This window comes from Bradyrhizobium sp. HKCCYLRH2015 (assembly GCF_051168215.1).
Classification (GTDB): domain Bacteria; phylum Pseudomonadota; class Alphaproteobacteria; order Rhizobiales; family Xanthobacteraceae; genus Bradyrhizobium.
On sequence record NZ_JBNPUO010000011.1, the window covers coordinates 53668 to 169010 of the forward strand.

Here is a 115343-nt window from a genome sequence, read left to right on the forward strand (position 1 = left end):
GAGGAAATACTGCTTGAACTCCCGGCCCTCCGGATTGCCGTAGCGTCCGAGCTGGGGCGACGGCGCCGTCGTGTCGAACGGGACCAGCCGTTTGCGCACCTCGCCGAAGGCCTTGGCGGCGGCCTCATCGGTGCCGAGCATCCGTTCGAACACCCAGCGCGGTTGGAAGGTCAGCATGAATGCGCTCGAGCGACGGCTTTGCCGCATCACATGCGCGGGTGTGCTGCAGACCACGAAGATCGGCTCTCCGGCAAACGAGAACTCCCACATCGGATGATCGACGGTCTCGGGAATTTCGGCCGGCCACGGCTGGCTGTCGACGCGGGCCAACTGATCGAGGATCTTCCAGAACTTCTTGTAGTAGGAGTCGATGGTCTGAACCGGGCGCGGGCGGGTGAACAGGACCAGCGAGGTGTTGGGCCCGTGCGAGCGGCTCTCGGAGACGAACAAGGCGAGCTGCTGGCCGAGCACATCGATGTCGATGGGGTCGAGAAACAGATAGCGAAGCTGATCGTGACGATAGCCCGCGACGCCGTATACGCACGGAAAGGGTCTTGCTTCGCTGCTCATCTGAGCCTCGAATTCCGAAAACAGGACGCTCTGCCAGCTTCCGGCCTGATGGCCGGATCGGACTTCGTCCCTTCTCAAATACAAACGCGACATACTGACCCTCTCTGTTTTTTATGCTTAAGTACGAAGTATCAATTTGCGCCTCATCATCAGCGGCCCAAGCAGTCCAGGAAGCGACATCAGGAGAAGAATCTCGATCAGGGCTGCGTAGCCGGAATCGCTGGCAGCACTGCGCAGGCTTGATCCGATGTCGGGGTTGAGGCCGCTCGCACTCACCATGGCAAAGGCGATCACCGGCTGAGCCAGTCCGGCAAAAATGCCGGCGGCCGTCGTATTGATCGATGCGCCGACGCCGATGCGCTCCGCCGTGTAGAGATGCTTGGTGCTTTTCAGGATCAGCGGCACGGTGCCCCCGGCCACCAGGCCGAGCAGGGCGAACACCGCGCCGACATAGAAGAAGCCGAAGCTGTGCGCCAGTGCCGGCAACAGCATCACGACGAGCAGCATGCGCAGGAAGGTGATGGAGATCAGAGCTGCATTGAGCGACTGCATCCGGTCCGCGGCATGGCCGAGAAAGATCGATCCGATGGCGTTGCCGACCATGAAGGCGAGCAGGGGGCCGCCGGCCGCCGACGGCGAGATGCCGAAATAATGCGCGACCATCGGGATGCCCCATACGCCGGCGAGCGTGGTCACGACCGCGAAATGCGCAGCGAAGCTCATGGCGCATCCCCAGGTCGCGGCCGACCCGAGCGCATGCCAGCTCGTGATCAGGACGCTCTTCAGCGTCCTACTGGTGTAGTTCGCCGGTGCGGATTTCAGGGTCGCCGACGCGCAGGCGAAGTTCACGACGCCGACGCAGGCAATGAAGAGAAAACAGGCGCGCCAGCCGAAGCCGCTGACCGCAGCAGCGAGCGGAGTCGTGGCGAGGACGCCGCCGACATAGCCCGATACCTGGGAGACGCCGGACATCAGGCCGAAACGCTGGTCGGAAAAGCTCTGCGCGACGAGCTTCAGCAGCGCCGTGAACACCAGCGCGTCGCCGCAGGCCACGACCACCCGCGCGATGAAGACGTCGAGCAGGGTGGGCGACAGGGCGAAGGCGGCGCTGCCGAGCACGGATGCCGTCATGCTGCACAGCACGACGCGCTTCACACCGTAGCGGTCGACCAGCACGCCCGCGGGGATTTGCATCAATGTGTAGCCCCAGAAGTAGCTGGAGGCGAGCATCGCGACGCCGGAGGCGTCGGTGCCGAAGTCCCGCATGAAGTCGAGGCCCACGGTCTGCGGCGACATCCGCTGCAGGAAGGCGATGGCGTAGGCGAACGCGACCGTTCCCCACGCGACATAGGCGCGATCGAAGAACCGGAGCGGAGAGGACGCGACCGCCTGTTGTCCAAGCGCCGCCATCACACCCTCGCGTAGCCGACGGAGAACAGGGCGTCGGCGGAATCCGGGATGATCCGCGACATCGCGGTCTCAACCAGCGAGGCCCTGCCGTGATAGTCCTGCCTGATGTGCTGGATGTGTCCATAGGCGCCACGCATGATCATGTGGGGCACCTCGAGCTGCTTGCCCGGATAGATGGTCGCACACATCTCGACGCAGGCGGCCTGCAGCTCGGCATCCGCGGACTCGTCGAGCAGCGACGGCGCGACTCTCTCGCAAATCTTGGCGTTGGCCGCCCACACGATCGGGTTGCGCGTTCGCCATCCGTACAGAATTTCCTCGCCGGGCGTGGCCGACCCAGGATGCTTGAGGATCTGCGACGTAAAGAACCCATACAGGCCACGGCCCTGATGTGCGGGTAGTACTTCGGTCCCACTGCGGTAGATGGCCAGCCGCTGCGCGATCGTCATCACGCGATAGACCGAGAACGCGACCAGTCCGATGTGATCGTAGACCAGAACGAGGCTGTATTTGCTGTCGAATGGCGACGAGGTCGCGGTCCAGTGGGGTTCGATTGCTTTCCAGTTAATGGCAATGATCGAATTCATCGCATCCATGATCGGCTGCCGATCAGGCTGCTGGATCTCCGACGCATCGGAGAAGCTGTAGACGGTGTAGTCGTCCCAGGGCGAGGCGACCGTCTTGTATCGGCCGTCCAGGTTGCGCGACATCGCGTGAACTCCAGCACTGCAAGGTCGAGCTATACAGGCGGGGCTCCGATGGCTTAAAGGACAATATGCCCTCGAATTCTGCCAACTCTCCCCGGCGTGCTGCGGTGCGTCGAGATGGTGCCGAAAGGCGGCTGGCGATCTTCGCCTTTCCTGGAGTGACACTGCTCGACGTCTCCGGCCCGGCACAGGTGTTTGCCGAGCTCAGCGAGATCGAGCTGCCGGCGCCGGGCTATGTGCTGAGCTACGTGTCCAAGGAAGGCGGGCTTGTGCCGACCGATGTCGGCCTGATGATCGACACTGCGCCACTCTCATCCCTGAAGCCTGAGGAGGTCGATACGCTGCTGATTCCGGGGGGGCCCGGCATCTGGAAGCTGCGGCAGGACGAGACGGTGATGCAGTGGATCGGCCAGGTGCTTCCCGGCGCCCGCCGCATCGCGTCCGTCTGCCTCGGCGCCTTTGCGCTGGCCTGGGTCGGAGCGCTGGAGGGCAGGCGGGCCGCGACACATTGGCGCTATTGTCCGCGCCTGCAGGACAGCTTTCCGAACGTGAAGGTCGAGCCCGACGCCATCTTTGTGCAGGACGGCCGGGTCTGGTCATCCGCAGGCGTGAGCGCCGGCATCGATCTCGCGCTGGCGATGATCGAGGAGGATTTCGGTCATACGATCGCACTCGACGTGGCGCGACGGCTCGTCGTCTTTCTGAAACGTCCTGGCGGCCAGAGTCAGTTTTCGACCGTGCTGGCGGCGCAAGCGTCCGACGTCGAGGGTCGGTTCAGTGCGCTGCATGCCTGGATCATCGAGAACATCGCCAGCGATCTGCGGGTCGAGGCGCTGGCCGCGCGAGCCGGCATGACGCCGCGTACCTTTGCCCGCACCTATGTCAGCCGTACCGGGATGACACCGGCACAGGGAGTCGAGGCGCTCAGGGTCGAGACGGCGCGCCTCCTGCTCGAAAGCCGCCAGGTCGAAAACGTGGTCGAAATCGCCAAACGGGCTGGTTTTGGCGACGACGAGCGCATGCGGCGGGCGTTCCTGCGGCATCTCGGTGTGTCGCCGTCGGAGTATCGGCGTCGCTTTTCGGGCTGATCGGCGCTTGCCGCGACCGCGGCTGACACTTTTCGCCGGAGTCGAGGCCGCTCCCTTTGCCTTCAAGTTAATCCCGTCGCTCGCGTTGCGGCCAGGGCGGCCATGAAGTGTGCGATCGCTCTAAGGCTTCCGTAAAATGCCACGGGTAAAACGCTGAAAATTCGATGCAGATCCGCCCCTGCAGAGCAGTGGGAAAAGGCCAATGACCAACATCGTTCCCTTTCGCACGAGAGTACTCTTGCCTCACGCCGCCTTTGCAAGGGCGCAAGCGAAGGCCGCGGTTGTGGTGGCCGGTGCCGTCCACACGGACAACGTGCGAGCCGGTGCATTCGGCGTCAGGGAAGATGTGAGAAGAACTGTCCTCCTCCTCGATCTTGCCCTGCAGCATGCGCGAGAACTCTCAGGTTTCGTTTCGGACGAGCGCGCGCGGCTGACCTATGATCGTCATCTCGCTTCGATCGAGCACGCGCTGCAGATCGCGCGCCAACGTCTGGCCGCGCTCTGACAGGCGCTTGCCGGCTTCTTCCCGCATCCATTTGCACGGCGACGCAGGGAGTCGGATGTGGTAGTTGGATCTGTCGTGGAGGACGCAACGATGACCCAAACCAAACTCGAAGTGCCCGCTGAACTGCGGGACCTGGCCGAAAAGACCATCTCGCAGGCGGAAAAGGCGTTCGAGATGTTCTTCGACGCAGCCGGCAAGTCGATCGGCACGGTTCCGGGCCCTGCCGCGGACATGTCCAAGCAGGCGCTCACTCTCACCGAGCAGAACATCAAGACGGCTTTCGAGCACGCGCGAAAGCTCGTTCACGCCACCGAGCTCGAGGAGGCGATGCGGATCCAGTCCGAGTTCCTGCGCAGCCAGTTCACCAACGCCGGTGAACACATGAAGACGATCACGGCGAGCATCATGTCCGCCGCGAGCAAGGTGACCGAGCCCAAGAGCTGAACCGCGAGCCTTGCCGTCGCAGGAGCGACGGTCTGCATGGACGGAACTCGGCGGCAGCGCTGCCGCCGAATGGGCGCGGGCGGACCAGACGGGCGAAGGAGCCCAGCCCTATTTTCGCAGGCTGCCGATATAGGCGGCGATGTCGGCTGCCTCCAGCCGGTTGAGCGGAAAGCTTGGCATCTTCGGATGCGGGTCGAGCAGGAAAAACGCGATCTTCTCTGGCGTGAAATCCGTCTTCTTAGCAATCTGGGCGAAGGAGGGAACGTCCGCGCTGGCCTGCTTCTGCGTCCCTTCGATGAGGTGGCATGAGGCGCACCAGCGACGGGCCAGATCTCCGCCGTGATCCGGATCGGCGGCCCAGGCCGGTGTCGAAGCCGCAGCCGCGATCGCGATCGCGATAACTCTCATCACCGAGGCGTGCATCAAGAAACTCCTGATCTTTGTCTGTTGGGTGGTGGCGCACCTCGCCCAAGTGGCGGCGAGCGGCTCATGAAGGAATGTTTCGCCCCTGGAGAGGGGCGATCTTGGCCGTTCCGCCGCGCAGGCACGCGGCGCGTCGATGAATCTCGACGTCAATTACAGCACGATTTGGGAAAGTGGGACAGGTCGATCCGGCTGACGATCGCCTTCAGGAGCGCGGTCGCACGGCGCAGCCAAGACATATCGGTCGGGCGAGACACGTCGGTCGAGGCGGTGATCGTCAACTCTTCCGCAACGTAGGACATGTCGAGCCCTCCCTGTCGCTCAGCATCTTTCCGCTCAGCCTGTTGACGAGGTGCGTACCGCCACATGCGGGGCATGCGGCCGCCTCATAGGCGTCGAACTGGTCGGCAAGAGCCGGTGTGGCCAAGCCGATCTGAACGTTCGATCCCGTCTGGGAGCAGCGAAAAACGAGAGTTTCCATAGCCTGAATATGACAAATGCCGGCATCGATGCCTTGATCTGTCTCAACAGACGATGAGCCGACCGGCGCTCGCCGGACTGCCAGGGAACAGAATGTCAGGTCAGGCTATGCGATACAGCCTTCGCCCTGTCGATCCGTTCGGCGACGTTCACCGTGGACACGGAACCCGTTTGGGCCGCACGGAGGGCCGCATCGATCTTCGACTTCACGCGCCGCGCCGCGAGCGCGGCGAGTCTGGTCTGGGTGCGTCCGGTCTTGATCTGATCGCCAAACTCGTACCGCCATTCCCAAATGTCCGGTTCAGCAGTCGCCACGACCGTATATTGGACACCTCGGTGGATCACGGAACCCCCCTGTCAACACTTCCACTCAAAGTCAACGTCTAACCAATCTACAATCAATCCGGGCAAATACGGGACTGGAACAATTGCCAGCTCCGCGGTTGGTGAGATGGTTAACACCACCATGCCGACAATGTTCCGCAGGTACCCGGCTTCCGTGCACACTTTTCCAGTGCGGATATCGGCTGTGCACAATCGGCAAATCGCGCGGGGCAACCTGAAGACGCAGACGGGGGGGCGCGTTCGAGGGCCCGAAATCTGCCAGAAGGGCGGACGACGCGTGTTTCGGATTCGAGTTCCGATCGATGACCGGCAGGAGATATTAAGGCACGACATGCCGGAGTCGATGTTGGTCCGCCATCCCGAGACGAGGTCCATCTTGTTTGCCGATGATCAAGAGCTGGCGAAGACAGATAGCGTGGCAGCCGGCAACGGGAACGGCAACGGACGGCGTGACCTCCGGGTCGACGCGTGCCGGGGTCTCGCCCTCTGGTTCATCTTCATCGATCATGTTCCAGACAACTCGCTGGCGTGGCTGACGCTGCGCAATTACGGTTTCAGCGACACCTCCGAGGTGTTCGTCTTCATCTCCGGCTACACCTGCATGCTGGCCTATGGCGGAGCGCTGCGGGACCAGGGCTGGGCGACCACGGTGGTGCGGGCGTTGCGGCGTGCCTGGGAGATCTATGCGGCGTTCCTGGTCCTGCTGCTCGCCTATGCGGCGCTGGTCTGGGTGATCGGCGGCGGCACGCGCTTCGTCGACGAGACCAACACCGGCTTCTTCTTCCGCGAGCCCGGGCCCACGCTGGTGCATGTGGCGCTGCTGCAATTCGCGCCGGTCAACACCGACATCCTGCTGACGTTCGCAATCCTGCACTTCTGCTTTCCCGTTATCCTGTGGCTGATGATGACCAGCGCGACGCTGACGCTGGTGCTTTCATTCCTGCTCTACATGATGGTTCAGCTGTTCAGCTGGCAGGTGCCGGCGTGGCCGAGCGGCGAACTGTATTTCAATCCGTTCGCCTGGCAGTTCCTGTTCGTGATCGGCGCCTGGTACAGCTATGCCGGCACCACGCGGCTGCGCCGGCTCCTCGACTCGCCGATGCTGCTGGTCGTGGCGATCGGCTATCTCGTCTTCAGTCTGCTGATGGCGCTCAGCTGGGAGTTCAAGAGTCTCGAGAGCCTGATCCCGTCCGGCATCAGCGGCCTGATCTATCCGATCTACAAGAGCCACCTTGCGCCGGTGCGGCTGTTGCATTTCCTGGCGCTTGCCTTCGTGGTGTCACGGCTGGCGCCGCCGCAATGGAAGGGGCCGATCCGTCCGCTGACGACGGCCATGATCAGGTGCGGTGAGAGCTCGCTCTCGATCTATTGCGTGGGTGTGCTGCTGGCCTTTCTCGGCCAGGTCGTGCTGACCGATGTGGCGAGCGGGTTCGCGATGCAAATTTTGATCAGTGTCGCGGGGATCGCGATCATGATCATGGTCGCCACGCTCCTGACCTGGGAGTCGCAGCTCGACCGGCGTGGACCGCGGCTGTTCTGAGCGCCACCCTTCAGCGCCGGCGCGCGACCGCGACCCCGAACAGGAAGGCGACGAACAGGCTCGCGAGCGGCGCCTCGCGGGTGATCGCGCTGACGGTCGACAGAGCGGTCCCCGGCCGCCGCGCGTCCCTTGCCGCTTCGCTGAGCCGGTCGACGGCCGCACTCAAGGTGCCGACCATCTCCCCGAGTGTGCGCGACATGTCGGTCGCGGTGTCGAGCGCGCGTTCGGCGACGCCCGGCTGTGGAGGAGTTTCGAACGTTTCGCTGCTCACTTTGGTCGCCTTCCTGCCGCGGCTCGTCGGATTGGCCCCCCCCCGTGCCGACGCGATTCGGCCGAGGGCGGATGTGACGTTCCTGAAAATGCCGTCTGATGCGATTGGTTCCCGTGGACCGAGACGCATCACCGGCGAAGCACGCGGTGCAAAATCGCGCTACGCTGGGCGGCCGGCCGTCGATGAAAGGATTCCGTCTTGGCTTCTCCAGACCTTACAGCGCCACATCGCATTGCCGTCCTTGGTGCGCCGATCGATCTCGGCGCGTCGGTCCGCGGCACGCTGATGGGGCCGGCTGCGCTGCGCACCGCAGGTCTCATCAACGTGCTTGAAAGCCTAGGGCTCGACGTTACCGACTACGGCGATGTCGGCATCGTCGACATGACGGAGTCTGCAGACGAGCCGCCGGCGAGGGCCAAGCACTATCGCCAGATCCAGCGCTGGTCGCGGGTCCTGGCGCGCCGCAGCCATGACCTGGCCCGGACCGGCGCCATTCCGGTGTTTCTCGGCGGCGACCATTCGCTATCGATGGGGTCGGTGAACGGGGTCGCGCGCCATTGCCGCGAGATCGGGCGGGAGCTGTTCGTGCTGTGGCTCGACGCACATGCCGACTACAACACGCCGGACACCACGATCACGGCGAACATGCACGGCATGTCCGCCGCGTTCTTGTGCGGCGAGCCGGGTCTCGACGGCCTGCTCGGCGACGAGGCACGCGCGTCCATCCCCCCGGATCAGCTGGAGCTGTTCGGCATCCGCTCGATCGACAGGGCGGAAAAGGAGCTGCTGCGTCTCCGGCGTATCAGCATCGCCGACATGCGCGCCATCGACGAATTCGGCGTCGGCGTGCTGATGCGCCGGATCCTCGACAGGGTTCGTGCGCGGAACGGCGTCCTGCATGTGAGCTTCGATGTCGACTTCCTCGATCCCGAGGTGGCCCCCGGCGTCGGCACGACCGTACCTGGCGGCGCGACCTATCGCGAGGCGCATCTCATCATGGAGATGCTGCACGATTCCGGCCTGGTCCGTTCGGTCGACATCGTCGAGCTCAACCCGTTCCTCGACGAGCGCGGCAAGACTGCGCGCGTCGCGGTCGAACTGATCGCGAGCCTGTTCGGTCAGCAGATCACGGACCGGCCGACGCCGACCAATGCGATCGTTCCGGATCAATAGAGCGGATGCCTCCTCGCTCGACCTCGGTGAGCCCGAGGCATCCGCGATCTCGGGCTCAGTAGCGGGCGTCGTACATCTTCGACTCGACGAAACCGAGCAGATCGTTCGGCGCAGGGCCCGTGGCGAGCCCGTTCTGATAGGCAACGCCGGCCACCGCGGCGCCGATATGGGCAGACACCTCGCGGATGCGCGGCAGCGCCGGGTAGAGGCTGCCCTGCTCGAGATCGGCGCCGGTGACGCAGTTCGCCAGGGTATGCGCGGCGGCCATGAACATCTCGTCGGTCACCAGCCGCGCGCCGCTGGCGATGGCGCCGAGGCCGACGCCGGGGAAGATGTAGGAGTTGTTGCCCTGACGCGGCACGAAGGTCTTGCCGTCGAGCTTGACCGGATCGTAGGGGCTGCCGCAGGCGAACAGCGCGCGGCCCTGGGTATAGCGATAGGCCGACTCCGCCGAGCATTCCGCCTTCGAGGTCGGGTTGGAGAGCGCAAAGATGATGGGGCGCTCGTTCAGCTCGGCCATGGCCTGCAGCACTTCCGGCGTGAAGGCGCCGCCGACGGCCGCCACGCCGATGATCGCCGTCGGCTTCAGCGTCCTGATCGCGGTCAGGAAGTCTGCGATCGGCGCCTGGTCGTGCGCATAGCGCAGCTTGTGGCCGTGCAGGTTCTCCCGCCCCTTGATGACGAGGCCGCGCGAGTCCGTTAGCCAGTTGCGCCGCAGCGCCTCTGCTTCGGACAGGCCCTCGGCCATCATGGCGGAGACGACGAGATCCGCGATGCCGGTGGCCGCCTCGCCGGCGCCGAGGAACAGCACCGTCTGGTCGCGGAGCTTGCCGCCGGTGATGCGCAGCGCCGAAAACAAGCCGGCGAGCGCCACCGCCGCGGTGCCCTGGATGTCGTCGTTGAAGACGCAGGCATCGTCGCGATATTTGTGCAGCAGCTTGAACGCGGCGTGGTTGGCGAAATCCTCGAACTGGATCAGCACGCCCGGGAAGGCGGCGCGGGCCGCGGTCATGAACTCGTCGACGAAGGCGTCATAGGCTTCGCCTGTAAGGCGCTTCTGGCGCAGCCCGATGTAGTAGGGGTCGGCCAGAAGCTCTTCGTTGTTGGTGCCGACATCGAGCATGACGGGCAGGCACTCTTCCGGATGGATGCCGGCGCAGGCCGAGTACAGCGACAGCTTGCCGACCGGAATGCCCATGCCGTTGGCGCCGAGATCGCCGAGACCCAGGATGCGCTCGCCGTCGGTGACCACGATCAGCCTGGCGCGGTACGGCCAGTTGGCGAGGATCTCCGCGATCCGACCGCGGTCGTTGGCCGAGATGAACAGGCCGCGCGGACGCTGGAAGATCAGACCGTATTTCTGGCAGGCGAGGCCGACGGTCGGCGTGTAGATCAGCGGCTGGATCTCGTCGATATTGTCGCAGACCACCCGGAAGAACAGCGCTTCGTTGCGGTCATGCAGCGCGTTCAGTGCCACATACTTCTCGAGGTCGCTGGACAGGCTGCGAAGATTGACCAGGATCCGCTCGGCCTGGGCCGGCATCGACATGACCCCGGCGGGCAGGAAGCCGCGCAGGCCGAGCGCATCGCGCTCCTGCTCGGTGAAGCCGGTGCCCTTGTTGAGCAGCGGATCGCGCAGCAGCGCGAGTCCGCGCGGAGAATAGGGGGGGAGCGTCGATGCGCTCATGCGTTGCGGCTGGGTCAAGGCAGTCTCCGAGGTCCTTTGTTCGAGCACCGCCATACCGGCGCGCGCCCGGCGTTGATCGGCATCAATCGCGGCGGGATGGCGGGAACGGACTGTTAACACAGTTTACGCTTCGCGTTGCACCAATGACGTTGTGCAACTGCGTTGCAGCCGACGCAGAGGGACATGCGATGGCCGCTAGGCGCGGCCCGTGACGAATGACCACAGCAGCGCCAGCACGGCGATGGCCATGATGCCTGTCCCCATCCATCCCAGGGCGATCAGCCAGGACCGTCCGCGGAAGCGGCCCATCAGCCCGGCATTGGACACGATAACCATCATCATCGCCATGATCGGCACGGCGGCGATGCCGTTGAGCACGGCGCTCCACACCAGCATGTGGATCGGGTCGATGCCGGTGAAGCCGAGCCCGAAGCCGATGATCGTGGCGGCAGCAATGATGCTGTAGAAGCCGACCGCCTCGTCCGGCTTGGCCTCCAGGGTCGCGTGCCAGCCGAAGATCTCGGCGACGGCGTATGCGGCCGAGCCCGCCAGCACCGGGATCGCCAGCATGCCGGTCCCGATGATGCCGAGCGCGAACAACAGGAAGGTGAAGTCGCCCGCGAGCGGGCGCAGGGCTTCGGCCGCCTGCGTCGCCGAGTCGATTTTGGTGATGCCATGCGCGTGCAGCACCGTGGCGGTCGTCACGATGATGAAGAACGCGATCGCGTTGGAGAAGATCATGCCGATCGTGGTGTCGATCCTGATCCGGCGGAGGTCGGGGTGGTCCTTCTTCGACAGCTCGCGCAAGGGACGGTCGACCTTGCCCTGGTTCATCTCCTCGACCTCCTGCGAGGCCTGCCAGAAGAACAGGTAGGGGCTGATGGTGGTGCCGAGCACAGCCACCACCGTCAGCAGATAGTCGGCCTCCGTCGAGAGGCTGGGCCAAACCGCCGCGAGCAGCGCCGTGCTCCAGGGCACTTTGACCATCAAGGCGGTCGCGACGTAGGCGAACAGGCTGAGGGTCAGCACCTTGATGAAAGGTGCGTAGCGGCGGTAGGGCAGGAATACCTGGAGCAGCGTCGACCCGGCGGCGAAGATGAGCGCGTGCTCATGATTGAGACCGCCGATCACCAGCGACAGCGACTCCGCCATCGCCGCGATATCGGCTGCGATGTTGAAGGTGTTGGCGCCGACCAGCAGCGCGACGAGGCCGAAGACGATCCCGCGTGGCGCAAGCGCGGTGATGTTGGCCGCCAGCCCTTTGCCGGTGACACGGCCGATGCGCGCGCTCACCAGCTGGATCGCGATCATGAAAGGCGCTGTCAGAAAGACCGTCCACAACAGCCCATAACCGAACTGCGCGCCGGCCTGGGAGTACGTTGCTATTCCCGACGGGTCGTCGTCAGCGGCACCGGTCACGAGACCTGGACCCAACAGCCGGAATACGCTCCAGGGCGACCGTCTCGGTGTGTTCGGTTCAGATGCAACGGTCGTGGCCATGGCAGCGCTCCCCCGGCGGTGTATGTCTCGAAGTCGCACGCCCCCTTTTTGTTCCCGGCTCCGGAACCGGAGGAGAGTACCTGCGTTCCAGATCACGTCGGATTTCGACCAGGGGGAGCGCGTGCCGGACGAGCGGCAAACAGGGCATGATCAGGAGCTCGGCATGGCCGAGCGCGAGAGGCTTTTTTCCGGAGGCAGTGAGCTGGCCGGACTGATGTTGCGGTTCGATTGGGAGAGCACCTCGATCGGACCGCCGGAGCATTGGCCGCAGAGCCTGAAGACGGCCGTCAGGATCATGCTGACATCCCAACAGCCGATCTGGATCGGTTGGGGAAGGGAGCTGATCTATCTCTACAACGATGCTTACAAGACCATCATCGGCGGCAAACATCCGTGGGCACTCGGCCGACCGATCTCTGCAGTCTGGCACGAGATCTGGGAGGACATCGGTCCGTTGCTGGCCAAGGCCGGCGGCGGTGACCAGGGCACCTATGTCGAGGCGCAACTCCTGATCATGGAGCGCAACGGCTTTCCCGAGGAGACCTACTACACGTTCTCCTACAGTCCCATTCCGGACGACGATGGATCACCTGGAGGAATCTTCTGCGCCAACACCGATGACACTCAGCGCGTGATCAGCGAGCGCCAGCTCTCGTTGCTGCGCGAACTCGCAAATGCCGGGGCCGGGGCCCGCAGCATCGATCAGGCCTGCGCAAGCTGCGCGGACGCGTTGGCGCGGGAGGCGCGCGACCTTCCGTTCGCGATGATCTACATGACCGACCCGGACGGCGAGGCGGCGCGACTGCAGGCCTTGACCGGCATCGACCGCGATCATCCCGCTGCTCAGCCGAGGCTGAGAATTCAGCCGGAAGGAACGTGGCCTCTGGCCGAAGCGCTGAAGCTGCAGGATGCGGTGCTGGTTCGTGACCTTCCGCGGCGGTTCGGTCTCAGCTTTCCGACCGGCGGATGGCGTCAGCCGCCACAGCACGCCGTTGTGCTTCCGCTGCCCGCGTCGGGGGAAGCCGGACGGGGCGGCTTCCTCGTCGCAGGTCTCAATCCGTTCCGCCTCTACGACGAGAGCTATGCCCGCTTCCTGAACCTCGTCGCGGGGCAGATTGCAGCGGCCGTCAGCAACGGCGGGGCCTATCAGGCAGAGCGGCGCCGGGCGGAAGCGCTGGCCGAAATCGACCGCGCCAAGACGACGTTCTTTTCCAACATCAGCCACGAGTTTCGTACGCCACTGACGCTGATGTTGAGCCCGCTGGAAGAGCTGCTCGGCCGCGCCGAGGCCCAACTCACCCCCGAGGCGCGATCCGCCCTCAGCCTGATCCACCGCAACGGCATTCGTCTGCTGAAGCTCGTGAACACGCTGCTCGACTTTTCGCGCATCGAGGCCGGCCGCATGACCGCGCATTTCGAGCCGATCGATCTTGCGGGTTTCACTGCCGAGCTCGTGTCCAACTTCCGCTCGGCGACGGATCCTGCCGGCCTGCGTCTCACCATCGACCGCACGCCCCTGTCCGAGCCGGTGTATGTCGACCGCGACTTGTGGGAGAAGATCGTTCTCAATCTGGTGTCGAATGCGTTCAAGTTCACCCTCGAAGGTGAAATCGCGGTGTCGATCGGCTTGTCCACTGACGGCAATCATGCCGAGCTCGAGGTTCGCGACACCGGCACCGGCATTCCGCCCAGTGAGCTGCCGCATTTGTTCGAACGGTTTCGTCGAATCGAAGGTGCGCGCGGCCGATCCTTCGAGGGCAGCGGCATCGGTCTCGCTCTCGTTCAGGAACTGGTGAGGCTTCATGGCGGGGAGATCGCCGTAGACAGCGAACTCGGCCGCGGCTCGGTTTTCACCGTGCGAATTCCGCTAGGCTCGGCGCATCTGCCGGCGGGCCAGATCGGACCTTCCCGTGTCCTGGCCGTTACCAACGTGCGTGCCGAAGCCTACATCGAGGAGGCGCTCGGATGGCTGAACGGCGGTGGGCGGTTCGAGCTTCCTCACCCGTCGTCATCCGATGACCTCGGAGTTCGCTCCGCGACGGCATCGGCCCGTGATCGCGTGGTGCTCGCGGACGACAATCCTGATATGCGCGACTACGTCCGCCGTTTGCTCGGCGAGGATTATGACGTGGAGGCGGTCAGCGATGGCATCGCGGCCCTCGAGGCCGTCCGACGGCGCCGCCCCGATCTGGTGCTGACCGACGTTATGATGCCGGGGCTCGACGGCTTCGGCCTGCTGAGAGTGCTGCGTGGCGATGCGCAGCTTCGCGACATTCCTGTGGTCATGCTGTCGGCGCGCGCCGGCGAGGAGGCCACGGTGGAGGGACTTGATGCCGGGGCGAGCGACTATCTCACCAAGCCGTTCAGCGCGCGCGAGCTGCTGGCGCGGGTGCGCGCCAACATCGATCTGTCGCGGGTGCGGCACGAGGCCGAGATCACGCTGCGTGAGCTGAACGAGCGTCTGGAGACGCAGGTCTCCGAGCGTACCGCGGAGCTGCAGGCCAAGGAGGCGCGGCTGCGGACGATCTTCGAGGCGAGCTACACGTTCCAAGCGCTGCTCTCGTCCGATGGGACGCTTCTGGACGCCAATGCGACCTCGCTCGAAGCGATCGCTGCGCCGCTGCACGAGGTCGCAGGGCTGCCATTCTGGGAGACGCCGTGGTTTGCGGGTACGCCCGGCATGCCCGAGGTGATCAGATCCCTGGTTGACGCCGTCGCTCGCGGCGACGGGGCCCGCCAGGAGTTGCAGCTCGAACTGCCGGTCGGCGGCTCACGCTGGTTCGACTTCCAGATGCGGCCGGTGCGGGATGAGACCGGACAGGTGGCCGCCATCGTGCCCGAGGCGGTCGAGCTGACCGAACGGCGCAAGGCGGAGGAGGCGTTCCGCCAGGCCCAGAAGATGGAGGCGATCGGCCAGCTCACCGGCGGCGTCGCGCACGACTTCAACAATCTGCTGACCGTGATCCGGTCGTCGGCCGACCTGTTGCGCCGGCGCCAGCTGTCCCCGGAGCGCATGCGGCGCTACGTGGATGCGATCTCGGACACGGCGGATCGCGCCGCCAAGCTCACCGGACAGTTGCTCGCCTTCGCGCGGCGGACGCCGATGGAGCGCCGCGTCTTCGATGCCGCTGTTCATATCGAGCGGATCGAGGAGATGCTGCAGACCGTGCTCGGCGCACCGGCTGTGATCGAGCTCGATCTCGCTTTGCGCCCGCTTCCGGTCGACGTCGACATCAATCAGTTCGAGACGGCGCTCGTGAACCTCGTCGCCAATGCGCGCGATGCGATGGAGGGGCGGGGCGTTCTGAGCATTCGCGGCGAGATCGTCCGGGAGGGCGGTCAGTCCGGGCAGTCGTCGTTCGTCTCCATTGCGGTCAGCGACACCGGATCCGGCATTCCTCCAGATCAGATCGACCGGATCTTCGAGCCGTTTTTCACCACCAAGGGCGTTGGGCGCGGTACCGGCCTCGGTCTGTCCCAGGTGTACGGCTTCGTTCATCAGTCCGGCGGACGGGTGCTGGTCGACAGCGAGCTCGGCAAGGGCACGACGCTGACATTGTTGCTTCCGCTGACGGACAAACCACTGGGACCGCGCGAGCGGAGCGAGCAGGATGCCGAACAGCTCGCTGCGCGCTGGAGCGTGCTGGTCGTCGAGGACAACCCGGAGATCGGCGAATTTTCCACGCAATTGCTCGAGGACCTCGGCTACCGGACGGTGCTTGCGCGCAGCGGAACGGATGCACTGCGGATGATCGACGAGAATCCCGAGAGCTTCGATCTCGTGCTCAGCGACGTCGTGATGCCCGGCATGGACGGGGTGACGCTCGGCCAGGAAATCCGCCGGCGGTTGCCGATGATCCCGATCGTGCTCAACAGCGGTTACAGTCATGTCCTCGCTGACGGTGACCGCCACGGTTTCAGCCTGATCCAGAAGCCTTACTCGGTCGACGAGCTGTCGCGCGTGCTGCGCCATGTCATGGCCACGCGAGCGGCAGGCGCGAAGCCGGCGCCGTCGGCATGAGACGCGCGGCAGCTTTCCCCTGACCCCGGTCGGCTTCGCGCGATCAGCACTTGAAGGATCGCGCTTGACCGGCGTATTTTCGGTGCTGGGGGAAGTCTCATGGCACACGAGGAATGGCGGCTGCGCGGCGGTCGGACGCAGCGGCGGATATCTGCTCTTGTCGCGGGCGCGGCACTGGTCATGAGCGGCAGTGCCCTTGCCAAGGACGATGAGGCGGATGAGCCGGCGGCTCTTGCCAACGTCTATATCGATTTCCGCACGAACTACGCCTATCTGCCCGGCGGGGCGTTGTCGACGGGCCTCGGCGACACCTCGCTGTTCGGAACGCTGTCGCAGCTCGCAACCTTGCGCAAGCTGCTCGACCGGCCAACCTTGCCGGGGCGCCCGCAGCTCTCGGCCCCGACCAACCAGGGCGTCGGCGTCGACGTTCCGCTCACGGCGGATCTCGGCGACGCGCTCTCGCTCTATGGCGGCTTCACCGGCAGCGCGTCCTACAACGGCCTGTCCGGTTGGTCTGACGTCGCGGTGACGAGTTGGTTCCTCGGCTTCCAGGCCGATGTCTATCAGCAGAACGGTGGCGCATTTCCGACCTTGACGCTGCAGTCGACGCTGACGCGGTCGGTGCCGGACTCGCCGTTGGCGACAACGTCGTTCAATACGGTGGTCGAGGCGAAATACGCGCTCGACCCCGACGAGATGCGCGGCTGGCTGGCGGGCATCCAATATGCTCACACGGAGATCGACACCGTTCTGGCGCGGATCGGCGACACCACCGCCGGCTATGTCGGCGGCTTCTATCAGTGGGACAACAACTGGAAGGTCTCCGCGCGGGTCGGGCTGCAGTCGTTCGGCGGTGCGCAGCTGCTCGCCCTCGCGCCGATCGCGGCCTACACGCAGCCACTGGTCAGGCTCGATCTCGATCGCATGGATGACGACGACAATCGCCTGTTCGGCATCACGGCGCAGATCGCATGGGCGCCGAAGCCGGTCTATCAGCTGACCGTGCGAACGCCGCTCTACGCGATCAAGAACTGATCGTCGACGCTGCTATCGCATGCTGACGAACTTGCCCCAGAGGCCCGCGAGCAGCGCACCCGTCATCATGTAGTGCGGCTTATCGCAGAACAGGCTGCCGTAGCTGCAGACGTCGGCACCGACCGATCCGAGCTGATGCTGCGCGGCCGCGTAGAACAGCGCGGACAAGGCGGCCAGAACGACTGCGACGACATACATCAAGAAACCTCCTTCCGGCTCAGCCCGATGAGCTGCGAAATGAACTGACGATCGGCGCGCATTTGGGCGCTTGACACGTCGGGCAAATCAGGCGCATTTTGCCAACGTCGAAAAAATCATAGAGCCCGCGCCGATTAGTCGGCAGCGGGCTTTTTATGTTTCAGGAAAGGAAATTCGCGCGGCGGTTATCGAAATCGGAAAACCCGATCGCCGCATTTCGATCAAATTTGACACGTCGGGCAAATCACTGACAAAATGTCAGCATCGAAATTTCCGAAATCGCGGTGGCCGCAGCCCGCCAACAGCGGTGCGCTCCTGTTCGGGGATGCTGGCGCGACTGCTTCCGGATCACCTCATTTTGCCGTTCGGCAGCGTGTGCTCTCATAGTCATCCGGATGTTGACCGTCCCGCGCGAACGGGGTGGTCGCGGGCACGATGATCGTCGTCGTGCCCGCAGCGGTCCCTCACGCGAGGGATAAGGTTCGCGCCCGAAGCGATCGCGTTGGCCGCGATCCGCCGCGCCTTTCTGCTTTCAACCGATCGGGACAGGACGATGACCGTCTATCTGATTTCGCTCGCCCTGGTAGGGCTCGTCGCGATCGCCGCCGGCGATGCGCTGTCGTGACCACGTTCCAAATCCACTTTGCAAGATTCCGGAAGCGACCATGTCGAAGACGATCACTGAAATCCGCTCGATGGCGCGCAGCCACACCAAGACGGCGATCAACACGCTGGTCGGTGTGATGCGCTCGCCCAAGGCGACCCATGCGGCCCGCGTGTCGGCCGCCAATGCCATCCTCGATCGCGGCTGGGGCAAAGCGCCTCAAGCGCTACAGAACGGTGAGGACGGTGCACTGGAGCTGATCCACCGCATCGAGCGGGTCATCGTGCATCCGGATGAGCACGATGAGGAGCAGGTGGATGAGTGATGGCAATTGCTGCGGAACGGAGCGCGGGCACCGAGCATCTTATCGCCCAAAGAGCTTCTCAAGAAAATGGTCATCGCCACATGAGCGCGGCTGTCTAGGGAGCGCCTTTACCGAACATGCTGTCTGAGCGGCGTGGGTCTTGGCGACAACTTGATCTGATCCCTGCACTGTCGCGAGCGCGATGATCCACCGCGCCGAACTGCAGACCGACTGCTGCGAGGCCTACCATTGTCCACCCTCAAGATTCCCACCGCGAAAGTGTTCGAGCCGCTGCTCGCGCCGGCCCGCTACAAGGGCGCGTTCGGCGGGCGCGGCTCAGGCAAGTCGCACTTCTTCGGCGAACTGCTGGTCGAGACCTGCCAGGCCGAGCGGGGTACGCTCGCGGTCTGCATCCGCGAGGCGCAGCGGACGCTGGCGCAATCCTCGAAGCGGCTGATCGAGGGCAAGATCGCAACGCTGGGCCTCGGCCAGGGCTTCCGGCCGTTCAGCGATCGCATCGCGACGCCGGGCGATGGGCTCATCATCTTTCGCGGGATGCAGGATCACACGGCGGAGTCAATCAAGTCGCTGGAGGGATTCCGCATCGCCTGGATCGACGAGGCACAGACCCTGAGCGCGCGCTCGCTGTCGCTGCTGCGGCCGACGATCCGCGCGCCGCGCTCGGAGCTGTGGGCGAGCTGGAATCCGCGCCGCAAGTCGGATGCCGTCGACGACTTCCTGCGCAGCCGCAAGCCGGATGGGGCGGTCGTGGTCAAGGCGAATTGGCGCGACAACCCGTGGCTTCCGGCGGTGCTGGAGGAAGAGCGGCGGCTCGACCTTGCGCTCTATCCGGATCGCTACGAGCACATTTGGGAGGGCGACTACGTGCGCGCGTTCGAAGGAGCCTATTTCGCCGATCTGCTGGCGCAAGCGAAGCGCGACGGGCGGATCGGCAGGGTGGCGGCGGATCCGCTGCTGCCGTTGCGCGCCTTCGTGGATATCGGGGGCGCCGGCGCCACGGCCGACGCCTTCACGATCTGGATCGCGCAGTGGGTCGGCAACGAAATGAGAGCCGATTTCCAGCACCTGCGGCGCTGGCGCAAGAGCGTGGAGCAGGCTCAGAGCTACACGTTCAAGGCCGTCATCACGGTCATCGCGACAGGTCTGATCGGCGCGATCTGGCTCGGCATCAAAGTCGTGCTCGGAAGGTAATGCCGTGCCAGCCAGGACCTTACGGCGAGACCGCCGCTTCCGCATCAGGGAGGTCGACGCTTGCGAGCCTGACGTTCTCGACACCTTGAAGGAGCTCCATGCGCGCACATTCCTCGATTGCGCGCCTCTGCCTGATTTCGAGAGCGGACAATGGTGGATATCGACCGAGCTCGGACGGCCCGTTGCCTTCGCCGGAATGACGCCGTCATCCCTCGGCAAAGGCATCGCCTACCTTTCGAGGGTTGGTGTTCTCCAAGAGCGGTGTGGTTACGGCCTGCAGCGGCGGCTGATGCGTACGATCGAGCTGCGCGCGCGCCGCTCGGGACTGGATTGCATCGTTTCGGACACGACCTGCAACATCGTCTCCGCGAACAATTTCATTCGGTGCGGATATGTGTTGTTCCAATCGGGCCGGCCCTGGGCCTGGGGGAACTCGCTTTATTGGCGCAAGATGATCCGGCGGTGAGCTGTCGACCGACGCCTTATGCAGATTGCATTGCGCTGCAGCAGGACTAGGCCGGCTCGACAGCTCCGACCCGGGCTTTTTTTGCGGCCGCCGTTGAGCTAACCATGCGTTGTCGGACGTTGGAAGGCAAGCCGCGCCCGGCAGTGAATGGAAGATCGCTTCAGACGATCAAAGCCGCGGGAAGGACTCTGGGATGCCGGCCGAGGTCATCCTGCCAGAGCGTGCGCCACGGTCGCCTGACGCGCCGACCGCGCTGGCTGGTCTGCTGGTGATCGACTTCACACGTGTCGTCGCAGGGCCCGCGTGCACACAGACGCTGGCCGATTTCGGCGCCGAGGTGATCAAGATCGAGCAGCCGCTCACGGGGGACGATACCCGGGCATACGAGCACGCCGAGCTCGGCGGAGAGAGCGCTGCGTTCCTCAGCCTCAATCGGAACAAGCGCGGCATGGTGTTGGATCTCACGATCCCGCAGGCCAGAGACGTCGCGCGTGCGCTGATCGCCAAGGCCGACATCGTCGTGGAGAATTTCTCGTCGTCCGTCATGGAGAAGTTCGGGCTGGACTATCAGGCATTGTCCAGCACCAATCCCGGGCTGATCTATTGCTCGATCTCGGCTTACGGACGCTCCGGTCCATTCGCGTGGCGATCAGGGTTCGATCCGATCACCCAGGCCGAAAGCGGGTTCATGTCCCTCAACGGTTTCGCCGACGGTCCGCCGGTGCGGACCGGTCCTCCGATCGTTGATCTGGCCACCGGCATGTCCGCCTGCAATGCCATCCTGTTGGCACTTGCCGCCCGGCAGCGGCTCGGTCGCGGGCAGCACGTCGAGGTGGCGCTGTTTGACATCGCGTTGGCGATGACAGGCTTCTCCGGAATGGCGTATTTGATGAATGGCGTGAACCCCACGCGAACGGGAAATTCGCCGAACGACTCTCCGACGGTCGGCGTCTTTGAAGCGTCAGATGGCCCGCTCTACATCGCATGTGCCAACGATCGGCTCTACCGCCGGCTGTCGACTGAGGTGCTTGGTCGTCCGGATCTCCTGAGCGATCCTCGCTTTGCCACGCGAAGGGCGAGATGGGTCAACCGTGCGCAACTGCGCGGCCTCATCGCCGACATCCTTGCCACGGAACGGATGGATGTCTGGATATCCCGGATGAACCAAGCTGGAGTTCCGGTTGGACGCGTTCGAACGGTCGAGCAGGCGTTCAACGCGGCCGAGGTCCGGATGCGCGACCGCACCTGTCGTATTCCGCACCCGACAGCAGGCTCGATACCCAACGTCGAGCCTGCAATCACCATGAAGCTCACACCAACCGTCGAGCCGACGGCGGCGCCGCGGCTCGGTGAGCATACGGCCGCAATCCTGCGCCACAGGCTTGGGTACACCGAGCAGGAGATCGAAGCCCTGCGTCGGGTAGGGACGTTCGGACGCAATAATCCGGGAGCCTGAGGGCATCGTCACTGTTGCCGGACACGGAGGAGCGGCAGCGTCCTCAGCAGCCATCAGCCGGCTTTGGCCATTTCATCGTCTTCCGGTGAGTTCAGATACATGCCCGACATGGTGTCGACCCAGCACAGATGATCATGCACCTTCTTGACGCCAGAGATGTTCTCGGTGGCAACGATTGCCGCCTGCCGCGACCGCTCCTCGGTAATGACGCCGCTCAGATGAACGATGCCGTCCTTAACGATGACGGACAATCCGAACGGGCACCAGTCGTTCTTCTCGAGGGCGTCGATCACACGGTTGCGGATGTGATCGTCGTCGGCCGTTGGATCCGGAACCTGCCGCCCGAGCGCGGCGACCGCTTGCAGCAGGTTCGCCCGTGACACGATGCCGATCACTCGGTCTCCCTTGACCACGGGCAACCGTTTCACGTGGTTCTTTTCCATCAGTTCCACGATCTCAGCCAGCGCGGCGTCCTCGGTGATCGTCAAGGGAGACTTGGTCATCACCTCTGACACTTTGCGACCATGCTCGTGGACGAAGTCGGCCGCCGACTTTCCGGGCCCGAGAATGAATCGCAGCCAGCGGCCGCGCTTTCGCCCGGTGCCGATCTCCGTTCGGCGGATGAAATCGCCTTCCGAGACGACGCCCACCAGCTTTCCGCCGGGATCGACCACTGGAAGGCCGCTGACGTGCCGTTGAAGCATGATATTTGCCGCATCCACGATGGAAGTGTCAGGGGTGACGGTGATGACGGGGCGGGTCATGATCTGATGGGCGCGCATGGCGAACTCCAATGTCAAAAGCTAAGAAAAAGTAACCCGCTGCCACGGTCTTGAATTGACGCAGGTCAAAGCAGGTGCCGCCGCCGTCATTGACGCAGCTCAAGGTCTTGGCTTTGAATTGCAGCTATACGGCCTTCTAATCCAGCGAGAGGAGAGGTGCCCATGTCCGAGTTCTCCGGGACCAAGATCCTGGCCGACGAAACGGCCGAACTGTCCGAACGTGTCGCTCTCTCCAACAAGCACGCACTTGAGCTGCTCGTTGGCTCCCAGCAGATCATCATGGAGGAGATTCTGTTTGCCAGCAACGAAGTGCTGGATCGCGCGCGTACGGAGACGCATCTGCTGGCCGAGTTCGTGTCGAAGCTGGCCGGCGTGCATTCCGTGACGGGAATCCAGGCGATGGTTCAGGAATGTGGACGGCATCAGATTGATTTCGTCAGGCGTGATTGCGATCGACTTTTCAAACACGGGCAGCGCCTGATTGATGCCAGCGTGAATCTTATGGGGCAACGGTGGCGAAACTGAAGAGTGCGGGTGTGTCGCGTCCCGAACGGGAACGCGAAGGAACGACCGACAACGACCGAAGCAGTGCCGTTGTCTCTGCAGGGACCTCTTTGAAGCCGGCTGCTGCGCTCGCCGCATCCGACGCAAAGCTGCTCTCCCGCGAAGCCGACGCGAACTCCGGGGAGCTTCGGCGCGAGGATCACGAGCTGGACAAGGCCTTCAGCGCGATGCTGGCTCGGCTCACCGGCGGAATTTCCCCGGCCGCTCTATCAATGGCGTATCTGGATTGGGCTTGTCATCTGGCCGCAGCACCTCAGCGCCAGATCGAAATCGTTCGAGATGCCTGGTACGGCGCAAAGCAGGTCGCTGAACGGTCCCTGCATTTTGCAGACCCGAATCGTGGTCCTTGGGACCTGATCAAACCGCAGGCGAACGATCATCGCTTTTCCACGCCGCAATGGGCGACGTACCCGTTCAACTTGTTCGCCCAGGCGTTCCTGCTCGGGGAAGATTGGTGGCACAAGGCGACGACCGGCATTCGTGGTGTCGACCCCGCCAACGAAGCCGTCGTCGACTTTTCAATTCGTCAACTGCTCGACATCTTCGCACCATCGAACTTTGCCGCGACCAACCCGGAAGTCTTGGAAAAGACGTTTCAAAGCGGTGGCGAGAACCTGATCTTCGGCTGGCAGAACTGGCTCGCCGATATCATGCAGGTAATGCAGCCCGGAAAGATATCGAGCAATGGTGAGTTCGTCGCCGGCAAGACCGTCGCGACCGCACCGGGCAAGGTTGTGCTTCGCAATCAGTTGATTGAGCTGATTCAATACCTGCCGACGACCGAGAAGGTGCGACCAGAGCCGGTCCTGATCGTACCGGCTTGGATCATGAAATATTACATCCTGGATCTATCGCCGCACAATTCGCTGGTCCGATACCTGACCGACCAAGGCTTTACGGTTTTCATGATCTCCTGGCGAAACCCCGGCGCGGAAGACCGGGATCTTGCGTTTGACGACTACCGCTCGCTGGGCGTCATGGCGGCCCTGGAGATGATCGGAACGATCATTCCGAATACGCCGGTTCATGCCGCAGGCTATTGTCTCGGCGGAACGCTTCTTTCGATCACGGCGGCGGCCATGGCACGGGACGGTGACCAGCGTCTGAAGACGATCACGCTGTTTGCGGCGCAGACCGATTTCACCGAAGCGGGAGAGCTGACGCTCTTCATCAATGAAAGCCAGGTCGCCTTTCTCGAAGACATGATGTGGGAGCGTGGATATCTCGACACCACGCAGATGGCGGGCGCATTTCAATTGCTGCGCTCCAACGATCTGATCTGGTCGCGTGTCTCGCGCGACTATCTTCTCGGTGAGCGCGCGAATCCGAGCGACTTGATGGCATGGAACGCAGATGCGACGCGGCTGCCGTATCGGATGCACTCCGAGTATCTGCGCAAGCTGTTCCTGAACAACGATCTCGCCGAGGGGCGATATCGGGTCGAGGGGAAACCCGTTTCGCTCTCGGACATCCACACGCCGATGTTCGTGGTCGGGACCCTGCGTGATCACGTTGCGCCCTGGAAGTCGACTTACAAGGTCCACTACGAAGTTGATGCCGACGTCACTTTCGTGCTTGCGAGCGGCGGCCACAATGCCGGCATCGTGGCGCCGCCGGGCGAGCAGGGGCGCTCCCATCAGATGCGGACCAAGGCAGCCGACGCGCCATATCTCGGGCCGGACGAGTGGCAGAGCACCTCGCCAAAACTGGAGGGGTCATGGTGGCCGGCGTGGACGGCGTGGCTTGGACAGCAGTCGGGTGCACCGGGCGCGCCGCCGCAACTCGGGGCAGATCGTTCAAATGATCTCGGAGACGCGCCGGGCGACTACGTGCACACGTAGTCGCCGCTTGTGGCGGTCAGGCAGCGTTATTCCACCGGACTCAGGTGCCGATCCGGAGCAATGATCGGCTTCGTTCCAGTGTCGTCTCGGCCGTGCCCGACGCATCCACCCGGAGCCAATCCAGGGCGCCGATGTCGTAGCGTTCCTGATCTTCGGCAATTCCAACCGTTGCATCGGACGCATCGTCGACTCGATGGTGGATCCGCTCCTGCCGGCTGCGCAAATCTGCGACGAGGAAGAGGCCGGCAAAGGGCACCTTCAGCCGGTTCGCGAGATCATGGATCGCCTGTCGTTCATCCGAACGTGCAAACACGGCGTCGACGATCACCGTGAAGCCTTGTGAGAGCACGCGGCCGGCCTGCGTCGTCAACTCTCGATAGACCTGTGCACTCGATGCCGGCGTATAGGCCGCAGCTGGGAGGCGTTCGGTTTCCTTCACGCCGGATAGTTGCTTGCGCAGCACGTCGCTGCGCAACACGATTGCTCCCGGTGGAGGAGCCAAGAGGGGAGCCAGAGCCCGGGCGAGCGCAGATTTTCCCGTTCCCGATAATCCGCCGACGGCGACCACCCTCGGCTCCGCCGGCCGAATGAGGCTGCGCGCAAGTTGGAAGTAGCTCTCTGCGATCCCGATGGTCGCAGAGCGGTCTGCCTCCGAGTGTTCGGCATCACTGCGGTCGAGCCTTGCAAGAAAGACTTGCGCACGGATAGCGGCCCGGATCGCCATGAACAGAGGCAGAGCAGCCAATCCACCGGTCTGGTCGGGCGCAGCGATCGAGAGGTAGCGATTCAAGAGATGGTTGGCGGCGATCGACTGCCCGAAGTGCAAGAGGTCCATCAATGGAAACGCGAGATCGTAGAGGACGTCGATCGTGGCTATCCGGTCGTCGAACTCGATGGCGTCAAACAGCACCGGCTTGTCGTCGATGAGAACGATATTTGCGAGATGGAGGTCGCCGTGGCAGCGCTTCACGTGCCCCTCTTTTGCGCGTTGCTCGAGCAGGGGACAGAGCCGTGTGAAGGCCGAGTGGCAAAGAGCGCGGAGTTCTTCGATCTGCGTAGCGTCAAATAGTGGGACGTTTCGAAAGCTGGCGACGAACGCGTCGATCCAGACTGGAAGCGACTGCGTCCACGCGTTGGACGGCATCCGGGTGGCCACGGCATGCGACGCCGCGATCGTCTCCGCCAGACGTTCGCCCAAGCCGATCTCCAATTGCTGGTGGCGAGCGAGGTGATCGAGTGTCCGGCTGTCATCGAAGCGACGCATCTCGACGGCATATTCGACAGGAGTGCCGGATCCATCGACTTCGAATGATCCGTCTGGCGCCTTGGTGATGGCGATGACACGCCGATAGATGTCTGGAGCAAACGGGTGATTCATCTCCATTTCCTTCGCGCACGCTGCCTTGCGCCGATCGAGCGTCGAATAGTCCAGAAATGGCAGCCGAACGGCGCGCTTGATCTTCAGAGCGCGGTCGCCGATCAGAAACACTGAAGCCGCGTGCGTGTCGATCCGGCGGACACCTGGATGTCGGGTGGTATTGCCCAAGAAGGAGAAGACCAGTTCCTGATCGGATGGTGATGCCATGGGCGGGGTTACCACATTCACTTCAAAAGTCCGGGATAAGCACCGCCGCGCCGACGACGTCACCCCGCCTCAGGCGGGCCAGAACGTCATTTGCGTCGGACAGCGGATAGGGCGTCGTATGGGTCCGTATCTGAGCCTGCTGCGCGACCTGCAGGAAATCGAGACCGTCCTGTCGCGTCAGGTTGGCGACGGACACCACTTGGCGTTCTCCCCAGAGAAGAGAATAGGGAAACGTCGGAATGTCGCTCATATGGATACCTGCGCAGACCACCCGGCCCCCCTTCCGAACAGCCCGCAGAGCGGCCGGAACAAGCTCGCCCGCTGCCGCGTAGATGATGGCCGCGTCCAGAGCGACATCGGGACGCTGGCCTGCCGCTCCGGCCCATGTGGCGCCAAGTTGGCGAGCCAGATCCTGCGCAGCCTCGTCGTGCTCGCGGGTGAACGCATAGATCTGGCGCCCCTGCCAGCGGGCCACCTGGGCAACGATGTGACCGGCCGCCCCGAATCCGTAGATGCCAAGCCTCTCGGCTTTCCCTGCCATGACCAGGGATCGCCAGCCGATCAAGCCGGCGCACAACAGCGGTGCGGTGGCGACGTCATCCTCCAGACCATCGAGCGGGAATGCATAAATTGCGTCGACGACGGTGTGGGTCGCATAGCCGCCATCGCGCGTATAGCCGGTAAACGTCGGCTGGTCGCAGAGATTTTCCATACCACGTGCGCAGAACGTGCAATGGCCGCATGTATGCCCCAGCCATGGAATTCCGACGCGTTCGCCCAGTCTGTGCGTCGTCACACCAGGACCAATCTGATCGACGTGACCGACGATCTCGTGTCCGGGGATGATCGGATACCGGATGTCGGGAAGCTCACCGTCGCACACATGCAGGTCAGTGCGACACACGCCGCATGCCCTGATCTTGACGCGGATCTCACCGGGACCGGGATTGGGGTCCGCGAGTGTCTCGGGCTGCAGAGGCGCTCCAGGCTTTCGCAGAACCATCGCTCGCATCGGAGATGCCTCCCGGACGACTTTGCAGGGCATTAAGATAATAATCAGCCCGGCGATCGTTTGATACTCATCAAGGACTTGGTCCGAATATTGCGGCCTACCGAGCAGAGCCGGCAGGCGCAGTCAGGGAACGGAGCGGTTGCATCTGTCACTATGCTGGGATGATAAGTCGCGCTAGACCGGCTGCGGATTGAAACTAAGATCAATCGCCGGGATTCACCCGCCTTTCACCAACTGATGTTGGACGTGCAAATGTCGACCTACCGATTGCGGAACCTGCTTTTGCCACGCTCCATCGCTCTGATCGGAGGAAGTCCGCGACCGAACTCGGTAGGGAAGGCCATTCTCGACAATATCGTCAAGGCGCGGTTCGAGGGCAAGCTTGGCCTTGTCAATTCTCGCTATCGGGAAATATCCAATATCGCAGCCGTTGGCAGCCTCGCCGAACTGGCGTTCGTGCCGGAACTGGTTGTGATCACGACGCCGCCCCCCTCGATCCCGGATCTCATTGAGCGCGCAGGGGCGTTGGGAACGGCAGGGGCTCTGATCATTACCTCGGGTCTCGGGCACGGTGAGGGGTCGCTCGCCGATCAGGCCGAGAAGGCGGCGCAGAAATACGGCATGCGTCTCATTGGGCCGAACTGTCTCGGCATCATGATGCCGACCATCAAGCTCAATGCGAGCTTTTCGGCGCACATGCCGGTTGCAGGGAGCCTGGCGCTCATCTCCCAGTCCGGCGCTATTGCGGCGGGGATGGTAGATTGGGCTGCTCAGCGCGGTGTTGGGTTTTCTGGAATCGTCTCGATCGGCGATCAGTTGGACGTCGACCTCGCAGATCTTCTGGACCACTTCGCGTTGGACGGTGGGACCCGCGCGATCCTGCTCTACATCGAAGCCGTCAAGGACGCGCGAAAGTTCATGTCCGCGGCGCGAGCGGCGGCGAGGGTCAAGCCGGTTGTGGTCGTGAAGTCGGGCCGCGGTGCCGTCGGTGCGCAAGCTGCGGCGACGCATACGGGCGCGCTGGCGGGAGCGGATGCCGTCTACGATGCGGCTTTTCGCCGGGCCGGCGTTCTGCGGGTCTCCGATCTGCGCGAGTTGTTCGACTGCGCCGAAACGCTGGGGCGGGTGGAGTCGCCTATGGGGAAGAGGCTAGCCATTCTCACGAATGGCGGCGGGATCGGCGTGCTGGCGGTGGATCGACTGGTCGAGCTCGGAGGCGTGCCTGCCGCACTTTCGCCGGTCGTCCACGACAAACTTGACGCCATCCTGCCGCCGACCTGGTCCGGATCCAACCCGGTCGACATCGTCGGCGATGCCGATGCCGCACGCTACACGCTCGCGCTCGAAGCGCTGCTCGCCGATCAAGCCAACGATGCAATTCTCGTCATGAACGTTCAGACCGCGATTGCATCCGCGAGCGCCATTGCCACGGCTGTCACCGAGTTCGTCAGTACCTATCGAAAGCAGCACCGGCGCTGGGCAAAGCCGGTTCTGGCGGCATGGGTCGGTGCGGAGCAGCCGGTCATCGAGACCTTGAGCGGGGCAGGAATTCCAAACTACCCGACCGAGGATGATGCCGTTCGCGGCTTCATGCATCTCGTTCGTCATCGGGAGGTGGTCGAATCGCTCGCCGCTGTCCCGCCGGCCATGCCGAGCTCTTTTGCGCCCGACGTCGAGGCCGCCCGCAGAATCGTAGCGACAGCCCTCGCCGACGGGCGGGCCTGGCTCGATCCGGTCGAGATCAGCCACCTGCTGGAGGCCTACGATATTGCGATGGTGCCGACGTTCGCTGCGTCCGCGGTCGACGAGGCGGTCGGGTATGCGGAACAGTTGTTCGCTCAAGGCACAACTGTCGTTCTCAAGATTCTGTCGAGAGATATCATTCACAAATCCGACGTCGGCGGTGTCGTGCTCAATCTCACCACGGCCGAGGCCGTGCGTAACGCGGCGAACGAGATCATGGCCCGCGCGAAGGCCCTTCGGCCCGACGCACGGATTTCCGGCGTGATCGTGCAAGCCATGATCGTCCGCGCCAAGGCGCGGGAGCTGATCATGGGCATTGCCGACGATCCGATCTTCGGAACCGTGATCGTGTTCGGCAGGGGCGGTACCGCCGTCGAGATCATCAACGACAAGGCGCTCGGTCTGCCTCCGCTCGATCTCCATCTGGCGCGAAACCTCATCGAGCGGACGCGCGTCTCACGATTGCTGCGCGCTTATCGTGATGTCCCCGCGGTCAAGCCCGATGCAGTCGCACTGGTGCTGGTCAAGCTTGCGCAGCTTGCAGCAGACGTTCCCGAGATTCGCGAACTCGATATCAATCCGCTGCTCGCCGACGAGAGCGGCGTCATGGCCGTCGATGCGCGCGTCGCCGTCGGCAGGGTTCCGCCGAAATTCAAAGGCTCTGGTCCGTCGAATTTCGCCGTTCGGCCCTATCCGAGCCAATGGGAACGGCATCTCCAGGTCAAGGACGGCTGGCGGATCCTTGCGCGGCCGATCCGACCCGAGGATGAGCCAACCATTCATGAGTTCCTCAAGCATGTCACTCCGGAAGACCTGCGTCTTCGATTCTTTGCCCCCATGAAGGAGTTCACGCACGAGTTCATCGCGCGCCTGACGCAGCTCGACTATGCGCGCGCGATGGCTTTTGTGGCGCTCGATGAAGCGACAAACGAACTGGTCGGCGTCGTGAGGATTCACTCCGACTCGGTTTACGAGAGCGGGGAGTACGCAATCCTGTTGCGGTCGGATCTCAAGGGACGCGGACTCGGCTGGGCATTGATGCAGCTGATCATCGAATATGCCAAGTCGGAGGGCCTGAAGATGATCTCCGGTGACGTCCTGCAGGAGAATGTCGTCATGCTGGAGATGTGTAGGAACCTCGGTTTCGAGGTCAGAACCGATCCAACCGAGCGCGACCTTTGCAATGTCAAACTCAGGCTCTAAGCTTAGGTGTTTGGTGTCCTCTCACCGGATCCATCGGTTCAGGTCGGATGGTGGTCGTCATTGGACGGTGGCCTCGCCGCCTCGCCTTCGGAGGCGCCATGCGAGCGGAGAGTTCTGATGATCATCGTCGCAATGGGAACGATGAGCAGCGGAATGAGGCTGTTGATCGGATGGTTGACCACGCTCGATATCCGGGACTGCAAAGCTCGTGCTTCCAACTGCAGCGAGTCCATCGCCGAGGAGTGAATCTCGTTGGCTAGTTCGAGTTCCCGGCCGGACGGTGCACGGGATGCGATGATCAGGAGGATCGCCGCAATCGCGATATTGCAGGCTCCGAGTGCTGCGGCTGCCACGACCGCAGAGGTGATCTGGACCAACGCAAGATAGGCCGCCAGCTCGAACATCAGGAGGCCAAAGACGGCGATCAGCGCCGCAAAGGCCCGGAGGCCGAGTCCGACGAGCAGATGCCGGAGCCTGATGTCGGCAATGACCCGGTCCGTCCGCCAGAGAAGGCGCAAATGTTTAACGACATTTTCGGTATCCACTTAAGTTCTCCGCAGCAGGAGGCCAACCGCGAGCCCGAAGGCGAAGGCCGAAGCTGTCGCCGCGATCGGACGATCCCTGATCATCCGCTCCACCTGAACGTCGGTCTCACTTAGACGCATGTCTAGCCCCTCGATCGCTGCAGCGAGCATTCCGGCAGCTGGTTGCGCGTCCGGGTTGTCACGCGGCGCACCCGCGCCCCGCAACAGCTGGCTTAGCTCGCGCGTCAGGCTCTCCAACTCGGTCCGGAGCGTCGTCGGGTCGATGGCCATGTTTTGTCCTCGGGTCAAAATCACTGTAGAACGTAGCTCGGCACGATGCTTGATTTCGCTCAACCCGTTGCGCTGACGGGATTGACGCAGATCAAGCGAGGCAGATCGGCGCGATTTAGGAACGGGTGTGCCTCGGCACGCCGACTGAGGGAGACATCCAATTGCGTGCTCATCCGGGACTGACCGCCGCGACGACGGAGGATGTGCTCGAGCTTCGTCCGAGCGGATCATGGGTGTCCCTGAACGTGGCAGAGCTCGAGAGCTTGACCAGCTCTGTCGGCAACAGCATCAACAGCGCGACTGCGGTGAAGCTTGATCTTGGAGCCGTCAGCGAAATCGATACCGTGGGTGCTTGGTTGCTTGAGAAGCTCGGCCGCCGGGCTGCTGTTGGCGGTCGGCGGGTCGAGACGACCGGGGTGGCAGAAAACTACATCGGCCTCGTCGAGGAGGTCCGGCAGGTCAATCGACGAGCCGTCGCGCCGGCACCGAGACTGAACCCGATCCTTGCCAAACTCACCGACCTCGGTCGTTCGAGTCTGGGGGCCGCCCAGGATATCAAGGTGTTTCTGGACATGTTGGCCGCGCTGTTCTTTGCGCTGCTGCGGACGCTGCGCCGGCCGCGATCTCTGCGCGTGACCTCCCTCGTCTATCAGATGTACCGCATCGGATGGCAGGCCATTCCAATCGTGGTGTTGATCACTTTCCTGATCGGCGCCATCATTGCCCAGCAGGGGATCTTCCATTTTCGACGTTTCGGTGCCGAGTCTTACGTCGTCGACATGGTCGGAATTCTGGTCCTGCGCGAGCTTGGCGTTCTGATCGTCGCGATCATGGTGGCAGGACGGTCGGGAAGCGCCTACACGGCCGAGCTTGGATCGATGAAGATGCGCGAGGAGATCGATGCGCTGGTGACGATGGGACTTGATCCTGTCGAGGTGCTGATCCTGCCCCGTATCGTTGCGTTGATCTTGACCTTGCCAATTCTCGCCTTCATTGGCTCGATGGCTGGCCTGTATGGAGGAGGGCTGGTGGCCCAGCTCTATGGCGGCATGGGACCGGCAATCTTCATCGCCCGGTTACACGATGCCATCTCGGTGACGCACTTCGAAGTGGGAATATTGAAGGCGCCGTTCATGGCCTTGGTGATCGGCATTGTTGCCTGCAGTGAGGGACTTCGTGTGAAAGGTAGTGCCGAATCGCTGGGGCAACAGACTACGACATCCGTGGTGAAATCCATTTTCCTGGTCATCGTGCTCGATGGTCTTTTCGCCGTGTTCTTTGCGTCCATTGGAATGTAGCAATGGATGATCTTGGCGTGTCCAGCGCGATCCGCGTGACCGATCTCGTTGTCGGGTTTGGCCGGCAGCTCGTTCTGAACGATCTTTCGCTCGACGTTCGTCGCGGTGAGATTCTCGGGTTGGTAGGCGCGTCAGGCGGCGGAAAATCCGTCCTGATGCGGACGATCATCGGGCTCATTCCTCGGCGCAGCGGGTCTATCGAGGTCATGGGGACAACCCTTGGGAGCGCCGAGGAGCGGACGACGCAGGCGGCAGCGAAGCGCTGGGGAATTCTGTTCCAGCAGGGAGCTCTGTTCTCGTCACTGACGGTCAAGCAGAACGTTCAGTTTCCGCTGCGCGAGAGCCTGCAGATGTCGCAGGAGTTGATGGATGAGATCGCGATAGCCAAGCTCGAAATGGTCGGCCTTCGCGCAGAGGACGGTGATAAATTCCCAGCCGAGCTATCCGGTGGCATGACGAAGCGCGCGGCGCTGGCGCGCGCCCTCGCTCTCGATCCGGCGATCGTATTTCTTGACGAGCCGACCTCCGGCCTCGATCCGATTTCCGCCGGCGACTTCGATGCCCTGATCAAGACGCTCCAGCTGACGTTGGGATTGACGGTGTTTATGGTGACCCATGACCTCGCCAGCCTCAACACGGTCTGCGACCGTGTCGCTGCGTTGGCCGATGGCAGGATCGTGGCGATTGGTCCTATGAGCGACCTCCTCCGATCAGAACATCCATGGGTCAAAGCCTATTTTCACGGCAAGCGATCCCAGATGCTGCAACCAAAAGCGAGTTGAAAGATGGAAACCCGTGCACCCTTCGCTGTCATCGGCGGCTTCGTGCTGGCGGCCATCGTCGCAATCTTTGGCTTCGTTTACTGGCTCAACAACACCGGAGGACTCGGTCCTCGCACGACCTATCACGTGCAGTTCGAGGGCTCGGTGCCCGGCCTGCTGGTCGGGGCTGCCGTTCTGTTCAATGGAATCCGGGTCGGCGAGGTGACCGAGCTCGGTCTGGCGGCGAACGATCCGCGTCGGGTCAACGCAACGATTTCCGTGGCGTCGACGACTCCCGTGCGCGCCGACACCAAAGTAGGGTTGGAATTTCAGGGGCTGACAGGAGTGCCGGTGATCGCGCTGGAGGGTGGCGCGTCGGCAGGAGCGGCGAGTGCCGTATCGACCTTGATTGCAGAACCGGGCGCCGGACAAAGCATGACGCAGGCCGCCCGGGACGCCCTGCGGCGTGTCGATGCAGTTCTTGCGGAGAATGCAGGGCCGCTCAAAGATACGATCGCCAACCTCAAGACATTCTCAGACGGCCTTGCGCGGAATACCGGCAAGCTCGATGGAATCGTCTCGGGTCTGGAGAAAATGACGGGAGGCGGTGCTCCAGCACAGAAAGTCACCTATGATCTGAGCGCGCCGCGAGAACTGGGGCCGGTCAACAAGACCATCAAGGGGCAGCTTGCGATACCTGAGCCCACGGCCGTGGCGATGCTGCAGACTCAGCGCATGCTATTCACGCCAACAAAGGATTACCCGGGGTTCGGTGATTTCCTGTGGGCTGACAGCATCCCCAAGTTGTTGCAATCACGTCTGATCGATGCCTTCGAGAATTACGATGTGGCCCACGCTCCGCTGCGGACATCCGATCTGGGCCAGCCGGATTTTCAGCTGCTGATCGATGTCCGCCGTTTCCGGATCAATGCCGATACCGCCGCGGTGGAGATCGGCCTGTCGGCTCGCCTCGTCGACAAGAACGGCAAGGCCATCGCGTCTCGGCTGTTTGACGAAAACCAGCCCGTTGCCCGGCTTGATCCTGCTGATGCCGTGTCCGCCTTCGACGAGGCCTTCGGCCGGATTGCCAAATCGATTTTGACCTGGACGATACAGGCGCTCTGAATCGACGGGGCTATTCCAAGCTCTTCAAATACGAGAGCAGATCGTGGATCTGCGGCGGCGCGAGCTGGAATTGGGGCATGGCCGGGTGACCAGTCATGATCCCCTCCGCGAGCGCTTCGCCCAACGATTCGATCGGGTAGCGGAGATGCAGGCTGCGGAACGGAGGGGCCGGTTCGAAGGGACTCTCTCCCGTTCGACCGATGGCGTGACATCGTGCGCAGTGGGCCTTCGCGAAAGCCTGTCCGCGTTGCTCTGCTGTCGACGCTGCGTATGACGGTGTCGCCAACATCGTGGCGGCGAGAAGGTGGCACAGAACAAGCCGCTGCATTCACGATATCCATTGGTGTTGGGAGTGGCGGCCACGATAGGGCCCGGATTGTTGGTTCGTTTGATTTGAATCAATCGGAACTTCGAGCGTCCGTTAGAATGCAACCATTCGCTTTGCGCTTGGCCCACCGGAGCCCTCGTATGAAGACGTCTCTTGTTGCAATCGATTTCCACGGGCAGGCCTGTGCCGATTGTGCCGTGCGGGGATTCAGTGTCTGTGCGTCGCTCGACCAGTTTGAGATGCGCGAATTCGAGCACCTCAGCCGCCGAGCCCATTTTGCGACCTGCGAGACGGTTTTCGCGCAAGAAGATACGTCGTCCTGCTTCTACAATTTATTGGATGGGGTCATGAGGCTCTACAAGCTTCTCCCCGACGGACGCAGGCAGATCGTCGGATTTGCGCTGCCCGGCGACTTCGTCGGCATGACGACGGAGGAACGGCACGGATTTTCGGCTGACGCGATCGGTCCCGTCACCGTCTGCCAGTTCGCGAAGGGACCGTTCGGACGCTTTGCCGAGGACAAGCCGAATCTGCTGCGCCGGATGAACGAACTGGCCGTGCAGGAGCTGAATCAGGCGCGTGATCACATGGTACTTCTCGGACGCCGATCAGCCGAGGAGAAGGTCGCGACGTTCCTCGTTGGCTGGAGGGATCGGCTGGTGGAGCTTCGGGGGGCCTCTAACATGGTACCGTTGCCGATGAGTCGGCAGGATATCGCCGACTATCTCGGGCTCACCATCGAGACCGTCAGTCGAACGTTCACGAAGCTCGAACGGGAGGGCATCATCGCGATCCTGCCCGGGGGCGTCTCGCTTCGGGACTCGGCGCGAGCTGAAGCAATGGCTGCTGCCTGACATCGCGGGCGAAATCCGCATTGCATTGATCTGGATCAAGGACTGTCGCGCAGCCGATAGGGAACTGTGTCTCAAACTCGAACAGGGGGAGAGAGACATGCCGCTGGACGCTATGATGGTCAGCTTTGCAGTTGTGGGGGTTTTTGTCGGGTTCGCTGCGGTCCTGCTTTGGGCTGATTCACAGACAAGGCATCGGGTGTGAGGGACAGGCTGCCCTTGGGCTGCGGCATCTTGCGCTCAGAAGAGTAGCGCTGCCGGTCCGACGGGGCGGCTGGACGACTCTCACGCGTTGCACAATGTATGCAGGGCCCGTCCCGGCGGCGTAAACGCCTCCGGCGTCGATTGGCACATGGCTTCGCCGTTGAGCGTTCGCCGCATTTTCCTGGACAATCCGCCGATCTGCCGTATTCCGAGATGCAATGAAATCGAGGATCGGTGGTCGCAAGTCCGAGGGATCGTTTTTGCTGGTGGCTGTAGGCGTGTCCATAGTCCCCTGACATCCGCGGGGCCTTGGCCACCAGCTTTGGACATTTCCCTTGGGCGGCGGTATTCGGACGCCTGGGAGATGCGGTGTGACTGAGGAAAAGCGGGCGAGCGTCCGACCTACCAATAACGGCAAACTGTCGGTGCTGCGTCAGCATCCGATTTTTCGTGAGCTCGAGGCTGATGCGGTCGATCAGCTCTGCCGCTACGCCAAGCCGACATCGCTCAAGCGCGGTGCAACCATCTTCTCAAAAGGCGATCCTGGCTCGAGCTTATATGCCGTGATCAGTGGCACCGTCAAAATCAGTGTCTCGTCGCCCGACGGCCGCAATGCCATCCTGAACCTGATCAGCGCGGGTGAGATATTCGGCGAGGTCGCCGTGCTCGACGGACGAGAACGCACAGCCGATGCAACGGCCAACACGAATTGCGAGATACTGGTCATCGATCGGCGCGAATTCCTGCCGTTCGTGAAGAGCCAACCGGTGCTGGCAATGAAATTCATCGAGCTGCTTTGCGATCGGCTGCGCTGGACCAGCGACCAGGTCGAGCAGGTCATCCTTCAGGATCTTCCTCGCCGCCTTGCCAGTGCACTGCTCGGCCTGACCGACAAGCGCAAGCTGGATGCCGCGAGCCGCACCATTGCCATCACTCAGCAGGAGATCAGCGAAATGGTCGGCATGACGCGGGAGAGCATCAACAAGCAATTGCGTGCGTGGGCCGCGCGGGACTGGGTCCGCCTCGAGCACGGGGCGATCGTTCTTCTGAATCCCGAGCCGCTACGCGGATTGGCAGAGACCGGTCAAGACGAGGACGAGTAGGGGCCGAGAAGCATTTTCCGGCGTCCTGCTGAACCGATGATGGCCGCATCCGGCCAGCGATCGATCGTGATCTTGACCGCATCCTTGGCTGGAACCTGCCGGCTGTGGGGATGGTCTTCGCGATAGGCGAACACGGTACAGAGCAGGATCCGCGAGAAGCCGAGCAGCAGTCCCGGGAATATACCCGCCATGAGCAGCGCGCTGATCGAGAACGCCCCACCGGTCGCGAGCGAGTACAGGACGGCGTTGTGGCTTGGTGGCGCCAGTACAACAGGACGGCCATCGGTTCGGGCCAGAAGGTCGCGCTGTTCAGGACGTAGGCGCGTGAAGACCGCCCAAAGGATGAGGGCTGAGATCAGCACGAGCGCCGTCACGCCCGCGATGACGCAGGCGAGATGCAGCGCATCCATCGCCGGAGATGGAGTCCGGCCATCGTAAGCCTCCCGATCGTCCGAACCGAGCGCGCGGTCTACGCGATGTCCTGAATGCGCTTAATCAGTTCTTGGTGCTTCGGACCGTATTTGTCCCAGACCGGCTTTACGGCCTTCTGGAACGGCGCCTTGTCGGCGATTTCGACGATTTCGGAGCCGGCGGCCCTGGCCTTCTCCATCGCTTCCCGCTCGTAGACCTTCCAGAGTTCGCGTTCCTCCATCTGTGCTTCGCGTGCGAACTTCTTGATCAAGGTCTGGTCGTCGGTCGACAGGTTCGCCCAGGCGCGCTTCGAGAACGCGAGGACTTCTGGAATGACGAGATGCTGGGTGAGCGAATAGTACTTCGCGGCCGTGTAGTGATTGCTGAAGACGTAGCTCGGTAGATTGTTCTCGGCCCCGTCGATCACGCCGGTCTGCAGCGCGCTGAAGACCTGATCGTACCCCATCGCGACGCCGTTGCCGCCGAGCGCGTTCATCATGTCGATGAAGATGGGATTGCCGATCACGCGAATCTTCAGCCCCTTCACGTCCTGCACCGTCCTGATGGGCTTCTTGGTATTGTAGATGCTGCGCGCACCCGAATTCATCCAGCAGAGTGCGACGAGATTTGCGCTGGCATTGGCGCTGACGCGGTCCAGAAGGTCCTGACCGATCGGACCGTCCATCATCTTTTCCGAATGTTCGATGCTCTTGAACAGGAAGGGCATGTTGACGACGTTGACGTCATCGACGATCGGGCCGAGCGCGCCGGCGCTGACCCGCAGCATCTGGATCGCCCCGATCTGGGTCTGCTCGATGGTCTCTTTCTCGCCGCCGAGCTGAGCGGACGGATACATCTGGATCGACAGCCTGCCGCTGGTGGCCGCCGCAAGCTTCTTGCCGAGGTTTTCTGTTGCTGCAACCGTCGGATACCCCGGCGGCTGAACGTCGGATGCCTTGAACACCGCCTTCGATTGCGCAAGGGCGGCCGAGATCGGCGGCAGCGTTGCAACGCCCGCAAAGCCCACGCTCAGTCTGATGAAATCGCGTCTTTTCATGGCGTCTCTCCGCCGAAGTGATCGTGTCGCCGCAAGGTTCGATGCGATCATCTCGCTAGCTTGGTTGATCGAAATACTCTGGATTCTTGGTCTGAATTTCAGAGATGTCGTCGAGCAGGCGTTCCAGATGACTCGCCATGGCAGCCCGGGCACGATCCGGATCGCGCCGTTCGATGGCCTGAAGGATTGGTTCGTGCTCTGCGATCACTTCGGCCATCCGTCCGATCTGCGGCAAGGTCAGGCGGCGATAGCGGTCGACGTGAACCTTGACCTGAACGATCAGCTTCCAGATACCGGGATAGCCGGCGACCTCGGCGATGCCAGCGTGAAACATCTCGTCGGCCTGGTGGAAGGCTTCGCGATCCTTTGCGGCGCAGGCCTCGCGCTGACGTTCGAGGGTCGCATGCAGGTTGAGCAACTGGCTCGATGTTGCATGCTCGGCCGCCAGCCGTGCGGTGGTCTCTTCGAGAGACTTTCGGATGATGATGGTCTCGGGGAGTGCTGCGACCGGAATGCGCGAGACGAAGATGCCGGACTGCGGAAAGATCTCGACCAGCCCTTCGTCCGAGAGCTTCAGAATGGCCTCGCGGACCGGTGTCCTGCTGACGCCATAGGCCGTCGCGATCTGCGCTTCCGAAATCGGTTCGCCCGGCAGGCGCACGAGCGACACGAGTTCCGACCTGAGATCGGTGTAGATGCGTGACGCTGCTGTCGCGCCGCGGGGTCGACCATTGCGGCGCATGCGGGCCACCACGGGCCGTGGCGCTGCGGCCAATTTCCTCGGGGGGCGACCGGACATTTTCGTTTCCTCAACTGATATATTAATATATGAAAATCGCTTTGCAATCGAAATTGCCGTCAGCTGAGGGCTCGTGATGGTGCGCTGCGATGTAGACCGTCGCAGGCAGCAAACACGAGCGCGCAACAAAGCCTATCGTCTTTTCTTGCCGTCTTCATCTCGCCCCTAACGGCGGATCAGCCGTCGTCGGCGGCGACTTGTCCGCGTCCAGAACCAGATCTGCGGTGATGCAGACACGTACGAATCTTGTTCATGCGAATGCCTCGCGAATGCTCTCGGCGGATGCATTCTTTGATGCTACCAATCGGGCATGAACCAGCAGACCCGCGTCGATATCCGCCATTCCACCTGCCCGCACGATTGTCCGTCCGCCTGCGCGCTCGACGTCGAAGTGCTCGATCGGAAGACGATCGGCCGCGTTCGCGGCTCGAAACGGCAGACCTATACGGCTGGCGTGGTTTGCGCCAAGGTCGCGAGATATGCCGAGCGGATTCATCATCCTGAAAGGCTGATGCATCCGATGCGTCGCGTCGGTCCGAAAGGATCAGGGCATTTTGCACGCATCTCCTGGGACGAGGCATTGGACGAGATCGCGGAGCGGTTTCTCCAGGCGGAGCGGGATTTTGGCGCTCAGTCGGTATGGCCGTATTATTACGCGGGCACGATGGGTCTCGTGATGCGCGACGGCCTCAATCGTCTCACCCATGTGAAGAAGTATTCGCGATTCTACTCGACGATCTGCGCCAATGTCGCGCGTATCGGCTTTGCCATCGGCACCGGGAAGATCGCCGGCGTCGATCCGCGGGAAATGGCGCTCTCGGACCTGGTCGTGATCTGGGGCACGAACCCGGTGAACACGCAGGTCAATGTCATGACTCATGCCGCGCGCGCCCGAAAAGAGCGGGGCGCCAAGATCGCCGCGATCGATGTCTACGACAATGAGACGATGAAGCAGGCCGACATCAAGATCATCCTGCGCCCGGGCACCGACGGCGCCTTTGCCTGCGGCGTGATGCACGTGCTGTTTCGCGACGGCTTTGCCGACCGCGCCTATATGGAGAAGTACACGGACTGCCCTGCGGAACTCGAAGCGCATCTGCAGACGCGGACGCCGCAATGGGCATCGCAAATCTCTGGCGTTCCCGTGGCCGAGATCGAGGCGTTCGCCCGTCTGGTCGGAGAGACGAAGCGCACCTTCTTCCGGCTGGGTTACGGCTTCACCCGTAGCAGGAACGGTGCCACGCAGATGCATGCGGCATCCTGCATTCCCGCGGTGACGGGCGCCTGGCAGTACGAAGGAGGCGGGGCCTTCTTCAACAACGCCGCGCTTTGGCACTTCGATGAGTCGATCATCGAGGGCCATGACGCCGTGGATCATTCCACCCGCTTCCTCGATCAGTCCCAGATCGGGCGCATCCTGACGGGAGACGCGGTGGCCCTCTGTGGAGGCCCGCCAGTCAAGGCGATGCTGATCCAGAACACCAACCCGATGACGGTGGCGCCCGAGCAGGAGCTGGTTCGCAACGGATTTGCGCGCGAAGACCTTTTCGTCGCCGTCCACGAGCAGTTCATGACCGAGACGGCGCAGATGGCGGACATCGTGCTGCCCGCCACGATGTTCATGGAGCATGACGATCTCTATTACGGCGGCGGCCATCAGCACATCTCGGTCGGACCGAAGCTGATTGATCCACCGGGTGAGTGCCGCTCCAACCACGAGGTGCTGCAAGGCCTGGCGCGGCGGCTGCGGGCTGTGCATCCGGGCTTCGAGATGTCGCCGCGCGAGCTGATCGATGCGACGTTGAAGAAGAGCGGCCATGGCGATATCGCCGGGCTCGAGGCCGATGTCTGGCGTGACCTTCAGCCGGACTTCCGCACGTCGCACTATCTCGACGGCTTCGCGCACAGGGACGGCAAATTCCACTTCAAGGCCGACTGGGCTCATCCGCCATTCGGACGCGTCATGGGCAATCCGGAGCGCATGCCGTCATTGCCCGACCATTGGGCGGTGACCGAAGAGGTCGATCAGCAGCATCCGTTCCGGCTTGCAACCAGTCCCGCACGCTCGTTCCTCAACACCTCCTTCAACGAGACGCCATCGTCGCAGGCGCGGGAAGGGGCCCCCTCCGTCATGATCCATCCGCTGGATGCAGCCCCGCTCGGCATCGTCGACGGCGACATCGTCACGCTCGGCAATGAGCGCGGACAGACCTCGCTTGCGGCCCGGCTGTTCGACGGAGTCCGGCGCGGAGTGTTGATCGCCGAATCGATCCATCCCAATCGCGCCCATGTCGGGGGACGCGGCATCAACGTGCTCACCGCCGCCGACACCGTCGCCCCGATCGGGGGCGCGGCCTTCCACGACAACAAGGTCTGGCTGCGCAAATCGGCAGGCTGACCCACTGGGGCAAGCCGAGTTATCGAAAATCCCTTCTGATTCGAGGGCCTTATTCGCCCCTCACCCCGAGAGGCGGGGCTCGCAGGATCATTTTACCCTTCTTGACGTTTCACATTCTCTTCTTGAGCGCCGCTCAAAAGCGCGATATATATTTTGAGCGTTGCTCAAAATATGGAGAAGTCTCATGCAGGTTCTCGACTCTCGCGCTCCCCATTTTTTTTCGACCAATGCGCCGACAGGACTGAACGGTCTCGCGCGGTTCGCGTCTCACCTTTTGACGGCGCGCGTCGAGCGGATCGCAAATGCTTGTGATGTTGCCGGTCTGCTGGCTGCGCGGCGAACGAGGCGGCTGGCGGGACAACGTCTGTTTCGTGCCGCCGGGCGCGAAGGGCACCGGCTGCGCCGTGGCGGCCTGTTCGGCTGCTTCCACTACCTGAGCGAACTGACCTGACCTCGTCTCAAATCCCGATCTGATGCGCAACGAAGCGGTCACCATGTCCTCGCGTCCCACCCCCTCCGTCCCGTTGCCATCGGTCTGGATAAGCCTTTTGCACACGACCTTCGCGCTATTTTCCGTCCTGGTCGGCGACCAACAACAGAACGCCTAACCGCATGACCGCGTCTAACGGGATGCATCGCCGGCTCCGCCTCATTTCATCACCAACCTTCAAGACTCTTGCGATCCTTGCGGCCAAGCCGCTGCAGCACACCAGGAATCGATCATGATCAAGCAGTTGATGTCGTCGCGCCGTTTTGCCCCGCTGTTCTGGGCTCAATTCTCCTCGGCGCTGAACGACAACGTCCTGAAGAATGCGCTGGTCATCATGCTGCTCTATGGCGCCGTGGCAACGCATGGCGACGCGCTTGTGACCGTGGCGGGCGCCGTCTTCATCTTTCCGTTCTTCATCCTGTCCGGGCTCGGCGGCGAGCTGGCGGATCGATATGTTAAGGGAATCGTGGCGCGCCGGCTCAAATTCGCGGAGATCTTCGCCGCAACCTTTGCGGCGCTGGGCTTCTTTCTGCATTCGATCCCGCTGCTGTTCGTCGCCCTCGGCATGTTCGGTGTCATTGCCGCGCTGTTCGGTCCCGTGAAATACGCCATGCTGCCCGATCAACTGACGGTCGGTGAGCTCGCAACCGGCAACGCGCTGGTCGAAGGCGCGACCTTCATGGCCATCCTGATCGGCACCATCGCCGGCGGCCAACTCGTCTCCGGCTCGTCGCACATGGGATGGGTCGCTCTCGCCGTCATCGGCCTCGCGTTGATCTCCTGGGCGTCGGCCTCGCGCATTCCGCACACGTCGCCGTCGGCCCCCGATCTGCGCATCACGGCCAATCCCTGGACCTCGACCTCGCACCTTCTCAAGTCGCTGTACGCCGCGCCGCGGCTGTGGGACGGCATGGTGATCGTGTCCTGGTTCTGGCTGGTCGGCGCCGTCGTGCTGTCGCTGCTGCCGGCGCTGGTCAAGGATGTCGTCGGCGGCACCGAGGGCGTGGTCACTCTGTGCCTCGCCATCTTCGCGATTGGCATTGCCATCGGCTCGCTGTTCGCAGCGCATCTCAGCCACGTCAGGCCGAATCTCGCGCTGGTGCCGATCGGCGCCATCCTCATGGGCGTGCTCGGCCTCGATCTGTCCTGGGCGATCGGGACGACCGAGGCCGCAAAGGGCCTCACGCCGCTCGCCTTCGTCGGCTCTTGGGCGGGCGCGCGCATGCTGATCGATTTCGCCGTTTTCGCCTTTGGCGGCGGCCTGTTCGTGGTTCCGGCGTTTGCCGCCGTGCAGGCCTGGTCGGAGCCGACCGAGCGCGCCCGGGTCATCGCTGCCGGCAATGTGCTGCAGGCCGCCTTCATGGTGGTCGGCTCGCTGGGCGTAGCCGGCCTGCAGGCCGCGGGCGTCTCGATCGCCTGGATCTTCTTCGGTCTGGCTTTGGCCAGCTTCGGCGCCGTCTGGTTCGTGCTCAACAAATGGGGCAGGGAGGGCGTGCGCGATTTCGGCGCGATGCTGTTCCGTGCTCTGTTCCGCACCGAAGTGCGCGGCCTGCAGAACCTGCCGCCAGCCGGCACCCGCATGCTGATCGCGCCGAACCATGTCAGCCTGATCGACGGTCCGCTGCTACACGCGGTGCTTCCGATTGATGCGACCTTCGCCGTGGACACCGGGATCTCCAAGGCCTGGTGGGCGAAGGTCTTCCTGAAGCTGGTGAGCCACATCACGATCGACCCGACCAAGCCGCTCGGTGCTCGCGACCTGATCAAGCTGGTCGCCAGCCAGGAGCCGGTGGTGATCTTCCCCGAGGGCCGCATCACTGTGTCGGGCTCGCTGATGAAGGTCTATGACGGCACCGCAATGATCGCCGACAAGGCCGACGCCATCGTGGTGCCCGTTCGCATCGAGGGCGCGCAGCGATCGCATCTCAGCTATCTCAAGGATGGCCAGATCAAGCGCTCCTGGTTTCCCAAGGTGACGGTGACGATCCTGCCGCCGGTGAAGCTCACCATCGATGCGGCTCTCAAGGGCAAGACCCGCCGCAATGCGGCCGGCGCGGCGCTGCAGGACGTGATGATCGACGCCATGGTCAAGAACGCCATGCTGGATCGGACGCTGTTCGAGGCGCTCGCCCATGCCCATCGCGACCACGACACCGGCAAGGTGATGATCGAGGATCCGCTCGGCACCAAGCTGACCTATCGCAAGCTGCTGCTCGGCTCGCAGGTGCTCAGCCGCAAGCTCGAGCAGGGCACGATGGTGGGCGAGAACATCGGCCTGTTGCTGCCGAACTCCGCCGGCGTCGCCGTGGTGTTCATGGCGCTGCAGTCGATCGGCCGCGTGCCGGCAATGCTGAATTTCTCCGCCGGCCCGGTGAATGTGCTGGCGGCAATGAAGGCGGCGCAGGTCACGACCGTTCTGACGTCGCGGGCCTTCATCGAGAAGGGCAAGCTCGACAAGCTGATCGCGGCGATCGAAGGACAGGCCCGCCTGGTCTATCTCGAGGACGTCAAGGCCTCCGTCAGCCTGGCCGACAAGATCAAGGGGATGATCGACGGCACCAAGCCGCGCGTCGCCCGCAATGCCGACCATCCGGCGGTGATTCTGTTCACGTCCGGCTCCGAAGGCACCCCGAAGGGCGTCGTCCTGTCCCATCGCAACATTCTCGCGAATGCCGCGCAGGCATTGGCGAGGGTCGATGCCAACGCTAACGATCTTGTGTTCAATGTTTTGCCGGTCTTTCACTCCTTCGGCCTCACTGGCGGCATGATGATGCCCATGTTGGCGGGCATCCCGATCTACATGTACCCGTCGCCGCTGCATTACCGGATCGTGCCCGAACTGATCTACCAGACCGGCGCCACGATCTTGTTCGGCACCGACACCTTCCTGACCGGCTACGCGCGCTCCGCTCATGCCTACGATTTCCGCACCCTGCGGCTGGTCATTGCCGGCGCCGAGCCGGTCAAGGATCGGACACGGCAGATCTACATGGAGCGTTATGGCATCCGCGTTCTCGAAGGCTATGGCGTCACCGAGACCGCGCCGGTGCTGGCGATGAACACGCCGATGGCCAACCGTGTCGGCACCGTCGGCCGCCTGTCGCCGCTGATGGAGTATCGGCTCGACAAGGTGCCGGGCATCGAGGAGGGCGGACGGCTTTCGGTCCGCGGCCCCAACGTCATGCTCGGCTATGTCAGGGCCGAAAATCCCGGCGTGCTCGAGGCACTGCCGGAGGGCTGGCACGACACCGGCGACATCGTCACCATCGACGCGCAGGGCTTCATCACGATCAAGGGCCGCGCCAAGCGCTTTGCCAAGATCGCCGGCGAGATGGTGTCGCTGACGGTGGTCGAGCAGATCGCCGCGGCTTTGTGGCCGCAGGCAGCCTCGGTCGCGGTGTCGATCCCCGACCAGCGGAAGGGCGAGCGCATCGTGCTGATCACGACGCAGAAGGATGCCGAACGCTCCGCGATACAGCGTCAGGCCAAGGCGCAAGGCGCGCCGGAGCTTGCGGTGCCGGCCGTCGTGATGGTGGTCGACAAGATCCCGCTGCTCGGCTCGGGCAAGACCGACTATGTCGGCGCCAAGGCGCTTGCCGAGGCGAGTGCGGCAACCGCTACGACGGAGCGCGAGCCGGAGGAGCGGGAAGTCGCGTGATTGCATCGCTGCGCCGGCGTTCTCAGCACAGTGGCCCCCGCGACGCGGGGGTTGTGCTGCTGCATGGCATCGCCGGCCGGTCATTGATGCTGCGTCCGCTGGAAAAGCGGTTGCAGCGCGCAGGTTTTGCGACGCTGAACCTCGACTATGAGAGCCGCAAGAAGCCGCTCGAGTTTCTTGCTGACGACATCCGCCCGGCGATCGCCGATTTCGCCGCCGGGATCGACGGTCCGGTCCATTTCGTCACCCACTCGATGGGCGGGCTGCTGGCACGGGTCGCGATCGCGAAGCATCGGCCGGCGCGGCTCGGCCGTGTCGTCATGCTGGGAACGCCCAATGGCGGCAGCGAGCTCGCCGACCGGCTGCAGAACGTCGGGCTGTATCGCGCCTATTTCGGGCCGGCAGGCCTGCAACTGGTGACCACGAAAGACGTCACGCTCGCCTCCTTGCCGGCCGCCGACTACGAGATCGGCGTGATCGCCGGCAACCGTTTCCTCGACCCGATCGCCGGGCTGTTCCTGCTGCCATGGCCGAACGACGGCCGCGTCTCGGTCGAGAGCTGCAAGCTCGTCGGGATGACGGACTACACGACCGTCAAGGCCTCGCACGTGGGACTGCTGGTGCATCCGACGTCGTTCCGGCAGACCATCGCGTTCCTGCGTACCGGCCAGTTCGAGCCTGCGCGTCCGCTGCTGCGCGGCGTCATCGATGAGATCGGCCGCCGCGCGGCCTCCTGACGCAAGTTTTCCTTGCTCCTCGCGGCTATCCCGCGACAATCTCGCATCCGACAGCAAGCGACAGGCAAGGCGATGACCGACGACAGCGTGATTCTCGACAAGCGCGGGCAGGCCCTCTGGATCACCATCAATCGTCCGGAGAAGCGCAACGCGCTGAATGGCGACGTCATCGCCGGCATCTCGCGCGGCTATCGCCAGGCGCATGACGATCCCGGGGTGCGCGTGATCGTGCTGACGGGGGCGGGCGACAAGGCGTTCTGCGCGGGCGCCGACCTGCAGAACTCCGGCGCGGCGTTCGCGATGGATTTCTCCCGTCCCAATGTCGACTATGCCGATCTGCTCAGGCTGTCGCAGAATGCCACCAAGCCGGCGATCGCGCGGGTCGGCGGCGTCTGCATGGCCGGCGGCATGGGCCTGCTGTGCATGACCGACATGGCGGTCGCGGCCGACCACGTCCTCTTCGGCCTTCCGGAGGTGAAGGTCGGCGTGTTCCCGATGCAGGTCCTGAGCCTCTTGCAGAGCATCGCGCCGCCGCGTCTCGTCAACGAATGGGCGCTCACGGGCGAGCCGTTCGACGCCAAGGTCGCGCAGGCCGCCGGGCTGCTCAACCACGTCGTTCCCGCCGCCGAGCTCGACGGCAAGATCGACTGGCTGATCGGCCGCCTCGTCGACAAGTCGCCGACAGCCATCCGCCGCGGCAAATACGCCATGCGCGCCATCGCCTCGATGTCGTTCGACGAGTCCATCGCCTATCTCGAAAGCCAGATCGCGCTGCTGGCGATGACCGAGGACGCCAAGGAAGGCCTGAAGGCATTTGCCGAGAAGCGCAAGCCGGTGTGGCCGGGGAAATGATTTCGCTCGTATGATGAGGTCGTCATTCCGGGGCGCGCGTAGGGCGAGCCCGGAATCCATACTCCCGATGGCGGTTATGGATTCCGTGCCCACGCCTTGCAGGCGCGGTCCGGAATAACGCTGGTGGAGACGTGCGCGCGTTCTCAACATCGTCGCCATCGTCGAGCAACAGAATATATTCGTCAGCAATCTCGCGGCGCCGTGCGCCCGAGTCCCGTTCTGGTCTCAGCACTCAGAGATGAAGAGGGCGCAGGGCAGGTGAATCGGCTTATACGTGATCTCTCTGGTGCCCCGGGCTTTCGGGTCACCGTCACGTGCGTGCGGCCTGCCGTCTTTGAGGAGCACTTGTTCCTCGGCTAGCGTGCAACTCTACGCCCGCCACGGGGACCCCACTCCCGGCGCTCGTTTCTGCACAGGCCAAGCGCTCTGAGCGGCATCAATCGGATCATGGGTGACGAGATCAAGGATCTCGTTGTTGGCGAAGCCGATCGCCATGGGGCGCACCACGTCTGCCACCACGCCCAGATCGTAGAATTCGGTTACCGCCCCGTCGATCCGAAACCAGTTTTCGCAGACACCGGTATCGAGATTGATCAATTGGATTCCGCACCACGGTTCGGAATCGGTTTCGGCTAACCGGCGATCCAGTGCGAGACCCTCGAACCGCTCATAGCGAGGTTTCGACAAGCCAACGAAGGCATGGTTGCCGAAAAACGCGAGCCCGCGCACGAAGCCGGGACAGAAGGCCAAAACCTGGAACGTCGCGCCGGCTGCTGAATGCGCGATCCACCCGATCTCCCCTGTGCCCGAGTTAAGCACCCACAATCTCCCGCGATAGAGTCGGGGGGAATGAGGCATCGAGAGACCGCCGATCACTATCTCGTTGGAGTGCACGTCGACGACGATGCCGCCATCGGAGCGACGGTCGCGCCAGCCATCGACGGTATCCGATTTGCTGATCGCGGTAACGTAGCGAGGGGTGCCGTCTTCGATGGCAAGTCCGTTCAGGTGACATCGGTCCTCCTTGACGATCTTCGAAATGAATGAAGGCTTCCACAGCGGCGTGAAGCTGTGCCGTTCCGATATTGAAGCAAGACAATTGTAAAGCGTGTTGACGAAGACGATGCGGCCATCGCTCAGCACCCCGACGTCGTGAACATCGAGCTCGCCGGTGGTGAATATCTGGCGCGGGACATAACAGGCATCGTGCAGATCGTTGATCCGCTGGCCGGGCGCAAGCACGTTCCTGAATTTCAGGATTTGGAACATCGTGGCGAGCAGAATCGTGTCTCTGTCCACGACGCAGAGTCCCATAGCCTTGTGAAAGAGGCGCTCGTGGACCAAGAGCCCGCCATCGACGTTCTGACCGAGGAAATAGAGTTTGCCGGATTGATAGGACGAACCCACGATGGCGATGCGCTGAGAACCAAGAAACTCGGGCAGTCCGGGGGACATGGAGTACCGAAGCGCCTCCCCGCCGGCTTGGCCGACCTGTTCCGCGGGAAGGCGCAGGCCAGTTTGATCGGCGGGCAAAATCTCGTTTGATTCGAATGTCGGCACATCGTCACGACAGCACATGGATGCTTCCCCAAACGGCGGTGGACCCGACAAGAGGCCGCGCCTCTTCAGCGCGGCCCAGGAGAGCGCCTCGAAAGACGGGATCGACCTACGACTTTGTGATCGAAGTGCGGCATCTCCTGGTTGTCGAGTGATTTTTGACATATAAAGGTTGAATTTCCCAGCCCAAGGAGGGGGCGCTTGTCCGACAGGTCTCTATGCCGGCAGCTGGTGCTGTCGTCTTCGATGCTGGTGGGTGCTGTTTCCGGCTATAGCCGCCGGGCCTACTCTGCTTGCGCCAATGTGGGCGGTTCCAATTGGGAATGCTCGGGGGCCAGCACCGCCCAGACGATTTCGGGCGCCAACGCGCACGTGACTGCGCTATCGGGATTCCGCATTACCACCGTCTCCGCGAATGCCCTCACGGTCACCGGCGCTGGCGACCTTTCATATACCGACACGAACTCCTCTCCGTTTACCGCGAGCGCCGGTAACGGACTCAATATGACGACGACAGCCGGCGTTCCGGGCAGCATCACAGTCAATACCAACGGTGATATCACCGCCCTCAACTACGGCATTCGGGGCCGCAACCAGGGCACCGGCGCGCTCAACATCACGACCAATGGCGATGTCGTCAGCACGGGCACAACCGCGGTATCGCGGGGAATCGTGGCGATCAATTTCGGCACTGATCTGACCGTGACGACCGGCGCGGGCTCCAACGTTAGTGGCGCACGCTACGGAATTCTGAGCCGCAACTACGGCACTGGATCGACGACCGTGACGGTCAATGGTGACGTCACGGCCGTCGGCACGACCGGCAGCGATTTCGCGCTTCTCGCGAGAGGGAACGCAGATGTCACGGTGACCACAACCGCCGGAACCGCCGTGAGCGGCCAGGAGAGTGGCATCTTTGCGCGGAGCGATGGCAATGGCGCGGTAAAGATTACCATCTCGGGCGACGTCACAGGAACCAATACGACGGGCATATATGCGAGAAGCGGAACGAGCGGATCGATTGCGATTGCGATCGGTGCCGGAAGCCAGGTGACCTCGAATGGTACGGGGGCGGATGGTTTCGCCATTGATACATCGAGCCTCGTCGTCAGCCCCACGACTCTCACTGTGGCCGGCACGCTCAACGGCGGTGCAGGCGGGGCGGTGCGATTTCATGGTTCGGCGAACCGGCTTGAGCTTCATCCAACCGCTGTGATCAACGGCAACGTTTTCGGCGGCGGCAGCGACACCCTTGCACTGGGCGGCACGGGTACAGCGAGCTTCAACGTCGCAACGGTCGGTACAGGCCTGCAATACCAGGGCTTCGGGACGTTTCTCAAGGAGGGCAGCAGCCACTGGACGCTTACGGGCACCACTCCGCTCATCTCCAGCTTTGCCGTGAATGGCGGCCTGCTCGAGGTTGACGGAAGCATGCCAAACACCTCGGTCACGGTGAATAGCGGCGCACTGCAACTCGGGAATGGCGGCAGCGGCGGCTCGATCGGCGGCAACGTCAACGACAATGGCACCTTCGCGATCAATCGTTCCGACAGCTACACGTTCGGTGGCATCATTTCGGGCACCGGGACGTTCCAACAGCTTGGCTCCGGCTCGACCATCTTCTCTGGCGCGAACACTTATACCGGCGGCACCACCGTCAGCGCTGGGACGCTGCAACTCGGGAATGGCGGCACCAGCGGCTCGATCGTCGGCGACGTGATCAACAACGGAATCTTGGCCTTCAATCGTTCCGACAATTACACCTTCGGTGGAACGATCTCGGGCCCTGGTACCCTTGAGCAGAACGGCAGTGGCACGCTCGTCCTGAGCGGGGACAGCAGCTATACCGGTCCGACGTTCGTCAACGGCGGAATACTGGACGTCACGGGGAGGCTTGCATCGACCGTGTTCGTCAACTCCGGGACCCGGCTCACGGGCAATGGCACGATCGGGGGGCTCGGTGTCGCGAGCAGCGGAGTCGTTGCGCCAGGCAATTCGATCGGGACGCTTAATGTCTCCGGCGATCTATCCTTTGCCTCTGGCTCCGCCTACGAAGTCGAGACCAACGCGACCGGGGCCGCAGACCGGATCGCGGCGACCGGCACGGCAAGACTCAATGGCAATGTTGTTGTCCTGCCGCAAAGCGGTGCCTATGGCTTCCGTACGACCTACAATATTCTCAATGCCGCCGATGGCGTCATTGGTACCTTCTCTGGGGTGAGCAGCAACTCTGCGTTCCTGTTTCCCAGCCTGAGTTATGATGCCAACAACGTGTTCCTCTCGCTGACCCAGTCGACCTTCTTTCCGAGCGTCGCGCGGACGGCAAACCAGCTGGCCGTAGCCACCGCTCTCCAGGAAAGCTCGCCGGACAGCCGGCTTTTCGGCAGCGTTATCTTCCAGACGGCGGCCGGCGCGCAGCAGGCGTTCGACGCGCTATCGGGCGAACTTCATGCCAGCGCACGGACGTCCATTGTTGAAGACGGCCATTACGCCCGGGATGCCGTCCTCGGACGCTTGCGTCAAACTTCGTTTGAGGACCGTTTTGGGGCCTTTGCGGGTTTTGGCTCCGAAGGTCCGGCCGTGATCTACGGTGATGCCGATCGATCCCCGCCGAAGCACCTGGCCTATGTCGATACGGGCAGGCACATTTTCCGCGCTGGCAGCATTCCTTTGTCGGCCAACGCATCCACATCGCGGAATATTGCCTGGTGGGCTCAGGGAGTGGGGGCTTGGGGCACGGTTCATGGTGACGGGAGTGCTGCTGGTATGAGCAGACGCCTGAGCGGCTTCTTCAGCGGAGTAGACGGGCGGCTGGGAGACAACTGGCGGGCAGGCGTTGCACTCGGCTACACCAATTCGAGGATGAGCATCGATGCCCGTGCGAGCTCGGCCGATATCGAGAGCGCATTTTTCGGCGTCTATACAGGGTTGGGCGTGGGTGCCTGGAACGTCCGCTCGGGGGCACTTCTGAGTTTCAGCACGATTGGGAGCGCTCGCTCGATCAGCTATCCCGGTTTTCTCGAACGGGCGACCGGGCGCTATGGCGCGTTCAGCTCACAATTATTTGGTGAGATTGGGTATGATCTAAACCTCGCGAATGCTGTTGTGGAGCCATTCACAGGTTGGTCCTGGATCCATCTCCATACCAATGGCTTCGATGAGGCCGGTGACGTTGCCGCACTTTCCGTCGCATCGCGCGAGGAGGACGTGGGTTATACCGCGATCGGGTCGCGCGCGTCGGCGGTGATTGGATTGTCGGGCGGAATGGCGCTCAAACCTTCAGCATCGCTCGCTTGGCAACACGGGTTCGGCCAGCTTAAGCCGGAAGACTACCTGCTTTTCAGAAGCACGGGCGCTAGATTCGACATCGCCGGGGTGCCGCTCGCCCGCGATGCCGCCCTGGTGCAAACCGCGCTTGATCTGCGCACAGGCGCCAATACTGTCATAGGATTGTCCTATCGCGGCAATCTTTCGACCAGCACCCAGGATCACTCGGTCGAGGGGCACATCAAAATTCAATTCTAGCTCTATCCGGCAAAAGATATTCGGAGCGATGCACGAGGCGATTCGGCATCTTATCGAGACGTGCCTACGATTTGCCCGCGACTGCGCAGCACACTTTCGAGCGTTGCCTGGTTTTGTCCTTGCCGCAGATGAACAATGAGCTTGGATGATCTTCGTTTGCGACTGAAACCTTACAGCAGAATTGGCTACGCAGGTTGCTCCGAGCTTCGCACGGCGTCATGATTGATGGATGCTGCGGCATTCGGATCGAGAGAACATGACGCCATCGGCCGGACATCCCAACGCTGACGGCCTGCGCATCCGGCCGATGCGCCCGGACGAGATTTCGCTCGCCATCGATTGGGCGGCGGCCGAGGGCTGGAATCCCGGCCGGTCGGATGCGGCCTGTTTCGCCGTGGTCGATCCCGGCGGCTTTCTGATTGCCGAGCGTGAGGGCGTGCCGGTCGCAACCGTGTCCTGCGTGAACTACGACGACCGCTTCGCCTTTCTCGGCTTCTACATCGTCCGTTCCGAGCTGCGCGGGCACGGCTACGGCTTGCGGCTCTGGCAGGCGGCGATGGCCCATGCGGGTTCGCGGGTCGTCGGGCTCGACGGCGTGGTCGCGCAGCAGGACAACTACCGGAAATCCGGCTTCAGCTATGCGTATGCCAATATCCGCTACGGCGGGCGACCCGTAGCCCTGCCGCAGTCGGTGGAGCGATCAGGTGTCGTCACTCTGGGCGATGTGTCGTTCGCCGATATCGAAGCGTCAGACGCGACCGTGTTTCCTGCCCCGCGCCGTGCATTCCTGCGGGCCTGGATCGACACGCCCGGTCATCTCGGCCGGGCGCTGATCCGCGACGATACGCTAGCCGCCTGGGGTGTGATCCGTCCGTGCCGCATCGGCTACAAGATCGGTCCGCTGGTTGCCGAGAGGCGCGATGATGCCGAGGCCGTAATCGCGGCTCTGTTGAGCACGGCCGGCGAAGCCGAGGTGTTCCTCGACGTGCCCGCGATCAATTCCGCGGCGGTGGCGCTCGCCGAGAGCCTCGGCCTCAAGCCGGTGTTCGAGACCGCGCGGATGTACACCGGGCCAATCCCGCCGCTACGGATCGAGCGGGTGTTCGGCGTCACCACCTTCGAGCTCGGTTAGCCCAGCGGCCGCGCGAAGCTCAGTTCATGACCGTCGGGATCGGTGAGGTGAAAATAGCGCTCACCCCATTCGGCGTCGCGCGGCTCGGTCGAGGGCGTGAAGCCGGCGCCGAGCGCCTTCGCGTAGACGGCGTCGACGTCGGCGACATGGAAGATGATGCGGCCCCACCAGCTCCATTGCTTGTCCTTGGGCATGGCGATCAGGTTGAGAAAGCCGAAGCCGACCCTGAAACTCGTGAACGGCGTGTGGGCGCCGCCATGAGCGATGTTGTCGAAGCCGAGCGCGCGATAGAAGGCGACGGCACGCGCCATGTCGTGGGTGGCGATGGTGATCGCGCTGATGCTCTCGATGGTCATGAAGGCGCTCCGAGCCCTAGTGGAAGCCGCGTTGCAGGAAAGCGTATCCTGCCGGTGTCAGGCAAGGGCAGCGTCGCGGCTCATCGCCAGCGCCGCCGGCTCATTGCCGCTCCCAACGCAATAAAGACCGCGGCGCCGAGCGCGACCGTCATCGCGCGCGCGACATCACCGGGCACCAGCAGGGTCTGCTGGGCCGCGCCGCGGCTGAACGAACCGCGGGTGCGGTGCAGGCGCGTCACCGGGTGATCGAGATTGTCGGTGCGGTCGGGCACCAGCGGCACATCGGTCTGTTGCCCGGCGATCGCCTTGGCTGCGAGGTAGCGGTCGAGCAAAGCCGGCGCGACGGCGTTACCGAGGATCGTGAGCAGTGTCGGCCAGCCGATCCAATATTCGCGGAAGCCGCCGTCGGCAACGCGATAGACGGCGTCCGCGATCACCTCGGGCTCCACCGGCCGGCCCATCGGGCGTGGCGTATGCGCAAGGTGCGCGCGGGCCCAGTCGAATTGCGGTGTGTTCACCGCGGGCAGATCGACGATGCTGAGCGTGATGCCCGAGCGCTCGTGCATCAGCTCGGCACGCAGCGAGTCGGTGAAGCCCCGGATCGCATGTTTGGCGCCGCAATAGGCCGCCTGCAGCGGAATGCCGCGATAGGCGAGCGCCGAACCGATCTGGATGATGCGGCCTTCGCTGCGCCGGCGCATCGAGCGCAGCGCCGCCATCGTGCCGTGCACGAAGCCGAGATAGGTGACCTCGGTGACGCGGCGGAATTCTTCCGGCGTGATGTCCGCTACGGTCGAGAACACCGTCTCCATGGCGTCATTGATCCAGATGTCGACCGGACCCAGGCGCTGCTCGAGCCGCTCGGCCGCGTCGAACAGGGCCTGCGCATCGGCGACATCGACGGCCTCGTATTCGGCATGGGCAAACCGCGCCTGCAGCTCGCGCTGGACGTCGCGCAGCGCTTCCTCGTCGCGCGCGATCAGGCCGATGCGATCGCCGGCCTCGCCGAAACGCTTCGCGATGGCACGGCCGACGCCTGCGGAGGCGCCAGTGATGATGATAGTGCGAGTTCGTCTGCGAGGCATGTCCGGTTTCTCCACGCGCCCCTTGGTACAAACGTGCGGCGGCCGGCAATGTTTCGGGCCGGTCAAGCCGGCCGAATGAATTCTCCGTCAGCTTTTGACGGCGCCGGGGAGTTCGACGCGCGATCCACCGAGCTCCGAGAGGGCACGCCAGTCCCCTCGAGATCGTTGGAACGGTAGAATTCGCAGAGCTTTGCTGTGCGACCGAGCTCAGCCCGCATTGGCCTTGAGGCCGGCGGCTTCGATGCCGGCGACCGCGCAGATCTCGTCATTGTCGGAGGTATCGCCGGAGACGCCGACGGCGCCGACGAGCGTGGTGCCGTCCATGATCAGCACGCCGCCGGGCACCGGGACCATGCGCCCCTGGGCCAGCGTGTTCACGGCGTCGATGAAATAGGCCTGCTCCTGCGCGCGCTGGAACAGGGCGCGGGAGCCGAGGCCGAGCGCGAGCGCCCCATAAGCCTTGCCGTGCGCGACCTCGGCCCGCATCAGGCTGGTGCCGTCCTGCGCGGCGGCCGCTTTCAGGCAGCCGCGGGCGTCGAGCACCATCACGGCGAGCGGCTTGAGCTTCTTTTCAAGGCCTTTGGCGAGGGTGGCATCGAGGATCTTGCGGGCGGTGTCGAGAGAGAGGTCGGCCATGTCTGTGAGTCCCTGTGTCATTAACTCAAACGAAGCTGCGTAGGGTGGGCAAAGCGTAGCGTGCCCACCATCTTGCGAAGCGGAAGGTCCGCGGTGGGCACGCTTCGCTTTTGCCCACCCTACGGACTACGTAGATGCTCGCCCTCGCTCCAGGCTCATCGCCAGGAGCTGCGCGGCGTGAACGGCGCCACGATTGGCGCCGTCCTGGATCTGGTGGCGGCAGGAGGTGCCGTCGGCGACGATGAACGTTGCAGCGTCGGCCTTGCGCACGGCTGGTAGCAGCGACGCTTCCGCCATTTGCAGCGAGACCTCGTAGGTCTCCGCGCCATAACCGAAGGCGCCGGCCATGCCGCAGCAGGAGGATTCGATGGTCTCGACCTCGAGCTCCGGAATCAGCCGCAGCACCTGCTCGACAGGCTTGAAGGCGGCGAAGGATTTCTGATGGCAATGGCCGTGCAGCAGCGCCTTGCCGGGCAGGGGGGCGAGCGGCAGCGCGAGCCGGCCGCTCTCGGCCTCGCGCGCCAGAAACTCCTCCAGCAGCAGCGCATGTGCGCTGATCGTTTTCGCGGTCGCGTCGTTGCGCAGCGACAGCAGCTCGTCGCGGAGCGTCAGCAGGCAGCTCGGTTCCAGGCCGATGATCGGCACGCCGCGCGATGCGAACGGCGCGTAGGTTTCGACCAGGCGCTGCAGCTCGGACTTGGCTTCGCCGACGAGGCCGGCGGAGAGAAAAGTGCGGCCGCAGCACAGCGGGCGGCCACCATCCGTCGGCTTCGGCACATGCACGCGATAGCCGCCGGCGATCAGCACGCGCAGCGCGGCGTCGAGGTTTTCGCGCTCGTAGACGCGGTTGAAGGTGTCGCCGAACAGCACGACCTCGCGGCCATCAGCCGGACCGAACGCGTCGGCGTCGACACGGAAGGTGTCGCTGCGGAAGGCCGGCAGCTTGCGCCTGGCGCTGATGCCCGCGACGCGCTCCATCAGTGCGCGCAGGGGCGCGACGTGATTGCGCAGGTTCACGAGCGGCGCGAAGCGGGCAGCCATATCGGCATAGCGCGGCAGATAGGCGACGAGCCGGTCGCGCAAGGTGAGGCCATGCGTGGTCGCGCGGGCCGCCAGCACCTCGATCTTCATCTTGGCCATGTCGACGCCGGTCGGGCACTCGCGGCGGCAGGCCTTGCAGGACACGCAGAGCTTCAGCGTCTCCATCATCTCGTCGGACGACAGCGCGCCGGGACCGAGCTGGCCGGAAATCGCGAGTCGCAAGGTGTTGGCGCGGCCGCGCGTGACATCCTTCTCGTCGCGGGTGGCGCGGTAGGACGGGCACATCACGCCGCCGTCGAGCTTGCGGCAGGCGCCGTTGTTGTTGCACATCTCGACCGCGCCCTGGAAACCGCCGGCGGCGCCGGGATAGGCCGACCAGTCGAGTACTGTCTTGATGTCGTCGACGCGGTAGTCCGGCGGATAGCGGAACAGCGAGCGGTCGTCCATCCTGGGCGGATCGACGATGCGGCCGGGATTGAGCACGTTCGCCGGGTCGAAGCGCCGCTTCACTTCCTTGAAGTCGGCGACGATGCGGCTGCCGAACATCTGCTCATGGAATTCCGAGCGCACGATGCCGTCGCCATGCTCGCCGGAATGCGAGCCCTTGTACTCGCGCACCATCGCGAAGGCTTCCTCGGCGATCGCGCGCATCGCCTTCACGTCCTTCTCCAGCTTCAGGTTCAGCACCGGACGGACATGCAGGCAGCCTTCGGAGGCATGCGCATACATCGTGCCGCGCGTGCCGTGCTTGGCGAAGACCTCGTTGAGGCGCGCGGTGTAGTCGGCGAGATGCGGCAGCGGCACCGCGCAGTCCTCGACGAACGACACCGGCTTGCCAGCCTCCTTCATCGACATCATCACGTTGAGGCCGGCGGCGCGGAAGTCGGCGACGGCGGTCTGCAGCGCGGGCTCGGTGATCTCGACCACGCCACCCCATTTGCTTATCTCGTTGCTCCAGGAGAAGCCGAGGTCGCCCATCAGCTCGGAGAGCTGTTTGAGCTTGGCGAGATTCTCGTCCTTGGTCTCCTCGGCGAACTCCACCACCAGGATCGCGTCGGGATCGCCCCGCACGGCCGCCGCGATCACCGGCTGGAACATCGCGATGTCGCGGCCCAGCCCGATCATGGTGCGGTCGACCAGCTCGACGGCGATCGGCTTCAACTTCACCAGATGCTGGGCCGCATCCATCGCCTGATAGAAGCTCCCGAAATGGCAGACTCCGAGCACTTTGGTGCGGATCAGCGGCCACAGCTTGAGCTCGATCCGGGTGGAGAACGCGAGCGTGCCTTCCGAGCCGACCAGCAGGTGGGCCATGTTGTTGGCGGCGTTGCGCGGCGTCAGCGCGTCGAGATTGTAGCCGCCGACGCGGCGCTGCACCTTGGGAAACTTGTCGGCGATCTCGGCCGCCTCGCGCTCTCCCAGCGCCAGCATGTCGCGGAACAGCGCGCGGGCGCCGTCGGGCGCGCTGACGTCACCAAGGTCGCGCGGCACCTCGCCGAAACGCGCCAGCGTGCCGTCGGCCAGCGCGGCGTCGATCGCGATGGTGTTGTCGCGCATGGTGCCGTAGCGCAGCGAGCGGCCGCCGCAGGAATTGTTGCCGGCCATGCCGCCGATCGTGGCGCGCGACGCCGTGGAGACGTCGACCGGAAACCACAGGCCGTGCTTCCTGAGCTGGCGGTTGAGATCGTCGAGCACGATGCCCGGCTCGACCACGCAGGTCCGGGCCTCGACATCGAGCGAGACGATGCGGTTCAGGTGCTTGGAAAAATCGACGACGATCCCCTCGTTGACGGTCTGGCCGCATTGCGAGGTGCCGCCGCCGCGGGGCGTGACGATGCGGCCGTCGTCGCGGGCGATGGCGAGCGCAAGCAGCGCCTCGTCCATCGTGCGCGGCACGACCACGCCCGCCGGGATGACCTGGTAGAACGAGGCGTCGGTGGCGTAGCGGCCGCGGTTGAAGCGGTCGAAGAAGACGTTGCCCGTGATCTCGGCGCGGAGCTTCTGTTCGAGCCTGGACGGACCGGCTTTGGCGTTCGGCATGGTGATCCCTGGTCGGGCCCGGCTGTCGTCCGGCGGGCGCTGTTCCGCCCGGTGTCATTCATTTCCGCAAATGCGTCAATCTGATTGCATGCAAATTTGCGCAATCCCGGGCGTTATTCGACCTTGTCCGGCTTGGCTCCCGCCAGCGGCGGCTGGCTCTCTGCGAAGTAGGCGATCGCAGCCGCGCCCTTGTTGCGCAGATGCTGGAACAGGATGTCCGACAGCTCGCTTCCGGCGCGGCGGCGCAGCGCATCGAGGATCAGCTCATGCTCGCGCATGGCCTCGCTCCAGCGCTCGCGCTTGCGGGCGAAATTGGCGGAGAAGCGCACCCGGCGGATGCGGCCCGCCAAGCTCTCATAGGTCGCATGCAGGGTGGCATTGGCGGCGGCGTCGACGATCGCGCGGTGGATCAACTGGTTCATGCGGAAATAGCCCTGCATGTCCTGTCGCATGTAGAACCCGTACATATCGTGATGAAATTGCTCGATTTCCGCGATCGCTTCATCCGAAATCTTCTCGCAGGCGAGGCGCCCGGCGAGGCCTTCCAGGCCTCCCATCAGGTCGAACAATTCATGGATGTCGGCGGCGCTGAGAGGGCGCACCCGGGCGCCGCGATTGGGCAGCAGTTCGACCAGACCCTCAGCTGCGAGCACCTTCAGCGCTTCGCGCAAGGGCGTGCGGGACACCCCCAGCATTTCGCAAAGCTGGCGCTCGGACAGGCGTCCGCCGTCGGCGACGTGGCCCTCGACGATGTAGTCGCGCAGCCGTGCCAGGATCTCGTCATGCAGCGAGGTCTCGTCCCGCGCGGGCACGGATCGACCGCTTGGCCCTGCCAAGGGTGGCGTCTCGATATCGGGAATCGTGGAATTCATCTTACCCATTGTAGCGGTAGTTACAGATGTGGTCGACCTCATCCGTGAATGCGGTTAAGCTCTTGCACGTCAAGAAATTGAATGCAATCATGGGTGCCAGAATGCCGTCGTCTCCCTGGAGTTCTGCCGTGACCCGTCCCCAAGGCCGTCATTTCCTGCATATTCCGGGCCCAAGTCCGGTGCCCGAGCGGGTGCTGCGGGCCATGGACATGCCGGTGATCGATCACCGCAGCGCCGAGTTCGCCGAGCTGGGGAGGGCCGTGCTCAGCGGCTCGCAGACAATCTTCAAGACCGCCAGCCCGGTGATCATCTACCCCTCCTCGGGCACCGGTGCCTGGGAGGCTGCCATCGTCAACACGTTGTCGCCGGGCGACAGGGTGCTGATGGTCGAGACCGGCCACTTCGCCACGCTGTGGCGGCAGATGGCGGCGCGGTGGGGCATCGAGGTCGACTTCATTCCTGGCGACTGGCGCCGTGGCGTCGATCCCTCTGTCATCGAGGAGAAGCTGGTCGCCGATGCCGGCCATCGGCTCAAGGCGGTGATGGTCGTGCACAACGAGACCTCGACCGGCGCGACCAGCCGGGTCGGCGAGGTGCGTGCCGCCATGGACCGCGCCAAACATCCGGCGCTGCTGATGGTCGACACCATCTCTGGTCTCGCCTCGGCCGACTTCCGCTTCGACGAGTGGAAGGTTGATGTCGCCGTATCCTGCTCGCAGAAGGGTTTCATGCTGCCGCCGGGGCTCGGCTTCAACGCCATCTCGGACAAGGCGCGCCTTGTTGCCAAGGGCAACAAGATGCCGCGCTCGTTCTGGGACTGGGAGGACATGCTGAAGCTGAACGCGAATGGCTTCTTCCCCTATACCCCGGCGACGAACCTGCTCTATGGCCTGCGCGAAGCGATTGCCCTGCTGCTCGAGGAGGGGCTCGATCAGGTGTTCGCGCGCCACCAGCGCCTTGCGGCCGCGACCCGCGCCGCGGTCGAGCATTGGGGCCTCGAGGTGCTGTGCCAGGAGCCAAAGGATTTTTCGCCGGTGCTGACCGCCGTGCTCATGCCGCCGGGCCATGACGCCGATCAGTTCCGCCAGGTCGTGCTCGATAAGTACAACATGTCGCTCGGCTCGGGCCTGTCCAAGGTCGCGGGCAAGGTGTTCCGCATCGGCCATCTCGGCGAGTGCAACGCGCTGACCTTGATGGCTGCGCTGAGCGGTGTCGAGATGGGGCTGCGCGCGGCCGGCGTGCCGCATCGCGCCGGCGGTGTCGATGCCGCGATGGCCCTGCTCGACGAGCCATCGCAGGGCAATGCGCCGAGTCATCTTGCGGCCGTGACATGAGGCCAAATCGCGTGCCGCAAGCCGGGGTGCCCCGCTATGCCGCACTGCACAGAAGAAGGGGATTTGTGTGCATCTGAGGGATGTCAGCCCGGAGCGATCGGTGCTTGCGTCTTCTTTATTGACGCCAGCGGTCTGGCGGGAGAAAAGCGCGGCGAGCGCGTGGCATGCCACGTCCGCGCACCAACCAAATGACCGGGGATGGACGCCAATGACTGTGCACACGGGACGGCATTTTCTTCAGATTCCGGGGCCGACCAACGTACCCGACCGCGTGCTGCGCGCGATGGACATGCCGACCTTGGACCATCGCGGTCCTGAGTTCGCCGAGCTCGGCTTCGCGGTGCTGGCGGCCAGCCAGCGCATCTTCCGCACCAAGCAGCCGGTGATCATCTATCCGTCGTCGGGAACCGGCGCGTGGGAAGCCGCGATCGTCAACACGCTCGCGCCCGGCGACAAGGTGCTGATGGTTGAGACCGGCCAGTTCGCTGTGCTGTGGCGGGGCATCGCCGACAAGTTCAAGCTCGACGTCGACTTCATCCCCGGCGACTGGCGTCATGGCGCCGACATCGCGGCGATCGAGCAGCGTCTGGTCGACGACAAGGCGCACAAGATCAAGGCCGTTTGCGTCGTGCACAATGAGACCTCGACCGGCTGCCTGACGCCGCCGCTCGAGGTGCGCAAGGCGCTCGACCGGTCCGGCCACCCGGCGCTGCTGATGGTCGACACCATCTCCGGCCTCGGCTCGATGGAGTATGAGCACGACGCGTGGGGCATCGACGTCTCCGTCGCGGGCTCGCAGAAGGGCCTGATGCTGCCGCCGGGCCTCGGCTTCAACGCCGTCTCGGAGAAGGCGCTCGCCGCCGCCAAGGCCAATCCCGGCATGCGCTCCTACTGGGACTGGCAGGAGATCATCACTTTCAACAAGCTCGGTACCTTTCCCTATACGCCGGCCTGCAATCTGCTGATGGGCCTCAACGAGGCGCTGAAGATGCTGGAGGAGGAGGGCCACGAGAACGTGTTCGCCCGCCACCGCCGCCACAGCCTTGCGACGCGCGCCGCTGTGAAGGCATGGGGCCTCGACACGCAATGCGCCGATCCGCAGGCGCATTCGCCGGCGCTGACCGGCGTCGTCATGCCCGACGGCCATGATGCCGATCAGTTCCGCAAGACGGTGCTGGAAAACTTCGACATGTCGCTCGGCACCGGCCTCAACAAGATCAAGGGCAAGGTCTTCCGCATCGGCCATATCGGTCATTTCAACGACCTGATGCTGATGGGCACGCTCGCCGGCGTCGAGATGGGCCTGGCGCTCGCCAACGTGCCGCATCGTGCCGGGGGCGTGCTTGCGGCGATGGATGTTCTCAAGGCGCGCGAGGCCGCGCCGATTCCGAAGGTGGCCTGATGACCGCGCCTGTGACCGGCTCCGACGATCTCATCTATGCCGTCGACGACGGCATCGCCAAGATCACCTTCAACCGGCCGCAGGCGCGCAACGCGATGACGTTCGCGATGTACGACCAGATGGCCTCGATCTGCGAGGCCATCAATGGCGATCGGTCGATCAAGGCGCTGATCCTGACCGGGGCCGGCGACAAGGCCTTCGCTTCGGGCACCGACATTTCACAGTTCCGCGCCTTCAAGACCGCGCAGGATGCGCTCGACTATGAGGCGCGGATCGACCGCGTGCTCGGCACGCTGGAACTGTGCCGTGTGCCGGTGATTGCGGCGATCGCGGGCGCCTGCACCGGCGGCGGCGCCGGCATCGCCGCCTGCTGCGACATCCGTATCGGCACAGAGACCACGCGCATCGGTTTTCCGATCGCGCGTACGCTCGGCAACTGCCTGTCGATGTCGAACATTTCGCGCGTGGTCTCGCTGATTGGGCCTGCGCGCACCAAGGATCTCATCTTCAAGGCGCGGCTGGTCGAGGCGCCCGAGGCGCTGGCGCTCGGTCTGCTCAACGAGATCGTGCCCGACGTCGAGACGCTGCAGACACGCGCGCTGGAGACCGCGAAGCTCATCGCCTCGCACGCGCCGATCACCCTCGAGGTGACCAAGGAGGCGGTGCGCCGCATCCGCCGGACCCTGTCGCGGGACGAGGGCGAGGATTTGATCCTGCGCGCCTATATGAGTGAGGATTTCCGCGAGGGCATGGAGGCGTTCCTCAACAAGCGGACGCCGAACTGGAAAGGCAAGTAGTCCGATGCCGTGCTTGCGACCTTATGCCGAGGAACATGAGGCCGCATCGTGCTTGTGTTCTTGAACTGACCACAATAAGCCAGCAGTATCCTGGTAGGATGCAAGCTGGCGTTTCGAACGGGGAAGAAAACACGTGCGCAAACTGATCAAGATCGCGGCCGCGACGGCGGCCATTTTCACAAGCGCTCCGGCCTTTGCCGGCTGGGAGCCGACCAAGCCGGTCGAGATCGTCGTCGCCGCGGGCGCCGGCGGTGCATCCGACCAGATGGCGCGGATGATGCAGGCTGCCATTCAGAAGAACAATCTTCTGAAGCAGCCGGTTGTCGTGTCGCTGAAGGGCGGCGCGTCGGGCGCCGAAGCCCTGATGTACATGAAGTCCAGCGACGGCGATCCGAACAAGATCCTGATCGCCTATTCGCTGATCTACATGCTGCCGCTGTCGGCCAAGCTGCCGTTCGACTGGCACGAGCTGTCGCCGGTTGCGGTGATCGCACTCGACCAGTTCGTGCTGTGGGACAACGTCAACGGCCCAAAGACGGTGAAGGAGTTCATCGATGCCGCCAAGGCGTCGGCCTCGCCGTTCAAGATGGGCGGTACCGGCTCCAAGCGAGAGGACCACGTGCTGACCGTCTTCATGGAGAAGAAGACCGGCGCCAAGTTCTCCTATCTGCCTTACAAGTCGGGGGGCGAGGCCGCGACCCAGCTGGTCGGCGGTCACACCGAATCCAACGTCAACAATCCGTCCGAAAATCTCGAAGTCTGGCGCGCCGGCCAGGTGCGTCCGCTGTGCGTATTCGACAAGGAGCGCATCTCCTACACGACGAAGGTCACCGAAACGCAGTCCTGGAACGACATTCCGACCTGCAAGGAGCAGGGGCTCGACGTGCAGTACCTGATGCTGCGCGGCATGTTCCTGCCGGGCAAGGTGACGCAGGAACAGCAGGAGTTCTACATCGACCTGTTCAGCAAGCTGGTGCAGACATCGGAGTACAAGGACTACATGGAGAAGCAGGCGCTGAAGCCGATCTTCCTCACTGGCAAGGACATGCTGCAGTTCCTCGAAGAGGATGGCTCGCTCAACAAGCAGCTGATGACGGAAGCGGGCTTCGTCGCCAAGTAAGGCTGGACGGGGCGAGGGGATGAGGAGGATCGATGTCCAACGCTGAGCTCGAGATTGCCGTCGACGATCCGACCGCGCCGGAGGAGAATTCTCCGGCCGTCACCTCTACCGGGACCGTCGACGTCGCGGTGTCGCTGCTGCTGCTCGCGCTCGCGGTCGTGCTCGCCTGGGACAATTGGCGGACCGGTGCGTCCTGGGACTCGACCGGTCCGGAGCCCGGCTACTTTCCGTTCTATCTGTCGGTGATCCTCGGCGGCGCCAGCCTTTACGGGATCGGCGCCGCCTTCCTGTCGAGCAAGGAAGCAGTCGAGACCTTCGTGACGCGCGCGCAACTGCGCCGCGTGATGGCCGTGTTCGTGCCGACCTTGTTGTTCTGCATCGCGATGCAGTTCCTCGGCATCTATGTCGCGAGCTTCCTGCTCATCGCCGGGTTCATGCGCCTCGTCGGCAAGATCGCGATCTGGAAATCGCTGCTCACGGCGTTCCTGTTCAGCGCCGTGATGTTCGTGACGTTCGATGTCGTGTTCGACGTGATCATGCCGAAGGGCCCGCTCGAAGCGGCGTTCGGGTACTGATACCGGTCTCTCCCCGTCATTGCGAGGAGCGAAGCGACGAAGCAATCCAGGGCTGCGCATTCGACTCTGGATTGCTTCGCTGCGCTCGCAATGACGGCAAAATAGCTGGAATGGAATCATGGAAGCCTTGGGTCTGCTGCTGCACGGGTTCGCGGTCCTCCTGACCTGGAAGACGCTGCTCTTGATGATGGTCGGGCTGGTGCTCGGCGTCTTCGTCGGCGTGCTGCCCGGGCTGGGCGGCCCCAACGGCGTCGCCATCCTGCTGCCGCTGACCTTCTCGATGGACCCGACCTCGGCCATCGTGATGCTGTCCTGCATCTACTGGGGCGCGCTGTTCGGCGGCGCCATCACCTCGATCCTGTTCAACATTCCCGGTGAGGCGTGGTCGGTGGCGACCACTTTCGACGGCTATCCCATGGCGCAGCAGGGCAAAGCAGCGGAAGCGCTGACCGCCGCCTTCACCTCGTCGTTCATCGGCTCGCTGGTCGCAGTGATGCTGATCACCTTCCTGGCGCCCTGGATCTCGTCGTTTGCGCTGAAGTTCGGTCCGCCTGAATTCTTCGCCGTGTATCTCCTGACCTTTTGCTCGTTCGTGGGCCTGGGACGCGAGGACAAGCACAAGACGGTCATTGCGATGGCGCTCGGTCTGCTGCTTGCCGGCGTCGGCATGGACACCGTGTCCGGTCAGTTGCGGATGACCTTTGGCTCGACCGATCTGTTGCGCGGCATCAACTTCCTGGTCGCGGTCATCGGCCTGTTCGGCATCAGCGAGATCCTGCTGACGATGGAGGAACGCCTGGCGCTGCGCGGTCACGCCGCCGCGATCTCCTTGCGCACGGTGCTCGCCGTCTGGAAGGACCTGCCGAAATACTGGATGACGCTGCTGCGTTCCTCAGTGATCGGCTGCTGGCTCGGCATCACGCCGGGCGGCGCGATTGCGGCCTCCTTCATGGGCTACAACCTCGCCAAGCGCTTCTCCAAGAACCAGGACAGTTTTGGCAAGGGCCGTATCGAGGGCGTGTTCGCACCCGAGACCGCAGCGCATGCCTCGGGCACCGCGGCGCTGTTGCCGATGCTGGCGCTCGGCATTCCCGGCTCGGGTACCGCGGCGATCCTGCTCGGTGGCCTGATGGTGTGGGGCCTCAATCCCGGCCCGCTGCTGTTCGTGGAGCACAAGGACTTCGTCTGGGGCCTGATCGCCTCGATGTATCTCGGCAATGTCGTCGGCCTCGTGCTGGTGCTCTCCACCGTGCCGATCTTCGCCTCGATCCTGCGCGTGCCGTTCGCGGCGGTGGCGCCGATGATCGTGGTGTCCTGCGCGATCGGCGCCTACGCCATCCAGAACGCGATGTTCGACGTGTGGCTGATGCTCGGCTTCGGCGTCGTCGGCTATGTCTTCAAGAAGATCAAGATCCCGCTGGCGCCGTTCACCTTGGCGCTGGTGCTCGGTAGCCGTGCCGAGGATGCATTCCGGCAGTCGATGATCATCTCCGGCGGCAACATGAAGGTGTTCTGGGCCAACGGTCTCGTCGGCACCATCACGACGCTGGCGATCCTGCTGCTGTTCTGGCCGCTGATCGATCGGCTGGTGGCGAGCTTCGGCAAGTCCAGCGCGCCTGCGGCGAAGGCCGAGGCGTAGGGCAAGCTGGCCGCGACGTATTGGGCCTCATAATTCGAGACGCGCCGCGCTCGACCGTTGCCATTTTCGTTGGTCTGGGCGCGGCGCTCCTCACCATGACGGGCTAGGGACCGAGCGGCCGCCTTACACGAGGCCATGAACACGCCGACCGCGTATTCATGGAGAGGATCTTGATCGCGCCGCGGATTCAGACCTCGTCCTGAGGAGCCCGCCCCTTGGCGGGCGTCTCGAAGGACGGGCGCGGGAGAGGTGAGCGCCGCGCCAGCTCTCACCACGCGTAGCGCACGGTCCCTTTGCCTGCATAGGAGCGCGTGACGTTCGAGAGCTCGCTCTCCAGTGTGGCCATTGCGCTCCAGCCGTTCAGCCAATTCATCTCGATCGATGTGGTCGCTAGCGCGGAATCGCGCGCCTGCGCTGCGCCGTTCACGACGAAGCTCGCGCCCGGCAGCGTCTGGAAGGTCGCGGCGACTGAACGATCGGGATTGAAGTCGTGCGCCCAGGCGAGTCGGCCGCGCAGGGTGAGAGTGCCATCGCTCAAGGCATAGGACTTGTCAGTCCGCAGGCCGAGCTCAGTGCGCGTATCAGCGACCGTCTTGCCGTTGTAGCTCAGCGCGAACGTCGAGGCCCCGGCGACGGCTTGCTCGACGTAACCGGGCAGCCGCAGGCTCGTGACCTGCGCCGCTGCGTACGGCGTCAATCCGATGCCGCCGACCGGCGCAAGGAAGCGGGTGCCGCCCTCGATGCGGCCGGTCCAGGCGTGGGCCTGATAGGTCGCGCGCAGCCGGTCGGCGCCGGCGATGGTGACGGCACGGTCGGTGGTGACGTCCTGCCAGCCATAGGCCAGGGCGGCTCTGAGATAGCTCGGGCCGATATGATGATGCAGATAGGCGCCGGCTTGGAATAGGTCAGAACGGCCGGAGCCGAGGCCGCCGACGCTGAAGTTGGTGCCGCCGCCGCCGAGCGCGAAGCCTGCAATGGTCTGCGGCGCGATCCGGTAATCGGCGCCGACAGCGGTGCCGGCGATGCGGCTGGTGGTGTCGCTGGAGCCGACGCCCGCATTGCCGCTGGTCGATTGTGAGCCGCCGAAGCCGGCCGCCCAGACATTCCAGCGCTGCGCGAAGTCCGCCGGCCTGTCGTCGGTCAGCATCGCAAAGGCATCGGTGCGCTTGCGCGTGGGGTCCGCATAGCTGCTCGCGCTGCCACTGCCGGTACCGCGGCCAGCACGCTGTGCGAACGGATCGGTCAGCAGTCCCGCGAACTGGCTCATCGCGTTGAACGTCGTCTGCTGGCTCCCCGTCGCGCTCTCACCGGACGTCTGTGTGAGCCCGGCTTGATTCATCTTGCCGAACACGACCGGAATGTCGCCGCTGCGATCGAAGAAGGCCGAGAGCGTATCGCCGACCGCCTTCTGATTGCCGTTGAGTCCGCCAGGCAGGGCGAAGGCGAGGATCAGGTCGAGATAGACGTTGTTGGCATCGTAGCTCAGGCTGGTCTTGAAGCCGGAGGGCAGGTTGGTCTTCACCACCGAGCCGAAGCTGCCCGTAATGCCGCCGCTCGTCGTCAGAATGGTGTAGCGCTTGTCGACATAGCCGCCGGCGTCGAACTCGGCCTTGACGGTCGCGCCGCCGAGCGTGGCCGATCCGGTGACGCTGGCGAACGAGGCCGTCGTCGGATCGATCTGCACCAGATAGAACGCGCCGGACTGGAAGGCGAGGTTGCCGACGATAGTCATCAACGACCCCGCGGTGCCGTTGCCGGGCGCCAGCGTGCCGCCATCGTTGATGCCGACGGTCATGGGTGGATCGACCAGGCCCGCGCCCATCAGCGTGCCGCCGGCGTTGACGGTCACACCGGACGTGTTGGTGATCGCGCCCTCGACGTCGAGCACGCCGCCGTTGATGATGGTCGCACCCGTGTAGCTGCTGGTGCCAGTGAGCGTCATCCGGCCGTTGCCGGTTTTGGTGAAGCCGCCGCTGCCGGAGACCGTGCCTGAGAAGGTCGTATTGCCGTTGTTGCCGCCTGATGTCAGCGTGCCCGCGCCGAGCAGGACGCTGCCGCTGCCGGTGAGCGAGCCGATGGACTGATCAAAACCGTTGAGATCGAGCGTCGCACCCGGCGCGATCATGAACGCGCTGGCCGAGGCGAGCACGCCGGAGGCGCCGGCCTGCAAGGTGCCGGCGCCGATCGTGGTCGCGCCGGTGTAGCTGGTCGGCCCGTCGAACCGCATCGTGCCGGTGCCGACCTTGGTGAAGCCGCCGCTGCCGGAGATCGTGCCGGTGTAGCTCGTGCTGGCGTTGTCGCCGCCTGACGTCAGCGTGCCCGCGCCGAGCAGCACGGCGCCGCCGCCCGTCAGCGAGGCGATCGTCTGATTGAAGCCGTTGAGATCGAGAGTGCCGCCATTGTCGACCTCGATGGAGCTCGAGGGGGCGAAGGCGCCGGCCGCGCCGGCGCGCAGCGTGCCGCCATCGACGATGGTCGGCCCGGTGTAGGTGTTGGGGCCGCCGAGTGTGAGCACGCCCGGGCCGCTCTTGACGAAGGTGCCACTGCCCGAGATCGTGCCCGAGAACACGGTGGCGCCGCCATTGTCGCCGATCGCCAGCGACCCGTTGGTTCCGAGGAGGACGCTGCCGCTGCCGCCAAGTCCGCCGATGGTCTGGCCCGTGCCATCGATGTCGAGCGTCGCACCGCTCGCGATCATGTAGCTGCTGGCGACCGAGAGAACGCCGGACGCACCGGTCCGCAGGGTGCCGCCGCTGATGACGGTGTCGCCGGCAAAAGTGGTCGTCCCGGTCAGCGTCAGGGTGCCCGCGCCGAGCTTGGTCAGTCCGCCGCTGCCGGTGATCGTGCCGCTGAGCGTGGCGTTGTTGCCGTTGGTGTCGAAGCTGCCGCCGCCGGCATTGAGCGTGATGTTGCGGCTGGAGCTGAAGCCCGCGAGATATTGCAACGTGCCGCCGCCGAACGAGAGCCCGCCGGAGGCCGCGCCGAGGCTGGCGTCGGAGGAGACCGCGAGCGCACCCTGGTTGATGGCCCAGGGCGTGACGGCGGTCGTGGTGCCGGTCAACGTCCAGGTGCTCGTGCCGGTCTTCACGAAGCTCGAGAAGCCTTGATACTGCGCCGAGGCGCCGATCGTGGACGCGTCGAAGGTGCCGTTCACAGCGCCGCCGAGCCGGAAGGTGTCGCTGCCGGTGCCGACCACGTTGCCGTTGATGATCGAGCTCGCCCAGATCTCCAGCGTGTTGCTGCCGCCGGTGAAGGTGATTGCGTTGGCGCTGGTCACGGCGACGCCGCCGGTATTGAACCCGGCCGAGATCGTGCCGCTGTTGATGATGGTGAGATTGGCGCCGGTGACGCCGGCCCCGGCCGGACGGTAGTCGCCGTCGTTCGCATTTGGGCCAACGCCCTTGTTTCCTGAAGCGCCACCGCTGATGCTCCCGGAGTTGATCAAGGTTCCACCGGCTGCGAAGACCGCGCCTGCACCGCCATTGCCGCCATCGCCACCGGCGTGGAATTGGATGCTGTTGGCGGTGTTGCCGCCATCGCCGCCTACGCCACCGAAAATTGCGCCAGAATTGACCAGGATACTGGTGCCGGTCAGATAGACGCCGTAACCACCATCGCCGCCGTCGCCTCCACGACCAGTGCCGTTGGCGACGCCGCCGGGACCGCCGCCACCAGCAGTGATCACCCCAACGTTCGTGTACGTCAGGCCGCTGCCATCCACGACCACCCCGTAGCCGCCCGCTCCACCGCCGCCGGCTCCGAAGCTAAGGCTGGTCGAGCCGCCCCGTCCGCCATTGCCGCCGGTTACGGTTGTCGAATTGACGTCGTTCGTGATGACCACCGCGCCATGAGCGCCACCACCGCCACCGCCGCCGCCGGTGCTCCCGCTGCCGCTTTCGCCGGCATGTCCCCGCTCGCCCGCGCCGATGCCGCCTTGGCCCCCCAGGGTCTGGCCCGTGCTGTCACCTCCGCCGTTGCCGCCGTTCACACCCGCGCCGCCGCCGCCGCCTCCTTGCGCAATGTTGGCTCCGGCACCGCCATCGCCGCCCGAACCAGTGGCCGAACTCGTGCCGCCATTCCCAGTCGCTGCGCCGCCGTCGCCGCCACTCGTCGCCTGGGCGAGGACTGGGCTGGCGAGCATGACGGTGAGTAGCGCTGTCGTCGCTGCCAGCCAACGCAACTGAGTACGTCGGAGTGAATCGGCCGATGTCTCGTTCTTCAATCTGCCTGGGATCAGCACTTCAGCCCTTCGCGCGACTCGATATCAGGCCGGTGCCGATCGACGGACGCAGGCCGTCGTCCAAAGCACGCAAATTTGCGGGGACGGGAATTGTGACTTTTTGGGTGAATTGAGCGGCAGTGCAGATCGTAATCGGACTGTGGCACCGCCGACACGTTTACGAGAGGCCGGATCGGCAGCGACGGACCGTTGTTCGAATCGCTTCCGCGCTTCTCCAGAGGTTGTGTCTTTGCGATGACAGTATTTTAGGCAGCACAGTGGTAGGCTTCATTCATGGGCAGACGTCGTGCTGCTCACGCGCGGTGCCTGATCTTTGGTCATCGCGCCCTGATGTTTCCTCCCGAGACGATCACCTTGCCCGGCGCGTGCGTCGGGCTTTTTTTTGCATTCGGTGGATCAGGGTTCGCAGCTCATCCCGTCACCCTCGAAAGGAAAAAGCCTCCGTCCGGCTTTTCGGAACGAAGGCTTCGAGCAAAGGTGATGTAGGTCAGCGAGGACGCGAACCCGAGGCAGGTCAGCCTCAGTTGGCCTTCTCCGCGACCGGCATGTGGTACCAGTCGGACTCGTTGTCCAGCATCGTCTCATCGAAGGGCAGCGCGCCGTCGTGATTCAGAGCGGCGGCGTTGACGTCGCGGACGATATCCATCGCCGACAGAAACTCGTTCAATTCCGATGCGCTCATGACCCGCTACTCCTCAAGCCCGCGGGCCCCGGGGGTCCGCGATCAACTGATGAGAAGAGGTTAACGCGGTCTCGCTCTGGCCTCAATCCCGCCCAGGTCGAAGTTCCAACGTGGTGACATCTGGGCCACAGCGGCGGGATGCCGCAGCTTGGTCATATTGCACTTGCTCACACGACGCGATGCAGCCGGAGATCGGCGATCTCGCCGTCGGTGAAGCCGAATTCCGAAAGGATCTCCTCGGTCTGCTCGCCGAATTCCGGCGGCCGCGCCGCCATCCGGCTCGGCGTGCGCGACAAGGTGAAGGGCTGCGCCACCAGCGTGATGTCACGGCCGTCGTCGCTGGCGACCTGCTGCGCCATCCCGAGATGCTTCACTTGCGGATCCTCGAACATCTGATCGATCGCGTAAATCGGGCCGCAGGGCACGCCGGCGGCGTTGAGCTCGGCGACCCATTGCTCGCTCGTCTTCGCCAGCGTGCGCGCGTTGATCTCGGCGTTGAGCGCATCGCGGTTCTTCGAGCGCGCCGGCGCGGTGGCGTAGTCCGGATTGTCGATCCATTCGGGCGCGCCGAGCGTCTGGCACAGCCGCTCCCAGATCCGTCCCCCCGTGGCGGCGATGTTGATGTAGCCGTCGGAAGTCTTGAACACGCCTGTCGGGATGCTGGTCGGATGGTTGTTGCCGGCTTGAGGAGCGACCTCCTTCTCCATCAGCCAGCGCGCGGCCTGGAAGTCGAGCATGAAGATCTGCGCCTGCAACAACGAGGTCTGCACCCACTGGCCCTCGCCGGAGACCTCGCGCTCGAGCAGCGCGGTGAGAATGCCCATCGCGCAGGACAGGCCCGCCGAGAGATCGGCGATCGGGATGCCCGCACGCATTGGCCCTTCACCGGGCGCGCCGGTGATCGACATCAGCCCGCCCATGCCCTGCGCGATCTGATCGAAGCCGGGCCGCTTGGCATAGGGGCCGTCCTGGCCGAAGCCGGAGATGCTGCCATAGACAATGCGCGGATTGACCTTGCGCACCGCCTCGTAGTCGATGCCGAGCTTGGTCTTGACGTCGGGGCGATAGTTCTCGATGACCACGTCGGCCTGCTTCGCCAACCGCATGAACACGTCGACGCCTTTGGGATCTTTCAGATTGAGCGTCATCGCGCGCTTGTTGCGATGCAGGTTCTGGAAGTCGGAACCGCGGCGCGGGCCGCCGAGCGCCTCGCCGCCGTCTTCCATCATGGCGTCGATCTTGATCACGTTGGCGCCCCAATCGGCGAACTGCCGCGCGCAGGTCGGGCCGGCGCGCACCCGCGTCAGATCGAGCACGGTGAAGCGGGACAGGGCTTTGGACGCGCGCGGAAAGGCCATGCGGACGAACTCCGAGAGACGGGACATGGCTGTATAGGAGAGCGCGCGTGATGCGGCAATTGCGTGGGGGCGGTGCGCGCCGCCGCGCTCATGCCGCTGGTGCAGGGCTTCCCGCTACGGGGACAATGAGAGGAATTCACCGCTCGTCGGCGATCACCTTGCCGTCGTTGGGCAGCGCGCCTGGCGCGACCAGCTCGATGCCGCCGCCGAGCTTGGTGATGTTGCGCAGGCTGGCTGAGAGCGCGTCCTGCAGGCCATCCGGCGGCGAGGCGCATTCCGCCTGCAGCGTCATCGCGTCGGTCTCGCCGGCACGGGTCACGACCAGCCTGAGGCGGCCGAGCTCCGGGTAGCGCTTGCCGATCTCGGCGACCTGCTCGGGGCGCACGAACATGCCCTTGATCTTGGTGGTCTGGTCGGCGCGGCCCATCCAGCCCTTGATGCGCATGTTGGTGCGGCCGCAGGCGCTGATGCCGGGCAGGGCGGCGGTGAGGTCGCCGAGGGCCAGGCGAATCCAGGGGTGATGAGGATCGAGCGACGTGACGACGATCTCGCCGACATCGCCTGGCGCCACCGGATCGCCGGTGCCGGGGCGGACGATCTCGAAGATCAGGTCCTCGTTGACGACCATGCCGTCGCGCGCTGCGGTCTCATAGGCGATGATGCCGAGATCGGCGGTGCCGAACGCCTGATAGGCATCAATGCCGCGCGCCTTGATCTCGGCCTGCAGCGACGGCGGGAACGCCGCGCCAGACACCAGCGCGCGCTTGAGCGAGGAGACGTCGCGGCCGGCGCTGGCGGCGGCATCGAGCAGGATCTTGAGGAAGTCGGGCGTGCCGCTGTAGCCGATCGGGCGATAGGCCTCGATCAGCTCGAACTGCGCCTCGGTGTTCCCTGGTCCCGCCGGAATGACAGCGCAACCGAGCGCGCGCGCCGAGGCATCGAAGATGAAGCCGCCCGGCGTCAGATGATAGCTGAAGGTGTTGAGCACGACGTCGCCACTGCGCAAGCCCGACGCGAACAGCGCGCGGGCGCCGCGCCAGGGATCGTTGTGCGCTGCCTCCGGCTCGAAGATCGGTCCGGGCGATGTGAACAGGCGCGAGAACGCGCCGGGCGCCTGCGCGACGAAGCCGCCGAACGGCGGGGCAGCTTTGTGCAGCGCCGGCAGCTCCGATTTGCGCAGCACCGGCAGCTGCGCAAGCGCGGCGCGGGTCGTGATGTCCCGGGGATCAATGCCCTGCAGCAGCGCGGCATACGCGGGCGCCGCGATCGCCGCGCGCAGCACGTCGGGCAGGCGGCCGAACAGCTCCTGCTCGCGGGCTGCGGGATCACGGGTTTCGAGGGCGTCGTAGTGGGGCATCGTACCCAGTCCTTGAATCTTGCGATCGTCATGCCCGGGCTTGTCCCGGGCATCCACGTCGTTCGTCGTTGCGGCTCACGCGTGGATGGCCGGGTCAAGCCCGGCCATGACGAGGAGAGAGTTCGGCTACAGCCACCGCTTCCGCCGCTTGAAGCTCTTCAGGTTCTTGAAGCTCTTGCGCTGGTCGCCGGCGCCGCCGAGGTAGAATTCCTTGACGTCCTCATTGTCGCGCAGGCTGTCGGCGGTGCCGTCGAGAACCACCTTGCCCTGCTCCATGATGTAGCCGTGGCTGGCCACCGACAGCGCCGCGCGCGCGTTCTGTTCGACCAGCAGGATGGTGACGCCGAGATCGCGGTTGATCTCCTTGATGATCGCGAACACTTCCTTGACCAATAGCGGCGACAGTCCCATCGACGGCTCGTCCATCAGGATCATCTTCGGCCGCGCCATCAGCGCGCGCCCGATCGCCAGCATCTGCTGCTCGCCGCCGGAGAGATAGCCGGCGAGGCCGGTGCGCTCCTTCAGCCGCGGGAAATAGTTGAACACCATCTCGATGTCGCTTGCGACCTCGCGATCGGATCGCGTGAAGGCGCCGAGCTTGAGGTTCTCCAGCGACGTCATGTCGGAGACGATGCGGCGCCCCTCCATGACCTGGAAGATGCCGCGGCGAACGATCTTCTCCGGATCGATGCCGTCGATGCGCGCGCCGTCGAACATGATCTCGCCGCGCGTGACCTCGCCGTCCTCGGTCTTCAACAGGCCGGAGATCGCCTTCAGCGTCGTCGACTTGCCGGCGCCGTTGGCGCCGAGCAGCGCGACGATCGCGCCCTTGGGCACATCGAGGCTGAGCCCGCGCAGCACCAGGATGACGTCGTCATAGACGACCTCGATGTTGCGGACGGAGAGCAGGGGGGCTGCTGTCGCGCTGGCTGCGCCGGTTCGCGGAGTGTCGAGTGTTTCGGTCATTGTGGCTGTCCACCGCTGTCGTCCCCCGCGCAGGCGGGGGACCCAGTATTCCAGAGACGCCGATGCTTGATCGATGAGCCGCGGCGTACTGGATCCCCGCTTTCGCGGGGATGACGATCGTGTGTGGGGCGACTGCTGAGTTCACTCAACCGTCGCCGATCAACTTACCAACCAGCCCATTCCGCCTTGCGCGGCAGCTCGATGGTCTTGACCTTCTCGAGCTTGATCACGCCCTTGGCCATGAGGTCGTTGAGGTCGCCATCGGTCGGACCCGTCACGCGGGCGCGATAGAGGTCGACCTTCATGGTGCCGCGGTGGTCCTTGTCCGTCCAGGTCGACGGGCTGCAGACGCCCTCCATCCCGGCCGGCACCCAATCTTTCTTCTGATAGAAGCCCTTGGCAACGTTCTCGCCGGTGGCACCGCCGTTCTTCGCAGCCCACTCGATCGCCTCCTTCATGTAGAGCGAGGAGCAGACCGCGGCGACGTAGTGCACCGGGCGGTAGACCTTGCCGGTCGGGTCGGACATCTTCGAGATCTCCTGCACCGTCTTCATGCCCGGCGCATCGCCACCCCAGGCCACCGAGGTGCGCAGCGGGAAGATCACGCCGTCGGCGGCAGCGCCCGCGGTCTTGGCGGCGTTCTCGTCCATGCCCCAGACGTTGGACAGGAACTGCACGTCGACGCCGGCATTCTTGCAGGCCTTCATCACCGAGATGTTGGAAGCCGCGGTGTTGCCGAGATAGGCGTAGTTGGCGCCGGAGCTCTTCAGGCTCAGGCACTGCGCGCTGTAGTCGCCCGGCGCCAGCGCGAACACCAGCGGCGGCAGCACCTCGAAGCCGAGCTCGGTGGCGAGCGCCTCGCCGGCCGCCTTCGGCGCGTTGGGGTAGGGGTGGTTGGCGCCCATGTGGACGAATTTCGGCTTGCCCGGCTTGCCCTTGGCCTTCCAGTCCTCGGCCGCCCAGGTCAGCTCGGCGCGCAGCGCATCCGAGTAGCTCGGGCCGTAGAAGAAGTTGTACGGCGCCGGCTTCGCCTTGCCGCTGGTGCCTTCCGGATCGGTCAGCGCGGCAGCGTAGGAGCCGGACATGTCCGGGATCTTGTCGTTGGCGAGGAAGCCGGTCAGCGCCTCGGTGTCGGCGGTGCCCCAGCCCATGATCGCCGCGACCTTGTTGTCCGGTGCCGACCACTTCTTGTACAACGCGATCGCGCGCGGCACCTGGTAGCCATAATCGTTGCTGTCGACTGCGAGCTGCTTGCCGCCGATGCCGCCGTTCTTGTTGACCCAGGCGAAGGTGTCCGCGACGCCCTGGCCGTAGGGCGTGCCGACGTCGGACGTGCCGCCTGAGAGATCCTGCAGATGGCCGATCGCGATCTGCTGCGCCTGCGCCGATGGGGCGAATGCGCCCGCCAAGAGCGCCAGTGCCGCCGAGCCGAGCCATGATTTGATCGTCATAGTGCTTCCTCCTGTGGTGGGTTCGGGCCGGATTGCCGCCGGTCCCTGTTGGTTGGAATCAATGTGAGAACGGATAGAGCTTCCAATAGGTCTTGATCTGGCGCCAGCGATGCGCGAGCCCGTCGGGCTCGAACATCAGGAAGCCGATGATGATCAGGCCGATCGCGATCTCGCGCAGAAAGGTGATGTTGTTGTTGAGCGCGAGCGCCTTGTCGATCGCGCCGCCCTTGAGGAGATGGCTGAGCCACTCCATCGATTCCGGCAGCAGAACGACGAAGGCGGTCCCCATCAGCGTGCCCATGATCGAACCGGTGCCGCCGATGATGATCATCGCAAGGAACAGGATCGAGCGCTCGATGCCGAAACCTTCCTGCGAGATCACCAGCTGGTAGTGCGCATAGAGGGCGCCTGCAATGCCGGCGAAGAACGCGGCGAGGCCGAACGACAGCGTGCGATATTTGGTCAGGTTGATGCCCATGATCTCGGCCGAGAGATAATGGTCGCGGATCGCGATCAGCGCCCGGCCGTCGCGGGTGCGCATCAGGTTGGTGACGAGGAGGTAGCAGACCAGCACATAGGCCAGCACGACATAAAAATACTGCCGGTCGCCGCGCAGCGTGTAGCCTAGAATCGAGAACGGATTGGCCGAAGCCGGCACCGAGCCGCCGGAGAACCATTCGGCCCGGGAGAAGAAGTCGAGCAGGATGTATTGCGCAGCGAGAGTGGCGATGACGAGATAGAGCCCCTTCAGCCGCGCCGCCGGAAGGCCGAAGACCAGACCAACGAGGGCCGTGATCACGCCGGCGAGCGGGATCGCGAAGAACACCGGGATGGCATAGGCGTTGTTGATGTAGGCCGAGGTGAAGGCGCCGAGCAGGAAGAAGCCGGCCTGGCCGATCGAGATCTGGCCGGTGAAGCCGACGAGGATGTTCAGCCCGAGGGCCGCGATCGCGAAGATGCCGATCTGGATCGAAACCGACAGCCAGTATTCGGAGAACACCTGCGGCGCGAAGCACAGCAGGATGACACCGGCGATCGCGAAATTGCGGCTGGTCCTGGTCGGGAAGATCGTGGTGTCGGCCGCGTAGGAGGTGCGGAAGTCACCGGCGGGTATCGTGGAACGTGCGACCATGGTTCAGATCCGCTCGATGTCTTTGGTGCCGAACAGGCCGTAGGGCTTGATCATCAGGATGATGATCAGGACGTAGAACGGCGCGATCTCGTACAGATTGCCCCAGTGCAGATACTGGCTGTCGACATATTGCGCGATATTCTCCAGGAGGCCGATGATGATGCCGCCGAGCACGGCACCGCCGACCGAGTCGAGGCCTCCGAGGATCGCCGCCGGAAACACCTTGATGCCGTAGGCCGACAATCCCGAGGACACGCCGTTGACGACGGCGACGACCACGCCGGCCACGGCGGACACGGTCGCCGAGATCGCCCAGGCCATCGCGAACACGCTCTTGACGGAGATGCCGAGCGATTGCGCGACCTGCTGGTTGAAGGCGGTGGCGCGCATCGCGAGGCCATATTTGGAGGCCTTGAAGAACCAGGCCATGCCGAGCATCATCAGCAGCGACACGACGAGGCTCATGACGTAGACCGTCTGGATCTGCAGTCCGAACAGGTCGACGGACGTGCTTGCGAACACTGGCGGGAACGGCTGCGGATTGACGCCAAACATCCATTTCAGCGCCGCCTGGAACACGGTCGACAGGCCGATCGTGACCATGATGACGGAGATGATGGGCTCGCCGATCATCGGCCGGAGGATCACAACCTGGATCGCGATGCCGAACGCGAACATGAAGACCAGCGTCAGCGGCATGCCGACCCAGAACGGCACCTGATATTTCGTCAGCAATGCCCAGCACACCCAGGCGCCGATCAGGAGCAGCTCGCCCTGCGCGAAATTGACGACCTGGGTCGCCTTGTAGATGAGCACGAACGACATCGCGACCACGCCATAGAGCGTTCCGACGACGAGGCCGTTGACCAGGAGCTGGATGAGGAAGGCGGTGTTCATGATCGTTCTCGCTCGTCATCGCCGGGCTTGACCCGGCGATCCAGCGTTTTCGGAAGAGGATGGCTGCGCGGGTCAAGCCCGCGCATGACGATTGGGTGTGCCGAGCCGGCGTGGCTCTTACCCTCTCCCCTTGTGGGAGAGGGTGGCTGCGCGCAGCGCAGCCGGGTGAGGGGCTCTCTCCGCGGGCGAGCGAGAGGAGAGGGACCCCTCACCCGACCGCGTTTGCGTTGACCGGCCGAGATGCCCTCTCCCACAAGGGGAGAGGGCGCAGTCATGCGCAGTAACCTTCGCTGCGGCTCAAGCCGCTGCTCGTCATCGCCGGGCTCGACCCGGCGATCCATCGCTCTCGCAAGAAGATGGATGCGCGGGTCAAGCCCGCGCAGGATGACCGAATATGACGATAAGCACATCACTCTGCGGCCTCCGCCATGGGGCCGTGGCTGTCCAGGTCCACCACCTTCAGCGTGGTGCGGATGCGCTGGGTGGTGCCGTCCTGGAAGCGGATGACCGTGTCGACGGGGATCGCCGGCTTGCCGCCATAGATGCCGTCGATGATATCGGCGTACTTCTCGTTGATGACGCTGCGGCGCACCTTGCGCGTACGTGTGAGCTCGCCGTCGTCGGCATCGAGTTCCTTGTACAGCAGCAGGAAGCGGGAGATGCGCTGCGCCGGCGGCAGGTGGGCATTGACGGTCTCGACCTCCTTCTGCAGCAGCGCATAGACCTCGTTGCGCGAGGCGAGATCGGAATAGGTGGTGAAAGCGATGCGGTTCTTCTCGGCCCATTTCGAGATGATCGAATAGCGGATGCAGATCATCGCGGCGAGGTGCTCGCGGCCGGCGCCGAGCACGACGGCCTCGGCGATATAGGGTGAGAACTTCAGCTTGTTCTCGATATATTGCGGTGAGAAGCGCTCGCCGCGCGCGGTCTCGGCGAGGTCCTTGATGCGGTCGATGACGACGAGCTGCTTCGCGTCGTTGAAATAGCCCGCGTCGCCCGAATGCATCCAGCCGTCCTTGACGTCGGCGGTCGAGGCTTCCGGGGCCTTGTAGTAGCCCAGGAACATGTTCGGGTGGCGTACCAGGATCTCGCCGATGCCCTGGCTGTCGGGCTGGTCGATCCTGATCTCGATGTCGTCAGCCATCGGCACGCCGGTCGTGTCGGGATCGACCTTGTCGTCCGGATGCAGCGTGTAGGCCCCGAGCAGCTCGGTCTGGCCGTAGAGCGTGCGCAGCGGTACGCCCATGGCGCGGAAGAACTTGAACGTATCGGGCCCGAGCGCGGCACCGCCGGTGGCAGCCGAGCGCAGCCGGGTGAAGCCGAGCCGGTCGCGCAGCGCACGGAACAGCAGCATGTCGGCAAGGCTCGAATGCTGGCCCTTTTCCAGCGCCGCAAGGCCGGTCGACATGCCCAGATGGTAGAGCCGTTGCTTCAGCGGCGAGGCGTCCATGACGGCGGCACGGACGTCGGCCGCGATCTGCTCCCACACCCTTGGTGCAAACAGTACGAAGGTCGGCGCGATCTCGCGGAAGTCGTTCATCATCGTGTCGGGCTCTTCGACGAAGTTGACCTTCATCCGGCAGAGCAGTCCTTTGCCGAGCACGTAGACCTGTTCCATGATCCAGGGCAGCGGCAGCACCGAAACGTATTCGTCCTCCGGCCCCTTCGGATCGAACGCGAGATAGGTCGCGCAGTGCTTGAGCACGCGCGCGGCCGAGAGCATCGCGAGCTTCGGATGCGAGGTCGTGCCCGAGGTGGTGCAGAGAATGGCGACGTCGTCGCCGACGGTCGCATCGACCATGCGGTCGTACAGATCCGGCTCGCGCGCCGCCCGATTGCGGCCGAGCTCAGCGAGCTTGTCCGCCGGCATCAGCCTGGGATCGTCATACTTCCGCATGCCGCGCGGATCGGAATAGACGATATGCTTGAGCGCCGGCACGCGCTCGGCGAGGTTGAGCAGCTTGTCGACCTGCTCCTCATCCTCGGCGAACACCAACCGAGCCTCGCCGTAATTGAGCAGGTAGGCGGCCTCGTCGTCGAGCACATCGCGATAGAGCCCGAGGCTGTAGCCTCGGATCGCATGCGTTGCGATCTCCGCCGCGACCCAGTCGGGCCGGTTGTCGCCGATGATTCCGATCACGGCATCCTTGCCGAGCCCAAGCTCGACCATGCCGAGCGTGAAATCGCGCACGCGCGCCTGGTAGTCGGCCCAGGTGAAGGTGCGCCACAGCCCGAGATCCTTTTCGCGCAGCGCGATCTCCGTCCCGTGCTCTTTCGCGTTCAGCCGTAGCAGCTTCGGATAGGTGTCGGCCTGCCGGACGCGACCCGCATAGTCCATCATGCCGCGTCCTCCGCGATGGACGGCGCCTCGTCGGGATCGACCAGCAGTTCGTCCTCCTCGCCGAGATAGGCGCGCTTGACGTGGGGATCGGCGAGCACCGCGGCCGGGTCGCCCTCGGCGATCTTGCGGCCGAAATCCAGCACCATGACGCGGTGGGAAATGTCCATCACCACGCCCATGTCGTGCTCGATCATCACGACGGTCATGCCGTATTCCTCGTTGAGGTCGACGATGTAGCGCGCCATGTCCTCCTTCTCCTCGAAGTTCATGCCGGCCATCGGCTCGTCGAGGAGAATGAGATGCGGCTCCAGCGCCATCGCTCGGGCGAGCTCGACGCGCTTGCGCAGGCCATAGGAGAGCGTGCCGGCCGGCGCCTTGCGCACCGACTGCAGGTCGAGGAAGTCGATGATCTGCTCGACCTTCTCGCGGTGCTTCAGCTCCTCGCGCCGCGCGCCGGTGAGCCAATACAGAGAGCCGGTGAGGAAGTTGTTCTTCAAGAGGTGATGGCGCCCGACCATGATGTTGTCGAGCACGCTCATGTGGTGGAAGAGGGCGAGGTTCTGGAAGGTGCGGCCGATGCCGATATTTGCGCGCGCGCTCGGCGGCAGGCCGGTGATGTCGCGGCCGCGATGGAACAGGCGGCCCTCGGTCGGCTTGTAGCGGCCGGAGATGCAGTTGACGATCGAGGTCTTGCCGGCACCGTTCGGGCCGATGATCGAGAACAACTCGCCCTCGCGCACGCCGAAGCTGACGTCGGTCAGGGCCCGCACCCCACCGAAACGCAGCGACACTCCGCGCGCTTCCAACGTATAGTCCAAGTCGTCCTCCCGAATTGTCTTGGGCGCTTGGCGCGCTCTTCAAGGCATCGTGTCGCGCGACGTTGAGCTCGTCGCGTCGGCTGCAATCCTATCCCGGGCATCGGTTCCGCGCCATCCGACGAATGACGGGCCACCCGGGCGGGCGCATTTTGCCGCATCTCGGATGCACCTCATCGGAGGCGCGAGTCGAGAGCAGTGGCCCTCGATAGGGGAAAGCGCTATCAGGAACTGTCTTGCGCCTGACATTTCCCAGGCTAAATTCACCGCTGGATTGTTGCGATGCAATATGGCTGCCGCGAGCTTCGACGAGACGAGATGACGGCTTGATCTCTCCCGATACCCTTCTGCGCATCGCGCCCTGGTCCCGCCATTTGAAGCCCGAGGAAATCGACACGGCCGCGGCCGGCGTCGTCGAGCGGTCGTTTGCGGCCAACGAACACATCTTCGTCCGCGGCGACCAATTCGACTACTGGACCGGGATCGTCACGGGTCTGGCGCGCATGAGCACGGTGTCGCGCGGTGGCAAGGCGACGACATTCGCCGGCATGTCGGCCGGCGCCTGGTTCGGCGAGGGCAGCGTGCTGAAGAACGAGCCGCGCCGCTATGACGTCGTGGCGCTGCGCGATACGCGCGTCGCGCTGATGGAGCGACCGACCTTCATGTGGCTGTTCGAGAACAGCGTCGGCTTCAATCGCTTCCTCGTCACCCAGCTCAACGAGCGGCTCGGCCAGTTCATCGGCCTGGTCGAGGTCGGCCGCACGCTGGATGCGACGGCACGGCTCGCCCGCAGCATCGCGTCACTGTTCAATCCGATCCTCTACCCGAATACGACCCGCCACCTGGAGATCACCCAGGAGGAGATCGGCGCGCTGTCGGGCCTGTCCCGGCAGAACGCCAATCAATGCCTCAAGACGCTGGAGCGCGAAGGCCTGCTGCGCGTCGAATATGGCGGGGTGACCGTGCTCGATCTCGACCGGCTGCGCTGCTACGGGGACTAGATCCCGCCTTGCGTCGCGCCGATACGGGATTGATCCAACGCCTTGTTTTCCGTCGAGCTTGACCGGCGGCTTCGGCTGTGGACTGCTCGCCGGGAACTTCGGCCCGAGGGGGCGCGACGGTGTTGGAGTGAGTATGGCGGGGAAGGATTGCAGCGGCCGCGTGGCCCTGATCACGGGCGTCACGGGCCAGGACGGCGCCTATCTGGCCGAATATCTGCTCGGCCTTGGCTACACTGTGCACGGCATCAAGCGGCGGTCATCGTCCTTCAATACCGCGCGGGTGGATCATCTCTACCAGGATCCGCACGAAGGCAACGTCCCGTTCCTGCTGCATTACGGCGACATGACCGATTCCACCAACCTGATCCGGCTGGTGCAGCAGATCCGCCCCGACGAGATCTACAATCTCGCGGCCCAGAGCCATGTCGGCGTCAGCTTCGAGAGTCCGGAATACACGGCCAATGCCGACGCGCTCGGGGTTCTGCGCTTGTTGGAAGCCATTCGCATTCTCGGCATGGAGAAGCAGACGCGGTTCTACCAGGCCTCGACCTCGGAGCTGTACGGCCTGGTGCAGGAGATCCCGCAGCGGGAGACGACACCGTTCTATCCGCGCTCGCCCTATGGCTGCGCCAAGCTGTACGGCTACTGGATCACGGTGAACTATCGCGAGGCCTATGGGATGTTCGCCTGCAACGGCATCCTGTTCAACCACGAGAGCCCGATCCGTGGCGAGACCTTCGTGACCCGCAAGATCACCCGCGGCGTCGCCCGCATCGAGACCGGCCTGGAGGAGACGATCTATCTCGGCAATCTCGAGGCCAAGCGCGACTGGGGCCATGCGCGCGATTATGTCGAGGGCATGCACCGTATCCTGCAGGCCGATACGCCTGACGATTTCGTGCTGGCGACCGGCGAGACCCATTCGGTGCGCGAGCTGGTCGAGCTCGCCTTCGCCGAGGTCGATCGCCGCATCGAATGGCGCGGCGAGGGGGTCGAGGAGACCGGGATCGACGCGAGATCCGGCAAGGCGGTGGTGCGGATCGACCCGACCTATTTCCGCCCGACCGAGGTCGACCTCCTGATCGGCGATTGCAGCAAGGCGCGCGACAAGCTCGGATGGAAACCAAGGACGAGCTTCGCCCAACTGGTCAAGGAGATGGTCGCCAGCGATCTGTGCGCCGCACGGCGGGAGGCGAGCAGTGGCCACGCCATTTGATCTCCGCGGCAAGCGTGTCTTCGTCGCCGGCCATCGCGGCATGGTCGGCAGCGCGCTGGTGCGGCGGTTGGCGAGCGAAGGCGTCGAACTGCTGACGGTGCCGCGCAGCGAGGTCGATCTGCGCGACCAGGCGGCGGTGTTCTCATGGTTTGCGCGCGCCCGGCCGCAGGCCGTTTTCCTCGCCGCGGCGAAGGTCGGCGGCATCGTCGCCAACAACACGCTGCGTGCCGAGTTCATCTACGAGAACATCGCCATCGCCACCAACGTCATCCACGCCGCGCATGTGAACGGCGCCGAGAAGCTGATGTTTCTCGGGTCCTCCTGCATCTATCCCAAGCTCGCCCCCCAGCCGTTGCGCGAGGATTCGATGCTGACCGGGCCGCTGGAGCCGACCAACGAGCCCTACGCGATCGCCAAGATCGCCGGCATCAAGATGGTCGAGGCCTATCGCAGCCAGTATGGCGCCGATTTCATCAACGTGATGCCGACCAATCTCTATGGTCCCGGCGACAACTACCATCCCGAGTACAGCCACGTCGTTGCGGCGCTGATCCGCCGCTTCCATGAGGCGAGGCTCGCCGATGCGCCGGAGGTGGTGGTCTGGGGCACGGGAACGCCGCGGCGCGAATTCCTCTATGTCGACGACATGGCCGATGCCTGCGTGCACCTGATGAAGACCTATTCGGAGGCCGGGCTGGTCAACATCGGCACCGGCGATGACATCACGATTGCCGATTTCGCCCGTGTGGTCGCGGCGACGGTCGGCTATCGGGGACGGATCAGCTTCGACACCTCGCGCCCCGACGGCACGCCGCGCAAGCTGCTCGACGTCTCGCGCCTGGCGAAGCTCGGCTGGCGCGCGACGACGTCGCTGAAGGAAGGCATCGCGCGCGCGTATCAAGCGTTTCTGCAGGAGACGGGGCAGGCCGCCCCCTAACCCTCCGCTGTCGTCCCGGCGAACGCCGGGACCCATACCGCGGACGCTATCTGGGAACGGGGCTGGTAGTTGCCTGCCTCATCGCGATTGGTGGCTATAGGTCCGGGGTCAAGCCCGGGACGACACTGTTAGTAACGCGCCGCTGGCGGCACTTTCACACCCAGCGCCTTGGCCATCGCCGAGATCAGCGGCTTCATGAAATAGGCCTCGCCCGCCGGTGTGATCGACGGCGTCAGCCCATGCGCAGCCAGCTCCTCCGTCACCACAGGCCCGACGGAGGCGATCTGCGTGCGTGCCAGTCCCTCACGCAGGCGTGCCTCGACGCCGTGCGCCCTGGCGACGTCGAACAGCCGCCGCGGCTGGCCCGAACTCGTCAGCGCGATCGCGTCAACCTTGCCGGCGATCATCTCGTCGATCGCGGTGAGGATGTTCGCATCCGCCGCCTTGGCATCATAGACATAGGGCAGCACCGGATCGACCTCGGCGCCACCCGCCTTGATCGCACTGATCAGCGCCGAATGATCCTTGTCGGGATAAAGCTGCAGGCCGAGCCGATGGCCCGCGAGGTCGTAGCTCGCCAGCAGTTCGGCCACGCCTTCCGAGGTCGGCTTCTCCGTGGTGACCTGCGCCTCCAGGCCGAGCTCGCGCAAGGCGCGCCCCGGCTTGGGGCCGCGGGTGAAGGTCCGGGCCTTGCCAATCGCGGCGATGAACTCGGCCTCGACGCCGATCCGGCGCGCCACCGTCATCAGCCGCCTGAGCCCCTCGCCGGTCATCAGCACGAGATCGTCGAACGGCCGTTCGTTACAGCGGCGAATCCAGGCCTCGATCGGCGCCGGGTCCGGCGCATCCTCGATCGTGAACATCGGACATTGCAGCACGTCGGCGCCCTGCTCGGCGAGCAGCCGCGAGAACTGCGCCTCCTCGCGGGTTTCCAGGATCAGGATGCGATTGCCGGTCAGCCTGTCAGCCATGACGATGCTCGAAGTTTGAGAGTTGATGTTTTGTTCATCCTGCCCACGGGCCGAGCGTTGGCGCAAGCGCGCGGAGGGTGATAGAGCAGGGCCCGAACGGGCGACAAGCCTGCCGCATCATTCACCCCTTCTTCATCCGCCCGGTAACGTCACGCCATGTCCGACCATCAATATGTCCTGACCCTGTCCTGCCCGGATCGTCCCGGGATCGTCTCGGCCGTCTCCACCTTCCTCGCCCATAACGGCCAGAACATTCTCGACGCCCAGCAGTTCGGCGACTTCGAGACGGGTCACTTCTTCATGCGCGTGGTGTTCACGGCGGCCGACCTCGCGGTCAACCTGCCGGCGCTGCAGACCGGCTTCGCCGCGATTGCCGAACGCTTTGCGATGGACTGGCAGATGCGCGACCGCGCCGGGCAGCGCCGGGTGATGCTGCTGGTGTCGAAGTTCGACCATTGCCTCGTCGACATCCTCTATCGCTGGCGCACCCGCGACCTCGCGATGATTCCGACCGCGATCGTCTCCAACCATCCGCGCGAGACCTATGCCGGGCTCGATTTCGGCGACATTCCGTTCCACCACATGCCCGTCACCAAGGACACCAAGCGCGACCAGGAGCAGGCCATCCTGAAGCTGGTCGATGAGACCAGGACCGATCTCGTCGTGCTGGCGCGCTACATGCAGATCCTGTCGGACGAGATGTCAGCGAGCCTGTCGGGCCGCTGCATCAACATCCACCATTCGTTCCTGCCGGGCTTCAAGGGCGCGAAACCCTACCACCAGGCCTATGAGCGCGGCGTCAAGCTGATCGGCGCTACCGCCCATTACGTCACCCGCGATCTCGACGAGGGCCCGATCATCGACCAGGACGTCGAGCGAATCAGCCATCGCGACACCCCCGACGATCTCGTGCGCAAGGGCCGCGACATCGAGCGGCGCGTGCTGGCGCGGGCGATCCGCTATCACCTCGAGGACCGCGTCATCCTCAACGGCCGCAAGACCGTCGTCTTCATGGATTGATGTCGCCGCCGTCAGCGGCCGGGGGCGGTCGCCTGCGCGTTGGCGTTGGACTGCGTCTGCTTGTCGCGTTCGGCGGCCGGCAACTGCCGCTGCCGCTCGCGCTCCTGCATGAACCGGTCGTATTCGGGGGTGCCCGGCCGGGGTGGCGCGTCGGCCGGCAGGCCGCCGGCCCATTGCGGCATCAGATCGCCCATCCCCGCGCCGACCTTCTCATTGATCGACGAGCAGCCGGCGAGGATCGGCCCGGCCGCGGCCAGAAGCATCATCGCGGCCGGAAAGAGCCTGGTCCGGTGGGGGCGTCTGGCCGGCATTGACGGGGGACCTTTCGTGCTGCGGGCGACCCGCGGCCCGGACCCTAACGACTTGCCATCAATTGGTAAAATTTGGCCGTTCGATGGTTTGGGTATTAATATACCAATCACGGATCGGTGGTCCGTTGCGGAAACCTACCGTTCACGAAGCCTCCCATGATCGCCATTGACAACGGGGTCCCAAGTCCGCAGCGATGCGCCCGCGATATCGTGAACGAGATCGCACGGTTAAGACAACAATGGCCGGGGGCTGCGGTCCTGATCCGACCAGGGAGGTAGTTTCAATGTTCGTGCGAAACAAGACACTGACGCTCGCCGCCAGTGCGGCGCTCGCCGCGGCTGCGCTCGCGTCCGGTGCGGCGCGGGCCGAAGACGTGTTCAAGATCGGCCTGATCGTGCCGATGACCGGCGGCCAGGCGTCGACCGGCAAGCAGATCGACAATGCCATCAAGCTCTACATGCAGCAGAACGGCGACACCGTCGCCGGCAAGAAGATCCAGGTCATCCTCAAGGACGACGCGGCGCTGCCCGACAACACCAAGCGTCTGGCGCAGGAGCTGATCGTCAACGACAAGGTCAATGTGATCGCCGGCTTCGGCGTGACACCGGCGGCCTTCGCCGCCGCGCCGCTTGCCACCCAGGGCAAGATCCCGGAAGTCGTAATGGCGGCCGGCACCTCCATCATCACCGAGAAGTCGCCCTACATCGTCCGCACCAGCTTCACGCTGCCGCAGTCCTCGACGATCATCGGCGACTGGGCGGTCAAGAACGGCATCAAGAAGGTCGCCACGCTGACCTCGGACTATGCGCCGGGCAACGACGCGCTGGCCTCGTTCAAGGAGCATTTCACCGCCGGCGGCGGCGAGATCGTCGAGGAAATCAAGGTTCCGCTGGCGAACCCCGACTTCGCTCCGTTCCTGCAGCGCATGAAGGACGCCAAGCCGGACGCCATGTTCGTGTTCGTGCCGGCCGGCCAGGGCGGCAACTTCATGAAACAATATGCCGAGCGCGGCCTCGACAAGAGCGGAATCAAGGTGATCGGACCGGGTGACGTCACCGACGACGACCTGCTCAACGACATGGGCGACGCCGTGCTCGGCGCCGTCACCGCGCACATCTATTCGGCGGCGCATCCGTCGGCGAAGAACAAGGAGTTCGTCGCGGCCTACAAGAAGGCGTTCAACAGCCGTCCGGGCTTCATGGCGGTCGGCGGTTACGACGGCATCCATCTGATCTACGAGGCGCTGAAGAAGACCGGTGGCAAGACCGACGGCGATTCCCTGCTTGCTGCGATGAAGGGCATGGCCTGGGAGAGCCCACGCGGTCCCATCTCGATCGATCCGGAGACGCGCGACATCGTTCAGAACGTCTACATCCGCAAGGTCGAGAAGGTCGACGGCGAGCTCTACAACGTCGAGTTCCAGACCTTCGAGGCCGTCAAGGATCCGGGCAAGGCCAAGAAGTGACGCGATAGGCGTCATCTCGAGCGCGCACGAACGGTGCGCTCCCTCCCCCGCGTGCGGGGGAGGGCTGGGGTGGGGGTACCCCACGGCACACGCGTGGTGTGGAGAGATGTCCCCCACCAGGATCACATCGTTCAGATGCGATCCGACCTCCCCCCGCAGGCGGGGGAGGCGCAGACCGAGCAAGCATTGAATGCATGCCCTTCGGATGAAGGGATGACTGGGGACTGAAACTAGACTCCATGACCGCCATCCTCACCAACCTCTTCGACGGCGTCGCCTACGGCATGCTGCTGTTCGTGCTGGCCTGCGGGCTCGCCGTGACGCTCGGCCTGATGAACTTCGTCAACCTCGCCCATGGCGCCTTCGCCATGGCCGGCGGCTACGTCTGCGCCGTGCTCGTCAACCGGATGGGATGGCCGTTCTTCGCGGCGCTGCCGCTGGCCTTCGTCGCGAGCGCCATGATCGGCGCGCTGCTGGAGCGGACGCTCTATCAGCATCTCTATGCGCGCAGCCATCTCGACCAGGTGCTGTTCTCGATCGGGCTCGTCTTCATGACGGTGGCCGCGGTCGACTACATCATGGGCTCCTCGCGAATCTTCATCAATCTGCCCGACGTGCTGCAGGGCCAGTTCGACGTCTTCGGCGTTGGCATCGGCCGCTATCGGCTGATGATCATCGTCATCTGCGGGCTGCTCACGGTGGGGCTGCAGCTGGTGCTCTCCAAGACGCGGTTCGGCAGCCGGCTGCGTGCCGCCGTCGATGATCCGCGCGCGGCGAGCGGCCTCGGCATCAACGTGCCGCAGGTGTTCGCCTTCACCTTCGCGTTCGGCTGCGGGCTCGCCGGCCTGGGCGGCGCGCTCAGCGCCGAGATCCTCGGCCTCGATCCATACTTCCCGCTGAAGTTCATGATCTACTTCCTGATCGTGGTCACCGTGGGCGGCTCGTCGTCGATCACCGGCCCGTTCCTCGCCTCGCTGCTGCTCGGCATCGGCGACGTCGCCGGCAAATATTACGTGCCGAAGCTCGGCCCCTTCGTCATCTACACCATCATGATCGTGATCCTGATCTGGCGTCCGAACGGCCTGTTCGGCCGCACGGCGACGCGGTGAGGATCGCATGACCACGAACGCACAAACCGAGGTCGGATTTCACGCCAGGCAGCACGGCCGCTGGCACTGGAGCGAGTTCGCCTTCTGGATCGTCGTGCTGGCGGTCGGACTGGCGTTTCCCTCGCGCTACCTGATCATGACCGAGATCCTGCGGCTGGCGCTGTTCGCGCTGTCGCTCGACCTGATCCTCGGCTATGCCGGCATCGTCTCGCTCGGCCACGCCGCCTTCTTCGGTGTCGGCGCCTATTGCGCGGGCCTGCTCTCGGTGCACGGCATCATCAACGAGCCGGTGCTGGCGCTGATCGTGGCCGGCCTCGCCGCCACCGTGCTTGGCTTCGCCACCAGCTTCCTGGTCATCCGCGGCGTCGACCTGACGCGGCTGATGGTGACGCTCGGCATCGCGCTGTTGATGGAGGCGCTGGCGGAGCGCTTCTCCAACATCACCGGCGGCACCGACGGTCTCCAGGGCATCGACATCCAGCCGATCTTCGGCGTGTTCGCCTTCGACATGTTCGGCAAGACCGGGTTCTTCTATGCGCTCGCGGTGCTGTTCGTGCTGTTCCTGCTGGCGCGGACGATCGTGCATTCCCCCTTCGGTCTGTCGCTGCGCGCGATCAAGAACAATCCGTTGCGCGCCGCCGCCGTCGGCATTCCCGTCAACAAGCGCCTGATCGCGATCTACACCGTCGGCGCGTTCTACGCCGGCATTGCCGGGGCGCTGTTCACCCAGACCACGGCGCTGGCCTCGCTCGACGTGTTCTCGTTCGAGCGCTCCGCCGACCTCGTGCTGATGCTGGTCATCGGCGGATCCGGCTATCTCTATGGCGGGCTGATCGGCGCCGCCGTGTTCCGGATGCTGCAGGAGCTGTTCCAGTGGATCACGCCGCAATACTGGATGTTCTGGATCGGCCTCGTGCTCGTCGTCATCGTTCTGGTCGGCCGCCATCGCATCCACGCCTATGCGCTGTGGCTGCCCAATCTCATCCTTCGGCAGATCGCCGGCCGCAAGGCCGCGGTGGCCCTCACCGATAACGAGGCGCCATGACCTACGCATTGGAAACCCGCGGCCTCGACAAGCATTTCGGCGGCCTCCATGTCACCCGCAATCTGTCGCTGCAGATCGCGCCGGGCGCGCGCCATGCGCTGATCGGTCCGAACGGCGCCGGCAAGACCACAGTCATCAATCAGCTCACTGGCGTGCTCGAGCCGAGCGCGGGGCGCATCCTGCTCGAAGGCCAGGACATCACCGACCTGCCCGTGCACAAGCGCGTGCTGCGCGGCCTGTCGCGCACCTTCCAGATCAACCAGCTCTATCCGGACCTCACGCCGCTGGAGACGATCGGGCTCGCGGTCTCCGAGCGACTCGGCGGCGGCGGCAACTGGTGGCGGCGCATGGGCACGCGCGACGACATCAATGCCGAGATCGCCGAGACCTTGGAGCGCTTCCGGCTACTCGACGTGATGAACGATCGCACCTCGACCTTGCCCTATGGCAAGCAGCGCCTGCTGGAGATCGCGGTCGCGATCGCCGCGCGCCCGCGCGTTCTGCTCCTCGACGAGCCCGCCGCCGGCGTGCCCGAGGGCGAGCGCAAGGATATTCTCGCCGCCGTCGCGGCGCTGCCGCGCGACGTGACGGTGCTCTTGATCGAGCACGACATGGATCTCGTCTTCTCCTTCGCCGACCGCATCTCGGTTCTCGTCTCCGGCGCGCTGCTGGTCGAGGGCGCGCCCGACGAGGTCGCGCGTGATCCGCAGGTCAAGGCCGTCTATCTCGGCGAGGCCGCGTGATGACCGATCTGCTGACAATCGAGAACCTGCGCGCCGGCTACGGCCAGGCGGTCGTGCTGCCGGACATGTCGCTGAAGCTGCCCGAGGGGCAGGTGCTGGCGCTGCTCGGCCGCAACGGCACCGGCAAGACCACGCTGATCAACTCCATCGTCGGAGTCACCCGCCGCTTCTCCGGCAAGCTCGCGTTGGCCGGCACCGACATCACGGCTCTTCGCGCCGACCAGCGCGCCCGCGCCGGCATCGGCTGGGTGCCGCAGGAGCGCAACATCTTCCGCTCGCTCACGGTGGAGGAGAACATGACCGCGGTGGCGCAGCCCGGACCCTGGACGGTCGAGCGCGTCTACCAGATGTTTCCGCGGCTCAAGGAGCGGCGCAACAATTTCGGCAACCAGCTTTCCGGCGGCGAGCAGCAGATGCTGGCGATCGGCCGCGCGCTGACGCTCAATCCCAAGGTGCTGCTGCTGGATGAGCCGACCGAAGGCCTCGCGCCGATCATCGTCGAGGAGCTGCTGGCTGCGATCGGCACCATCAGCCGCGCCGGCGGGCTGTGCTCCATCATCGTCGAGCAGCACGCGCAGAAGCTGCTGGCGCTGGCCGACCGTGTCGTGATCCTGGAGCGCGGCACCATCGTGCACGATGCGCCGTCGAGCGCCTTGAAGGCCGATCCGGCGCCCCTGGAGCGGCATCTCGGCGTCGCGAGCGCTGCCGCGCACTGACCTGATCGATAGGCTTGAACGCGACGAGCTGAAGCGTCATCATTGGTTGCGGGGACAGCGTGGCTCGCGCAATCGACCGAGGTCGCGCGGAAGGTCTGGCGGTATGGCGCGGCCGTCGTCAACATCGGTATGCAGAATCCAGTTGTGACGCCCTGGCGGCCGGAGCCTCGTTATCCCGAGGGCGCTTTGCCTGGAGACGGATTTGATGGGGTCACCTCAAGATTGCCCATCGAACGCGGTCGGAATTGGCCAGACCACCGCACCTGGCATGGATCGCGCCGTGCCTCTCCACGATCTCTCTTCGACAGAATTGTATACCGACCGGATACGGGGTAGGGGATGGACCCAGTCCATCACGCTTTGCCCAGGTGACCAGCCAGGACAGATCGCGGCCGGTCCAACAACCCTATCCAACGAATCGACGCCTTCCAAGGAGTGAGCACATGCAACGCACCAAGCCCCCATTCCGCGCCGACGAAGTCGGCAGCCTCTTGCGGCCGCAGAAGATCAAGGAAGCCCGCGCCAAGCTCGAGAAGGGCGAGATCTCGGCGGCCGACCTCGCAAAGATCGAGGACATGGAGATCGAGAAGGTCGTGCATCGCCAGGCCTCGACCGGCCTGAAGCTTGCGACCGACGGCGAGTTCCGCCGCTCCTGGTGGCATTTCGACTTCCTCGCCAAGCTGACCGGCTGCGAGCTGTTTCACCCGGACGCCGGTATTCAGTTCACCGGCGTGCAGACCCGTCATGACGCGGTGCGCGTTATCGGCAAGCTCGACTTCCCGGCCGATCATCCGATGCTCGACCATTTCCGCTTCCTGAAGAAGCACGCCGATACGGCGCATGTGACGGCGAAGATGACGATCCCGTCGCCGGCCGTGCTGCACTTCCGAGGCGGCCGCAAATCGATCTCCAAGGACGTCTATCCCGATCTCGACGCCTTCTACGAGGATCTCGGCAAGACCTACCGCAAGGCCGTGAAGGCGTTCTACGACGCCGGCTGCCGCTATCTGCAGTTCGACGACACCGTGTGGGCCTATCTGTGCTCGCAGGAGGAGCTGCAGAAGGCGAGGGAGCGCGGCGACAATCCGGACGGCCTGCAGCAGATCTATTCGCGCATCATCAACTACGCGATCGCCGAGCGTCCGGCCGACATGACCATCACCACGCATGTCTGCCGCGGCAATTTCCGCTCGACGTGGATCTCCTCGGGCGGCTACGAGCCGGTTGCGGAGACCATGCTCGCCAATACCAACTACGACGGCTATTTCCTGGAATATGACAGCGAGCGTGCCGGCGGCTTCGAGCCCCTGCGCTTCCTGCCCAAGGGCAACAAGGTCGTCGTCGTCGGTCTCGTCACCTCGAAGGTCGGCGAGCTCGAGAAGAAGGACGACATCAAGCGCCGCCTGGAAGAGGCCTCGAAGTTCGCCCCGCTGGACCAGCTCGCGCTGTCGCCGCAATGCGGCTTTGCCTCCACCGAGGAAGGCAACATCCTGAGCGAGGAAGAGCAGTGGGCCAAGCTGCGCCTCTGCGTCGAGCTCGCCGAGGAGATCTGGGGCAAGTAATCAGCTGCCTGAGGCAGCGCGCCTGGCGATCAGGCGATGATCAATGACGTGGGAGCGGGGCCGGAGCAATCCGCCCCGCTTCGTTTTTGCGCAGCAGCGTGCGGCGGATCAGCCGCTGCGCCGGGGCCTCGAAGCCGGCATAAGTGAGATATGCCGCCGTCAGGGTCAGTCCCATGAAGCCGATCCAGAACAGCTGGCTGCCGTACGGGATCGGTTGGCCCCAGGACGCGAATGCCAGCGCGATCATGAGCTGGATCGGGAAGTGCAGCAGGTAGCACGAATAGGTCATGTTGCCCGCGGCCTGCAGCAGATCTTCGACACGCTTGGGCAGTGTCAGCGGGGTTGTGCAGACGAACAACAGGAGCGGTGTGTAGACGAGCAGGAGCGCTGCCGCGCGCTCGGCGAGCGCGATGCCTGACACCCGCAGCGCCAAGGGAATGCCGACGACGGCGCAGGCGGCGAGCGCCTCCAGTTTTGGCCGGTACGGGGCATCGGCAACGCTCTGCCGCGCCATCGCGGCGAGGCCACCAGCATAGAAGAACACGAAACATTTTCCGACCAGCGTCCCGCTCGCGATCCCGGCCAGGATCATCGCCAGGTTCAACAGCGGCGATGCGGTGACGAAACGCAGCGCCAGGAAGAACGCGGCATAGACCAGCACCTCGATCGAGACCGACCAGATCGGGCCGTTGAAGCTGACCCCGGTCGGCGGCAGCCAGTCGCTCGCCATGAAAAGCTGGGCGACGAAATGAGCGAGATCGTTGCTCTGGTAGACGAAGAAGAAGCCGTGCTGCGCGACATAGAGGGCCTGCAGCCCCGCGACCAGCAGCAGCGTTGCGAGATGCAGCGGATAGAGCCGCGACAGCCGGTTGACGAAGAAGGTCCAGCCGTCGACCGCGCCATCCGGGACGAGCGCGCTGTACTTCCAGAAGAAGATGAACCCGGAGATGCACCAGAAGATCACCACGCCGTATTCGCCGAGCTCGTAGAACGGGAACAGCACGCGGTAGAATGGCAATTCGCTTCGGACGAGATCGACCGGCGCGTCGGCGACGTAGGCGAAGTGCGGATAGTGCCACAACAGCACCGAGATCGTGGCGATGAAACGCAGCAGCTCGAGCCCGAGCAGCTTGTGAGTCCCAGACGATGTCGATGTGTGAGGCAGGGCCATGCGGTGATCGTTAACCGTCTCGACGGGATGTGCGCCCAATCCTAGCCGGCGCGAAGTGAAGGAATGTTTTCGCAGCCTGCGGATCAGCGGCAGGCGAGCTCGGTTCCTTGCAGGATCGCCTGGTCCCAGGACCGATAGCCCGTGGCATTCAGATGGATGCCTTCGAGCGTGAACGGCGATTCCATCGGCGGCAGGGGCAGGAAGGTCGCGCCGGTGCGCCTTGCGAGGTCCGGCAGCACGGCGCGATAGCCGGTGATGCTCGCCGCGGCGGCCTTCTCCATGGCCGGCGTGAATGGCCCGCGCGCCTCGACGGAGGGAAACTCGGCGATGAAGATGCGCGTGGTGAGCTTTGACAGCTCGCGCAGCAGGGCCTCGTAGCGCGCAGCGAAGACCTCGCTGGAGTCGGGCTTGGCGGCCAGCGCGTCGTTCACGCCGAGCGAGACGATGATCGCGAACGGCCGTTTCGGCCCGAGTGCGGGCTTCAGCCAGCCGGCGAGATCGCTGCGCGTCCCGGCGCCGGCGAGACCGGCGTTGACGACCGGATGCCCGCAGGCGCTGGCCGGCAGCGTCGCCGCCTCGACGATGCTGTCACCGAGCACGATGATCGGGTCATCGGGGCGAGCCAGCAGATTGTAGTGGACGACGAGCTGGCGGACCATGCGGTGGTCGCTGCCGGACGGTGTCGCCGAGCGGCGTGCCAGCACGAACGTCGCGGCTGCCGCGGTGATCACCGCAAACAGCACGAATCCCAGCCGCGCCTGCGTTTTCGCTGCCATATGGACGATCGATGCCCTGATGTGACCCGACCGTAGTATGAATTCGCAAACGGAGCTCTAATTCGTCCGCGTCCAGGTCGAGGAACGGCAGATGACGCCGCCGAAGGCGCAGCCGGCCGTGGTCAGCGTGCCGCCGGACAGGGTCATCTTGGCATCGTAGGTCTTGCCGTCGTCGGGATTGCTGTAGCTGCCGGCCCAGGCGTTGGGTCCGGTCGGCTTCATGCCGGAGAACAGCCGCTGGCCGACCTTGGCGGGGGTAACCGTGCCTTCCTTGATCCAGACCAGCGTGCCGCAGATGGCGCCGCCGCAGGGCGCGAATCTGACCTTGGAGGCGCCGCTTTCGCGCAGCCAGACGCCGCTGACATCGTCGGCGAGCGCCGGGCCTGCCGCCAGCGCGAGCGACACACCTAGTCCGACAACGAAACGACCGATCATGCGAGCCTCCCTCATCCTTCGAGACGAACTTGTTGCTAGCGGATCGTGTCGGCGATGCGGCGGGCCGACGGCGACACGCTTGGTCTCCATTGTTCAGAAAGGATATCAGGATTCGGGCGTGCCGCACCTGTCTCGCGGGCTGTGATGGTCGGGCTGTGGCAGTGCCTGCCCAGCCCCAGGTTTATCTCGCCGCCAGATAGACTTCGCCAAGCAGCGAGGAATTCGACCACGGCACCTGCCGGTTCTTGGTGCCGGCCACGACCTCGGCGCGTACGCGCGTCAGCATCTGCTGCACCTCGAGCCCGGGCGTGCCGATGTGGCGGGTCAGCGCCGCCGAGAACGGGCTGTTGTCGCCGTCGCCGTCGAGCGCGACCTTGCCCGGCGCGGTCGCGAACGCGATCAGCGTGCCGGCCCCGGACGTCGCGCCAGCACCGAGCGACGATGGTGCGGCCAGCCCGGTGGCGCTGAGACCCCGGCCGGGTCCGGCGCTTGCCGTCTCCGGCGGCGCGAACGGATTGTTGCGGCAGGCATCGAGGATCAGGATGTTGGTGCGGACCTGGTCGTCGAGCCCGGCCAGGATCTGGTCCATGTCGACCATTGCCGTGACCACATCGCTGCCCGCGGACGGTGCGATGTCGGTGGGCAGGAGATAGTTGCGGCCGTCGATCTGCACGCCGTGGCCGGCATAGAACACGACGGCCACCTGCGCCCGCGTCGCCTCGCGCAGGAAGTCGCGCGTCTTGGCCTGCATCGCCGCGCGGTCGAGATCGATGCCCTCAGTCACCGTGAAGCCGATGTCGCGCAGGCTCCTAGCGATTGCTCGCGCATCGCGCGGCGGATTGGGCAGTGGCTGCACGTGAGCGTAGGCCCCGTTGCCGATGACCAGCGCCATGCGCTGCCCCGTCGGCGCCGCTGCGGCCGAGGAGGGGGCCGTGGATTCCGGCCGCGGCTGGGGGCGCACCACCGCCTCCGACAGCAGCGACAGACGCACCCTGGCGGTGGCCTGGTTGGCCTTGCTGCCGGCATCGGATGCGGTCGGCGTCAGCGCCGCGGCGTAATCCGCCTTGGCCGCGTCGAACTCGCCCTTGGCCTCATAGGCCAGCGCACGATGCACATGGGCAGCGATGACGACGCTGCCCGGCGGCGTCATCACGTTGGCCGGCGGATTCTGCGCGAGCCGGACCGCCTCCGAAGCGTCGGCGACGGCGCGGTCGAGATGGCCCTTGGCGCGCCAGATCACACTGCGGTTGATCAGCGGCGAGGCCAGCGCCGGATCGAGCCGGATCGCCTCGTTGATGTCGCCAAGCGCGCCATCGAGGTCGCCGGTCGCTTCCTTGGAGATGCCGCGATTCTGCCAGGACAACGCGGATTTCGGCATCAGCCTGATCGCCTGGTCGTAGTCGGCGATCGCCTTGGCGTAGTCGCCGGTGCCGCGATAGGCGTTGCCGCGGTTGTGGAAGAGCGTGCCGCTCGGCGCGCCGCTCTTGATGGCGTCGTTGAAGTCGGCGATCGCGATCTCGTACTCGCCTTTGTCGTAGTAGGCCGAGCCGCGCAGATTGTAGATCGCCTGCGCCGGTGCCAGCCGCAGCGCCTCGGTGGCATCGGCGATCACGTGGGTGTAGTCGCCCTTCTTGTTCCAGCCGACTGCGCGCCAGAAATAGATCGTCGCCAGCTGGCTGCCGGAAAACACCTTCAGCGCGATGATCTTGTTGCAGGCGGCGATCATCTGGTCCGCAGGCGTCGTCTCGGTGGTGCAGAGCGGGCCGAGCTGGGACTTCGACTGGGCGAGGCCGGGAGACGTCCAGAGGGCAGCCAGCAGCGGTATCGGCAGCAGGAGGGAGCGGCGCATCGGCACGGACCGTGGGGACGAGAGGCAGGAACCTATCCGGTTTGTTGCGTCCGGAAGGGTCCGGGTTCAGGCTCTTTCCAATGGTGGGCAGATGGTGCTAGGAGGTTGGGCCAAGGGCGCGCTGCCCACTTACATTTCCCACCCGTCGGACCGAATGAAGAACGACCAGCTGCTCGCCCAGATCACGGAGTTCTGCCGCCAGTCGGACATGGCGGAATCGACGTTCGGCCGGCGGGCCGTGAACGACGGCAAGCTCGTGCAGCGGCTGCGCGAGGGCAAGCGCATCACCATCGATACGCTGGACCGCATCCAGGCCTATATCGCGGCTTCCACCGGCACGCTGCCGCCGCCGCGGCTCGACGTCGTGCCGGAGAAGCGCGATCCCAAGAGCAATTTCCGCTTCTTCGAGAACCGCCAGAAATACCTGCTGTTCGTGCACACCTGCAGCGAGAAGCGGGTGGTGGCCGAGCGTGTCGGCCTCGAGCTCGCCAGCATCCATCCGCGGCCGCCGGCGCTGCGGCTGTTCGACGCCGGCGTCGGCGACGGCACCGTGCTGTCGAAGGTGCTGCGCACCATGCACGGCCGTTTTCCGCATATTCCGTTCTATGTCGCCGGCAAGGAGCTGAGCCTCGAGGACGTCCGGCTGACACTGGAGAAGGTGCCGGACCGGCTGTTCGAGCATCCGGCCAGCGTGTTCGTGTTCACCAACATGAACTATGCCGAGGCGCCCTGGCTGACGCCGGCGTCGCCTTCGGTCGCGGCGTCGATGATCTGGCACGAGGTCGTGCTGCAGGGCGATTCGTCCGGGGATTTCGAGGCCCAGATCACCGCGCTGAAGCCGTTTCTGGAGCAGAACTGGCGCGCCAACGTCTCCCAGCGCACCGGCATGCCGGTCTATGAACGGCCGATCGCGCTGGTGCTGTACCGCGAGGACCACCGCTTTCTGCTCGACGGCATCATCCCGCGGGCCGGACGGGTCGAGGCCAATTTCGACCTGATCATCGCCTCCCAGCCCTACCGAGCCCGGTCCTCGGTCAATTTCCGCGCCAAGCGCATCATCGCACCGCTGGCGCGTGCCTTAAAGCCGGGCGGCCGGCTGATCGGAATCCACTCCCACGGCCAGGATCCCGGCCTGGACATCATCCAGGCGGTCTGGCCCGGAGAAAATCCTTTCTCGGTCAGCCGCCATGAGCTATTGCGCGCCGTGAAATACGAGCTGGGCTCCAGTGGGCGAGACTTAAATTTTAACGCCTATGCGGACAATCGCTCGATTTTCAGGTATGAGATGGAGGCTCTGCCCAACGAGGTCACCGGTGCGATCGGAACCTCGACGGCCTTTGCAGCCTGGAACGCGGCGGTGTATGTCGCGCAGATCGAGGAAGACCGCCTGACCGAGGTGGCCCACTCGTCTCGTGCGCTCGACGCCGCCAGAGAGGTTCTGCGAAAGCACAACGGGCTGTGGTTCTACGACGAGTCCTACGTCATCTCGCGGCGTCGCGACTGACATCCTGGGATCAGGACAGTTGGGATCAAGAGACTTGGGATCGAGAGACTTGGGATCAATACAAATGACCGCCGTGGGCGGCAAAGAAGGGGTTGCTTGATGCGCGCGTCTTATCTGTTCACCTCGGAGTCGGTGTCCGAGGGCCATCCGGACAAGGTCTGCGACCGTATTTCCGACGAGATCGTCGACCTGTTCTACCGTGAAGGGCCGAAGGCCGGCATCGACCCCTGGCAGATCCGCGCCGCCTGCGAGACGCTTGCCACCACCAACAAGGTCGTGATCGCCGGCGAGACCCGCGGCCCGGCCTCGGTCACCAACGAGCACATCGAGCACGTCGTGCGCGAAGCCATCAAGGACATCGGCTACGAGCAGGAAGGTTTTCACTGGAAGACCTGCGACATCGAGATCCTGCTGCATCCGCAGTCGGCCGACATCGCCCAGGGCGTCGACGCGCTGCAGCCCGGCGAAGTCAAGGAAGAGGGTGCCGGCGACCAGGGCATCATGTTCGGCTACGCCTGCAACGAAACGCCCGATCTGATGCCGGCGCCGATCTTCTACGCCCACAAGATCCTGCGCCTGATCTCCGAAGCCCGCCACTCCGGCGTCGAGAAGGTGCTCGGCCCGGACTCCAAGAGCCAGGTCACCGTGCGCTATGAGAACGGCAAGCCGGTCGGCGTGCGCGAGATCGTCGTCTCGCATCAGCATCTGGTCGAGGACATGACCTCGGCGCAGGTGCGCGAGCGCGTCGAGCCCTACGTCCGCGAGGCGCTTCCGAAGGACTGGATTACCAAGGACACGATCTGGCACATCAACCCGACCGGCAAGTTCTTCATCGGCGGCCCCGATGGCGACACCGGCCTGACCGGCCGCAAGATCATCGTCGACACCTATGGCGGCGCGGCTCCGCATGGCGGCGGCGCGTTCTCCGGCAAGGATCCGACCAAGGTCGACCGCTCGGCGGCCTATGCTGCGCGCTACCTCGCCAAGAACATCGTGGCCGCTGGTCTGGCTGATCGCTGCACGCTGCAGCTCGCTTACGCGATCGGCGTGGCGCGGCCGCTGTCGATCTACATCGACACCCACGGCACGGGTAAGGTTTCCGAGGACAAGCTGGAGAAGGCGGCGGCCGAGGTCATGAACCTCACCCCGCGCGGCATCCGCTCGCATCTCGACCTCAACCGCCCGATCTACGCGCGCACCGCGGCCTACGGTCATTTCGGCCGCACGCCGGACAACGAGGGCGGCTTCTCCTGGGAGAAGACCGACCTCGCCGAGGCGTTCAAGCGCGCGGTGTAAGCATTGCCGGCGCTTGCCGCCTGAATGTTCGAGGCGTCATGGCCGGGCTTGTCCCGCCTGCGCGGCCGAAGCCGCTTCGGCGAGGCGGAGGCCCGGCCATCCACGTCTTGAGTTGAGGTGACTGATACGACTGACGACGTGGATGCCCGGCACGAGGCCGGGCATGACGAACCATTGCTGTTCGATTTGCTGAATGTCGCGTTCGCGCGAAGACAGAGGATGATCTCATGACCGCCTTCAACGACTACATCGTCAAGGACATTTCGCTCGCCGAGTTCGGCCGCAAGGAGATCTCGCTCGCTGAGACCGAGATGCCCGGCCTGATGGCGACGCGCGAGGAGTATGGCCCGAAGCAGCCGCTGAAGGGCGCGCGCATCGCGGGCTCGCTGCACATGACCATCCAGACCGCGGTCCTGATCGAGACGCTGAAGGCGCTCGGCGCCGACATCCGCTGGGTCTCCTGCAACATCTATTCGACCCAGGACCACGCGGCCGCCGCGATCGCCGCCGCCGGCATTCCGGTGTTCGCCGTCAAGGGCGAGACGCTGGTCGACTACTGGGACTACACCGCAAAACTGTTCGACTGGCATGGCGGCGGCCATCCCAACATGATCCTCGATGACGGCGGCGACGCCACCATGTACGTCCATCTCGGCCTGCGCGCCGAGAACGGCGACGCGGCGTTCCTCGACAAGCCGGCCTCCGAGGAGGAGGAGGTGTTCTTCGCGCTGCTGAAGAAGCAGCTCAAGGAGAAGCCGAAGGGCTACTTCGCCGAGATCGCCAAGTCGATCAAGGGCGTCTCGGAGGAGACCACCACGGGCGTGCATCGCCTGTACGACATGCAGAAGGCCGGCACCTTGCTGTGGCCCGCGATCAACGTCAACGACAGCGTCACCAAGTCGAAGTTCGACAACCTCTATGGCTGCCGCGAGTCGCTGGTCGACGGCATCCGCCGCGGCACCGACGTGATGATGTCGGGCAAGGTCGCGATGGTCGCGGGCTTCGGCGACGTCGGCAAGGGCTCGGCCGCCTCGCTGCGCCAGGCCGGCTGCCGCGTCATGGTCTCCGAGATCGACCCGATCTGCGCTCTGCAGGCGGCGATGGAGGGCTATGAGGTCGTCACGATGGAGGACGCCGCGCCGCGCGCCGACATCTTCGTGACCGCCACCGGCAACAAGGACATCATCACCATCGAGCACATGCGCGCGATGAAGGATCGCGCCATCGTCTGCAACATCGGCCATTTCGACAACGAGATCCAGGTCGCCTCGCTGAAGAACCTGAAGTGGACCAACATCAAGCCGCAGGTCGACGAGATCACCTTCCCCGACGGCAAGCGCATGATCCTGCTGTCCGAAGGCCGCCTCGTGAACCTCGGCAATGCGATGGGCCACCCGTCCTTCGTGATGTCGGCGTCCTTCACCAACCAGACCCTGGCGCAGATCGAGCTTTACGCCAACAACAAGGACGGCAAGTACAAGAAGGAAGTCTACGTGCTGCCGAAGTCGCTGGACGAGAAGGTGGCGATGCTGCATCTCGCCAAGATCGGCGTGACCCTTACCAAGCTGCGTCCCGACCAGGCTTCGTATATCGGCGTCAAGCCGGAAGGCCCATTCAAGTCGGACCACTACCGCTACTGAGTTCCGGCGCGACGCGCGGCGAGACGACGAAGGCCGGGGCATTGCCCCGGCCTTTTGCCTGAGTCATTGACGGTGCGGCAGTGGGGCGCCGTCATTGCGAGCGAAGCGAAGCAATCCAGAGTCGTGGGCGGGACTCTGGATTGCTTCGCTCCTCGCAATGACGGAGGTAGTGGCGCGCTCTACGACATCGATGACCGGCTACCACCTGCAGCGAACGAGACGATCACCCCGTCCGCCGCGACGCCAGCGCCGACGCGCGGACCGCCTTCGCGCGCTTGGCCGCGTGATGCTCCGGTCGCGCGGCGATCCGCTTGCGCTTCTTCGTCTCCGCTGCCGCCACCTTCACGGCTGGCGCGCGATGCTTGGCATATTCCTCGCCGTCGACCGGGCCGACATGCGGCGGGTCGCGGTCGAGATAGGGCCGGCCGATGCCGAACGTCTTGCCGTTGGCGTCGACCCATTTCCACAGCGCCTCGGTCGCGATCCAGCGCTGCGCGCGCGTCGCGCCGTTGACGCTGACGATGTCAGCCGCGAGTCCATGGCCGTAGCCGCCGCGCAGGCTGCCGCCGTGATAGGAGCGGTTGCTGGCGGCCTTCAGCCCGCTCGCGATCTCCTGCCGATAATCGTCGCGGAATCCGCTGGTGATGCCCGGCGCGAGACCCGCGGCCTCGGCGGCGTGCAGGGTATGAAACAGCTTCAGCTTGAAGCCGCGGTCCATGCCGCCGATCACATACTCCATCATGCTGCGGCCGACGCGGTCGGCCGCCTTCGGATCCTTCCAGGTGAAGTCATTGTCGACGAGCTTGGTGAACGCGCGCGTCACCTTCACCATGCGGCCCTTGCGCTTGACCGTGACGACGCGGCGCTCGGTCTCCCGGATCTTGTCGAGCTTCGGCGCGCGCTCATACAGCGCGAACAGATAGCGGTCGATGCAGGCATCGATGTCGGGGCACTCGTCGAGGATCTCGATGCGGTCGGCGCTGGCGACGGTGGGCCGGGGCGGTTCGGTTGCCGCGTCGGGCGCGGCCTGTTCGTCCGCGGGCAGGACGGCCGATGGGGTGATCGACGCGGTCGTCAGCGCAGGCTCGGCTGCGGTCGGCTGCGGCGACGTCGCGATCGGCTCCGCGACGATGGGCGGCGTCGCCGCCTCGATCTCGGCGGCAGCCGCGGGCCAAGCCGCCGCACAAGCTACCAGGACAACGGACCGACACAACGCACGCGTCAGAAGCTGCTGCGAGCTCATCATCCGGTCTCCCCAAAATCCGAGCCCCTGCTGGTGAGGGGCGGTCAGGTATCCGATACCTGCGATTGTTCGGCGCTTGGCGGCGAGGTGCAATAACACGACGCCCGTGGCGAGCGGCTTTTGCGGGAACTGTGACATCAGCGCAACGGTGCGCGATTGTGAGTTCCGTGTGTCGCTTATGAGTCGACTCTTGTGCTGGACTGCTGCCCACGCTGCATCGTTCGCCGCAGCAGCTTGCGTCCGGTCAGCATGGCGCGGGCGAGATTCTCGTGCTGCAGGCGGCTCACCAGCACGACGCCGGCGACATGCAGCACCACCAGCGGGATCAGCAGATAGGACGTCACCTCGTGGGTGTCCTCGACCCACCAGATGCCGAAGAACCGCACGGTCACCTGCATCGCGCCGGTCACCGCGGAGACGATCAGCAGCAGCAGCAGTGCGAGCTGCATCGCCGTGCCGGCGGGATTCAGCCCGAGATAGCGCCCGGTCCTGCCGCGCCGCAGATTCCACAGGTAGGCCGGCGTCGCGCGCAGCCGGGCACGGAGACTGCGGAAGCGCGAATGGCGCGTACCGATGATGCCCCAGATCAGGCGAAAGGCGAGCAGGCCGAGGATCGCGTAGCCCGCAATCCGGTGCAGCCCGTCGTGGACGTTCGGCGTCACCCAGGCGATGAGCACCAGCACGGCCAGCATCCAGTGCCACAGCCGCAGCGGCAGGTCCCAGACCTGCACGGTGTCGGCGGTGTCCTGGCGTTTCAGGCTGGCTCTGGGGGCTGTGCCGTGCATGGCTCTCACGTCACGTCGTTCAGCACGCTGGACGACGCTTGCGCCAACTACTTGGCGATCGTGTGCTTCAGGCTGAGATCCTCGGGGCTGTAGAACAGCTCATACAGCTTGCCGCCCTTGACGCCGTAGACCTCGTAGCAGGAGCCCTCGACCTTCGAGCGGCGCACCTCGTAGCCCGCTTCCTTGGCCTTGGCTTCCGCCTCGGCCGTCGGCTTCCACTGGGCCTTGTCGAGCTTGGTGCAGTCCTTGTAGCCGTCGGCCAGAGCCGGCGAGATGGCGAAGCCGGCGAGTGCGGCACCGAACACGGCGGCGATGGTCAGTCTCATCAATCCCTCCAATGAGCAAATTCAAATACGATGCATCGTGGGATCAGTGGAGACGGCAACCGCCCCGATGTGTCAACGGAGCGGCGGCTGGAATCGCTCTTAGAGCTTTTCCAAGTTCGTGAGGGCCGCGATTTCGGCCGAGAATCGCAGATGGCGCGATGCGCGACGTTACGTCTCGCTCGTGCAGCTGGTCGCGACGCTGTCGTCGTCTGGCGCCCGCTCTCGCCCTGTCCCGCTTGCGGGACAGGGCAGTGCTGCGAATGCCGGCGTCAGAATTCCAGGTTCGCCCCCAGATAGAACGAGCGTCCGGGACCGGGAACGGCGGTGCCCCACATCGTCGCGGTGCCCGATACGCCGCCGCCGGTGGCAGCGACGGTCCCGGCCTCCTTGTTGAACGACATCGATGCGCCCTCGCCAACATAGGCGCCGCCGAGCGGCAGGTAGTAGAGCTTGTTGAACAGGTTCTCGACGCCGAAGCTGATGCGCAACCTCTGCCAGGTGTAGTTGCTGCGCAGGTTGACCAGGCTGTAGCCCGGGGTCTTCAGCTCGTTGCGCGCGACGGAGACGTCGGACTTGCGGCCCACCATCACCAGCTCGAGGCCGCTGTCCCAGCCGTCAAGCCGGTGCGTGAGCGTCAGCTTGCCGTTGATCGGCATGATGTTGTAGAGGCCGCTTCCGGTGTCGAGGTTCCTGCCGTTGGTGTAGCTCAGGACTCCCTTCAGGCCGAAATCGCCGACCGGCGTGCTGCCCAGCGGCACCTTGCCGGACAGATCGAAGCCGTACAGCCGTGCCTGCTGGTTCATGTACTTCATGATCACGAACTGGTTGGCGACGGCAGGCACGGCAGCGGTGTTGGTGGCGGCCTTCCACTGCACCGCATCGATGTAGTCGCGCACATGGGTGTAGTAGGGGGTGAGCCGAAGCTCGGCCTCATGGTCGGCGCTGTGCCAGGCGCCGGTGAAGCTCACGGTATGTGCGACCTCGGGTCTCAGATCGGGGTTTCCGAGATAGCCGTTGCCGTCGCCGACGAGGTTGTTCATCTCCAGCGCCATGGTGTTGCGCGACCAGGAATAGCGTTCGTACAGATTTGGCGACCGGGTCTTTTGCATCGCGCCGAACTCGAAGGTGAGATTGACGCTCGGCGTGTTCCGGAACAGCGCCGTCAGGTCGATATTGTTGTCCTTTCGCGAGCGATCCATGGCGTTGAACGCCGCGCGGGAGCCGACCGAGCTCGTCTCGTACATGCCGGACATGAACCCCGATGTCAGCGGCGTGGTGCTGGTGTTGTAGCCGACGACCGGCCCGGTATCGGTCTCGACGCGCTCGAACCGGACGCCCAGCAGCGACAGCCAGGACGGGCTCCACTTCGCCTCCCACTCGCTGAACACGCCGGCCCGGTCGCGCTTGCCGCCGTTGATGTTCCAGAACGTCAGCGGCGCCATGCCGCCGATGCAGTTGCCGACGCCGCAATCGGGGGCCGGCGGCCACCAGTCGTCGAGACGGTAGGTCTGCAGATCGACGCCGACGCGGACCACCTCGCGGGGCGACAGCGTGATGTCGGCCTTGGAGGTCAGGCCGTTGGTTTTGGTGCGCGTATACATCGGCATGCCGTTGACCGGATAGCTTGCTCCCGTCGTGTTCGGCGGCTTCAGCGTGCCATACGAGAACAGCCGATCACCGCCGAAGTTCATGTAGTGATCGACGGACTGATGGTAGAGGCGGGTGTCCAGATCGCCCCAGTCGAACCGGCCGAGATGGTGCAGGTTGACGCTGTAGGCATCGTTGCCCAGCATGTCCATGCGCTGGTTCGGGTAGAGCTGATAGGGGACCTCCTGCACCCCCGCCTTCAGCTCGATGAGCTGGCCGTCCTTGCTCCAGGCGACGCCCATCAGATGATTCCTGGTCTCGTAGGCGGATGAGCCGACCTGATCGAGGGGAAGCACCGGCGTGATCGAGCTCCTCAGGGTGAAGTTCTTGAAGTTGCCGCCGGCCGTATAGTTGTCTGCCTTGACCGCAGCGCCGCTGTAGCTGACGCTGTAGTTCTCGGTGGCCATGGTGGCCGACAGGTTGACGCCGCGCACGTTGCCGTTGCTGCGGTAGAACGTGCCGATGCTGCCTTTGGTCAGCAGGCTCTGCCCCGGCGCCGCGAACAGGGCCGCCGGCGAGTTGACCGCGACGGTGCCGCCGATCGAGTCGCCGCCGACGCTCACGGGCGTGATGCCCGCCCAGACCTTGGCCGCGGTGACCTGGGCCGGATCGATGTAGGACAGCGCCGGGTTCATGTGATTGGGACACGAGGCGATGGTGTCCATGCCGTCGACCTTGATACGCAGGCGGTCGTCGGCGAGGCCATGGATCGCTGGCAGGCTCGAGACTCCGCCGGCCGAATAGAGGCTGACGCCGGGCACATCGGCAAACAGCGCAGCCGTGTCGCTCGTGGTGGCCCGCTTCGCCAGGATGTCACCCGGCGCAACCGAAGTGGCGCCGGGAGGCGTGGCGACGCCGTCGGATGAGGCCGCCTGCGGCGGTGGCGCAACTGCCGGATTGATCGTCGCCGCATGTGCGCCCCTGCGGCGGACTGCCGTTCGGGCGGCCGGGCGGGGCTGCGGGACAGTGACCGTCACCTGCGGCAACGTGGTGCCGGAGCGAGCGTGCGATGGGTCCTGTGCGAGCACGGGGCTCGAAACGGCGAATGCCAGCAGCGCCGGCGATGTCAGCACGGTGGTTGAGCGGAGCAACGCCCGCCGGACGGGTGTCGAACAATGGTCCATGATGGGATCTCGGAATAGGAATGGGAGAGGCGCCTGGCAGCGAGCGCGCCGTGGCCTCGTGAACACGTTGCGACGAGGCGGCTGCGGGCACGCTGCGGCGGCCGCCGGACGGCAGCCTACAGCGCGCGCCGACGAGACCGGCCGCATCGTGACGGGATGAGATGTCTGGAGTGTCGGCCTAGACGGCCGCCGGTGGTCCGCGAGCGACCGGCAGTTCGAGCGCAGGCCGGGGTGCCGCAACGAGGTCGGTCCGCTCGATCAGGATCGCCACGACCATCTGCATCGGCCGCGCCACGGCGGGGACGTGCGGGACGGTGACGCCGCGCCCGAGCGCACAGAACGGACAGCTCGCGCATTGCTTGGCCGCAGTGCCGATGTCGTCCGACGTCGGACCGTCGGTGGAGCTCTGACAGATGATGGCGACGGCGTCGGGAGCCGCAACCGCAGCGCTCATCGCGGAGAGCGCCAGCGCGGACTGGAAGATCAGGGCCCATGCCGCAAACCAGACGAGAGCGCCGCCGAGCCGCGACAGCGCTGCGCGCCGCCGCGCTGAGCGCATGCGCGCCTCACGTCGTCCTGATGCGATGCCTTGTCGTTGACGCCCCTGACGAGCCACCGGCTGACGCTCCCGTCCCTTGGAATGACCTACAGGAGCGGGCATCGCAATGGCAATGGAGTATGTGCGATGTCGTCTTCTCCCGTCGCAGTGGATCAATTCGGCCACAGTGAAGTAGCTTCAACTCAGTCGCGAGCCGCAGCGGGCGTGAAATGCTGATCGACGCGTCCTGCGAGTCGAACTCAATCGCGAAGCGGTCTCGAGCGACCGATGAGACCGGGCCTGGACACCGTCGCCAACAACTGTCAAATACATCCTCATGACCTTCCGCGTTCACGTCGCAGGCGCTGCACCGAGCAGCCGAATTACCGACCCGGCCTGATCCGTCGGGCCGGGCGCTTCCGCCTGCGAGAATTGCCTGTGAATGCTGTTGGCGTCCGAAGCGGCGCCGTATGCGAGGTCCCTCCATGTCTTCTCATCCTGCCACGCTGCACCTCGTGTGCGGCAAGATCGCTGCCGGCAAATCGACGCTGACCGCCGCGCTGGGCCAGCTCCCAGGCAACGTCGTGATCGCCGAGGACGACTGGCTGGCGCGGCTCTATCCCGGCGAGCAGAGCACCCTGGCGGACTACGTGCGCAATTCGTCACGGCTGCGCAGCGTGATGGGGCCGCATGTCGTCGCACTGCTGCGGGCCGGCGTTTCGGTCGTGCTCGACTTTCCCGCCAACACGCCGGCGAGCCGCGCCTGGATGCGCGGCCTGTTCGAGGCAGCGGGCGTGCCGCACCAGCTGCACCATCTCGACGTGCCCGACGAGGTCTGCAAGGCGCGGCTGCGCGCCCGCAACGCAGAAGGCCGCCACGCCTTCACCGTGACCGACGAGGAGTTCGACCTGTTCACGAGCTACTTCGTGGCGCCGACGGCGGACGAAGGGTTCAACGTGATCGTCCAGCCCATGGAAACCCAAGGCAGTTGCGTAGCCCGATGAGCGCAGCGACATGCGGGTTCGCCAGGACAGCGCGTGAGAGCCCGGATGTTGCTTCACTCATCCGCTCTACGCGCTGCCCACCCCGATCCTGAAGCGCCGATTCTGCCGGCCTTTGTTATCAACCTTGAGAATACGAATCCGCCGCGCCCGCGCCGTCGAGGTGAGATGCGTGCCGCCGCAGGCCTGGCGGTCGAGGCCGTCGATGTCGACGATGCGGATCAGGCCGTCGGCCTGGCGCGGCGGTGCGACCGATTTGGCACGGAACAGTCCCGCGGTCGCCTGCGCGTCGTCATAGGGCATGTCGAAAGCACGCACCGGACGATCGTCCGAGATCGCGGCATTCACCGCGTCTTCCACCGCACGGAGCTGCTCCGGCGCCACCTTGGGCAGGTCGAAGTCGACGCTGAATTCGTCGGTCTCGGTCATGCGGACGCCGGTCAGCAGCGCGCCGTCGAACTGGGTGTAGACGGCGCTGTTGACGAGATGCGCCACCGTGTGCTGCTCGCTCATGCGCTGCCGGAACGCCGGATCGACCTGCAGCTCGATCACCCCGTCGGGGATGGCGTCGTCCCCGATCAGGTGCCAGATGCCGGCAGCGGTCGGCTCGAAGCCCACGACGTCGCGAACGATGCCATTCCACGCGATCGTGCCACGGTCCGGCAATTGGCCGCCGCCACCGGGATAGAATGGCGAGCGCGCCAGGAGCACCGCGCCCGGCCGTGCGTCGAGCGCCGTGATGTCGAGCTCCAGCACGTCGGGATGATCGACGGCGAAAGGGCGAGGCAGGAAGTCGGTCATGCGAGGCCGTTCACGGTCGGAGCCCGGATGAGCGCAGCGACATCCGGGTTCATCGAGATTGCGCGTGAGACCCCGCATGTCGCTGCGCTCATGCGGGCTACGATCCTTTCCTAGACATACGCAGCGTCGCTCGTCCGCGCAACTTGGACGGCAGGCGACGCCTCACCGGCACGCCGCCACCGTGAACCACGCCATGCGGAAGGCGCCGTCGTGCAGGCGAAGGCATACGGTGTCGCCCGGCTGCAGCCGCTCATACAGCGCCTGCGCGATATGCGCATTGGCTGCCGTCGCAAACGGCCCCCACGGCTCCAGCGTCACCTGGTAGGTCGCAAGCCGGCTATGGCCGAGATGCTTTGACAGCACGCGGCTGCGCAGCAGCGCCGGCGCCGAGCGGTCGAGCGCGGTGTTGAACTGGCCGAGCGCTCCGAACGCATAGGCGGCAACGAAGACGGCAGCGAGCAGCAGCCGCCAGCCGCGCCGGCGGAGCTGGGTTTCGAACCGCGCGGCGACGATGAGGAAAATGATCGCGACCGCGGCCGCGAAGGCCGTCAGCGGCAGCCAACTGACGAGATTGACGTCCGACAGCGTGCGCGCGGCGAGCGTGCCGGCCGCCACGATGCAACCGGTGCCGAGATTGGCGCCGTAGCCGGAGCCGAGGCCGATGCGGAACCGCCCGGGAAAGCGCAAGGTGAGGACGAGCGCCAGCAGCGGAATGACGGTGACGACCGCGATCAGCTGGCCGGCCGGAAAGCTCGGGAAGAGCGACCAGGCTGCGAGCCCGATTGCGAACAGCGAGAAGCCCAGGGCGATGCGCTGTGACGGCGCGCCACTGCCGCCGGGGCCGTCATTGTCGCCGGGCCTGTCGTCGCGCGGGTGGGGAGCGTTCATCGCCAGATCCGTATCGAGGGTGTTTCCCGCTGATAGCGGAGGAGGGTTGACCGACGACGAATGCGCCGGCGATTTGACAGCGACGGGCCGGGTTGCGACTGTCCGCAGCCAGAGCAAGAAAGCTGCACCAGGAAACGCCAGGAACACCGTATGTCAACAGAGCATGTCGACGTGCTGATCGTCGGCGCCGGGCTGTCCGGCATCGCCGCCGCCTATCATCTGCAGCACAAGTGCCCGGGCAAGCGCTTCGCGATCCTGGAGGGGCGGGGCGCGATCGGCGGCACATGGGACCTGTTCCGCTATCCCGGCATCCGCTCCGACAGCGACATGTACACGCTTGGCTATTCGTTCAAGCCGTGGACAGATCCGAAGGCGATCGCCGACGGGCCGCAGATCCTGAAATATGTCCAGGACACCGCGACCGAGAACGGCATCGACCGCCACATCCGGTTCAACCATCGGGTCCGGCGTGCGTCGTGGTCGAGCGCGGACGCATGCTGGACCGTCGAGGCCGAGCGCCGGACGGAGCAGGGCACGGTCGAGACCGTGCGGATGACCTCAGGCTTTCTGTTCATGTGCTCCGGCTACTACCGCTACGAAAAGGGCTACCTGCCGGACTTCAAGGGCATGGCCGATTTCAAGGGCCGCATCGTGCATCCGCAGGCCTGGCCTGAGGACCTCGACTATGCCGGCAAGCGCGTCGTCGTGATCGGCTCCGGCGCGACCGCGGTCACATTGGTGCCGGCGATGGCCAAGTCCGCCGCGCATGTGACGATGCTGCAGCGCTCGCCGACCTATGTGGTGTCGCGCCCCGCGCAGGACGCGCTCGCCAACAAGCTCCGCCGGCATCTGCCCGCTGCTCTCGCCTATCACCTGATCCGCTGGCGCAACGTGCTGTTCGGGATGTATTTCTTCCAGCTCAGCCGGCGCAAGCCGCAGCGGGTCAAGCAGCTGATCCTGGGCGGGGTGCGCGCCGCGCTGGGTCCCGATTACGACGTCGCCACCCATTTCACGCCGCGCTACAACCCGTGGGACCAGCGGTTGTGCCTGGTGCCGGACGGCGACCTGTTCAAGACCATTCGCGAGCAGCGTGCCTCGGTCGTGACGGCCGGGATCGAGACCTTCACCGAGCGCGGCCTGCGCCTCACCGACGGCCGCGAGATCGAGGCCGATGTCGTGGTCACCGCGACCGGCCTGGTGCTGCAGGTGCTCGGCGGCCTCGAGGTCGTCGTGGACGGCCGCACCGTCGATTTCGCCAAGACGCTCAACTACAAGGGCATGATGTATTCCGACGTGCCGAACCTGGCGGCGACGCTCGGCTACACCAACGCGTCGTGGACGCTGAAATGCGACCTCACCTGCGAATATGTCTGCCGGCTCCTCAACTACATGGACCGGCACGGCTACCGCCAATGCGTGCCGCACAATGACGACGCCACCGTCACGCCGCTGCCGTCGCTGAGCTTCAGCTCCGGCTATGTGCAGCGCTCGGTCGCCGAGCTGCCGAAACAGGGCTCGAAGCGGCCGTGGCGGCTGTACCAGAACTACGCCCTCGATATCGTCTCCCTGCGCTTCGGCAAGGTCGACGATGGCGTGATGCGGTATTCGTGAGGGCAGGGCGCACTAGCGGGGGAGTGTTTGTCGACGCCGCGCTCGCGGGGCCTCATGGTTCGAGACGGCGCTTCGCGCCTCCTCACCATGAGGGGAAACATCTCGCCACCGCAGAGGATTTCGCCACGCACTCGATCCTCATCCTGAGGAGCCCGCCGCAGGCGGGCGTCTCGAAGGATGGCCGCAACGACGGTGTCAGCGTCAGTTCTTATCGGGCGCGACCGTGCGCATGGTGGGGTGGAGCAGGAGCAACCTTCACCGCTCCTCCGCCGCCCCCTCCCGCAGCGGCGCGCGGCTGAGGTCGTTGGCGGCGGCGATCGCCTTGCGCATCAGGCGCACCAGCTCGTTCGCCTCGGCCGCGCTGAGGCCGCGCACCATCAGCCGCTGCGCGGCCTCGACCGCCGGCGTGATCGCCTCCAGCGTCCTTTTCCCCTCATCGGTGATCAACAGCTCCCGTGACCGGCGGTCGCGCGCGCTCGCTCGGCGGACAACGAGGCCTTTCTGTGCGAGCCGGTCGATCACGCCGGTGATCGTGGTGCGGTCATAGGCGATCAGGCCAGCGAGCGTGATCTGGTCGATCGCCGGGTTGGCCGCGATCGCCGCCAGCGCCGCATATTGCACCGGCGTCAGGTCGAAGCCGGCCGCTTCCACCTCCGCCAGAAACACCGCCACGGCGATCTGCTGAAACCGGCGCGCCAGGTGCCCCGGCATGTCCCGCATCTCGGTCAATTCGAATCTCCTGTCACCAGCTTGACAAGCATACTGATGATCAGCATACTGATCAATAAGGAACAGCGAGGGAGGGTGGTCACGTGCAGTTTCATCTCAATGGCTTCCAGCCGGGCGATCCCGAAATCTTCGACACGGCCGAACGTGTCGCGAGCGCCGGCGCGAGCAGCCCGCTGCCGGCCGAGGCCGACGTCCTCATCGTCGGCTGCGGCCCGGCGGGCCTCAATCTCGCCGCCCAGCTCTCTGCCTTCCCCGACATCAAGACCTGCATCGTCGAGCAGAAGCCCGGCCGGCTGCTGCTCGGCCAGGCCGACGGCATCGCCTGCCGCACCATGGAGATGTTCCAGGCCTATGGCTTCGCCGAGAAAGTGCTGAGGGAAGCGTGCTGGATCAACGAGACCACGTTCTGGAAGCCCGATGACGCCGACCGCGCGCATATTGCGCGCAGCGGCCGCGTGCAGGACGTGGAGGATGGCCTGTCGGAGATGCCGCATGTCGTGCTCAACCAGGCTCGCGTGCACGACTTCTTCCTGGACGTGATGCGCCGTTCGGCCGCGAAGCTCGAGCCGCACTACGCCCGGCGACTGCGGGACCTTCATATCGATCCGTCCACAGGCAATGACGCACACGGCGTGACCGTCAGCTTCGACCGCATCGATCCGGAGCATGAAGGCCAGGTCGAGACCATCAAGGCGCGCTACGTGGTCGGCTGTGACGGTGCACGCAGCATCGTGCGCAAGGCGATCGGCCGCGAGCTGCACGGCGATTCCGCCAACCACGCCTGGGGCGTGATGGACGTGCTCGCCGTCACCGATTTTCCCGACATCCGCTTCAAGTCGCTGATCCAGTCCGCCAAGGACGGCAGCCTGCTGGTGATCCCGCGCGAGGGCGGCTATCTCGTCCGGCTCTATGTCGAGCTTGCCAAGCTTGAGGTCGGCGAGCGCGTGGCGGGCCGCAACATCACCGTCGACGAAGTGATCGCCAAGGCGCAGCGCATTCTCGCGCCATATACGCTTCAGGTGAAGGAGGTCGCGTGGTGGTCGGTCTACGAGATCGGCCAGCGCATCACCGACAAGTTCGACGACGTGCCGGAGGCGGAGGTCGCAACGCGGCTGCCGCGCGTGTTCATCGCCGGCGACGCCTGCCACACCCACAGCCCGAAGGCGGGGCAGGGCATGAACGTCTCGATGCAGGACACGTTCAATCTCGGCTGGAAGCTCGCCGCCGTGCTGGGCAAGCGCTGCGCGCCGGAGCTCCTGCACAGCTATTCAGCCGAGCGGCGGGCCATCGCCCAGGAGCTGATCGATTTCGATCGCGAATGGGCAGGAATTCTCGCCTCCGCCGCCAAGCAGGGCGGCGCCGATGCGGCCAAGACGCAGGACTATTTCGTGCGCCACGGCCGCTACACGGCGGGCACCGCCACGCACTATCGGCCCTCCGTCCTCACCGGCGACGACACCTTCCAGCCGCTCGCCACAGGCTTCGTCATCGGCAAGCGCTTTCACTCGGCGCCGGTCATCCGGCTCGGCGACGCCAAGCCGGTGCAGCTCGGCCACGTCGTCCAGGCCGACGGCCGCTTCCGCATCTTCGCTTTCGCGGAGGCAGAGGATCCGGCCGCGCCGGGGTCCGCGATCCGCCGCCTGTGCACATTCCTCAGCGAGGATTCCGCCTCACCCCTGCGCCGCCACACCCCGGCGGGCGCCGACATCGACTCCGTGATCGATCTGCGCGCGGTGTTCCAGCAGGGGCATCGCGAGCTCGCGCTCGAACGAATGCCGGAGCTGCTGCTGCCGCGCAAGGGCCGTTACGGCCTCATCGACTACGAGAAGATGTTCTGTGCCGATCTGAAGAGCGGCCAGGACATCTTTGCGATGCGCGGCGTCGATCGCGCGGCGGGCTGCATCGTGATCGTGCGGCCCGATCAGTATGTCGCCGACGTCCTGCCACTCGACGACGTCAGGAGGCTGTCGGCGTATTTCGATCGTGTGCTGCTGCCGGTCCGCTGAGGGATGCAGAGGGTAAACGAAATCCAAATCCGGCCCCTGGATTTCAGGGCTTGGCGCTAGTCAGATCCCAAGGTTTCCTCGCTACAAACGAGGTCTCCGGAATGGACGATCGAGTGGGTGAGACGTCGAAATGTTGATGTTGGCGAACCGTCGCAAGAGTGAACGTCGGCTGTGCAGGAGGATCGCGAAGATTCACTACGGCAACGGCAGCCTGCCGCGCGACTGCACGGTCACGGATATTTCCGACGGCGGCGTCAAGGTGATCGCCGAATTCGTCGAGATTCCCCCGCAGTTCACCATCGTCTTCGCGCCCGACCACCAGCGAAAGTGCCGGCTGGCCTGGCGCATCGGCTGCGAGTTCGGCGCCGAATTCATCGATTGAGGCGGGCCGGCCGCGCCCGCTTAACGGGACCTTAGGGTTAATCTGCCAGCGTGCAGATCATCTGGTCCCGAAGTAGTTCAGTTGCATG

The 115343-nt window shown here is 64.6% G+C and carries 99 protein-coding genes and 1 pseudogene (2 of these 100 only partly in view); 51 read left to right on the forward strand and 49 right to left on the reverse strand.

Going from position 1 to position 115343, the window contains the following annotated elements; translation table 11 throughout:
• The 3 genes from ACQR1H_RS26990 to ACQR1H_RS27000 all read right to left on the reverse strand — a co-directional run.
• A protein-coding gene (locus tag ACQR1H_RS26990; protein ID WP_315803614.1) for a YqcI/YcgG family protein crosses the window boundary here: on the reverse strand, positions 1 to 570 show its 5' portion. 93 nt of this gene lie to the left of the window's left edge; 570 of the gene's 663 nt are visible here — the first part of the coding sequence; its start codon is at positions 568 to 570; its stop codon lies off the left edge, out of view.
• Between the two features lie 117 nt (positions 571 to 687).
• A complete protein-coding gene (locus ACQR1H_RS26995; protein WP_316180020.1) occupies positions 688 to 1980 on the reverse strand; it encodes an MFS transporter in 1293 nt (430 codons plus the stop codon).
• Entirely contained in the window at positions 1980 to 2690 is a 711-nt protein-coding gene (locus ACQR1H_RS27000) for a hypothetical protein (RefSeq protein ID WP_315803612.1), read from the reverse strand. Before ACQR1H_RS27000 ends, ACQR1H_RS26995 begins: the two co-directional genes overlap by 1 nt.
• A 65-nt stretch (positions 2691 to 2755) precedes the next feature.
• Between ACQR1H_RS27000 and ACQR1H_RS27005 the strand changes: the two genes are divergently transcribed.
• From ACQR1H_RS27005 to ACQR1H_RS27015, 3 genes are all read left to right on the forward strand, one after another.
• Positions 2756 to 3775: a GlxA family transcriptional regulator gene (locus ACQR1H_RS27005; protein WP_315803611.1), complete on the forward strand. Its 1020-nt coding sequence runs from the start codon at positions 2756 to 2758 to the stop codon at positions 3773 to 3775.
• 202 nt (positions 3776 to 3977) lie between these two features.
• Positions 3978 to 4280, forward strand: coding sequence for a hypothetical protein (locus tag ACQR1H_RS27010; RefSeq protein WP_315803610.1), 303 nt, complete (start codon positions 3978 to 3980; stop codon positions 4278 to 4280).
• A gap of 90 nt (positions 4281 to 4370) precedes the next feature.
• Positions 4371 to 4724, forward strand: coding sequence for a phasin (locus ACQR1H_RS27015; protein WP_316180022.1), 354 nt, complete (start codon positions 4371 to 4373; stop codon positions 4722 to 4724).
• Positions 4725 to 4832: 108 nt separating this feature from the next.
• Here ACQR1H_RS27015 and ACQR1H_RS27020 read toward each other — a convergent pair whose 3' ends face one another.
• From ACQR1H_RS27020 to ACQR1H_RS27030, 3 genes are all read right to left on the reverse strand, one after another.
• The gene (locus tag ACQR1H_RS27020) at positions 4833 to 5147 is read right to left on the reverse strand and encodes a c-type cytochrome (protein WP_316216959.1); all 315 of its coding nucleotides are present in this window, start codon (positions 5145 to 5147) and stop codon (positions 4833 to 4835) included.
• A 149-nt stretch (positions 5148 to 5296) separates the two neighbouring features.
• Positions 5297 to 5449 carry a hypothetical protein gene (locus tag ACQR1H_RS27025; RefSeq protein ID WP_316216958.1) on the reverse strand — a complete coding sequence of 51 codons (153 nt, stop codon included), beginning with the start codon at positions 5447 to 5449 and terminating at the stop codon, positions 5297 to 5299.
• A 274-nt stretch (positions 5450 to 5723) separates the two neighbouring features.
• Positions 5724 to 5972 (reverse strand): hypothetical protein, encoded by a 249-nt coding sequence (locus tag ACQR1H_RS27030; protein WP_315803607.1) that lies wholly within the window; start codon positions 5970 to 5972, stop codon positions 5724 to 5726.
• A 343-nt stretch (positions 5973 to 6315) separates the two neighbouring features.
• Between ACQR1H_RS27030 and ACQR1H_RS27035 the strand changes: the two genes are divergently transcribed.
• Entirely contained in the window at positions 6316 to 7512 is a 1197-nt protein-coding gene (locus ACQR1H_RS27035) for an OpgC domain-containing protein (RefSeq protein WP_410051950.1), read from the forward strand.
• A 10-nt stretch (positions 7513 to 7522) separates the two neighbouring features.
• Here ACQR1H_RS27035 and ACQR1H_RS27040 read toward each other — a convergent pair whose 3' ends face one another.
• On the reverse strand, positions 7523 to 7783 hold the full coding sequence (locus ACQR1H_RS27040; protein WP_315803605.1) for a hypothetical protein: 261 nt from the start codon (positions 7781 to 7783) through the stop codon (positions 7523 to 7525).
• Between the two features lie 198 nt (positions 7784 to 7981).
• Between ACQR1H_RS27040 and rocF the strand changes: the two genes are divergently transcribed.
• Positions 7982 to 8956: an arginase gene (gene rocF, locus ACQR1H_RS27045; RefSeq protein ID WP_316180030.1), complete on the forward strand. Its 975-nt coding sequence runs from the start codon at positions 7982 to 7984 to the stop codon at positions 8954 to 8956.
• Between the two features lie 55 nt (positions 8957 to 9011).
• Here the strand turns inward: rocF and ACQR1H_RS27050 are convergent, their stop codons facing one another.
• Positions 9012 to 10643: an NAD-dependent malic enzyme gene (locus ACQR1H_RS27050; protein ID WP_316217070.1), complete on the reverse strand. Its 1632-nt coding sequence runs from the start codon at positions 10641 to 10643 to the stop codon at positions 9012 to 9014.
• A 195-nt stretch (positions 10644 to 10838) separates the two neighbouring features.
• Positions 10839 to 12143 (reverse strand): NRAMP family divalent metal transporter, encoded by a 1305-nt coding sequence (locus ACQR1H_RS27055; RefSeq protein WP_315803603.1) that lies wholly within the window; start codon positions 12141 to 12143, stop codon positions 10839 to 10841.
• A 163-nt stretch (positions 12144 to 12306) separates the two neighbouring features.
• Here ACQR1H_RS27055 and ACQR1H_RS27060 point away from each other — a divergent pair, with 163 nt between their 5' ends.
• Together ACQR1H_RS27060 and ACQR1H_RS27065 are read left to right on the forward strand one after the other, a co-directional pair.
• Positions 12307 to 16164 carry an ATP-binding protein gene (locus tag ACQR1H_RS27060; RefSeq protein WP_434908456.1) on the forward strand — a complete coding sequence of 1286 codons (3858 nt, stop codon included), beginning with the start codon at positions 12307 to 12309 and terminating at the stop codon, positions 16162 to 16164.
• A 99-nt stretch (positions 16165 to 16263) separates the two neighbouring features.
• On the forward strand, positions 16264 to 17199 hold the full coding sequence (locus ACQR1H_RS27065) for a hypothetical protein (RefSeq protein ID WP_434886382.1): 936 nt from the start codon (positions 16264 to 16266) through the stop codon (positions 17197 to 17199).
• 12 nt (positions 17200 to 17211) lie between these two features.
• Here ACQR1H_RS27065 and ACQR1H_RS27070 read toward each other — a convergent pair whose 3' ends face one another.
• Complete coding sequence (locus tag ACQR1H_RS27070) at positions 17212 to 17397, reverse strand: hypothetical protein (protein ID WP_315803600.1); 186 nt, start codon at positions 17395 to 17397, stop codon at positions 17212 to 17214.
• A 502-nt stretch (positions 17398 to 17899) separates the two neighbouring features.
• On the opposite strand from ACQR1H_RS27070, the gene ACQR1H_RS27075 reads away from it, so the two are divergent.
• The 5 genes and pseudogenes from ACQR1H_RS27075 (at position 17900) to ACQR1H_RS27095 (ending at position 21439) form a co-directional block, all read left to right on the forward strand.
• The gene (locus ACQR1H_RS27075) at positions 17900 to 18022 is read left to right on the forward strand and encodes a hypothetical protein (protein ID WP_434908457.1); all 123 of its coding nucleotides are present in this window, start codon (positions 17900 to 17902) and stop codon (positions 18020 to 18022) included.
• Between the two features lie 40 nt (positions 18023 to 18062).
• The gene (locus tag ACQR1H_RS27080) at positions 18063 to 18326 is read left to right on the forward strand and encodes a hypothetical protein (protein ID WP_316216954.1); all 264 of its coding nucleotides are present in this window, start codon (positions 18063 to 18065) and stop codon (positions 18324 to 18326) included.
• 258 nt (positions 18327 to 18584) lie between these two features.
• Positions 18585 to 19109: pseudogene (locus ACQR1H_RS27085) on the forward strand (phage terminase large subunit); the annotation flags it as partial.
• Positions 19110 to 19521: 412 nt separating this feature from the next.
• Positions 19522 to 19983 (forward strand): GNAT family N-acetyltransferase, encoded by a 462-nt coding sequence (locus ACQR1H_RS27090; protein ID WP_434908458.1) that lies wholly within the window; start codon positions 19522 to 19524, stop codon positions 19981 to 19983.
• A 193-nt stretch (positions 19984 to 20176) separates the two neighbouring features.
• A complete protein-coding gene (locus ACQR1H_RS27095) occupies positions 20177 to 21439 on the forward strand; it encodes a CaiB/BaiF CoA transferase family protein (RefSeq protein WP_434895925.1) in 1263 nt (420 codons plus the stop codon).
• Positions 21440 to 21492: 53 nt separating this feature from the next.
• Here ACQR1H_RS27095 and ACQR1H_RS27100 read toward each other — a convergent pair whose 3' ends face one another.
• A complete protein-coding gene (locus ACQR1H_RS27100; RefSeq protein ID WP_315753506.1) occupies positions 21493 to 22221 on the reverse strand; it encodes a CBS domain-containing protein in 729 nt (242 codons plus the stop codon).
• 162 nt (positions 22222 to 22383) lie between these two features.
• Here ACQR1H_RS27100 and ACQR1H_RS27105 point away from each other — a divergent pair, with 162 nt between their 5' ends.
• Positions 22384 to 22746, forward strand: a complete 363-nt coding sequence (locus tag ACQR1H_RS27105) for a hypothetical protein (RefSeq protein ID WP_315803596.1) — start codon at positions 22384 to 22386, stop codon at positions 22744 to 22746.
• A gap of 206 nt (positions 22747 to 22952) precedes the next feature.
• Positions 22953 to 24626: a PHA/PHB synthase family protein gene (locus ACQR1H_RS27110; RefSeq protein WP_434880468.1), complete on the forward strand. Its 1674-nt coding sequence runs from the start codon at positions 22953 to 22955 to the stop codon at positions 24624 to 24626.
• 40 nt (positions 24627 to 24666) lie between these two features.
• Here ACQR1H_RS27110 and ACQR1H_RS27115 read toward each other — a convergent pair whose 3' ends face one another.
• Both ACQR1H_RS27115 and ACQR1H_RS27120 read right to left on the reverse strand, forming a co-directional pair.
• Complete coding sequence (locus ACQR1H_RS27115) at positions 24667 to 26211, reverse strand: AAA family ATPase (RefSeq protein WP_434908459.1); 1545 nt, start codon at positions 26209 to 26211, stop codon at positions 24667 to 24669.
• A gap of 22 nt (positions 26212 to 26233) precedes the next feature.
• Positions 26234 to 27223, reverse strand: a complete 990-nt coding sequence (locus ACQR1H_RS27120) for a zinc-dependent alcohol dehydrogenase family protein (protein WP_434908460.1) — start codon at positions 27221 to 27223, stop codon at positions 26234 to 26236.
• 252 nt (positions 27224 to 27475) lie between these two features.
• Between ACQR1H_RS27120 and ACQR1H_RS27125 the strand changes: the two genes are divergently transcribed.
• Positions 27476 to 30169, forward strand: coding sequence for a bifunctional acetate--CoA ligase family protein/GNAT family N-acetyltransferase (locus ACQR1H_RS27125; RefSeq protein WP_434908461.1), 2694 nt, complete (start codon positions 27476 to 27478; stop codon positions 30167 to 30169).
• A gap of 38 nt (positions 30170 to 30207) precedes the next feature.
• Here ACQR1H_RS27125 and ACQR1H_RS27130 read toward each other — a convergent pair whose 3' ends face one another.
• Positions 30208 to 30714, reverse strand: a complete 507-nt coding sequence (locus tag ACQR1H_RS27130) for a phage holin family protein (protein ID WP_434872603.1) — start codon at positions 30712 to 30714, stop codon at positions 30208 to 30210.
• The gene (locus ACQR1H_RS27135) at positions 30715 to 30984 is read right to left on the reverse strand and encodes a hypothetical protein (RefSeq protein ID WP_315803591.1); all 270 of its coding nucleotides are present in this window, start codon (positions 30982 to 30984) and stop codon (positions 30715 to 30717) included.
• Positions 30985 to 31145: 161 nt separating this feature from the next.
• On the opposite strand from ACQR1H_RS27135, the gene ACQR1H_RS27140 reads away from it, so the two are divergent.
• The 3 genes from ACQR1H_RS27140 to ACQR1H_RS27150 are packed head-to-tail and all read left to right on the forward strand — an operon-like array spanning position 31146 to position 34168.
• Positions 31146 to 32282: an MlaE family ABC transporter permease gene (locus tag ACQR1H_RS27140; protein ID WP_315803590.1), complete on the forward strand. Its 1137-nt coding sequence runs from the start codon at positions 31146 to 31148 to the stop codon at positions 32280 to 32282.
• Between the two features lie 2 nt (positions 32283 to 32284).
• A complete protein-coding gene (locus ACQR1H_RS27145; protein WP_315803589.1) occupies positions 32285 to 33064 on the forward strand; it encodes an ABC transporter ATP-binding protein in 780 nt (259 codons plus the stop codon).
• Between the two features lie 3 nt (positions 33065 to 33067).
• Positions 33068 to 34168 (forward strand): ABC-type transport auxiliary lipoprotein family protein, encoded by a 1101-nt coding sequence (locus ACQR1H_RS27150; protein WP_316180045.1) that lies wholly within the window; start codon positions 33068 to 33070, stop codon positions 34166 to 34168.
• Between the two features lie 10 nt (positions 34169 to 34178).
• On the opposite strand, the gene ACQR1H_RS27155 is transcribed toward ACQR1H_RS27150, so the two are convergent.
• Positions 34179 to 34496: a c-type cytochrome gene (locus ACQR1H_RS27155; RefSeq protein ID WP_315803587.1), complete on the reverse strand. Its 318-nt coding sequence runs from the start codon at positions 34494 to 34496 to the stop codon at positions 34179 to 34181.
• 140 nt (positions 34497 to 34636) lie between these two features.
• On the opposite strand from ACQR1H_RS27155, the gene ACQR1H_RS27160 reads away from it, so the two are divergent.
• Both ACQR1H_RS27160 and ACQR1H_RS27165 read left to right on the forward strand, forming a co-directional pair.
• A complete protein-coding gene (locus ACQR1H_RS27160) occupies positions 34637 to 35350 on the forward strand; it encodes a helix-turn-helix domain-containing protein (protein ID WP_315803586.1) in 714 nt (237 codons plus the stop codon).
• Positions 35351 to 35922: 572 nt separating this feature from the next.
• The gene (locus ACQR1H_RS27165) at positions 35923 to 36654 is read left to right on the forward strand and encodes a Crp/Fnr family transcriptional regulator (RefSeq protein ID WP_315803585.1); all 732 of its coding nucleotides are present in this window, start codon (positions 35923 to 35925) and stop codon (positions 36652 to 36654) included.
• On the opposite strand, the gene ACQR1H_RS27170 is transcribed toward ACQR1H_RS27165, so the two are convergent.
• Genes ACQR1H_RS27170 through ACQR1H_RS27180 form a run of 3 tightly spaced genes read right to left on the reverse strand, consistent with a single transcriptional unit; the run spans position 36636 to position 38864 of the window.
• Positions 36636 to 37064 (reverse strand): TRAP transporter large permease subunit, encoded by a 429-nt coding sequence (locus ACQR1H_RS27170; RefSeq protein WP_316180047.1) that lies wholly within the window; start codon positions 37062 to 37064, stop codon positions 36636 to 36638. The two genes, ACQR1H_RS27165 and ACQR1H_RS27170, sit on opposite strands and share 19 nt — an antisense overlap.
• A 59-nt stretch (positions 37065 to 37123) precedes the next feature.
• Positions 37124 to 38122 carry a TRAP transporter substrate-binding protein gene (locus ACQR1H_RS27175; RefSeq protein WP_434908462.1) on the reverse strand — a complete coding sequence of 333 codons (999 nt, stop codon included), beginning with the start codon at positions 38120 to 38122 and terminating at the stop codon, positions 37124 to 37126.
• Positions 38123 to 38177: 55 nt separating this feature from the next.
• Positions 38178 to 38864 carry a GntR family transcriptional regulator gene (locus tag ACQR1H_RS27180; protein ID WP_409997950.1) on the reverse strand — a complete coding sequence of 229 codons (687 nt, stop codon included), beginning with the start codon at positions 38862 to 38864 and terminating at the stop codon, positions 38178 to 38180.
• A gap of 367 nt (positions 38865 to 39231) precedes the next feature.
• Between ACQR1H_RS27180 and ACQR1H_RS27185 the strand changes: the two genes are divergently transcribed.
• The 5 genes from ACQR1H_RS27185 (at position 39232) to ACQR1H_RS27205 (ending at position 47056) form a co-directional block, all read left to right on the forward strand.
• On the forward strand, positions 39232 to 41319 hold the full coding sequence (locus tag ACQR1H_RS27185) for a molybdopterin oxidoreductase family protein (protein ID WP_315803581.1): 2088 nt from the start codon (positions 39232 to 39234) through the stop codon (positions 41317 to 41319).
• Between the two features lie 184 nt (positions 41320 to 41503).
• Positions 41504 to 41770, forward strand: coding sequence for a hypothetical protein (locus ACQR1H_RS27190; RefSeq protein ID WP_315803580.1), 267 nt, complete (start codon positions 41504 to 41506; stop codon positions 41768 to 41770).
• Positions 41771 to 42041: 271 nt separating this feature from the next.
• Entirely contained in the window at positions 42042 to 45467 is a 3426-nt protein-coding gene (locus tag ACQR1H_RS27195; protein WP_434908463.1) for an acyl-[ACP]--phospholipid O-acyltransferase, read from the forward strand.
• Positions 45467 to 46204 (forward strand): esterase/lipase family protein, encoded by a 738-nt coding sequence (locus tag ACQR1H_RS27200; protein ID WP_315803791.1) that lies wholly within the window; start codon positions 45467 to 45469, stop codon positions 46202 to 46204. The genes ACQR1H_RS27195 and ACQR1H_RS27200 overlap by 1 nt, the downstream gene beginning before the upstream one ends.
• Before the next feature lie 72 nt (positions 46205 to 46276).
• On the forward strand, positions 46277 to 47056 hold the full coding sequence (locus ACQR1H_RS27205; protein ID WP_315803578.1) for an enoyl-CoA hydratase/isomerase family protein: 780 nt from the start codon (positions 46277 to 46279) through the stop codon (positions 47054 to 47056).
• Positions 47057 to 47425: 369 nt separating this feature from the next.
• Here ACQR1H_RS27205 and ACQR1H_RS27210 read toward each other — a convergent pair whose 3' ends face one another.
• Positions 47426 to 48634: a TIGR03032 family protein gene (locus tag ACQR1H_RS27210; protein ID WP_316216917.1), complete on the reverse strand. Its 1209-nt coding sequence runs from the start codon at positions 48632 to 48634 to the stop codon at positions 47426 to 47428.
• Between the two features lie 180 nt (positions 48635 to 48814).
• Between ACQR1H_RS27210 and ACQR1H_RS27215 the strand changes: the two genes are divergently transcribed.
• Both ACQR1H_RS27215 and ACQR1H_RS27220 read left to right on the forward strand, forming a co-directional pair.
• On the forward strand, positions 48815 to 52138 hold the full coding sequence (locus ACQR1H_RS27215; protein WP_434891927.1) for an autotransporter outer membrane beta-barrel domain-containing protein: 3324 nt from the start codon (positions 48815 to 48817) through the stop codon (positions 52136 to 52138).
• 256 nt (positions 52139 to 52394) lie between these two features.
• Positions 52395 to 53270 carry a GNAT family N-acetyltransferase gene (locus tag ACQR1H_RS27220; protein ID WP_315803790.1) on the forward strand — a complete coding sequence of 292 codons (876 nt, stop codon included), beginning with the start codon at positions 52395 to 52397 and terminating at the stop codon, positions 53268 to 53270.
• Here the strand turns inward: ACQR1H_RS27220 and ACQR1H_RS27225 are convergent.
• From ACQR1H_RS27225 to ACQR1H_RS27245, 5 genes are all read right to left on the reverse strand, one after another.
• Positions 53267 to 53626, reverse strand: a complete 360-nt coding sequence (locus tag ACQR1H_RS27225; RefSeq protein ID WP_315803575.1) for a VOC family protein — start codon at positions 53624 to 53626, stop codon at positions 53267 to 53269. The two genes, ACQR1H_RS27220 and ACQR1H_RS27225, sit on opposite strands and share 4 nt — an antisense overlap.
• Before the next feature lie 80 nt (positions 53627 to 53706).
• Positions 53707 to 54711 (reverse strand): SDR family oxidoreductase, encoded by a 1005-nt coding sequence (locus tag ACQR1H_RS27230; protein ID WP_315803574.1) that lies wholly within the window; start codon positions 54709 to 54711, stop codon positions 53707 to 53709.
• Between the two features lie 207 nt (positions 54712 to 54918).
• On the reverse strand, positions 54919 to 55347 hold the full coding sequence (locus ACQR1H_RS27235; protein WP_315803573.1) for a GlcG/HbpS family heme-binding protein: 429 nt from the start codon (positions 55345 to 55347) through the stop codon (positions 54919 to 54921).
• A 126-nt stretch (positions 55348 to 55473) separates the two neighbouring features.
• Complete coding sequence (locus tag ACQR1H_RS27240) at positions 55474 to 58428, reverse strand: FAD-binding and (Fe-S)-binding domain-containing protein (protein ID WP_316238927.1); 2955 nt, start codon at positions 58426 to 58428, stop codon at positions 55474 to 55476.
• A 113-nt stretch (positions 58429 to 58541) separates the two neighbouring features.
• Positions 58542 to 59300 (reverse strand): GntR family transcriptional regulator, encoded by a 759-nt coding sequence (locus tag ACQR1H_RS27245; RefSeq protein ID WP_316183852.1) that lies wholly within the window; start codon positions 59298 to 59300, stop codon positions 58542 to 58544.
• Between the two features lie 128 nt (positions 59301 to 59428).
• On the opposite strand from ACQR1H_RS27245, the gene ACQR1H_RS27250 reads away from it, so the two are divergent.
• The 6 genes from ACQR1H_RS27250 (at position 59429) to ACQR1H_RS27275 (ending at position 66167) form a co-directional block, all read left to right on the forward strand.
• Positions 59429 to 60634 (forward strand): pyridoxal-phosphate-dependent aminotransferase family protein, encoded by a 1206-nt coding sequence (locus ACQR1H_RS27250; RefSeq protein WP_434908464.1) that lies wholly within the window; start codon positions 59429 to 59431, stop codon positions 60632 to 60634.
• Between the two features lie 208 nt (positions 60635 to 60842).
• The gene (locus ACQR1H_RS27255; protein WP_434908465.1) at positions 60843 to 62036 is read left to right on the forward strand and encodes a pyridoxal-phosphate-dependent aminotransferase family protein; all 1194 of its coding nucleotides are present in this window, start codon (positions 60843 to 60845) and stop codon (positions 62034 to 62036) included.
• Positions 62036 to 62833: an enoyl-CoA hydratase/isomerase family protein gene (locus tag ACQR1H_RS27260; protein WP_315803568.1), complete on the forward strand. Its 798-nt coding sequence runs from the start codon at positions 62036 to 62038 to the stop codon at positions 62831 to 62833. Before ACQR1H_RS27255 ends, ACQR1H_RS27260 begins: the two co-directional genes overlap by 1 nt.
• A gap of 133 nt (positions 62834 to 62966) precedes the next feature.
• Complete coding sequence (locus ACQR1H_RS27265; RefSeq protein WP_316180073.1) at positions 62967 to 63953, forward strand: Bug family tripartite tricarboxylate transporter substrate binding protein; 987 nt, start codon at positions 62967 to 62969, stop codon at positions 63951 to 63953.
• Positions 63954 to 63985: 32 nt separating this feature from the next.
• Positions 63986 to 64528, forward strand: a complete 543-nt coding sequence (locus tag ACQR1H_RS27270; RefSeq protein ID WP_315803566.1) for a tripartite tricarboxylate transporter TctB family protein — start codon at positions 63986 to 63988, stop codon at positions 64526 to 64528.
• Between the two features lie 118 nt (positions 64529 to 64646).
• A complete protein-coding gene (locus ACQR1H_RS27275; RefSeq protein ID WP_316180076.1) occupies positions 64647 to 66167 on the forward strand; it encodes a tripartite tricarboxylate transporter permease in 1521 nt (506 codons plus the stop codon).
• Between the two features lie 268 nt (positions 66168 to 66435).
• Here the strand turns inward: ACQR1H_RS27275 and ACQR1H_RS27280 are convergent, their stop codons facing one another.
• The 10 genes from ACQR1H_RS27280 to ACQR1H_RS27325 form a co-directional block, all read right to left on the reverse strand.
• Positions 66436 to 70347, reverse strand: coding sequence for an autotransporter domain-containing protein (locus ACQR1H_RS27280; protein WP_434908466.1), 3912 nt, complete (start codon positions 70345 to 70347; stop codon positions 66436 to 66438).
• Positions 70348 to 70927: 580 nt separating this feature from the next.
• On the reverse strand, positions 70928 to 71089 hold the full coding sequence (locus ACQR1H_RS27285; RefSeq protein ID WP_315803563.1) for a hypothetical protein: 162 nt from the start codon (positions 71087 to 71089) through the stop codon (positions 70928 to 70930).
• Positions 71090 to 71256: 167 nt separating this feature from the next.
• Positions 71257 to 72447 (reverse strand): CaiB/BaiF CoA transferase family protein, encoded by a 1191-nt coding sequence (locus tag ACQR1H_RS27290; RefSeq protein WP_316180080.1) that lies wholly within the window; start codon positions 72445 to 72447, stop codon positions 71257 to 71259.
• A gap of 136 nt (positions 72448 to 72583) precedes the next feature.
• Positions 72584 to 73804, reverse strand: coding sequence for a phenylacetate--CoA ligase family protein (locus tag ACQR1H_RS27295; RefSeq protein ID WP_434908467.1), 1221 nt, complete (start codon positions 73802 to 73804; stop codon positions 72584 to 72586).
• 126 nt (positions 73805 to 73930) lie between these two features.
• Positions 73931 to 74770: an ABC transporter ATP-binding protein gene (locus tag ACQR1H_RS27300; protein WP_316180084.1), complete on the reverse strand. Its 840-nt coding sequence runs from the start codon at positions 74768 to 74770 to the stop codon at positions 73931 to 73933.
• A 164-nt stretch (positions 74771 to 74934) separates the two neighbouring features.
• Complete coding sequence (locus ACQR1H_RS27305; protein WP_315803559.1) at positions 74935 to 76221, reverse strand: ABC transporter substrate-binding protein; 1287 nt, start codon at positions 76219 to 76221, stop codon at positions 74935 to 74937.
• 58 nt (positions 76222 to 76279) lie between these two features.
• Positions 76280 to 77353 (reverse strand): branched-chain amino acid ABC transporter permease, encoded by a 1074-nt coding sequence (locus ACQR1H_RS27310; protein ID WP_315803558.1) that lies wholly within the window; start codon positions 77351 to 77353, stop codon positions 76280 to 76282.
• Positions 77354 to 77356: 3 nt separating this feature from the next.
• Positions 77357 to 78250, reverse strand: a complete 894-nt coding sequence (locus tag ACQR1H_RS27315; RefSeq protein ID WP_315803557.1) for a branched-chain amino acid ABC transporter permease — start codon at positions 78248 to 78250, stop codon at positions 77357 to 77359.
• Positions 78251 to 78659: 409 nt separating this feature from the next.
• Positions 78660 to 80591 (reverse strand): long-chain fatty acid--CoA ligase, encoded by a 1932-nt coding sequence (locus ACQR1H_RS27320; protein WP_316180086.1) that lies wholly within the window; start codon positions 80589 to 80591, stop codon positions 78660 to 78662.
• Complete coding sequence (locus ACQR1H_RS27325) at positions 80588 to 81409, reverse strand: ABC transporter ATP-binding protein (RefSeq protein WP_315803555.1); 822 nt, start codon at positions 81407 to 81409, stop codon at positions 80588 to 80590. Before ACQR1H_RS27325 ends, ACQR1H_RS27320 begins: the two co-directional genes overlap by 4 nt.
• Positions 81410 to 81732: 323 nt before the next feature.
• Between ACQR1H_RS27325 and ACQR1H_RS27330 the strand changes: the two genes are divergently transcribed.
• The 3 genes from ACQR1H_RS27330 to fcl all read left to right on the forward strand — a co-directional run bounded on the left by ACQR1H_RS27330 (position 81733) and on the right by fcl (position 84560).
• Positions 81733 to 82407 (forward strand): Crp/Fnr family transcriptional regulator, encoded by a 675-nt coding sequence (locus tag ACQR1H_RS27330; protein WP_315803554.1) that lies wholly within the window; start codon positions 81733 to 81735, stop codon positions 82405 to 82407.
• Between the two features lie 160 nt (positions 82408 to 82567).
• Entirely contained in the window at positions 82568 to 83623 is a 1056-nt protein-coding gene (gmd, locus tag ACQR1H_RS27335; protein WP_409997946.1) for a GDP-mannose 4,6-dehydratase, read from the forward strand.
• Entirely contained in the window at positions 83607 to 84560 is a 954-nt protein-coding gene (gene fcl, locus ACQR1H_RS27340) for a GDP-L-fucose synthase (protein ID WP_434908468.1), read from the forward strand. Before gmd ends, fcl begins: the two co-directional genes overlap by 17 nt.
• A 128-nt stretch (positions 84561 to 84688) precedes the next feature.
• Here the strand turns inward: fcl and ACQR1H_RS27345 are convergent, their stop codons facing one another.
• Positions 84689 to 85531, reverse strand: a complete 843-nt coding sequence (locus ACQR1H_RS27345; protein WP_434895912.1) for a uroporphyrinogen-III synthase — start codon at positions 85529 to 85531, stop codon at positions 84689 to 84691.
• A 156-nt stretch (positions 85532 to 85687) separates the two neighbouring features.
• Between ACQR1H_RS27345 and purU the strand changes: the two genes are divergently transcribed.
• Complete coding sequence (gene purU / locus ACQR1H_RS27350) at positions 85688 to 86551, forward strand: formyltetrahydrofolate deformylase (RefSeq protein WP_316180092.1); 864 nt, start codon at positions 85688 to 85690, stop codon at positions 86549 to 86551.
• 11 nt (positions 86552 to 86562) lie between these two features.
• Here purU and ACQR1H_RS27355 read toward each other — a convergent pair whose 3' ends face one another.
• On the reverse strand, positions 86563 to 86862 hold the full coding sequence (locus ACQR1H_RS27355) for a hypothetical protein (RefSeq protein WP_315803549.1): 300 nt from the start codon (positions 86860 to 86862) through the stop codon (positions 86563 to 86565).
• 284 nt (positions 86863 to 87146) lie between these two features.
• On the opposite strand from ACQR1H_RS27355, the gene ACQR1H_RS27360 reads away from it, so the two are divergent.
• The 6 genes from ACQR1H_RS27360 (at position 87147) to ACQR1H_RS27385 (ending at position 93503) form a co-directional block, all read left to right on the forward strand.
• Positions 87147 to 88328, forward strand: a complete 1182-nt coding sequence (locus ACQR1H_RS27360) for an ABC transporter substrate-binding protein (RefSeq protein WP_315803548.1) — start codon at positions 87147 to 87149, stop codon at positions 88326 to 88328.
• A gap of 239 nt (positions 88329 to 88567) precedes the next feature.
• On the forward strand, positions 88568 to 89437 hold the full coding sequence (locus ACQR1H_RS27365) for a branched-chain amino acid ABC transporter permease (RefSeq protein ID WP_315712905.1): 870 nt from the start codon (positions 88568 to 88570) through the stop codon (positions 89435 to 89437).
• A gap of 7 nt (positions 89438 to 89444) precedes the next feature.
• Positions 89445 to 90482 (forward strand): branched-chain amino acid ABC transporter permease, encoded by a 1038-nt coding sequence (locus ACQR1H_RS27370; protein WP_315803547.1) that lies wholly within the window; start codon positions 89445 to 89447, stop codon positions 90480 to 90482.
• Complete coding sequence (locus ACQR1H_RS27375; RefSeq protein ID WP_315803546.1) at positions 90479 to 91225, forward strand: ABC transporter ATP-binding protein; 747 nt, start codon at positions 90479 to 90481, stop codon at positions 91223 to 91225. Before ACQR1H_RS27370 ends, ACQR1H_RS27375 begins: the two co-directional genes overlap by 4 nt.
• The gene (locus ACQR1H_RS27380; RefSeq protein ID WP_315803545.1) at positions 91225 to 91941 is read left to right on the forward strand and encodes an ABC transporter ATP-binding protein; all 717 of its coding nucleotides are present in this window, start codon (positions 91225 to 91227) and stop codon (positions 91939 to 91941) included. Before ACQR1H_RS27375 ends, ACQR1H_RS27380 begins: the two co-directional genes overlap by 1 nt.
• A gap of 443 nt (positions 91942 to 92384) precedes the next feature.
• Positions 92385 to 93503, forward strand: a complete 1119-nt coding sequence (locus ACQR1H_RS27385) for a cobalamin-independent methionine synthase II family protein (protein ID WP_434908469.1) — start codon at positions 92385 to 92387, stop codon at positions 93501 to 93503.
• Positions 93504 to 93543: 40 nt separating this feature from the next.
• Here the strand turns inward: ACQR1H_RS27385 and ACQR1H_RS27390 are convergent, their stop codons facing one another.
• The 4 genes from ACQR1H_RS27390 to ACQR1H_RS27405 all read right to left on the reverse strand — a co-directional run bounded on the left by ACQR1H_RS27390 (position 93544) and on the right by ACQR1H_RS27405 (position 97734).
• The gene (locus ACQR1H_RS27390) at positions 93544 to 94674 is read right to left on the reverse strand and encodes an acyltransferase family protein (RefSeq protein ID WP_434908470.1); all 1131 of its coding nucleotides are present in this window, start codon (positions 94672 to 94674) and stop codon (positions 93544 to 93546) included.
• 83 nt (positions 94675 to 94757) lie between these two features.
• Positions 94758 to 95450 (reverse strand): SGNH/GDSL hydrolase family protein, encoded by a 693-nt coding sequence (locus ACQR1H_RS27395; RefSeq protein WP_316216903.1) that lies wholly within the window; start codon positions 95448 to 95450, stop codon positions 94758 to 94760.
• Between the two features lie 57 nt (positions 95451 to 95507).
• Positions 95508 to 95885, reverse strand: coding sequence for a DUF2147 domain-containing protein (locus ACQR1H_RS27400; RefSeq protein WP_315803541.1), 378 nt, complete (start codon positions 95883 to 95885; stop codon positions 95508 to 95510).
• A gap of 181 nt (positions 95886 to 96066) precedes the next feature.
• Positions 96067 to 97734 (reverse strand): caspase family protein, encoded by a 1668-nt coding sequence (locus ACQR1H_RS27405; protein WP_434908471.1) that lies wholly within the window; start codon positions 97732 to 97734, stop codon positions 96067 to 96069.
• A gap of 154 nt (positions 97735 to 97888) precedes the next feature.
• Between ACQR1H_RS27405 and ACQR1H_RS27410 the strand changes: the two genes are divergently transcribed.
• The 3 genes from ACQR1H_RS27410 to ahcY all read left to right on the forward strand — a co-directional run bounded on the left by ACQR1H_RS27410 (position 97889) and on the right by ahcY (position 102174).
• Positions 97889 to 99238, forward strand: coding sequence for a hypothetical protein (locus ACQR1H_RS27410; RefSeq protein WP_172112675.1), 1350 nt, complete (start codon positions 97889 to 97891; stop codon positions 99236 to 99238).
• A gap of 99 nt (positions 99239 to 99337) precedes the next feature.
• Positions 99338 to 100534, forward strand: a complete 1197-nt coding sequence (metK, locus tag ACQR1H_RS27415) for a methionine adenosyltransferase (protein WP_315803538.1) — start codon at positions 99338 to 99340, stop codon at positions 100532 to 100534.
• A gap of 227 nt (positions 100535 to 100761) precedes the next feature.
• Positions 100762 to 102174 carry an adenosylhomocysteinase gene (ahcY, locus tag ACQR1H_RS27420; RefSeq protein WP_315803537.1) on the forward strand — a complete coding sequence of 471 codons (1413 nt, stop codon included), beginning with the start codon at positions 100762 to 100764 and terminating at the stop codon, positions 102172 to 102174.
• A 223-nt stretch (positions 102175 to 102397) separates the two neighbouring features.
• Here ahcY and ACQR1H_RS27425 read toward each other — a convergent pair whose 3' ends face one another.
• The 5 genes from ACQR1H_RS27425 to ACQR1H_RS27445 all read right to left on the reverse strand — a co-directional run bounded on the left by ACQR1H_RS27425 (position 102398) and on the right by ACQR1H_RS27445 (position 107858).
• Entirely contained in the window at positions 102398 to 103420 is a 1023-nt protein-coding gene (locus ACQR1H_RS27425; RefSeq protein ID WP_315803536.1) for a hypothetical protein, read from the reverse strand.
• Positions 103421 to 103593: 173 nt separating this feature from the next.
• Positions 103594 to 104202, reverse strand: a complete 609-nt coding sequence (locus ACQR1H_RS27430; protein ID WP_315803535.1) for a cytochrome b/b6 domain-containing protein — start codon at positions 104200 to 104202, stop codon at positions 103594 to 103596.
• Positions 104203 to 104249: 47 nt separating this feature from the next.
• Positions 104250 to 104528 carry a PepSY domain-containing protein gene (locus tag ACQR1H_RS27435; protein ID WP_434908472.1) on the reverse strand — a complete coding sequence of 93 codons (279 nt, stop codon included), beginning with the start codon at positions 104526 to 104528 and terminating at the stop codon, positions 104250 to 104252.
• A gap of 269 nt (positions 104529 to 104797) precedes the next feature.
• Positions 104798 to 107299 (reverse strand): TonB-dependent receptor, encoded by a 2502-nt coding sequence (locus ACQR1H_RS27440; RefSeq protein ID WP_434872577.1) that lies wholly within the window; start codon positions 107297 to 107299, stop codon positions 104798 to 104800.
• A gap of 178 nt (positions 107300 to 107477) precedes the next feature.
• Positions 107478 to 107858 carry a hypothetical protein gene (locus tag ACQR1H_RS27445; RefSeq protein ID WP_316216897.1) on the reverse strand — a complete coding sequence of 127 codons (381 nt, stop codon included), beginning with the start codon at positions 107856 to 107858 and terminating at the stop codon, positions 107478 to 107480.
• A 464-nt stretch (positions 107859 to 108322) separates the two neighbouring features.
• On the opposite strand from ACQR1H_RS27445, the gene ACQR1H_RS27450 reads away from it, so the two are divergent.
• A complete protein-coding gene (locus ACQR1H_RS27450) occupies positions 108323 to 108841 on the forward strand; it encodes an AAA family ATPase (RefSeq protein ID WP_316216896.1) in 519 nt (172 codons plus the stop codon).
• Positions 108842 to 108907: 66 nt separating this feature from the next.
• Here the strand turns inward: ACQR1H_RS27450 and ACQR1H_RS27455 are convergent, their stop codons facing one another.
• Positions 108908 to 109639: an alanyl-tRNA editing protein gene (locus ACQR1H_RS27455; protein WP_434863751.1), complete on the reverse strand. Its 732-nt coding sequence runs from the start codon at positions 109637 to 109639 to the stop codon at positions 108908 to 108910.
• Between the two features lie 162 nt (positions 109640 to 109801).
• On the reverse strand, positions 109802 to 110527 hold the full coding sequence (locus ACQR1H_RS27460) for a hypothetical protein (RefSeq protein ID WP_316180116.1): 726 nt from the start codon (positions 110525 to 110527) through the stop codon (positions 109802 to 109804).
• Positions 110528 to 110677: 150 nt separating this feature from the next.
• Between ACQR1H_RS27460 and ACQR1H_RS27465 the strand changes: the two genes are divergently transcribed.
• Complete coding sequence (locus ACQR1H_RS27465) at positions 110678 to 112138, forward strand: flavin-containing monooxygenase (protein WP_316216893.1); 1461 nt, start codon at positions 110678 to 110680, stop codon at positions 112136 to 112138.
• Positions 112139 to 112393: 255 nt separating this feature from the next.
• Here the strand turns inward: ACQR1H_RS27465 and ACQR1H_RS27470 are convergent, their stop codons facing one another.
• Positions 112394 to 112849, reverse strand: coding sequence for a MarR family winged helix-turn-helix transcriptional regulator (locus ACQR1H_RS27470; RefSeq protein WP_315803789.1), 456 nt, complete (start codon positions 112847 to 112849; stop codon positions 112394 to 112396).
• A 101-nt stretch (positions 112850 to 112950) separates the two neighbouring features.
• Here ACQR1H_RS27470 and ACQR1H_RS27475 point away from each other — a divergent pair, with 101 nt between their 5' ends.
• The 3 genes from ACQR1H_RS27475 to ACQR1H_RS27485 form a co-directional block, all read left to right on the forward strand.
• Complete coding sequence (locus ACQR1H_RS27475; RefSeq protein ID WP_434872576.1) at positions 112951 to 114873, forward strand: FAD-binding monooxygenase; 1923 nt, start codon at positions 112951 to 112953, stop codon at positions 114871 to 114873.
• Between the two features lie 136 nt (positions 114874 to 115009).
• Entirely contained in the window at positions 115010 to 115255 is a 246-nt protein-coding gene (locus ACQR1H_RS27480; RefSeq protein WP_315712872.1) for a PilZ domain-containing protein, read from the forward strand.
• 85 nt (positions 115256 to 115340) lie between these two features.
• A protein-coding gene (locus ACQR1H_RS27485) for a tetratricopeptide repeat protein (RefSeq protein WP_315803527.1) crosses the window boundary here: on the forward strand, positions 115341 to 115343 show its start. It continues 867 nt past the right edge of the window; only the first 3 of its 870 coding nucleotides appear in the window; its start codon is at positions 115341 to 115343; the stop codon falls past the right edge of the window.

Coding starts and splice junctions, on each gene's coding strand:
- ACQR1H_RS27020 (WP_316216959.1), bottom strand. CDS start 5,147: ATGCACGCCTCGGTGATGAGAGTTATCGCGATCGCGATCGCGGCTGCG.
- ACQR1H_RS27160 (WP_315803586.1), top strand. CDS start 34,637: ATGAAGACGTCTCTTGTTGCAATCGATTTCCACGGGCAGGCCTGTGCC.
- ACQR1H_RS27230 (WP_315803574.1), bottom strand. CDS start 54,711: ATGCCTCGCAGACGAACTCGCACTATCATCATCACTGGCGCCTCCGCA.
- ACQR1H_RS27470 (WP_315803789.1), bottom strand. CDS start 112,849: ATGCCGGGGCACCTGGCGCGCCGGTTTCAGCAGATCGCCGTGGCGGTG.
- ACQR1H_RS27235 (WP_315803573.1), bottom strand. CDS start 55,347: ATGGCCGACCTCTCTCTCGACACCGCCCGCAAGATCCTCGATGCCACC.
- ACQR1H_RS27145 (WP_315803589.1), top strand. CDS start 32,285: ATGGATGATCTTGGCGTGTCCAGCGCGATCCGCGTGACCGATCTCGTT.
- ACQR1H_RS27100 (WP_315753506.1), bottom strand. CDS start 22,221: ATGCGCGCCCATCAGATCATGACCCGCCCCGTCATCACCGTCACCCCT.
- ACQR1H_RS27465 (WP_316216893.1), top strand. CDS start 110,678: ATGTCAACAGAGCATGTCGACGTGCTGATCGTCGGCGCCGGGCTGTCC.
- ACQR1H_RS27120 (WP_434908460.1), bottom strand. CDS start 27,223: ATGCGAGCGATGGTTCTGCGAAAGCCTGGAGCGCCTCTGCAGCCCGAG.
- ACQR1H_RS27010 (WP_315803610.1), top strand. CDS start 3,978: ATGACCAACATCGTTCCCTTTCGCACGAGAGTACTCTTGCCTCACGCC.
- ACQR1H_RS27195 (WP_434908463.1), top strand. CDS start 42,042: ATGATCAAGCAGTTGATGTCGTCGCGCCGTTTTGCCCCGCTGTTCTGG.
- ACQR1H_RS27290 (WP_316180080.1), bottom strand. CDS start 72,447: ATGGCCTTTCCGCGCGCGTCCAAAGCCCTGTCCCGCTTCACCGTGCTC.
- ACQR1H_RS27105 (WP_315803596.1), top strand. CDS start 22,384: ATGTCCGAGTTCTCCGGGACCAAGATCCTGGCCGACGAAACGGCCGAA.
- ACQR1H_RS27380 (WP_315803545.1), top strand. CDS start 91,225: ATGACCGATCTGCTGACAATCGAGAACCTGCGCGCCGGCTACGGCCAG.
- ACQR1H_RS27015 (WP_316180022.1), top strand. CDS start 4,371: ATGACCCAAACCAAACTCGAAGTGCCCGCTGAACTGCGGGACCTGGCC.
- ACQR1H_RS27245 (WP_316183852.1), bottom strand. CDS start 59,300: ATGAATTCCACGATTCCCGATATCGAGACGCCACCCTTGGCAGGGCCA.
- ACQR1H_RS27070 (WP_315803600.1), bottom strand. CDS start 17,397: ATGTATGTCGTCGCAGTCGTTCTGGCCGCCTTGTCCGCGCTGTTCTAC.
- ACQR1H_RS27080 (WP_316216954.1), top strand. CDS start 18,063: ATGTCGAAGACGATCACTGAAATCCGCTCGATGGCGCGCAGCCACACC.
- ACQR1H_RS27315 (WP_315803557.1), bottom strand. CDS start 78,250: ATGAACACCGCCTTCCTCATCCAGCTCCTGGTCAACGGCCTCGTCGTC.
- ACQR1H_RS27455 (WP_434863751.1), bottom strand. CDS start 109,639: ATGACCGACTTCCTGCCTCGCCCTTTCGCCGTCGATCATCCCGACGTG.
- ACQR1H_RS27005 (WP_315803611.1), top strand. CDS start 2,756: ATGCCCTCGAATTCTGCCAACTCTCCCCGGCGTGCTGCGGTGCGTCGA.
- ACQR1H_RS27445 (WP_316216897.1), bottom strand. CDS start 107,858: ATGCGCTCAGCGCGGCGGCGCGCAGCGCTGTCGCGGCTCGGCGGCGCT.
- ACQR1H_RS27255 (WP_434908465.1), top strand. CDS start 60,843: ATGACTGTGCACACGGGACGGCATTTTCTTCAGATTCCGGGGCCGACC.
- ACQR1H_RS27240 (WP_316238927.1), bottom strand. CDS start 58,428: ATGCCGAACGCCAAAGCCGGTCCGTCCAGGCTCGAACAGAAGCTCCGC.
- ahcY (WP_315803537.1), top strand. CDS start 100,762: ATGACCGCCTTCAACGACTACATCGTCAAGGACATTTCGCTCGCCGAG.
- ACQR1H_RS27180 (WP_409997950.1), bottom strand. CDS start 38,864: ATGCGCCGCAATGGTCGACCCCGCGGCGCGACAGCAGCGTCACGCATC.
- ACQR1H_RS27395 (WP_316216903.1), bottom strand. CDS start 95,450: ATGGCAGCGAAAACGCAGGCGCGGCTGGGATTCGTGCTGTTTGCGGTG.
- ACQR1H_RS27275 (WP_316180076.1), top strand. CDS start 64,647: ATGGAAGCCTTGGGTCTGCTGCTGCACGGGTTCGCGGTCCTCCTGACC.
- ACQR1H_RS27365 (WP_315712905.1), top strand. CDS start 88,568: ATGACCGCCATCCTCACCAACCTCTTCGACGGCGTCGCCTACGGCATG.
- ACQR1H_RS27000 (WP_315803612.1), bottom strand. CDS start 2,690: ATGTCGCGCAACCTGGACGGCCGATACAAGACGGTCGCCTCGCCCTGG.
- ACQR1H_RS27405 (WP_434908471.1), bottom strand. CDS start 97,734: ATGCGCCGCTCCCTCCTGCTGCCGATACCGCTGCTGGCTGCCCTCTGG.
- ACQR1H_RS27385 (WP_434908469.1), top strand. CDS start 92,385: ATGCAACGCACCAAGCCCCCATTCCGCGCCGACGAAGTCGGCAGCCTC.
- ACQR1H_RS27155 (WP_315803587.1), bottom strand. CDS start 34,496: ATGCAGCGGCTTGTTCTGTGCCACCTTCTCGCCGCCACGATGTTGGCG.
- ACQR1H_RS27225 (WP_315803575.1), bottom strand. CDS start 53,626: ATGACCATCGAGAGCATCAGCGCGATCACCATCGCCACCCACGACATG.
- ACQR1H_RS27435 (WP_434908472.1), bottom strand. CDS start 104,528: ATGAGACTGACCATCGCCGCCGTGTTCGGTGCCGCACTCGCCGGCTTC.
- ACQR1H_RS26995 (WP_316180020.1), bottom strand. CDS start 1,980: ATGGCGGCGCTTGGACAACAGGCGGTCGCGTCCTCTCCGCTCCGGTTC.
- ACQR1H_RS27190 (WP_315803580.1), top strand. CDS start 41,504: ATGCAGGTTCTCGACTCTCGCGCTCCCCATTTTTTTTCGACCAATGCG.
- ACQR1H_RS27310 (WP_315803558.1), bottom strand. CDS start 77,353: ATGGTCGCACGTTCCACGATACCCGCCGGTGACTTCCGCACCTCCTAC.
- metK (WP_315803538.1), top strand. CDS start 99,338: ATGCGCGCGTCTTATCTGTTCACCTCGGAGTCGGTGTCCGAGGGCCAT.
- ACQR1H_RS27210 (WP_316216917.1), bottom strand. CDS start 48,634: ATGTGCTGTCGTGACGATGTGCCGACATTCGAATCAAACGAGATTTTG.
- ACQR1H_RS27135 (WP_315803591.1), bottom strand. CDS start 30,984: ATGGCCATCGACCCGACGACGCTCCGGACCGAGTTGGAGAGCCTGACG.
- ACQR1H_RS27205 (WP_315803578.1), top strand. CDS start 46,277: ATGACCGACGACAGCGTGATTCTCGACAAGCGCGGGCAGGCCCTCTGG.
- ACQR1H_RS27125 (WP_434908461.1), top strand. CDS start 27,476: ATGTCGACCTACCGATTGCGGAACCTGCTTTTGCCACGCTCCATCGCT.
- ACQR1H_RS27055 (WP_315803603.1), bottom strand. CDS start 12,143: ATGGCCACGACCGTTGCATCTGAACCGAACACACCGAGACGGTCGCCC.
- ACQR1H_RS27375 (WP_315803546.1), top strand. CDS start 90,479: ATGACCTACGCATTGGAAACCCGCGGCCTCGACAAGCATTTCGGCGGC.
- ACQR1H_RS27185 (WP_315803581.1), top strand. CDS start 39,232: ATGAACCAGCAGACCCGCGTCGATATCCGCCATTCCACCTGCCCGCAC.
- ACQR1H_RS27110 (WP_434880468.1), top strand. CDS start 22,953: ATGCTGGCTCGGCTCACCGGCGGAATTTCCCCGGCCGCTCTATCAATG.
- ACQR1H_RS27425 (WP_315803536.1), bottom strand. CDS start 103,420: ATGATGAGCTCGCAGCAGCTTCTGACGCGTGCGTTGTGTCGGTCCGTT.
- ACQR1H_RS27480 (WP_315712872.1), top strand. CDS start 115,010: ATGTTGGCGAACCGTCGCAAGAGTGAACGTCGGCTGTGCAGGAGGATC.
- purU (WP_316180092.1), top strand. CDS start 85,688: ATGTCCGACCATCAATATGTCCTGACCCTGTCCTGCCCGGATCGTCCC.
- ACQR1H_RS27150 (WP_316180045.1), top strand. CDS start 33,068: ATGGAAACCCGTGCACCCTTCGCTGTCATCGGCGGCTTCGTGCTGGCG.
- ACQR1H_RS27095 (WP_434895925.1), top strand. CDS start 20,177: ATGCCGGCCGAGGTCATCCTGCCAGAGCGTGCGCCACGGTCGCCTGAC.
- ACQR1H_RS27400 (WP_315803541.1), bottom strand. CDS start 95,885: ATGATCGGTCGTTTCGTTGTCGGACTAGGTGTGTCGCTCGCGCTGGCG.
- ACQR1H_RS27300 (WP_316180084.1), bottom strand. CDS start 74,770: ATGACCGAAACACTCGACACTCCGCGAACCGGCGCAGCCAGCGCGACA.
- ACQR1H_RS27430 (WP_315803535.1), bottom strand. CDS start 104,202: ATGCACGGCACAGCCCCCAGAGCCAGCCTGAAACGCCAGGACACCGCC.
- ACQR1H_RS27270 (WP_315803566.1), top strand. CDS start 63,986: ATGTCCAACGCTGAGCTCGAGATTGCCGTCGACGATCCGACCGCGCCG.
- ACQR1H_RS27260 (WP_315803568.1), top strand. CDS start 62,036: ATGACCGCGCCTGTGACCGGCTCCGACGATCTCATCTATGCCGTCGAC.
- ACQR1H_RS27170 (WP_316180047.1), bottom strand. CDS start 37,064: ATGGATGCGCTGCATCTCGCCTGCGTCATCGCGGGCGTGACGGCGCTC.
- ACQR1H_RS27025 (WP_316216958.1), bottom strand. CDS start 5,449: ATGTCCTACGTTGCGGAAGAGTTGACGATCACCGCCTCGACCGACGTG.
- ACQR1H_RS27320 (WP_316180086.1), bottom strand. CDS start 80,591: ATGATGGACTATGCGGGTCGCGTCCGGCAGGCCGACACCTATCCGAAG.
- ACQR1H_RS27370 (WP_315803547.1), top strand. CDS start 89,445: ATGACCACGAACGCACAAACCGAGGTCGGATTTCACGCCAGGCAGCAC.
- ACQR1H_RS27345 (WP_434895912.1), bottom strand. CDS start 85,531: ATGGCTGACAGGCTGACCGGCAATCGCATCCTGATCCTGGAAACCCGC.
- ACQR1H_RS27360 (WP_315803548.1), top strand. CDS start 87,147: ATGTTCGTGCGAAACAAGACACTGACGCTCGCCGCCAGTGCGGCGCTC.
- ACQR1H_RS27390 (WP_434908470.1), bottom strand. CDS start 94,674: ATGGCCCTGCCTCACACATCGACATCGTCTGGGACTCACAAGCTGCTC.
- ACQR1H_RS27060 (WP_434908456.1), top strand. CDS start 12,307: ATGGCCGAGCGCGAGAGGCTTTTTTCCGGAGGCAGTGAGCTGGCCGGA.
- ACQR1H_RS27450 (WP_316216896.1), top strand. CDS start 108,323: ATGTCTTCTCATCCTGCCACGCTGCACCTCGTGTGCGGCAAGATCGCT.
- ACQR1H_RS27175 (WP_434908462.1), bottom strand. CDS start 38,122: ATGAAAAGACGCGATTTCATCAGACTGAGCGTGGGCTTTGCGGGCGTT.
- ACQR1H_RS27285 (WP_315803563.1), bottom strand. CDS start 71,089: ATGAGCGCATCGGAATTGAACGAGTTTCTGTCGGCGATGGATATCGTC.
- ACQR1H_RS27305 (WP_315803559.1), bottom strand. CDS start 76,221: ATGACGATCAAATCATGGCTCGGCTCGGCGGCACTGGCGCTCTTGGCG.
- ACQR1H_RS27115 (WP_434908459.1), bottom strand. CDS start 26,211: ATGGCATCACCATCCGATCAGGAACTGGTCTTCTCCTTCTTGGGCAAT.
- ACQR1H_RS27050 (WP_316217070.1), bottom strand. CDS start 10,643: ATGAGCGCATCGACGCTCCCCCCCTATTCTCCGCGCGGACTCGCGCTG.
- ACQR1H_RS27035 (WP_410051950.1), top strand. CDS start 6,316: ATGTTGGTCCGCCATCCCGAGACGAGGTCCATCTTGTTTGCCGATGAT.
- ACQR1H_RS27460 (WP_316180116.1), bottom strand. CDS start 110,527: ATGAACGCTCCCCACCCGCGCGACGACAGGCCCGGCGACAATGACGGC.
- ACQR1H_RS27440 (WP_434872577.1), bottom strand. CDS start 107,299: ATGGACCATTGTTCGACACCCGTCCGGCGGGCGTTGCTCCGCTCAACC.
- ACQR1H_RS27065 (WP_434886382.1), top strand. CDS start 16,264: ATGGCACACGAGGAATGGCGGCTGCGCGGCGGTCGGACGCAGCGGCGG.
- ACQR1H_RS27410 (WP_172112675.1), top strand. CDS start 97,889: ATGAAGAACGACCAGCTGCTCGCCCAGATCACGGAGTTCTGCCGCCAG.
- ACQR1H_RS27220 (WP_315803790.1), top strand. CDS start 52,395: ATGACGCCATCGGCCGGACATCCCAACGCTGACGGCCTGCGCATCCGG.
- ACQR1H_RS27295 (WP_434908467.1), bottom strand. CDS start 73,804: ATGCCCCACTACGACGCCCTCGAAACCCGTGATCCCGCAGCCCGCGAG.
- ACQR1H_RS27355 (WP_315803549.1), bottom strand. CDS start 86,862: ATGCCGGCCAGACGCCCCCACCGGACCAGGCTCTTTCCGGCCGCGATG.